The following is a 115,343-nucleotide window of genomic DNA, read 5'->3' as shown; positions in this document are numbered from 1 at the left end:
GCCAACCAGCGGTGATAGCGGGTGATCACATCGAACTGATCACCGTGAATTACCAACAAGCGACGGCCGTCGGCGGTGATGTGTTCAGCTTCATCTACCAATTGGATATTGCCCAGCATCAGGCTGGTATAACCGCGCAGAAACTCGTCGTGGTTACCGGTGACATAAATCACCTCGGTACCGCGCTTGCTCATGGTCAACAGGCGACGAATCACGTTGGTGTGCGCCTGCGGCCAATAGATGCCCCCGCGCAGCCTCCAGCCATCAATGATGTCGCCGACCAGATAAATCTTGTCGGCTTCATAGCGTTTCAGGAAGGCGGCCAGATGTTCGGCCTGACAATCTCGTGTGCCAAGGTGCACATCAGAAATCCACAGAGTGCGGACACGTTGTTTGCGGCTGGGTTTTATCATCTGAGCACTGCTCATGGACAACCTCCGGGCGGGTTTTCCTGAGCTTGCGTGGTCGCTATGACCTGAATATGAAGCTCATATGGCAAATTGGTTACATGCAGCTCAAGGCTGGCGCAAAACCGCCCAACGGCACTGCAGCCCTGATAAACTGGCGCTTCTGCCGAGAGAGTTGTTCATGCCCCTACTCACATTGCGTCATTACGATCAGGAGTTGCTCAGCCACAGCCACGAGCACTCGCAAGTGGTGTTTGCCCTGCGCGGCGACCTGCAACTCGAAGTCGCCGGACAAGAGAGCCTGATGGCGCCGCAAATGATGGCCGTGATTCCGCCCAGTGCTGTACATGCGTGTGGCAGCCCGCAAGGCAGTGATTGCCTGGTCCTTGATGTGCCCTCAGAGTCCTGGCTGACAGAACGCCTTGGCAGGCATGCCGATGCCAGTCGCAGCTTGCTCGAACAGAACCGCACCTGCGCCCTCAGCGCACGTCAGGGTCAGTTGATCAACTGGCTGGCCAACAGCCCGATCAACGATCCGCTGATTGCCGAGCAAGGCACCATCTTGCTGCTGGCCAGCCTGACTGCCGAAGTGCGCAGCGAGCCGCACGGCTTGCCCATGGCGGCAATCACCGCCTACATCGACCAGCATCTTGCGCACCCGCTGCAAGTTCATGATCTGGCGCGTATCAGCGGCTTATCTACGGCGCGCTTTCATGCTCGTTTTCTCGCCGAAAACAGCATCACGCCGATGGATTTTGTGCGCCAACGGCGTCTGCAACAGGGTCGCCAATTACTCATCAGCACCCAGTTGCCAGTGCATGAAGTGGCCGAACAAACCGGTTACAGCTCGCAAAGCGCCTTCACCGCCGCCCTCTCACGCCACTGCGGCATGACGCCCCGACAATTACGCCGCCTGCGCGAGTAACGCGACAAACCGCGCGAGTTTCGCGACAGACAATCCCACTTCCCGCCACCTACACTAGAGCCACTTGAGGCTGGAGGCGTTATGCAGGAAATACAGTGGGAAGATTTTCAACGGATCGAATTGCGGGTCGGCACCATCATCTCGGCGCAGCCAAACAGCAAAGCCCTCAAGCCCGCCTTCGTGCTGCAGGTTGATCTGGGCGAGTTGGGCATCAAGACTTCCAGCGCGCAAATTACCGCGCACTATCAAGCCGATCAGCTTATCGGCCGTCAGGTTTTGTGCGTGTGTAACTTCGCCGCCAAACGGGTCGCCGGAGTTCGCTCCGAAGTTTTAGTGACTGGTGTGTATGACGATCAACAACGCGTCGTGCTTGCCGGATTCGACAGGCCGCTGGCAAATGGCGCACGACTGGCATGAACGAGCGCAAGGCATTGTGGGCGATTCATCTGGGCGCCCTGCTCTTCGGTTTATCGGGCATTTTCGGTAAGTTAGCCAGCACCACGCCAATGGCAATCAGCTCCGGGCGGGCAATTTTTGCCGTGCTGGCGCTGGCTCTGTTTGCACAACTGTTCAAGCAGTCTCGCGGGCAACATCCCTCACTCAGGCAACTCGGTCTGCTCGCGCTTGGCGGGCTTCTGCTGGGCGGGCATTGGGTGAGCTTTTTTCAGGCAGTCAACATCTCCGGCGTGGCGATTGCAACGCTGGGCTTTGCCAGCTTCCCGGCATTTACCGTATTGCTCGAAGGTATTCTGTTCAGGGAGCGCACGCGGCCCAGCGAATTTCTCATGGTGGCGCTGGTGTGTGTCGGTCTGGCACTGGTAACACCCAGCTTCGACCTTGCCAATCAGGCAACGGAGGGGCTGCTTTGGGCAGTACTTTCAGGCCTGCTGTTTGCGCTGTTGTCACTGCTTAACCGGGCAAGCACAAAAGGCCTGGACCCGGTCAAGGCCGCGCTGTATCAGAACTTCACGGTTCTCATCTGCCTGCTGCCCTTTACCTGGCAGCAACTACCTAATCTCAGCGCGATCAGTTGGTTCTGGCTGGCCATGCTCGGCATATTCTGTACCGGCCTTGCGCACAGCCTGTTTGTTGCCAGCCTGCGCGTATTGAAGGCGCGCACCACAGCGGTGATCTTCGCCATGGAGCCGGTTTACGGCATCGCATTTGCCTGGCTGTTGTTCGCTGAGCAACCGACACTGCGCATGTGTATTGGCGGTGCACTGATCATTCTGGCAATTTTTGCCTCGGCGCGAATGGCCCGCTAAAGGAACCCGCTAAGCACTTGCCCCGCGCAACGCTTAGCGGTCGTTATGGCCCAGATCCCGGGTTGGGTCGATGACATCGCGCACGCGTTGCTTGAGCACCTTGGCTTCTGGAAATCCGCCATCGACCTTACGCTCCCAGATCAGCACGCCATTACAGGCGATCCGAAACGTACCGCCCGTAGCCGGCTCAAGACTGACCTTTGCCAATTCATCACTGAATGTCGACAGCAACTCCTGCGCCAGCCACGCGGCGCGCAGCAGCCACTGACACTGCGTGCAGTAGGTAATGACAACTTCAGGTTTGGCTGGAGACATGATTCAGGCACCGGCAAAAACGTCAGGATAACGCATCTGCGGTCTGTCGAAATAGCCGTACAAAGCGGCTAACCCTCAAGGCTGCGCAGCGGGGAGCTGCACAGCCTTGAGGCGGGGTCAGGCAATTTTATCAAGCAAAGCGCGAGCTTCTTTCTTCACCAGCTCATCGCCACCGTGGATCAACTCACGAAGAATATCGCAGGCACTGTCGAAACTGCCTTGCTCAATATAGGCCAGCGCCTGGTTGAGTTTGGCAACATTGGTTGGCTGGGTATCGGCATCGAGCAGGTCGTCAAAGTTGATCTCTTCATCCAACTCAAAACCCTGCTCACCTGTCGGCGTCTCTAACCAGTCATCCTCTTCGACCAGCATTGGCTCGGCGAATGGGCTGCGTGCATCCAAACCCATGGAGAAATCGCTGTCCGCCGCTGGTTTCTTCCCGGCAGTCGGCTTGTCTGCCGGCTTGTCATCGAACGGGCTGATCTGATCCCAGTCATCGTCGAGCGACAATTCATCCAGGTTGAGCTTGAAGTTATCGACCTGCTCAACAGGCGCGGCTTTATCCTCTACCGGCAAAGGCGCAACCAAGTCCACGTCCAGCACATCTTCAAACTCAGGCTCAGGGGTCATGCCGGCTTTCAGCGCATCGATGCGTTCGGCATCAAAGCCCTTGCCGCGCAAGATGGCTTCTTCTGCTGCAAAGGCCTTTGCGCTGCCCATCTGGGCTAAAACTTCCAGCAGGCAGAAGCGTAAATCGGTGCGCTGCGGCTCCTCATCCAAAGCTTGACGCAAGGCGGATTCAGCCTCGGGCAGACGCCCGTAAGCGATATACAGATTGGCACCTTCCAGCGGATCGAGTTTCGCCTCCGGAGCATTGCTCACTGCCGCGACTGGACGCAGTTGCGGCGCTGAGCTTTCCAGAGGATCGACTGCCTGCGTACTGGCGTTGACCACCGTTACCGGCTCGGTTGGTTTGCGCCGCGACCAGCCGAATGCGGCCAGCAACAGCAATAAAAGCCCACCCAGCCCGGTGTACAGCAGATTATTCTGCGAGAACCAACTGGTCTGGGTAGCACTTGCGGCATTTTTGGCGCTCAGCTGTGCTTGCAAGGCAGCCAACTGCTCATCCTTGTCGAGCACTTGCGCTTGCAACTGTTCCAGCTGAACTTGCAGATCAGCCAGACCTTGCTGCATTTGCAGGTTTTCTTCAGAACGATTGGCCAGCTCCTGCTCGACCCGATTCTGCTGCGCAGCCAATTGCTCGATACTCACATCCGCATCAGTTGCAACCACTGGTTGCTCACCTTGCGCACCTGCCGTATCAGCCGAAGCCAGCGACGCTTGATCGGCAGCGCTGTTAGTGGCGGCGGTCGAGGTTTGTGCAGGGGCAGTATCAGCGGCGGCTGTGTCTGCAGTGGCATTCGTTAACGCCGGCTCTGCAATAGAAGATTCGTCTGCCGCAGGGGTGCCTGCCACAGGTACGCCTGCCGCAGGTGCGCCTGCCGAAGATTGGCCATTCGCATCGCTTTCAGCGAGATTCTGTTCAGGCGCCGGGCTGTTATTGCTGCCCGGCACGCTAACGCGGTCAGGCAGAGTCAGATTGGCACCGGCAATCAAACGATCCGGATTGCCGTTACTAAACGCTTGCGGGTTGAGGGCAAAAATATCGCGCATCAAGGTATGTTGATTGATATCGCCGTCGGCTCCGCGCATTTTGCCGGCAATTTTCCACAAGCTGTCGCCACTGGCCACCGTGTACTGTTTGCCCAGCTCGGTGCTCGGCATTACCGGCGGTGCTTTGAATACCGGTGTCGTGTTTACTTTGGCAACAGGACGAGGGGCATAATTGGGTGCGGCGGGAACAGAGGCTGTGCTGCGATATGCCGACGTACCTGGCGGATCGAGCAGCACGGTGTACTCACGCAGCAATTGACCGTTGGGCCTTGAGACCTCAACGATAAAATTCAGATAGGGTTCGCGAACAGGCTGACTGGATGTCACCCGGATGATGCTGTTATTGCCTTTGAGTACTGGCGTAAATCGCAAGTCATTGAGGAAGATGAAGCGCTCAACACCTGCGCGATCAAAGACATCGGTCGATGCCAGTTTGATTTTGAACTCGGCCGACGTCAGGTCCCTGACGTCATGCAACTGAATGTCTGCATTCAGTGGCTGATTCAATGCAGAGTGCAGGCTTATCTCACCCAGCCCCAACGCCGGTGTGAATCCTGAATAAAACGCTGAACTGGACGCAAGGCCAATTAATAAATGGCGAACTTGAATCATCCGTGCCTCCCTCTGCCCCGCTCAAAACTCCATCGCTATTACCCACTGGGCTTGCTCATCCTGAGAACTACGACTTAGAGCGGTGAATACATTTTTTTGTTGGGATGCGCTTCCGTGCACCCCTTGTTTTATCGAGTTCACAGCCGCGTGAACTGGGTCTCAGTATAGACAAACTCGCAGAGAAGGCATATCGCCAGCAATCACTAATTAGCGTTAATTCATAGGTAATTACAGGACTTTTGTTGAGTTATCGACTCGACACTTGAACTTTCATCGCGGCCAGTACGGTAAGTGCGAATACCGCTGCCAACACTACGAAGCTTTGTTGAAAAGCCGCCGCCTCAGCCAGCGCATCGCCGCCACCGGCTGCATGTCGCCATTCAACAAAGAAGGTCAGTAGATTCACCCCGAATGCGCCACCCAACTGCCGCATAAAGGTGATGGTTCCCGCGCCCTGCGCCAGTTCTTGCGGGTTGAGAATATCCAGCGCACCGGTATTCAAGGCCGGAAGAATGAGGCCGAAGCCGATACGCCCGACACACGCCCAAAAGCACAACACGGCAAAGGAAGTACCGCTGGCAAGCACACCGAAGGCGGCGCTCGACACGGCAAACAACAGTAACCCTGTCACCAACAACACCGCTGCGCTGATCCGGTCGCTCAACCAGCCACCGGCAAACGAGGCCAGCCCGAGCACTGCCCCTGTCGGCAGCAGCAACAAGCCGGCACGCCCGGCGCTATAGCCTTCGACGGTTTGCAGGTACAAGGGAATCAGATAGGTGGAACCGTAAAGCCCGACGCCCAGCGTAACGGCCACCCAGCAAGCGTTGCGGTAACCCCTGTAACGCCACAGTTGCACCGGCAGTAATGGCCGCGCCTGTTTCCGACAACGCTGAACAAAACCCAGCAACGCCAAGCCGCCAATCAGCCCCGGCACATAAACACGCGGCGCACTCCAGACGAAGCGTTGCGCTTCCGCCAGCGCGCCCAGCAATGCAAAAAGCGCCACGCATAACAGCATGAAGGCCCATACATCGCACGTGGGCGGCTGCGCTTCACGCGTGTTAGGCATCAGCCAGCCCGCACCCAACAGCCCGATGAAGCACAGCGGCAGCGGCAACCAGAAGACCGCCACCCAGCCAAAAACATCAGTGAGATAGCCGCCAACTGTTGGGCCCACGGTGGGCGCCAGCATGATGCCCAGCCCATAAATGCCCAGCGCCATGCCCCTGCCGGCACCGGCATACACCCGAAAAATCAGAACCATGGCCAGTGGCTGGATGATCCCGGCGCAGAGCCCCTGAACAATGCGCAAGGCAATCAGCTGCCAGGCCGAGTCACTGATCAGCGCCAATAAAGATGAAAGAATGAAGACCAACAGGCCAAATTGCGAAGTCCGCCGCGCACCAAACCGGCCCAATGACCAGGCACTGAGTAATAGACCGGCAGTCATGGCGGCTAGAAAACCGGTAGACAACCACTGCGCCAGTGGCCGGCCGATATTCAGGTCGTGCATGAGTGCCGGCAAGGCAACGTTTATGCTGGTCGATGCCAGCACCATCGCCATGGTGCTGATCATTAACAGGCTTAAAAGCCAACGGGGATAGTGCTTGCCGTAACGCTCATGCAACGCATCGAGACTTTGCAGACTCACCGCTTTTCCAGATTACTCAGAATCTGTGCGTGCACGCGCTGACAGCAGCTGAGGTCTTCTTCAGTGATGCCCGAGAACAGTTCAAGACGCAGTTGAGTGGAAATGGCTTCAATTTCAGTAATCAGCGGCTGGGCTTGAGGGCTCAGGGCGATTTTCTTGGCGCGGCGATCTTCCGGAACCGCCTGACGACTGACAAGTCCCTGCGCCTCAAGGCCGTCCAGCAGACGAGCCAGGGTTGGGCCTTCAACGCCAACGCTTTGCGCAAGCTGGCGCTGGGTCGGCAGCTCATCAAAGCGGGCCAGGTGCAATAAAACCAGCCAGCGCGCCTGCGACAAGCCAAGCCCGGCCAATCGGCGATCGAGCTCAGCCCGCCAGGAGCGGGATAACTGGGCAACCTGCATGGCAAAACGGTGTTGATCAGACAACGACATCGGTAGCAACTCTTATAAGTATGAAATAGCAATTATTAGCAAGCTAATCATAACCTTCTAAAGTGCGCAAGCCTCTGAATCAAACAGTATTTTACAAGCGGTGCTGGCGTCTCAACGTCTTCAGCATGGGCAACTGCAAACAACCCGGTTTCGCCCCTGCTCCTTGGCCTTGTACAAGGCATCATCGGCGCGCTTGTAGAGGTCGCTGAAGTGTTCATTCAAATGTGGCTGGATCATCGCCACCCCGATCGAAACACTCACCCGCGAGGTTGCGGCGGACGTGCCGTGTTCTATGTTGACGCGGCGCAGGGTGTGGCAAAGCAATTCAGCCCGCTGCACCGCCTCTGCTTCCGTAAGATTGTAGTAAATCAGCACAAACTCCTCGCCACCAAAACGCACCGCAACATCGAGTGGCCGGCGTGCCAACTCATTGAGAATCGACGCCACCCGCACCAGCACCTCATCGCCAGCCTGGTGCCCATAGGAGTCGTTGTATTGCTTGAAGAAATCCAGATCACACAAGAGCATGCTGATTGGATAGGACTCGCGTTTGGCCTGTCGCCACAACCGCGTGAAGATACGCCCAAGACTGCGCCGGTTGTCCAGCCCGGTAAGGCTGTCCTGCTCGGCCTGCAAACTCAGCACTCGCTTGGTCAGGAAGTGTTCGCGTGATTTGAATTCCAGCAGGTAGCAACCCACCGCGCCAATCAGATTGGCGTTGGCCATAAATACGAAATTGTTGATCAACTGGTGCGTTGGCAGCTGCACCCAGAGTTCAACAGACAGGTAGACGAGCATGATAATGGTCGAGCACACCAAGGCCTCGATGAGCCTGAAACCGACCAGAAAATAGGCCGCCATGCACACCAGAAACAAGCCTTCATAGGGGAAATTGGGCTGTGATTGATGGGCATTGCCAATAATCATGATCCCGCCAATGCCCAGCGAGAGGATGCACACATGCGACATCACCTGCAGTAACGGCAGATGGGTTCGCGTATGCACCAACCAGACAGTCAACAGCAGCGGGCTCAGCACTGCCATGCGCAGTAACAGAGTCGCCCACAGATTGCCCGGCGCAGCGAGGGCAATATCGAGAACGGTGAAGCTGGTCCACAAGATGATGCCCAGAAAGAGTGCAACGCGCTTGAGATCGACGCTTTCCTCTAACAGGTACTGACGGTATTCGCCCTCGAGCACGGGCGAAAAACGCAGCATGCGAAAGCCTGCAACCAATTGCTGGGTGTACGGACTGTGCAGGACATCGTCCAGACCAATCTCTTCAGAAGCCACAATTCCCTCGGCATATGTATCTCCAGCCAGCAGTCTAGTGGCCCGGAGCCACTAGCCACAAGACGCGATACTGGCGTCAATTATTAGTTTGTATGTAAGAGGCCAATGGCCTAGAGCTGAAACTCCGCTTGCAAGGCCGCACGCACGCAATACAAAACGCCCTCATCAACCCGCTTGGCAAATTGCTCCGACACCTCTGAGACCGCCGGTAACTCGCCCTCGCCATCCAGGAACGCGTCCTGAATCTCGAGCAGCAGGTCTTCCGGCAAGTCGAGCGCCTGATCCAGCGAAATCTGCTGAGCGGCCAATGCATCGGCCAACATGCTGTAAACGTTTTTCTGTGAACACTGCAACTGATTGGCAATCTGGGCCGGCGTCATCCCGGCGCATGCCAGACTGATCAACTCGTGCCGCAAATCGACAACTGCTCTTGGCGCCTCTTCACCGCCGCTCAGCACTTGCAGGAAGGCCTCACCATAACGCTCAAGCTTACGCGCGCCAACGCCGCTGACCTGCGCCATTTCCGGCAGAGTGCTCGGTTTGCTGCGCAGCATTTCCAGTAGCGTCGCATCCGGGAAAATGACATAAGGCGGCACGCCGTGCTCTTCCGCCAGTTTGCGGCGCAAGGCGCGCAACGCTTCCCACTGCTCACGCTCATCACCACGCACCAACTGGCTGGCGGCACTGCTTGAAGCCTTGGCACTCTGCTGCGGCTTCAGATCGCGGCGCAGCTGCAAATTGACCTCTCCGCGCAACAATGGCCGGCAACTCTCGGACAACCGCAGCCCGCCGTAGCCCTCGAGGTCTACGTCAGCCAGCCCGCGTGCGACCAATTGGCGGAACAGCGAGCGCCACTCGCCTTCACTGAGCGCCTTGCCCACACCAAACACCGACAAGTGCTGATGGCCTTCCTTGCGCATCCGCTCGTTATCGCGCCCCAGCAGCATGTCGACCAAATGGCCGACGCCGTAACGCTGGCCACTGCGATAAATGGCCGACAACGCCTGGCGCGCGGGTTCTGTCGCATCCCAGGTTTGCACGCCATCGGTGCAGTTATCGCAGTGCCCGCAGGGCTTATCGAGAATTTCGTCAAAATAGGCCAGCAGCGCCTGACGCCGGCAACGGGTTTCCTCGCACAGGGCAAGCATCGCATCGAGCTTGTGTTGCTCGACGCGCTTGTGCCGCTCATCGCCCTCGGAGTTGTTGAGCATTTGCTTGAGCAGCAACACGTCCTGCAGGCCGTAAGCCATCCACGCATCGGCGGGTAAACCATCACGTCCGGCGCGGCCGGTTTCCTGATAATAGGCTTCCAGCGACTTGGGCAAATCGAGGTGGGCGACAAAGCGCACGTTGGGTTTGTCGATACCCATGCCGAACGCGATGGTTGCGACCATGATCAAGCCTTCCTCATTAAGGAAGCGTTTTTGATGGTAGGCGCGCAACTCACTGGGCAAGCCGGCGTGATAAGGCAACGCCGGAAAACCCTGTTCAGACAGAAACGCGGCCACTTCATCGACTTTTTTACGCGACAGGCAATAGACGATACCGGCGTCACCTTTACGCGCGCTCAAAAATCCCAACAGCTGCTTGCGCGGCTGCTCTTTGGGCACGATCCGGTAAAAAATATTGGGCCGGTCAAAACTTGAAAGAAAGCGTTCGGCGCGTTGTAAATGCAAGCGCTCGATGATCTCTTCGCGGGTGCGCATGTCGGCAGTTGCCGTAAGGGCAATACGCGGCACCTCGGGAAACAACTCGGCCAACTGACCCAGTTGCAGGTATTCCGGTCGAAAATCGTGGCCCCATTGCGACACGCAATGCGCCTCGTCGATGGCAAACAGGGCAATATCCAGGCGCTGCAGGAAGCTCAACATGCGCGGCTGCACCAGACGCTCAGGCGCCAGATAAAGCATCTTGATTTCACGCCGGCGAATGCGCTCGGCAATGTCGCGCTGCTGATCGGCACTCAGTGTCGAGTTCAATGCAACGGCGGCAACACCCAGCTCATCGAGCGTTGCGACCTGATCGTCCATCAACGCAATCAGCGGCGAAACCACCACGGCGAGGCCTTCGCGCAGCAGCGCAGGCACCTGAAAGCACAGCGACTTGCCGCCGCCGGTCGGCATCAGCACCAGCGCGTCGCCGCCATTGGCTACTCGCTCGATAATCGCAGCCTGGCGGCCCCGAAAGCTGTCATAGCCAAATACGTCTTTTAATATGCGCTGCGCGTTTTCAAGCATCAAAGGCCTCCAAATCTAACCGCGCATTATACTCATGTGAGTCGCCAGCTGGTTTTTGATCTGTAATCACCTGCACATTGATCCGCGCCTATGGCCGCAGCGCCCGCTGTAGACTAGAATTCAGCCTCGTTTACTTCTTCAAGGTAGCCCCCCGATGTCCTTCGCCGAGCAACTGTCCCGCCTGCAAGCCTTCCTCGATGCCGATGATCTGCATGAAGAAGCTCTGGACTACGTCGCAGCTCATGGTTACCTCACGGCAATCTCCATTTGCCCGGAGCTTGTTCCGGAGCGCGAATGGATCGACGCCCTGTTCTCAGAGACGCCGCAATATCGCGATGATGCCGAGCGTGAAGAAATCGAATCCACGCTGATCCAGTTGCGCGCGCACATCGCCCGTCAGTTGGCGAGTGACGATGAGCCTGAAATGCCGTGCGATCTTGACCTTGGCGACGACCCGGACGAATCCGAGCTGCGCGGCTGGTGCATCGGTTTCATGGAAGGCGTATTCCTGCGTGAGTCGGTCTGGTTTGAAGACTCGGAAGATGAAGTCAGCGAGTTGCTGCTGCCCATCATGGTCGCTTCCGGCCTGTTCGACGAGCAGCCTGAATTTGACGAAATGGCTCAGGACCGTGACCTGGTCGATAGCATGGCCGAGCAAATCCCGGAACTGCTGACCGCCCTGTTCCTGCTGTGCAACGCCCCCGATGAGAAGCCAGCCCTGCTCAAACCCCGCCATCACTGATCGCCACGATGGCGCAGGCGCCCAAGCTCAATCGTAATCCGCTGATTCGTTACGCTCTGCTGGCCATTGGCTGGCTTAGCGTAGCGCTTGGGGTCATCGGCATATTCCTGCCGGTGCTGCCGACCACGCCCTTCCTGCTGCTCGCCGCTGCCTGTTTCATGCGCAGCTCTGAGCGCTTCTATTTATGGCTGACCAGCCACCCGCACCTCGGCCCGTGGATTCGCGACTATCTCGACGGCGAGGGCATTCCGCTCAAGGGTAAAATCTACGCCATCAGCCTGATGTGGCTGAGCATTGGTTTTTCCTGCTATCTGGTGCCGCTGTTCTGGGCGCGCACCTTCATGCTCACCAGCGCGGTGCTGGTAACCCTCTACATTCTGCGGCAAAAAACCCGCGCCAGCCTGTAAGCCCTAAATTCCTGTAAATAATCGCCCCGCGCGCCTGCGAATCGGCACAACAGTGCCTAGACTTGCCAGGACTAAACGTAGGGAAACTCTTCATGCACAAAGTGCCAGGCCGCCAGGTGCGAGGCCAGCTATGGATAGGCGCAAGCCTGCTCCTGGCCTATGCCGCTGCGGTGGCAAACTGGGACTTTGCCCTGATCCTCAAGAACGCCGAAAGCCGCTACGGCAATCTCGGCGTTGCAGAGCAGCGGATCAAGAGTTGGGACAGCCTGATCAACGCCAGCACCGACCTGCCCGACACGGAAAAACTCAAGGTCGTAAATGGCTTTTTCAACAAGCAGTTGCGCTTCAGCGATGATCAGCGCAACTGGCGTCAGGCCGATTATTGGGCCACGCCGGTCGAGTCTCTGGTCAAAGGTGCGGGCGATTGCGAAGACTACTCGATCGCCAAATACTTCACCTTGCGCCGCCTCGGCATGCCCGCCGAAAAGCTGCGCATCACCTACGTGAAAGCCCTGCGCCAGAATCAGGCGCACATGGTTCTCACCTACTACGCAACGCCCACCAGCGAGCCGTTGGTGCTGGACAACCTGATTGGCCAAATACGCCCCGCCTCACAACGCAAAGACCTGCTTCCGGTATATGCCTTCAACGCAGAAGGCCTGTATGTGGCGGGTTCCAACACGCGTAAGAGCGACACCAAGAAACTATCGCGCTGGCAGGACTTGCTTAAAAAAATGCGCGCGGAAGGATTCGCCATAGGCGAAGGCTAGGAGAATTTAATGTCCTTACTCAAACAGCTATTCATCGCCATCTGCCTGTTTTTGATTGTTGCGTTTACCGGCAGTTTCATCAGCAGCATGGAGAGCTCGCGCGAGCAGTTGCTCAGCCAGTTACGCTCGCATGCGCAAGACGCCGCCACGGCCCTCGGCCTGTCGATGACCCCGCATGTCGATGATCCGGCGATGATTGAGTTGATGGTCAGCTCGATTTTCGACAGCGGCTATTTCGCGCAGATCCGTGTGGTCAACATCGCCGACAACAAGACCATCGTAGAGCGGCGCACCACCACCACGCCCGAAAATGTGCCGGGCTGGTTTGTCGACATGGTTGATCTGCAACCTCAGCCGGGCGATGCATTGATCATGCGCGGTTGGGAACAGGCGGCGCGGGTCGAGGTACTCAGCCATCCGCAGTTTGCCATCAATAAACTCTGGGACAGCGCCATCGGCAGCCTGCTCTGGCTGCTCGGCTGCGGAATTGTAAGCGCCTTGCTTGGCGGCTGGCTGCTGCGCTCACAATTGCGCCCGCTCGACAATATGGTGCAGCAGGCCGAAGCCATTACCCGACGTGAATTCATGAGCCTGCAAAAAGTGCCCCGCACGCCGGAACTCAAGCGTGTAGTGCTGGCCATGAACCAGATGGTCGAAAAACTCAAAACCTTGTTTGCCGAAGAAGCAGCGCGCAGTGAAAAGTTACGCGAAGAGGCTTATCAGGACAGCCTCACGGGCCTGGCCAATCGCCGCCTGTTTGATATTCGCCTGGCCAATCAATTATCAGCCAACGAGCAGAACACTGACGGTTATCTGATGTTCTTGCGGGTCAATGATCTCGGCGGGCTCAATCAGCGCTTGGGCGGCCAGAAGACCGACGCCTTGATTAAAAGTATCGGCATTCAATTGTCCCGTGACATCGAGAACAGAAACTCCACAGGCTGGCTGGCCTCGCGCAGCCGTGGTGGGGAATTCACGCTGCTTGCGCCCGGCCTGAGTGCAGAAGATTGCGACCGGCTGGCTCAGGAGCTCAGCGAGCAACTCGAAAGCTTGCGCCAGACCGGCGCCAGTGACTGTAAACCGGTTGCCCATATCGGTATTGCCGCATTCCGTCCCGGCGAGGAGGTGCGTGACGTGATTGGCCGTGCCGATCAGGCTTTGGCGCAAGCGCAGAGCAATCCGGAACAGTGCTGGGCGCGGCTGGACGACTTTAATGTTGCCCCCGAGCAAGGCCTGCATGAGTGGCGCAACTGGATTGATGCAGCGCTCAATGAGGGCAAACTCCAGCTCTACTTCCAACCCGTGGCGCCTTGCGACGACACGACTCAAGTCATGCACCACAAGGTTCTGGCACGCTTGCTCGACCCACAAGGCGAGGCGATTGCAGCGGGCCGTTTCCTGCCCTGGATTGACCGTTTGGGCTGGGCTGCCCGCTTCGATCTGGCAATGCTCGAGCATAGCCTTGAGCATCTGGCCAAACACCCGCTGCCGCTGGCGCTGAGTTTGGCCGCTGCGACGTTGCGCGACGAGGAAAGCTTTGCGCAGCTCATTAAAGTACTCAAAGAGCATCCGCAGCACGGCGCACTGATGACGCTGGAATTGGATGAGCGTTATCTGCCCCCCGCTGCTGAGTTGGAAACGCTAAGCCTGCGCATCCGCGAAACCGGTTACAAGCTGGGCCTGCAACACTTCGGAGGGCGTTTCAGCCTTATCGGCAACCTCACTCACCTGGGCCTCGATTATCTGAAGATTGATGGCAGCTACATCCGTTCAATCGACCAGGAAGCGGATAAGCGCCTGTTCATCGAAGCATTGTTCCGCGCCTCGAATAGCATCGACTTGCCATTGATCGCCGAGATGGTTGAAACCGAGGGTGAACTGGCCGCGCTGAAAGAGTTGGGCATTGATGGCGCGATGGGTCGCCTGATTGGTGCGCCCGCACCTTGGCCGGAGGATTAAAAGATCAGGTGCGTTTGCCCAGCCGTGAGCCCATTCGGCTGCGCAAACGCACTGTTACTGCAAGCTGCGACTAGGGGAAATGCTCTTCGTCGCTGCCCAGCAGGCCTGTGAGGTCATTCAGCTTGGCCCGGGTTTCTTCGCGCATGCTGAGTTTTCTCTGGGCAGCTTCGGGCAAGTCGGTGTAGCGGATCACACCCTTGCTGACCAATACGGTCACCAAGTCTTCAACCACCCGCACCATTTCGAGGTCGGAGCGCTGCAGATCCAGCAAGCGATCACTCAGTGAGTTGCTCGCTCGGAATGCTATTACCTCCGGGTCATCCTCTTGCATGGGTTGTGTCATGGCGCTGAAAGGCTCGCCATCAACCCGGATAATTCTGTTGTGCCCATCGCGCTGAACGAAAACCATTGGAGCTCCTCTGCAGCAGTCATAAAAAACCCGTCTCCAACATCAGAGACGGGTGATTTTATTTTAGTCGCAGTCCAGCGATTCGACTGAAATATTACGCAGCCAACCGCTCTAGCTCACCAGCGTGTTGTTATCCAGCATGCCCTGGATAATCGACGCACTGTCGCCGCCGGACAACACCGTGTTGGCCAGCGTGATGGTTTGATCCACCGCAGCCGTATCCTGCACATGACCACTGCTGGACACATTGACCAGCGTGTCTACGCCATTGCTGGTATCTACGCTCAGGTACTGACTCAGCACATCGACACCGGCATTCGGATCGACGCCATCGAGCAAGGCCGACAAATTCAGCTTGTCGCCATCGGCCACATTAAAGTCATGCACCACATCGTGATAATTTCCGCCGCGATCGGCGGCATTCCAGACAAAGGTATCGGCGCCCGTGCCACCGTATAAGTGGTCGTTGCCTACTCCACCGATCAATACATCATCGCCGCCCTGGCCGAACAGCCAGTCATTGCCCGCGCCCCCATCAAGCAAGTCACCGGCGCCACGGGTATCACCCGCCACGTTCAGGGACGTTGCATTGGCTTCGATGTAGGCTTTGACCTGATCCAGCGTCGCGGTGCCGGTGGTTGCCGTCAGGTAATCGAGCAAGCCCTGATAACCGGCGCCGTCATGCGTGCCCGCTGCATTCCCGGCCCACGCCAGGCTGTCGGTATTGATGACATCGCCAAAGATGATGTCGTCGCCCTGTCCGCCAATCAGATGATCGGCTCCCACCGCCGCAAGCGTTGTGGTGGTGCTGCCTTCGACCAGCGCCGCATGCAGCTCATCGGCGGTATTAACGATTGTCGGGTCGCCGGTCTGGCCGGTGACAGGCGGCTTATTGTCATTCGGGAAGTCGTAAGCGCCCTGTCCGAGCGTGTTCCCGGTCAGCGGGGTATTGTCGAAAAACTTGAGGAAGTCGGCGCTCACGCCATTACCAATCCCAATGGCGTGCATTTGCACCGCATCGCTCCCCGTGCCGGCAACCAGCGCCTGCACCGCATCAACCGACTGGCTCAATTCGTTGTATCCCGTGTTGCTGCCGCTGCCGGCAGTGTTGCCGCTGCCATTGAGGTACAACGTCGGGTTGCCGTCAGTGAGAAAGAACGTCAACTGCTCGAAGCCATGCGCCGCGTCCTTGCCACCATTGACCTGGTCATTGAACCAGTTGACCGTGGCCTTGAATGCCGACTCATAGTTAGTGCCGCCGCTGGCTGTCAGGCCGTTGATTGCAGCAATCAAGGTCACAACATTGGTCGAGTTGAGGCCATTTATGGTGTAACTATTAGAGGCCGTTTCACCGAACGGAATCAGCCGCACGTTGACCACACCGCTATGCCCGGCTAACTGATTGGCCAGCGAGGTCAGTGCATCCTTGGCCAGCGCCAGGCGGCTCAACCCAGGCGTACCGGAAGCATCCGCCATGCTCCCCGAGCGGTCGAGGATCAGTGCGATGTTGTAGTTCTTGCCCGGTGTGAAGTTGCTGTTAACGCCGCCGACATCCCCAAGCAGAACATCCTTGCCGTAGGTGCCCATGATCTCACCGGCGCGATCGGCATCCTGCGGATTCGGCACGGTGTGCTCAACCGCGGAGTTACCCTGATCGCTGGCATTGCTGCCCACCACCAGCGCTGAAATCTCCGCCCCGTCGATGCAGATGGTCAGATTGGCCGAGTCCGTATCGCCGTCGTTGTCGATCAGCGTGTAGGTAAAGACTTCATTGAGCTGGCCACTGGCGCCGAAATCCAAACCGCTGTGCGCCTGGAACTGATAATCACCCGCCGCATGGCCACCGGAATCCGCCATATAGAACTTGAGAACGCCAGTGTCCGTATTGAGGGTCAACAGTTTGGTGCTTGCATCCCAGCTGTATTGCGAAGCGCTGGCAGCGGTCTGGATAGTCGTGCCATTGAGCGTGTAGGTTTGGCCATCCGCCGAAATAGACAGAATGCGGCCGCCATCGGCGCCAAATACATCGTCATCGCCGCCGCCCACAGCATTGTCATCGCCCTTGAGCACATTGCCCTGAACGCTGCCACCGGTGACGACTTGCAGCAGTGACTCGACCAGATCTTCAAAATTGCCGACCTGGATCGGCGCACCCTGACCGTCTACATCGATGTCCTGCAAGCGGGCATTGTCGATACCGCCGCCCACGCCGACCGCGGTCACGTTAATGTTGTTGCCATTAACGAAATTGCTCCATTGCGCCGCCGTGGTGTTGGTCAACGAAGAATTGTTACCGGTCTGCTCATTGGGGTTGCCATCGCTGATGAAGAACACCTGATTGCTGGCGCCCACCACAGGCTCGAACACAGCCATGGTCTCTTTGATTGCAGCCGTAAAGTCGGTATTGCCACTGTATGGCCGAGTACCGCCATCAGCCGGATTGAGCGTGTCGATAAGGTGCGAGAGGTCGGCAAAATTGCTCACTGCCGCATACGACTTTGCGGTTGCCGAGAACGCCACCAGCTGAATGCTGACATCGCCATTGGTGCCATCAAACAGCTTCTGCCCTGCCGCTCGCACAGCTTGCATCATCACGTTGAGCTCGCTGTTGCTGATGCTGCCGCTGAAATCGAGCACAAACACCGCGTTGTAATCGAGGCCACGTTCGGCGCCCACGCAGGCGGTGTCATCGTGCGCAGTGGGCACATCGTCGACAATATCTATCACCAGCGTACCCGTGCCTGTGTTGCCGTTGGCATCAGTCACGGTGTAGCTGAAGGTTTCCTGGGTCTGGATATTGTTGCCGTTATTACCGGCCGGCAATTTGGGCGCACTGGTCAGCGTGTAGGTGTAATTACCGCTGGCATCCACCGTGAGGGTGCCAAAGTTACCGTTACCATTGGCAATGCTGAACTGATAACCGCCCGCACCGCCGCTGCCGGTAAGTTGGCCGCTGGCCACTTCATCACTGCTGGTCGGATCACTGCCAATTACATCCAGCGCGGCTTCACGCACACTGGTATCCGAACCACTTGCTACCTCGCCAACCACGGTGAAATTGCACACATCGATGGTCAAAGTGGTGGTGCTCAAATCGCCATCACCATCAACCACGGTATACACAAAGTGATCCTGCGCATTGGCGTCCAGCGCATTGGCGCCCACACCATTGGCGGTCGAGTGGTAGGTGTACGAGCCGTCCGCTGCCAAAGTTAATGTGCCGTATGCGCCGGTGATGGAACCGCCGACATTGCCCGAAGCATCTGTAGCTGTATCCGAACCGGCACGCACGCCCACTACGCTGGACGAGCCAAAACCATCGGCTCCGGCAACGTCGTTATGCAGCACACCATTGGCGGCATTAACCGTGAGTGTTGCGCCTTCCTGCACCGAGCCAGTGTCGGCATAGGCCTTTGGAATGTCGTCGACAATATCAATCAACAACGTGCCGGTGCCGGTGTTGCCGTTGGCATCGGTAACCGTGAAGGTGAAGGTTTCCTGCGCCTGGATATTGTTGCCGTTATCGCCAGCTGGTGTATCAACCGGGCTGGTCAGCGTGTAAGTATATTGGCCGTTGGCGTTAACGCTGAGCGTGCCGTATTGGCCAACGCCATCGGCAATGCTGAACTGATAACCACCCGCGCCGCCGCTGCCGGTCAGTTGGCCGCTTGCTACTTCATCGTTGCTGGTCGGGTTGCTGCCGATCATGTCGAGCGCTGCTTCGCGCACGCTGGTATCCGCTTCGCCACCGACACCGCCAACCACGGTGAAATTGCACACGTCGATAGTCAAAGTGGTGGTGCTCAAGTCGCCATCACCATCAACCACGGTATAAACAAAGTGATCCTGCGCATTGGCGCCCAGCGAATTGGCGTCCAGCGCATTGGCGGTTGAGTGGTAGGTGTATGAGCCGTCCGCTGCCAGGGTTAATGTGCCGTAAGCACCGGTGATGGAACTGCCGACATTGCCAGAGGCATCAGTGACGGTATCCGAGCCGGCGCGCACGCCCACAACGCTGGATGAGCCAAAACCATCGGCACCGGCAACATCGTTATGCAGCACACCATTGGCGGCATTAACCGTGAGTGTTGCGCCTTCCTGCACCGAGCCAGTGTCGGCATAGGCCTTTGGAATGTCGTCGACAATATCAATCAACAACGTGCCGGTGCCGGTGTTGCCGTTGGCATCGGTAACCGTGAAGGTGAAGGTTTCCTGCGCCTGGATATTGTTGCCGTTGTCACCGGCTGGTGTATCAACCGGGCTGGTTAGCGTGTAGGTATATTGGCCGTTGGCGTTAACGCTGAGCGTGCCGTATTGGCCAACGCCATCGGCAATGCTGAACTGATAACCACCCGCGCCGCCGCTGCCGGTCAGTTGGCCGCTGGCCACTTCATCATTACTGGTCGGGTTGCTGCCGATCATGTCGAGCGCTGCTTCGCGCACGCTGGTATCAGCTTCGCCACCGACACCGCCAACCACGGTGAAATTGCACACATCGATAGTCAACGTAGTGGTGCTCAAATCGCCGTCACCATCAACCACGGTATACACAAAGTGATCCTGCGCACTGGCGTCCAGCGCATTGGCGGTCGAGTGGTAGGTGTACGAGCCGTCCGCTGCCAAAGTTAATGTGCCGAATGCGCCGGTGATGGAAGTGGCAACATTGCCCAAAGCCTCTGTGGCGGTGTCCGAACCGGCGCGCACGCCCACAACGCTGGACGAGCCAAAACCATCGGCACCGGCAACATCGTTAGCCAGCACACCATTGGCAGCATTAACCGTGAGAGTTGCGCCTTCTTTGACCGAGCCGGTGTCGGCGTTGGCGGTCGGCACGTCATCGATGATTTCGATAACGATATTGGCCGGCGCCGACGACGAAGTGCCGTCGAATACGCTGATGACAAAGGTATCGGTCTCAATACCTGCGCCATCGATTGTCGGTGCAGTCAGTTGATATTGATAAGTACCCTGCCCCGTCGCCGCGTCGTAGCCGGTGATGGTCAGGGTGCCGAATTCACCGACAAACACATTCAAGCCGCTGTTCAGGCTGCCGATTGCCACGGTATCGCCGTTAATGGTCACGCTTTGCAAATCATCCAGGCCGTCAACATCGCTCAAGGTGAAGGTGCCGGTGGTGAACTCGCTGTTGGCAGCGGCGTCACTGCCATTGGCCAGTCCGGACTCATAAACTTGCGCATTAGTGCCTTCACCAAGCGGCGGCACGCTGACCACTGGAATGTCGTTGGTGCCGGTGATGGTAATCGTCAGCATGGCCGTCGAGGTGTCACCGTCCGCATCCTGCATGGTGTAGCTGAAGGTTTCTGTCAGCGTCTCGCCCGTGTCGAGCGCCTGAATCAGCGGATTATCCGAATTGAGCAGGTAGCTGTAACCACCGTTGGCGGTCGGCGTGAAAGTGCCAAAGGTTGCCGCGGTGCTTTGCCAGGCGACAAAACTTGCAGGTGAGTCGGCACCGACTTGGTCGTTACTCAGCACATTTCCGACAACTGGCGCGACGCTGTCCTCAGCCACGCTGTTAACGTCGTTGATAGCCTGCGGTCCGTCGTCATAAATGCTTACGTCGAGCACCGCCACCGGCGATACATCGCCATCGTTGTCGGTAACCCGCACATTGAAGCTTTCGCCAATCTGATCATCAGCACCGGTTGCCCCCGGTGTGCCATGTTGCACGCCGGCGGTAAGGGTGTAGGTCCAATTGCCCTGTGCATCCACCTGCAAAGTGCCGTACTGGCCCTGCACCTGATTGCCAGCGGTCACATTTATCCAGTTGCCGTTGGCATCTTGCACCTCAAGCGCACTTACGCCATCGGGTGAAACCACCTGAAAGCGCCCGCTAGCCTGTTCGGCATTACTCTGCGGGTTACTGCCACCCGCTAATGCACGCTCTTCAACCACAGCCGGGCTGGTGCTGATACTGCCGACAGCGTCCTGATAAACAACGCTGACAACCGGCTGGAAATCAACCACTTCAGGCTCTGCTGGAGGCGCTGGCGGAGTTTGCACTTCCTGAACCAGCGGCGGCACTGGAATCACGATAGGCTCAGGATTAGGGAACTCTGGCCCCGTGTTGAAGTTTGAGGTATCGAAGCCCAGAACCGGCTCGACCGCACCCCCGACGGTATCGAGCAGCACAAAACTGTGTCCGCCCCCTACACCGCCAGCGCCACCCGATCCGGCGCCGCCAGGCCCTGCGGCTGTGGCTTCGGCTTCCTGAGTGGGGTCGGCGCCCGCTTCAATCGCCGCCAAGAGTTGTTCGACGTCTGTTAAGTCATCAGCGCTTGGCGCCGTGACAGGCGCATCCTGAGGCGCCTGACTGTCGCCCCCCTGGCCAAGCATTTGCTCATTCAGGCTGAGCTGACTCTCACGCCCCAAGGTTAATTGCTGACCGTCGGTCATCGCTACAGCCACAGCACCCGATGCGCCCGTGACTAATTGCTCACCTGCAAAAACTTGATCACCCACACCCAGTGGGCGACGCGAGCCATCAGTTGCAACGGCGAAAACCTCACCAATAACCTGGGTGACTTTACCAATCAGAGTGGCCATAACGTGTTCCTCACTGCCACCGGCGTTCGCCGGTATCTCCTAAAGAAGGCATCAACAGTGCAAAACACAGATACATCATCTAAGTGGTTGAGAAGACAGCAATTCGGCCCTTCGTAAAAACGACAAATTATTGTCGCCTCCTTGCTGCCTACCGTCCCAACTGCAACCCCACCCTGTGTAAACAACTGCCTGTTTCAGGCCTATTTTCATCTAGCTTAGACGCCATGCGGCTTCCACGCCTACTTTCAGGGGTAACAATGTCCTCTGTCGGCTTTTTTGTATAAGAATATTTTTTCATAAATCTTGTGCTAAATTTTTCTGTGCCAACATAAATAATGATCTTCAATGCCTAGAGTGAGAACCCAAAAACGACGCCCGCCTTAAAAAGACATTTTTTTGGCGGAGAGGAAAGATCAGAGCACACAGCAAAGGAGTATTACCAATGCGTGCAGTCAACCCGCTATGGACAGGCATGCTTCTGGCCATGACTTTTTCACCCGTCCAAGCAATGACTTTGTCAGAAGCAATCCAGAGCACCATCGATAACCACCCGGAAATAAGCGCGGGCGTAAACCGTCGTCTGTCATCAGACGAGGACGTGAAAATTGCCAAGGGCGGTTACTTGCCAACCGTAGATGCACTCGTCGGCTATGGCCGTGAAAACACCGACAGCCCAAGCACCCGCATCATCGGCGATCACAACAAGGAAACCCTGACCTACAGCAACACCGAGTTGCGCCTGCGACAGATGCTCTTCGACGGGTTCAATACCCCGAATGAAGTGGCGCGCACCCAGGCGGTGGTCAACTCACGTGCCTACTACGTACGCGGCACATCCGAGAGCCTGGCCCTGCGCACCGCCGAGGTTTACCTCGATGTACTGAAACGCCGGGAAATGGTGGCGCTGGCCAAGAACAACCTGTTGGCGCATCAGCGCATCAACGACCAGATCTCGCTGCGCAGCCAGCAAGGCGTTGGCAGCACGGCTGACCTCGATCAATCCAGTGCACGTCTGGCCCTGGCGGAAAACAACCTCTACACCGAGCAGGTCAACCTGGCCGATGCCGAGGCTAACTTTTTCAGCGCCGTGGGCCGTTATCCTGATGAGCTGTCTGCACCGGCGTCGGTCAAGGGCGAAGTGCCGGCTGACTTGCCAACTGCACGTCAGGTGATGATGGCGGACAACCCGTTCCTGAAATCTGCGCAAGCCGATGTCAACGCGGCCGAGAAACAATACGAGTCCGCCAAGGCGCCGTTCTACCCGCGCGTAGATGCCGAACTGGCAACCACTGCTGACGATAATATTCAGGGCGACGCCGGTCACTACAACACGTGGCGCGCAGGTGTTGTGATGAACTACAACCTGTTCAACGGCATGCGTGACAAGGCACGTCTGGAGTCTTCTTCACACCAGATCAACGAGTCTATGGACATCCGCAACAACGCCCTGCGTCTGATCAACGAGAACACGGCGCTGGCCTGGAACGCGATGGAAAATGCGCGGCTGCAAACCCCGAAAGCGCGTGACTATGCCGAATACACCGCCAGTGTTCGTGAGGCGTATCAGCAGCAATTCACCTTGGGGCAGCGCACCCTGCTCGACTTGCTCGACAGTGAGAACGAGTTGTTCACCGCCAACCGTCGCTACACCGATGTGCGTTACACCGAGGAGTACTCGATGTACCGCGTATTGGCTGCCACCGGCCAGCTGCTGCGCCAACAGCAAGTGGTGCTGCCAGCCGAATCGGTTGCGCTGAGCGAAGTCAAAAGCGAGGCGCATCTGCCTGCCTTGCAATAAGTAACCACAGGCCCTGCTTCGGCAGGGCCTTGTGGCCTCTGGCAACACAGGTTTCACGGATTTTTCAGTTGCGTGACTGGCCAGCACATGGCGCTGAAACCTCAGGGACAGATGTTTAGGAGTAGTCGCTAGTGACGAATATGGAGCACAGCAGTCCGGTTAATGACCCACGCCTGAGCCATGACGATCCGCTGCTTGATGGTTTACTGATTCTCTGTCGCCTGCATGATTGCAAAGTCAGCCGCGGCAGCCTGACTGCCGGCCTGCCGCTGCCGCAACAAACCTTGTCCGCCAATTTACTCAGTCGCGCCGCAGCGCGTGCCGGTTTGCAGGCACGCTTGCTACGCCGCGAGCTGAGCGCCATTTCGGCGCTCAATCTGCCGGTGCTGTTACTGCTCAAGGATGGCCGCAGTGCCGTGCTCAAGGCCTGGGACGAAAATGAGCAGGCACTGATCCTCCCCTGCGAAACCGACGGCGGCGAACAATGGGTGAACGGCGCTGAGCTTGCCCACGAATACGCCGGCCAAGCGCTGTTTGCCCGGCCGCGTCACGAACTGGAGCAAGCGCGCAATCCACTGATGCCCAGAGTGACAGCGTGGTTTCGCGACACCTTGAAGCTGTCACGCTGGCTGTATGCCGACGCCGTGCTGGCCAGTCTGCTGATTAACGTGTTGGGGCTGCTGGTTCCGTTATTTGTGATGCAAACCTACGACCGCGTGGTGCCCAACCAGGCGACGGCGACGCTGTGGGTATTGGCCATTGGCTTGCTGATTGGGGCGGGGTTTGAGTTGTTGCTGCGCGTGCTGCGCGCGCACCTGCTGGACACCGCCGGCAAAAAGACCGACATCGTGTTATCCGCCACGCTGTTCGAGCGCATCACCGGCATGTCTTTGAAGTCGCGACCGGCCACCGTCGGCGGCTTTGCCCAGAGTATTCATGACTTTCAGGGCCTGCGCGAGTTTCTCACCGCCGTTACCCTGACCAGTCTGATCGACTTGCCGTTCGCGCTGTTGATGATTGCGGTTATCGGCCTGCTCGGCGGCTGGCTGGTGGTGATCCCGCTGCTGGCATTTCCACTCACCGCCCTCTTCGCCTGGATAATTCAGGTGCGCCTGCGCGATACCGTGGAGCGCAGTCTGGTACTGGCCGCACAGCGTCAGGCGTTACTGATCGAAACCCTCGGCGGGCTGGAAACCCTCAAGGCCTGTGGCGCCGAGAGTGAGCGCCAGCATCAGTGGGAGAAAACTCACGGTTCACTGACCCGTCTCGACATGCATGCACGTTTTCTGGCCTCGCTGGCCACCAATGGCACGCTATTCCTTCAGCAGTTCGCCGGCATGAGCACGATTATCGCCGGTGTTTATAGCATTATCGCCGGCAATCTCAGCGTCGGCGCCCTGGTTGCCTGTTACATGCTCGGCAGCCGTGTGCTGGCACCACTGGGCCAGGTTGCCAGTTTGATCACGCGCTACCAGCAAGCCCGCCTGACCATGACCTCAACCGATGCATTGATGGCCCTGCCGCAAGAGCGCGAGGCCAAACAGCGGCCGCTGGAACGCACCCAGCTTAAAGGCGCGCTGGAAGTGCGCGGCGTTACGTTCAGTTACCCGGATCAAAGCACGCCAGCGCTGGCCGGGGTCAGCTTGCGCATGGCTGCGGGCGAGCGGATTGGCATCATCGGTCGCAGCGGTTCCGGCAAGAGCACATTGGCCAGATTACTCATGGCGTTCTACAGCCCGGATGAAGGCCAAATACTCCTCGACGACCTCGACCTGCGCCAGCTCGATGTCGCCGACCTGCGTCACCAGATCGGTTACGTCTCGCATGACCTGCCCCTGCTGGCAGGCAGTTTGCGCGACAACCTGACCCTCGGCGCGCGTTATGTCAGTGATGCGCGGATGCTTGAAGTTGCCGAGCTTACCGGCGTCAACGAACTGGCCAGACAGCACCCGCAAGGCTTTGACCGCCCCGTGGGCGAACGCGGTCAACTGCTTTCAGGTGGCCAGCGCCAGGCCGTTTTGATCGCCCGCGCCATGCTCCTCGACCCGCCAATTCTGGTGTTGGATGAGCCTACCAGCGCAATGGATAACAGCAGCGAAGATGCCCTGCGCGGCAAGCTGATGAGCTGGGCGAAAGACAAAACAGTGCTGCTGATTACCCATCGCATGTCGATGCTCAGCCTCGTTGAGCGACTGATTGTCATGGATAACGGGCACATCGTTGCCGATGGTCCGAAAGAAACCGTGATTGATGCATTGCGTAAGGGCCGTGTTGGCCCGGCTGCGGGGTGAGGTGATGACGACTGACAGCAGCTATTTCGCCAACCAGCGGCCGAACAGGAAAGACGCCGAGTTCATGCCCGAAGTCGAGGGCGTGATGCTTGAGGATTCGCCCTGGCTCTCACGCGTAACCCTTTGGGTGGTGTGCGCATGCCTGGTGGCAGCCGTGGTGTGGGCCAAGTTCGCGATACTCGAAGAGGTGACCACCGGTCAGGGCAAAGCCATTCCATCAAGCAAGATTCAGGTAATCCAGAACCTCGAAGGCGGTATTGTCAGCGAGATATTCGTCCGTGAGGGTCAGGTAGTCGAGAAAGGCGACGTGCTGCTGCGCCTCGACGACACCCGCTTTCTCTCGAACAAAGGCGAAAGCGATGCCGACCGGCTCGCTCTGATCGCCCGGATCGAACGCCTGACTGCGGAGGCCGAAGGCCGCCCGTTGAAGATGCCAGAAGAAATTGCCAGCAAAGCCCCACAACTGGCACTGGATGAGGAAGGCCTGTACCGCTCCCGTCAGGATCGCCTGCAAAGCGAGCAACGCACGCTGGGTGAACAACTGCGCCAGAAGCAACAGGAATTGGCCGAGTACCGCTCGAAAGCCCAGCAATACAGCTCGGGGCTTGGTTTGGTTCAGCAAGAACTGAACATGTCACAGCCCCTGGTCAAGAGCGGCGCCATCTCGCAGGTCGAGATTCTGCGGTTGCGCCGCACAGCGGTGGAAATGCGTGGCTCGCTGGATGCAACCAAACTGGCCATTCCGCGCGCCGAGTCGGCGATTAACGAAATCAAAAGCAAGGTGGACGAGTCCGAGTTGGCGTTTCGCTCCGATGCGTTCAAGGAGCTCAATGATGCGCGCACAGAGCTTAAGAAACTCAGCGCCAGCACCGAAGCGATAGATGACCGCGTCAGCCGCACAACGGTCGTTTCACCGGTGCGCGGCATCGTTAAGCAACTCAAGGTCAACACCATCGGCGGCGTGGTTCAGCCGGGCAATGACATGATCGAGATTGTGCCGCTGGACGACAATCTGCTGATCGAAGCCAAGGTGCGCCCACAGGATGTGGCCTTTCTCCATCCCGGGCAAAAGGCCATGGTCAAGTTCAGCGCCTACGACTACACCATTTACGGTGGCCTCAAGGCCAATCTGGAACTGATCAGCGCCGACACCATCACCGATGATGAAGGCAACAGTTTCTACCTGATTCAAGTGCGCACTGAAAAAAGCCATTTAGGCGGAGATGACCACCCTTTAACCATTATTCCCGGCATGATCGCCACTGTAGATATCGTAACCGGTGAGAAAAGCGTGCTCGACTACTTGCTCAAGCCGGTACTCAAAGCCAGAACCGAAGCCCTGCGCGAACGCTGATTCAGTCAGCCTGCTCGGGCGCATCCGGGCCGGTTTCAGGTGCCGCCGTTGCGGCACCGCCCGCGTGATTACGTTGATAAGTCTCAGCGCCCATCGCCGCGATCTGGCCTTCGATCAAGGCCTCGAATGGCCTGAGCAATTCGCCAAACTGCGCGGGTTTCTCGATAGCCTCAAGTGCCACCACAATCGCTTCAATTGTCGATAACGCGCCAGGCTCTGGCGCCTTGCGCAAGCGATAGCGCGAACTCAATCCGGACGGCAACGTGATGCGCGGCAACGCTTGCAGCAGCGGATTGCAGTAGAGCAACTTGCGCGCCTTGCGCCACGTACCATCCGGCACCACCAGCAATAACGGCGTGGCAACTGCAGCTTGGGCAAAGTCTGCGACTGGCACGGCCTCATCCCCCGGAAACAGCAAGCAAGGGCGATAGCCCGGCAACGCCAACCAGTCCTCCAGTTGGCTGAATGTTTCGCCGACCTCAAGCTGTGCGTTATCCAGCCCCAGAGCCGCTAACCGGGCGGTGTTGAGCGCATGCCCCGCCTCGCTGCTGTGCTGCAGGATCAGCACCCGCGTGCGGCTGTCCAAATGTGGAATCAAGGCGCACAAGCAGCGCGTCTGCGGGCGTTTACAACGCTCACATTCAGGCCGCGCCATAACCGCCCCGCCCGCCTGACGACACCAGAATCTGCTGACTGTTATTGCGCATTAAGCTGTGCCTTGAGCAAGTCGCGGAAGGTTTGAATCAGTGGCTCGCGCGTTCGTCCGCGGCGCAAAATCAGCGAAAACGGCGCCTGATAACCAAAGGTTGCCGGGAGCAAAACCCGTAACTCTTTGCGGTCGACCCAATACTGCGCGTAATGCTCGGGCAGATAACCGATGTAGGCGCCCGAAAGCACCAGAATCAATTGGGCCTCCATTGAATCCACCGTGGCCGCGCTGTGCTTGAAACCGTGCCGCGCCAGTTCGGCCTGACTCCAGTAGCCACGCCCCACCATGCGCTGCTGAGTAATCACCTCAGCCGGAATGCGCCGCTGGGTATAAAGCGAGTGACGCTCACTGCAATACAGCCAGTGTTGTTCACGGTAAAGCGGCTGATAAATCAAGCCAGTCATGCGGGTCGAGAACGCGCCAATGGCGATATCCAGGCGGTTATCGAGCACCGCCAACTGCAACTCATACGGGCTCATCACCGACAAATGCAGGTGCACGCCGGGGTGTTCAAGGCTGTAGGCGCCAATCACCTCAGCCAGGGGCAACGAGCTATCACCCACGGTCGAGTCCAACACGCCCAGATTCAGCGTGCCGCGCAACTCGCCCTTGAGCGCTGCCGAATAGCGCTCGAATCCTTCCAGTTCGCTCAACAGACGCAGCGTCTCTTGATAGAACAACTCCCCTTTGCTGGTCAGGCTGAAACCACCGCGCCCACGGTGGCACAGCACGAGACCGAGCTGGGATTCCAGCTGGCTCATATAAGTACTGATGGCCGAGGTCGATAAATTCAGCTCGGGCTGCGCCGCTGCAAAACCCTGATTGCGGACCACACTGACAAAAATCCGCAGTAACTTCAGGTCGGGCAAGGATTGGCTCATGAATACTCCACACGAATCAGCGGCCTCTGGCGACGCGAGGGAACGCCGATGGACCGGGACTGCAATTCATTCAACTGCAACGGCGCTAAGTGTACATGCCAATAGTTTAGAAAATCATGAACTAAGTTTTTTCTCCCAGCGATTTTTCCGCAAGCCGTCCTGACCAAGAATTCCCTCACTGAAATTTAAAACCATAAAAACTGTGAGGCCTCCATGGAAAAGAATCTGCACCAGCCACTTGGCGGCAACGAGATGCCACGCTTCGGCGGGATCGCCACCATGATGCGCTTGCCGCATATTCAGTCGCCTGCAGAGCGTGCTGAACTCGACGTTGGTTTCGTCGGCGTTCCCCTCGACATCGGCACTTCACTGCGCTCCGGCACCCGCTTTGGCCCACGCGAGATTCGCGCTCAGTCGGTCATGATCCGCCCCTACAACATGGCCACTGGCGCTGCGCCGTTTGATTCGCTGAATATCGCCGACATCGGTGATGTGCCAATCAACACCTTCAACATGGCTGAAGCCGTTCGCATCATTGAACAATCCTACGACCAGATCGTTGCCGACGGCATCCTGCCGCTGACACTGGGCGGCGACCACACCATCACCCTGCCGATTCTGCGTGCGCTGAAGAAGAAGCACGGCAAGATCGGTCTGGTGCATATCGATGCGCACGCCGACGTCAACGATCACATGTTTGGCGAGAAAATCGCCCATGGCACCACCTTCCGCCGCGCCGTTGAAGAAGGTTTGCTCGACTGCGACCGCGTCGTGCAGATTGGCTTGCGGGCTCAGGGTTACACCGCAGAAGACTTCAACTGGAGCCGCAAGCAGGGTTTCCGCGTGGTCCAGGCCGAAGAATGCTGGCACAAATCGCTGGAGCCGCTGATGGCTGAAGTCCGCGAGAAAGTCGGCGGCGGCCCGGTTTACCTGTCGTTCGATATCGACGGCATCGATCCGGCCTGGGCGCCGGGCACCGGCACCCCTGAAATTGGCGGTTTGACCACCATTCAGGCCATCGAAGTCATTCGTGGTTGTCAGGGCTTGGACATTATCGGCGGCGATCTGGTCGAGGTCTCCCCGCCTTACGACACCACCGGCAACACTTCGCTGTTGGGCGCCAACCTGCTGTACGAAATGCTCTGCATTTTGCCAGGTGTTGAACGCCGGTAATCGCAAGCAAACCAGCGCCCGCCCCATCCCGCAGCGGTAAGTGATGGGGCGCCGCGACCAACCCGATACACGCTCAAGCGGATTCAAGCCTATGACTACAACAAATGAGGCTACCCTGCGCCGAGATCTCGCTGCCGCTTACCGGTTAGCGGCGATGTTCGGCTGGGATGACACGCTCTACACCCACTTCTCTGCGCGTTTGCCCGGCGAAGAGCCGCGCTTTCTGATCAATCCATTCGGTTTGTTCTTCGAAGAAGTCAAAGCCAGTGACCTGATTATTGTCGACATGCACGGCCGCGTTATTGAGGGCAAAGCCGATTACAATGTTGCCGGCTTTACCATTCACAGCGCTGTGCACATGGCCCGCGAAGACGCCCATTGCGTCATCCACACGCACACGCTGGCCGGCATGGCCGTCGCGGCTGCCGATAAAGGTTTGTTGCAACTCAACCAGATCAACGCCGAATTTCATCAGCGTGTGGGTTACCACACCTATGAAGGTATTGCGCTGGATCTGGGAGAACGCGAGCGACTGGTCGCTTCGCTCGACAACAATATCGCGCTGATTCTCAGGCACCACGGCTTACTCAGCGTTGGCGCCAGTGTCGCCGATGCGTTTTACGTCATGTATTACCTGAACAAAGCCTGTGAAATCCAACTCAGTGCTGCGGCGCTGCAGGGTGTCAGCGAAATGCCTGAAGCCCTCAGCCGGCATGCCTGCGAACAATTTCAGGGAGCTGAAGGGCAACGCCAGCTGTTATGGGAGGCCTGGCTGCGCAAGCTTGATCGTGAGTGTCCCGACTACAAAAACTAAAACCTGCTGCACAGCGCTGGCCGCGAATGCGTTTGGCGAAGCATTAACACCAGCACTGCCTATAAAAAAAATCAGAGTGAGTGACCTGAAATGACCTTAGATATCGTTGTAATCCTACTGTACGTCGCGGCCATGCTCGGGCTCGGCTTTTACGGCATGCGCCGTGCGAAAACCCGCGAAGACTACCTGGTAGCAGGTCGCAATCTGGGCCCTGGTTTTTACATGGGCACCATGGCGGCAACTGTTCTGGGCGGCGCTTCCACCATCGGCACCGTGCGCCTTGGCTATGTTTACGGCCTTTCCGGCTTCTGGCTTTGCGCAACACTGGGGCTGGGGATTGTCGGCATCAGCCTGTTCCTCGCCAAACCCCTGTTGAAACTGAAAATCTTTACCGTCACCCAAGTGCTTGAGCGTCGTTACAGCCCCACGGCGCGCACCGCCAGCGCAGCAATCATGCTGATCTACGCGCTGATGATCGGTGCCATTTCGACCATTGCCATTGGTACCGTGATGGGCGTTCTGTTCGATCTGCCGTTCTGGGTGTCGATTCTGATCGGCGGCGGCATCGTAGTGGCCTACTCGACCGTTGGCGGCATGTGGTCGCTGAGCCTCACCGATATCGTTCAGTTCCTGATCATGACCATCGGCCTGGTGTTCATTCTCATGCCCATGTCGATCAGCGATGCCGGCGGCTGGGACGCACTGGTCGCGAAATTGCCCGCCAGCTACTTCTCGATGACCGCGATTGGCTGGGACACCATCATCACCTACTTCCTGATCTACTTCTTCGGCATCTTCATTGGCCAGGACATCTGGCAGCGTGTGTTTACCGCACGCAGTGAAAAAGTTGCCAAGGTTGCCGGCTCCGCTGCGGGTATCTACTGCGTCCTTTACGGTTTGGCCGCTGCAATCATCGGCATGGCCGCGAAAGTGCTGATCCCGGACCTTGATAACGTCAACAATGCATTCGCCAGCATCGTGCAATTGAGCCTGCCGGACGGCGTACGCGGCCTGGTCATTGCAGCAGCTCTGGCTGCGCTGATGTCCACCGCAAGTGCTGGCCTGCTGGCCGCATCGACCACTGCTGCGCAAGACCTCTGGCCGCTGCTGCGCAAGGGTAAGGGCAATGAGTCGAGCGCTCATGAAAACCGCATCTTCACCTTCTTGCTGGGCCTCGTCGTATTGGCCATCGCCCTGGTTGTCAGCGATGTAATCAGCGCGCTGACCATGGCTTACAACCTGTTGGTTGGCGGCATGTTGATCCCGCTGCTGGGCGCTATTTACTGGAAACACGCCTCCACTGCCGGCGCTATCGCCAGCATGGCCTTGGGCAGCCTGACCGCCTGCGTGTTCATGTACATCGACGGCCTCGAAGCCAACACACCGATCTACTACAGCCTGGCTGCCGGTGGCGTGAGCTTTGTTGCCATCAGCCTCATGACCCGCGCCAGCACCAGCCGCATCAGCCTCGCGTAAGGGCTGCTGCACTGATAAGACCATCGACTCAGCCGCTTGCCGGCTGGGTCGATGTTTTGGTTTTACCCCTAATAAAAAGGTCTCGCCGCGCCAGCGTGAACCTGAACCTTGCAACGATTGCTGTTTTTGAAATCTGCCACGAACGCTTAACCCAACAACCATAATCATAAAGACTCTGGGAGTAACCCTCGTGCTCAAGAACCTCACTAAACACTTTGGTCAGGATGGGCTTGCCCCGACCTCGGCCGACCACCGCAGCCTCGGCTTCAGCGGCACAACCGCGCTGTGGCTGGGCGCTAACGTGGTGGTCACAACCATTCTCACCGGCATGCTGTTGGTGCCGGACCTTCCGTTTCTGCAAGCCATGATGATCGTGCTGATCGGCTCTGCGATTGGCATCCTGCCATTGGTGCTGGTCGGCTTGATGGGCCAGCGCACGGGCCTCACCACCATGGTGCTGGCTCGCGGCAGCTACGGAAACCTGGGCGCTAAACTGCCCTCTCTGATCAACCTGCTGACGCTGCTGGCCTGGAGCTGGATTCAGGCGTTGCTGGCGGGCATGAGCCTGAACTTTGCCGTCGAACACATCACCGGTTATTCGAACCTGGCGCTGTTCACCATCCTCTGTGAAACGCTGGTACTGTTGATTGCCCTGCGCGGGCATCTGGGCATTGAACGTGTAGAGCGCTGGGCCGCTGTCGGCATGCTGATTCTTGCCGCTGCCGTGTTCTATTCGATGAACCAGCACTTCGAGTTCAGCCAACTGCTGAGCATGAACGAGGAGCCGCGCAATGGCATTACCGCCGGCGTTGCATTCGACATCGTGATTGCTACGGCGTTTTCATGGATTCCGCTGGCCGCCGACTACAACCGTAACTGCCGCAGCCAGGGCATTGCCGCAACGGGCACCTGGGTCGGTTATGTGGCGGCAACGCTTCTGGCCATGGGCCTTGGCGCGACGGTTTCGGGTTTCAGCATCCTTACCGGCAGCGAGCAAACCTACGACCCGGCGGTGCTGTTGTCTGGCTTCGGCTTTGGTCTGCCAGCGGCTATCGTGGTATTCCTCTCGGTGATGACCACCAACGTAATGTGCGTGTACAGCGCCACTCTGTCTTACCTGAACATCAGCCCGAAAAGCACGTTCTGGAAACCCGCACTGATCATCGGTGTGCTGTCGATTCTCGGCTCGCAGATTCCGGGCATCCTCGATAATTTCCAGAATTTCCTGTTGGTTATCGGCAGCGTGTTCATTCCGGCATTTGCGGTGTTGATCGCCGATTACTTCGTGATCAATCGTGGCCAGTACTCGGTGAGCGACCTGACCCGCGAAGACGGTGGCTGCTATCACTACAGCAACGGCATCAACCCGGCGGCATTCGTCGCCTATGCCCTCGGCGCCGTGTTGGCGTATTACTGGGGCTGGGTCTCGCCGTTGGCGTTTGGCGCATCGTTGCCGGTATTCGTGATCACGGCCTGCAGCTACGTGGTGGTGCGTAAGTGGTTGCTTGTTCCGCGCCAGCAAACCGCCTAAGCACGCCCAACATCGGGCTTGAGCACTGCGCCTCAGGCCCGATCCCGACTGCACCGCCAGCAAGGAATTGCCGCATGAAAATCGTCAGCCGCGACAAATGGTTCGAAGTCGAGCATCGCTACGATGGCATCAGCCTGATTCACGAGCCGTACGTGCGGCCTTTCTATCGCTGCAATCTGTGGCATGTGCAGGGGCGTGATCGCGATGTGTTGATTGACTCGGGCTCGGGGCTGGTCAGCTTGCGCGAACAATTGCCCTGGCTTACCGAGCGACCGCTGTTGGCCGTGGCCAGCCATTGCCATTTCGACCATATTGCCGGGCATCATGAATTTGCCGAACGCCTGGTGCATCCGGCGGAAGCAGACATTCTCGCTGCGCCAACCGGTGCCAATACGCTGGCCAGCGACTTTGTTGGAGACGAGATGTTCGAAGCGCACCCGGATTGTCCGTTGTGCTACGCCGAGTACAACGTGCGAGCAGCACCCGCTACACGCTTGATTGAAGAAGGTGATGTGCTTGATCTGGGTGATCGCGTGTTGCAAGTGCTGCACACGCCAGGCCATTCACCGGGCGGTATCAGCCTCTGGGAAGCGGCAACGCAGACGCTGTTCAGCGGCGACATTATTTATGACGGCCCGCTGATCGAAGATGCCTACCATTCCAATCTCGAAGATTACGCCAAGAGCCTGCAACGGCTGCGGGAGCTGCCGATACGCACGGTTCATGGCGGGCATTTTCAGAGTTTTTCCGGGCAGCGGATGCGCGATATGATAGATCAGTGGCTTCTGGACCACTGATCAGCGATTGACGCTTTGCAGCAGGTGGAGCGGATTTCAGCGCTGACGGCGCGGCTCACGCGGGCGACGCGGATCATCAGTGCGCACTGGAATGGGTTGAAGTTTTGGGCGGTCCAGCAAGCCCAACGCCACCAACAGGTCATGAAAAGCATTCTGCAACTTGGCGATCATAAGACACCCTCCTGCCAAGACTAACGAAAAGCACTGTTTACATGCTTGCTATGAGCATAGATTACCTTGAATGAATCTGCGCAAGCTTGATGTTCGTCAGTTGCGCGCCACTAACTCCACTCAAAATGTTACACGCAGCCCCGCATACACCGTACGGCCAGGGCCCGGTTCGAAATACCGGCCGTTTGCATCATTGATGCGCACGTTGTCGTAATACTCCCGATCAAACAGATTATCGACCCCAACATAAGGCTCCCACAGCTGCCCGCCGGCCTTGAAACGTTTGCCTGCGCGCAAGTTGGTGAGCGCGTAGCCGGCCACCTCGACCGTGTTGGCGTCATTGGCATACATGGAGTCAAACGCCCGCAGATTCAAGCGTGCGTAGTAATCATTCTGCTCAAAGGCAATCTCGGTAAACAGGGATTGCTGCGGAATCCCTGCCAGCGAGTTGTCACTGTAATCGGCGCCATCGAGCTGATACTCATCAAACCGAAAGCGGCTGTAGGTATAAGCGCCCGACAAGCGCCAGGCATCGGCCAGCTGCCAGCTCAGGCTCATTTCCACACCTTCGCGGTGCGACTCACCAGCATTGCGGTAAAAGTTGCGCCCCGACTGGCCCGGCAAACTGTAAGCCACCAGTTCGTCATCCAGCTTCATGCTGTATACGGCCAGATCGTAACGTAAGGTTTGCCACTCACCTTTCAGGCCCAGCTCCCGATTGAGCGCATGCGAGGGCTGCAACGAGGGATTGAAACCACCGCCGGCGGGATTGGCCAGCTCGCTGATGGTCGGTGTTTCAAATGAGGTGCCGATCTTGGCGTAAATCGACTGATGGGCATCGAGTTGATAGCTCAAGCCGGCGCTGTAGTTCCAGTCCTCGAGATTGCGTGAGCCGGAGTCGTCACCGTCACTCAGAAAGCGGTCGTCGACCGACAAGCGCACGCGGTCGTAGCGCACGCCCAATGTGGCCTGCCAATTCTGTGCAAGGTCGATTTGATCTTCGACAAATATCCCGCTGCTGTCGGCATTCTCGTCCTCTTTGAGCGTCTCAGCGCCTCGCTCGCCGAGCAGGTTATCGTAACGACGACGATCATCACGCTGGGTTTCAACGTCGAAACCAGCGGTAATCTTATGGGCCATGCCCAGCCACTCGTTGTTGTGACTGTATTGACCGCCAATCCCGGCGAACAAACGGTCGAAGGTTGTTTGGCCGCCGCCGGTAAACGGCAGTCGGTTACCAAACTCACGCTGGCCGACGTAGCTGCGTAGCTGATACTCATCGCTGCCGGTCGCGAAACCATCCCAGACAGCACTTAAGCGCTGCTGGCGGATGGTCTCGTCAGCGTCGTAGCGCAAGTTATTCGGTGCCGCCTGACCACGATCAGCGTCAACTTCACTGGCCCGCAAGCCGCCCGGATCTTCGGCGCGGTTGTCGATGGCGTTGAAGCCAATGCGCAGCCGCCCATAATCGCTGTACCAGCGCAGCTTGCCGGTCAGGCTATTAGTTTCGGCCCGCGCATGGTCACGGTAGCCGTCGGACTGAGTGCTGTTAAAGGCCAGCAACCCGCCAATATCGCCAACACTGCCACCGGTTTCAACGCGCGCCCGCTGATAACCCAACTCGCCGGCACTGAGATCAAAAAAACTGTAGGGCGTGGCGGGCGGCTGCCGGGTCTCGATATTCAAGACCCCGCCAGCTGCGTTGCCGTAAAGCACGGAAGACGGCCCACGCAGTACCTCCAGCCGTTCGACCAAGCCCAAATCCAGCCCGTCGAGTTCAGTCTGGCCATCCGGCATGGTCAGCGGCACGCCATCGACCAGCACGCGCACACCGCGCACACCGAAGTTGCCGCGCGCGCCAAAGCCGCGAATAGACGGCCTTAAACCTTGCGCCAGGTTGTATTGATTCTGGCTGAATACGCCCGGCACTGAAGCCAACAGGCCTTGCAGGGTAAAGCTCTTCTCGGCGCTGGCATCATTGCTCTCGACCACGCTGACTGCCGCGGGCGTGGTCAACCAGCTGCTGCGAATGCGGGGCGAGACAATCAGCAGAGGCGCCATCTCGACCGTTTGCTTTGACTCGGGCTCGCTTGCAGGTGCCAGCTGCGCATTTGTACCCAGCAGCACACCGGCCGCTGTTGCCAGGGATAATCTCAAAAAAACCTCTGTATCCGGAGGATGAGCCAGGTTTGCTGACACGCGTTGGTTTATTCGGTCTTACGCCTGTAAGGGAACACATCAATCACTTTGCCGGTGTTTATCGCCTGCTGCAGGCTCTGCCAGTACTCGGCATCGTAAAGTTCGCCGTGCAACTTGCTGAACAAGCGCCGCTGCTGGATATCGGCAAACAGAAATGGCGGAAACTCCTCCGGAAACACATCCATCGGCGCCACCGAATACCAAGGCTCGCTGGCCATTTCATCTTCAGGGTAACGCGGCGGTGGAATGCGCCGGAAATTAACTTCGGTCAGAAAACAGATTTCATCGTAGTCATAGAACACGACACGGCCATGACGGGTAACGCCGAAGTTTTTCAGCAACATGTCGCCCGGAAATATATTCGCCGCCGCCAGCTGTTTTATCGCCAATCCGTAGTCCTCGAGCGCCGCCTTGACCTGCAACTCGCTGGCATTCTCGACATACAGATTGAGCGGCGTCATGCGCCGCTCGGTCCAACAGTGGCGCACCAGCACAGTATCGCCTTCAACTTCAACGGTTGAAGGTGCAACTTCCAATAGTTCGGCCAAGCACTGTTCATCAAACTTGGCTTTGGGGAAGCGGAAATCAGCAAATTCCTGGGTATCGGCCATGCGCCCTACCCGATCGACACTTTTAACCAACCGGTACTTTTCGATCACGGTCTGGCGCGACACGCTCTTGGTGTGCGAGAAACGGTCCTTGATGATCTTGAACACGGTGTTGAAGCCCGGCAGCGTGAATACGCTCATGACCATGCCGCGCACACCCGGCGCCATGATGAACTTGTCATCGGTCGAGGCCAGGTGATTGATCAGCGCGCGATAGAACTCTGATTTACCGTGCTTGTAAAAGCCGATAGAGGTGTAAAGCTCGGCAATGTGCTTGCCCGGCAAAATCCGTTTGAGAAAGCCGATGAACTCGGCCGGGATGGCGACATCCACCATGAAGTACGAGCGGGTGAACGAGAAGATGATCGACACATCGGCTTCGTCGGTAATCAGCGCGTCAATCTGGATGCCCTGGCCTTCACGGTGCAGCAACGGAATCGCCAACGGCCATTGCTCATCATGGGTGTAAATGCGCCCGATCAGGTACGCACCTTTATTGCGATACAGCACCGAGTAGAACAACTCGACGGTTAAGGCCGGGTCTTTGCACACCCAGTCCGGCAGGCTCTCGCGCAACTGGCCTTCAAGACGCGCCAAATCCCGTGGTAAATCTTCGAATGCCACCGAAAAACAGTAATCGTCGAAAATTGCCTGGAGCATCTCGCCGAGGCTGCCATCGAGCTGGTACACCCGCGTTTGCGCCACACGTTCCTGGCTGCGCAAGGCTGGCCGTGTGCTGTGAATGAACATGCAGCCATCGCTGATCTGGTCATGGCTGAACAGGCTGCAAAAGATCGAGTTGAACCATGTCTCGGACAACTCATCATCAAAGCGCAGATCAATCAGCTTGATGTAGGCACGCTTGACCAGCGGCCACTGCTCCACGTCGGTCAGTCCCTGCTGGAAATGCCGTTTAAGACGCTGGCTGCACTCGCTGACTTTATCTTCATACAGGTTGATCCGCGCCGCCGAGGCCTTTTGCGCGTCTTGCCAGAGCGCTTGCTCGAAGCGCGCGCGGGCACCGTCGGTGATCTGCCGGAAATGCTCACGATAATCATCAAAGCCGGTCAAAATCTGCGCGGCGATCTCGGTGGCTAGCGGTTGCTGCGACATGAAAAACCTCAGTGCGTGCAAGGCTGGGTGGCGGTGAACGTATCCAGTCAAACTAGCACGGGAAAGCCTCTGCATCGATTGCCAGTTGCCCGCACGCGGATTTAAAAGTCAGTTGTGTATTGCATTGGCTGCGGTGCGCAGCAACACTTCCCGCCTGCCACTGCCCGGAGCCTATTGTGCGCATTACCGACTTGCTCAGACTGCTATTGCTCGCCGCCATCTGGGGCGCCAGTTTCCTGTTAATGCGTATTGTTGCGCCGGTGCTGGGCAGTATGCCCACGGCCTTCTTCCGCGCCAGCCTGGGCGCACTTGGCTTGTTGGCGATTTTGCTGATCTTGCGCGTGCGCTGGGATTTTCGCGGCAAACTCAAGCAATGCCTGGTACTCGGCGTTATCAACGCCGGTCTGCCTTCGGCCATGTATTGCCTGGCCGCGTTGGTCTTGCCCGCCGGTTACTCATCCATCTTCAATGCGTTGACGCCATTGATGGGCGTGCTGATCGGTGCGATGTTTTTCTCCGAGGCACTCACGCCCAGCAAAACCACTGGCGTTGCGCTCGGGCTATTTGGTGTTTGGCTGCTTACGCAAACCGGCCCGGTCGCGGTAGACATGTACCTGTTGCTGGGCGCTGGTGCATGCCTGATTGCGACTATCTGCTACGGCTTTGCCGGGTTTCTCACGCGTAAATGGATCGGCCAGCAAGGCGGCCTGGACAATCGCCTGACTGCATTCAGCAGCTTGTGCGGTGCCAGCCTGTTTTTGCTGCCGCTGTTCTTCGGCTCGCTGGCCGTACAGCCGCCGGCCTCGTGGGGCGGCTTGCAGGAATGGCTGTCTCTGGCCGGGCTGGGCTTTGTCTGCACGGCATTCGCCTACGTGCTGTACTTTCGTCTGATAACCGACATCGGCCCGATCAAAGCCTCGACCACGACATTTCTGATTCCGGTTTTCGGGGTTTTCTGGGGCTGGCTGCTGCTCGACGAGCCGCTGTCGTGGGCTTACCTCTACGGCGGCGCAGTGATCGCGCTGGCCTTGTGGCTGGTGGTGCGCCCGACCGAAACAGTCCAGCTCAATAATGCCGCGCGCTGAAACGTAAAAAGCCGCAAACCCTCGCGGATTTGCGGCTTTATTGGCAGCGATTAAACGGTGATTACTGCACCAGTTCCTGCTCGCTGAACATGTCGCTGAACAGCATGCTCGACAAGTAGCGCTCGCCGGAGTCCGGCAGGATCACCACGATGGTCTTGCCCATCATGTTCGGCTCGTTGGCCAGCTTGATGGCTGCCGACATGGCCGCGCCGCAGGAGATGCCGCAGAGAATGCCCTCTTCGCGCATCAGTCGCAGGGCGATGTCCTTGGCGTCTTCATCGGTTACTTGCTCGACCCGGTCAACCACGCTCAAATCAAGGTTCTTCGGCACGAAACCTGCGCCAATGCCCTGAATCTTGTGCGGGCTGGGCTTCACCTCTTCACCGGCAAGGGTCTGGCTGATAACCGGCGAACTGACGGGTTCTACGGCCACTGAGATTATCGCCTTGCCTGCGGTATTTTTGATGTAGCGCGAGACACCGGTAATCGTGCCGCCAGTGCCAACGCCCGACACCAGTACGTCGATGGCGCCCTGGGTGTCGTTCCAGATTTCCGGCCCGGTGGTTTTCTCGTGAATCGCCGGGTTGGCCGGGTTCTCGAACTGCTGCGGCAAAAAGTATTGCGCTGGATCGGAGCCTGCAATCTCGCTGGCTTTTTCAATCGCGCCCTTCATGCCCTTGGCAGGCTCGGTGAGCACCAACTCCGCGCCCAGCGCCTTGAGCACTTTGCGCCGCTCAAGGCTCATCGACGCCGGCATGGTCAGCAGCAATTTATAACCACGCGCTGCGGCCACGAAGGCCAGGCCAATCCCGGTGTTTCCGGAAGTTGGTTCTACAATAGTCATACCCGGCTTGAGCACGCCACGCGCTTCAGCATCCCAGATCATGTTGGCACCAATGCGGCACTTTACTGAGTACGCCGGGTTGCGGCCCTCGATCTTGGCCAGAATGGTGACGCCTTTAGGGCCCAGACGATTGATCATCACCAGCGGCGTATTGCCGATGGCCTGGGCGTTGTCTGCATAGATACGGCTCATAACGAATTCCTTGTGCGTGCGTTGCCGGTTAGCCTGCAAGCGTATGACGCGTTGGGTTGGCAGTCCAGTGCGTCACAGACCATGATTAAAACTTATTGCCATAACCTTAGTCACATAACTATGAGAAAACGTTTCGCTATTCCGTCCGGGATTATCCTAACGCTGGTCATAGCACTGGTGGTGCTGCATATTGCCCTGCCGTCTCTGGTGCGTGACTACCTCAATAAACAGATGGCTGACATGGGCGACTACCGTGGCCATGTCACCGACGTAGACCTCGCGCTATGGCGTGGCGCCTACCGGATTAATGAGCTGAAGATCAACAAGGTCAACGGCAAGGTACCGGTGCCGTTACTCGACGCGCCGGCGATTGATTTATCGGTGAGCTGGAGCGCGCTCTGGCATGAGCATGCAATTGTCGCCAGCGTGGTGTTTGAACAACCCCGGCTGAACTTTGTTGACGGCGGCAATGCTGAAGCCTCGCAAACCGGTGAAGGCGTCGACTGGCGTGAGCAACTCAAAGCGTTACTGCCCATCACCCTTAACGAGGTGCGTGTGGAGCAAGGCACGCTGGCCTTCCGCAATTTCACCTCGAAACCCAATGTTGACCTCGAAGCCACTCAGGTCAACGCAACCTTGCTAAACCTGAGCAACACCCGCAACAGCAAGGAGTTGCTGCCCGCCAGTTTCCAGGCCACGGCAAACGTGCTCGGCGACGCACCGCTCGAGACCAGCGCCAAGCTCAACCCGCTGGGCAAACTCGATGACTTCGACTTGAAGCTGCGCATCACCGACATTCAACTCAAGCGGCTCAACGACTTCACCCGCACCTATGCCGAGTTTGACTTTGTAAAAGGTCACGGGGATTTCGTCATGGAAATTAAGGCGCGCAAAGGCAAGCTCGATGGCTACGCCAAACCATTGCTTCGGGATATGGAAATTTTCGACTGGAAGCAGGATGTTGAAGCCAAGGACAAAAATATTCTCACCGGCATTTGGGAAGCGTTGGTCGGCAGCGGTGGATGGCTGCTGAAAAACCACCAAAAAGATCAATTCGCCACACGCATCGAGCTGGCCGGCGACCTCAACGCCTACGACGTCAGCCAATGGCAGGCATTCAAGGCCATTCTGCGCAATGCCTTCGTTAAAGCCTTCAGCAATCGGTTTGACTCCACAAGCGAGTAAACCCGTGCCCGCCGAGGCGGGTACATTGCTGGCGTGACTCGCCATTCAGTGACTGAATGCCCCGTCTACGTTCACAGTCGACCGGCCTGCGCGGTATAGTAGTTTTTTACCTATTTGACCCGAGGTGCTTAGCCCGGGCGTTCGGTTCGAGGATTTATTGATGAAATTCGAAGGCACTCAGTCCTATGTCGCCACAGACGACCTTAAGCTGGCAGTAAACGCAGCGATCACTTTGCAGCGCCCGCTGCTGGTCAAAGGCGAACCCGGCACCGGCAAGACCATGCTCGCCGAGCAGTTGGCGGAGTCCTTTGGTGCCAAGCTGATTACCTGGCACATCAAATCGACCACTAAAGCCCATCAGGGCCTCTACGAATACGATGCGGTCAGCCGCCTGCGTGACTCACAGCTCGACTCGGACAAAGTTCACGATGTGCGCAACTACATCAAGAAAGGCAAGCTCTGGGAAGCGTTTGAGTCTGAAGAGCGAGTGATTCTGCTGATCGACGAGATCGACAAGGCCGACATCGAGTTCCCTAACGACCTGCTGCAAGAACTCGACAAGATGGAGTTCTACGTTTACGAGACCAACGAGACGATCAAGGCAGTTCAGCGACCGATCATCATCATTACCTCGAACAACGAGAAAGAGCTGCCGGACGCGTTCCTGCGCCGCTGCTTCTTCCACTACATCGCCTTCCCGGATCGCACGACCCTGCAAAAGATCGTTGATGTGCACTACCCCGACATCAAGAAAGATCTGGTTGCTGAAGCGCTGGATGTGTTCTTCGACGTGCGTAAAGTGCCAGGTCTGAAGAAGAAGCCCTCGACCTCAGAACTGGTCGACTGGTTGAAGCTGCTAATGGCCGACAACATTGGTGAAGCGGTTCTGCGCGAGCGCGATCCGACCAAGGCCATTCCGCCGTTGGCTGGGGCGCTGGTCAAGAACGAGCAAGACGTGCAACTGCTCGAACGCCTGGCCTTCATGAGCCGTCGCGGCTCTCGATAATTAGCGATTGTCGGGCATGCGGCGCTGGCGTTTGACGCAGTGTGCGCCTTCTCTGCTGTGAATGGCGCGCCACCAGCGCATTCCGACATGCCTGATTGACGCTCGCAAGCCCTGCCTTGCGCGATGAAAGAGCACGGCTGGCCTCATTGGCCGCGCTCTGCAACCAACGAATAACGAGGGTGCAGCCATGCTGCTCAACCTGTTCAATGAAATGCGTGCAGCTAAAGTGCCGGTCTCGGTGCGGGAGTTGCTCGACCTGATCAACGCGCTGAAGCACAACGTGGTGTTCGCCGACATGGACGAGTTTTATTACCTGTCGCGAACCATTCTGGTGAAAGACGAGCGCCATTTCGACAAGTTCGACCGCGCATTTGGCGCCTACTTCAACGGCCTGCAAAACCTTAATCAGCACATCGAGGCGCTAATCCCCGATGAGTGGCTGCGCAAGGAGTTTGAACGCTCGCTGTCTGAAGAAGAGCGCGCCAAGATCGAATCACTCGGCGGCCTCGACAAACTGATCGAAGAATTCAAAAAACGTCTCGAAGAGCAGAAAGAACGCCACGCCGGCGGCAACAAGTGGATCGGCACCGGCGGCACCAGCCCGTTCGGCTCGGGCGGTTTCAACCCGGAAGGCATTCGTGTCGGCGACGCGGGCAAGCGCCAGGGTAAAGCGGCCAAGGTCTGGGATCAGCGCGAGTACAAGAACCTCGATGATCAGGTCGAACTGGGCACACGCAACATCAAGGTCGCCCTGCGCCGCTTGCGTAAATTCGCCCGCCAAGGCGCCGAAGACGAACTCGATCTCGACGGCACCATCGACCACACCGCAAAAGACGGTGGCTTGCTCAACATCCAGATGCGCCCGGAGCGCCGCAACACGGTCAAACTGCTGATCCTGTTTGATATTGGCGGTTCGATGGATGCGCACGTAAAGGTCTGTGAAGAACTGTTCTCCGCCTGCAAGACCGAGTTCAAGCACATGGAGTATTATTACTTCCATAACTGCGTGTACGAATCGGTGTGGAAGAACAACCTGCGCCGCACCTCGGAACGCTTCTCCACCCAGGATTTACTGCATAAGTACGGCGCCGACTACAAGGTCGTGTTCGTCGGCGATGCAGCAATGGCGCCCTACGAAATCACTCAGGCGGGTGGCAGCGTGGAGCACTGGAACGAGGAAGCCGGACACGTGTGGATTCGCCGCTTCATGGACAAATACAAGAAGCTCATCTGGATCAACCCGTATCCGAAAGACACCTGGGGCTATACGGCTTCGACCAATATCGTCCGCGAACTGATCGAAGACCAGATGTACCCGCTGACATTGCAGGGTCTGGAAGACGGCATGAAGTTCTTGTCTAAATAAACCTTGATGGATTGCGCCGCAATGCGGCGCAATTCGCTCACGCCCGCCTTTGCTAACGCACAAATTCATTGTCCGGACATAAATCACCAAAACCGTCGTGGTGATACCGCATCAACTGATTCTCGCCCCCACTAGCCGCTCGTCTCCCGCCAGACTAAGCGACCTCCAGCACTCCTTCCCCGCCCCGCGCAGGCCGTTTCCTACAAACTTATTTCCTTTACCGGACGTCAATCGCTGTGCGACTTTGCGTGGACAAAACACTGTCCGCAAGCCGTAACGAACACGCCAGGCATCTGCAAATTTCATAGATATTTGCGCGAAAGGACTTCGCCAGGCAAAACGCCCCAAGGCTCGTTCAACGACATTGTTTGCGACGGCCAGCGCTACTTTTCACGGATGAAATGAGGTGGATAGATGATCCCTTCGGCGCGTAAGGGCGACAGCCACGTTTGCCCGCTTCCCGGGCATGGCACCACGGCCATAAATTCAGCCAGCGGCAACGTGGTAATCAACGGCATGGGGTCGGCGCGAGTCGGCGATGCCTGTGGGTGCGGAGCCGTGATCATCGCGGGCTTCCCGACGATCATGGTCAACGGTCGGCCAATGGCCTATTTGGGCAGCCCGACCAGCCACGGCGGCATGATCATCAGCGGTTCGGAAAATGTCGGCGGCGGTGTGATCATGGGGCCAATCGTCGACTTCCAGAAAATGGGGGCCATCGGCCCGGACGGCAGCGTGTCTGAGTCGATAATGGCCGACCTGATCAGCGACCCGAACCTGCTCGCCAAGGCGGTCGCTGCCGGAGCGCTGGTCGACCCGAACGCACCGACACCCAAAGCCTGCACCGACCCTGATCAGATGAACGAGCTGGCGACTTACATTGCCGGCGAAATGAACAAGAATATCCACGACCCGGCAGTGCTCGAAATGCAGGAGTTGAACAGCTACGACCCGCTGGCAAAACAGCGCGAGTACAGAGAACTGCCGCTGTATCTACAGCTCGGCCCAACGCCGAACTTCTTCGGCATCGCACTGGGCAAAAAGACCCGAGCGGCGGCGATCTGGATGGGCAAGGTCGGGCAGGATCAGGTGTGGGATCACAAGGCTGTGTTGCGCAGAATATTTGACGATGTGTGGCATAAACAGGGTGATTACGATTACTACTACGACATATGGTCCAACGTGCATTACGGTTACGTCGGCGTGATCGCCGGAGTGCCGGAAGCGGTGCTACTGGATGCGGCAGGTGTAGAGCAGGTTGGTTCGGACACTGTTCGGTGGCTGGGCGATACCACAGGCAAGATGGAGGGGCCGACAATTTCAGGGGACTTGAGCGAGGGCATGCGAGCATTCGATGATGTACCGGACAGAATCTCGGTTGGCATCGGCATGAAGTTGGCGCGGCTGTACCCCAAAGGCGGCGTGACCGGAGAAATGATCAAGGCCGAAGTGCTTGCGGTGCCTATCGAAGATTGGGGAGGCGGTGTACAAAAGCATGAGTGCAAGTAAACGCAAGTGGCGCATACGCTGGTGGATGTGGCTAGTGGTTGCATTTGTTTGTATGCGCTACGGATCGCTGGTGATGCCACGCGTCAGCGTCCACTACGCAGAAGATGCACCAAAAGAACTTCGATTCGTTTGGGAAGACAACAGACGAACATACGACAGTGCGATCTACCCTGGCGGCTATACCATCGAACTATTGGATATCGTCAGGGACGAGGATTACTACGTCGAGTTTATATGGTGGCAGCCTAATGGAGGGCGCACTCACTGTGTCAGCGTCACCCCAAAGTGGCCAAATACGGTTATCTACCTCGACAAGAATGCCGATATTGACTACAGCAAAGACACCGACGCTGACCGACTCCACAGATGCGCCTACATGTCAGCAGATATGTAGTCCACAGGGTTAAGTACTTACCCTTGCTTACACGGCCACACCAGGCTGAATTTGGCGCCGCCTAGTGCGTTGCTGTGATCGAGCAGCACCTCACCTTCATGCCAAATGGCAATGCGCCGCACGATCGACAGGCCCAGACCGTGGCCACCGGAGGCTCGGGTGCGGCTGTCATCGAGGCGCAGGAATGGGGTGAATATATGCTCCCAGGCCTCTTGCGGCACACCGGGCCCGTCATCGTCCACGTCGATCCGACAGTGTTTAAGACCAATGTGCAAACTTATGCGCACCTGCGTTTCGGCATGACGCATGGCGTTGCTCAACAGATTCTGCAGGGCACGGTGCAGATAGCGAAAATCTGCATCAACCTGCGTGCTCATTCCCGCCTCGGCCAACGACACCGGGCCTTGAGTAACCTGCACATCGGCGCGCAACGGCGCCAGCTCGCCGATTACCTGATCGATTAACGTGTCGAGCTCTACATCGACAAAATTCAGCGCCGGCGCGCCCTGCTCCAGCCGGGCGAAGGTGAGCATCTCGTCGACCAGTTTGTCGAGGTCCTGGATGTCATTGTCCATACCTTCCATGTACTTTTGCCGCGCCTGCTCACTGGGCGCGTCCTCGATCATTTCCAGACCAAAACGCAGGCGTGCGACCGGCGTACGCAATTCATGCGACACCGCCCGCACCATTTCGCGCTGAATGCCCAATGAGCGCTGCAAGTGCTCAGCCATGTCGTTAAATGCAACGGCGAGGCGGCCAATAGAGTCCGGGCCACGTGTCGGCACCCGCGCCTCCAGCCGGCCACTGGCGATCAACGTGGCGGCGCCTTCCAGTTCCCGCAGGCGTTGCTCCAGCGGACGGACCAGCAGGTAAACCATCAGGCCAATCATGCTCAGGCCCAGCGCACCGATCAGTACCAGCAACTCCGGCGGATAGGGATTCATCTGATACAGCGGGCCGATCTCCAATACCCACGGCGTGTCGACGATGCCGGAGAACACATGAATGGTGTCACCGCCCTGCCCCAATGCCATCACCGTGTCGCCTTCATCGACGCGGCGACGCTGGTCATCATCGAGATTGGCTTTGTCGAGCTTGACCAGACGCAATTCGAAGCCGAACTGCTTCGATTGCTTTAACTCGGCCAGACGCCGTGGCTGCTCATCCACCGGATAACGCACCAGTTCATCGATCAACAGGAACGCGGTGGCGCGCGCCAGCTGTTCGCTAACTTGCTGCACTTCGCCGGTGAGCAGCAACACGTTCTGCTCGCCAATCAGGCTATATATATGTGCCGCGTGCGGGCCGGTCATGCGCACCACAACCTGGCTGCGCAGTAAGCGCCCGCGCTCACCGCTGTTCAAACCAGCAGCGTCCACGGGCTCTACTTTAAGCGGCACGCCCAGAAGTCGTCCCCAGACAGCCACGGCGCGGCGGCGCTCAACATCGTCGAGGCCGGCCAGATTATCCGCCATCAGGCGGAACGTACCGCGCGCCAGGTCTTCGCGGTACTGGTCAGTGCGCACCTCGTTAACCATGTGCAGGGTCACCACGCCCAGCAGTGCCGCCAACACCAGAACGGCAAGCATGCCGCCGTAGATACGCAGGAAGATCGAGTTCATAGCAGCTCGACAGCCGCTTCGGCGACAAACAGGTAACCCTTGCCGCGCACGGTTTTAATGACTTGCGGTTGAACCGGGTCATCGCCGATGCGGGGGCGGATACGAGAGATGCGCACATCAATCGAACGGTCGAGGCCGTCATACTCGATGCCACGCAAGGCGGTGAAGATTTCTTCGCGGGACAGAATACGCCCGGCATTGGCAGCGAGCAGCCAGAGCAGATCGAACTCGGCACTGGTCAGATCGATCCGCTCCCCCGCGCGCGACGCTTCACGCCGCGAGGCATCTATCAATAGCGAGCCGAACTGCAAACGCCGCGCCGGGTTATCAGCCAGGGCCACTTGCGGCGCATCAAGCCGACGCAGCAGCGCATTGATCCGCGCCAGTAACACGCGCGGGCGCACCGGCTTGTACATGTAATCGTCTGCGCCCATGTCCAGACCCAGCACCTGGTCCTGGTCATCGGTACGCGCCGTCAACATCAGAATCGGCCCCGAATAGCCATCACGCACCGCTTGGCAAATTGTCAGACCATCGGCGCCCGGCAGCATCAAATCGAGTATGACCAGATCGGGCTGCTCGGTTAAAATACGCTGAGCGGCAAGCGCGCCATCCGACTCCACCGCAACGGCAAAGCCGTTACCCTGCAAATACTCGCGGGTCAGTTCGGCCAGCCGCTGATCGTCTTCAACGATCAGAATTTGCCAAGACGCTTGCTCCACCACGACCTCCAGGGCTTACGAAAACCATATCTTCGGCGTGCATTGTAACCACGCCGCACGGCTAATCCGTAGCACTGAAAAAGGCCTGGCGCCAAGAGCGCTGCCAGCACTGCAAAACACACACCATATGCAGGGCTTCTATGACTATATGTAGTGTTTTTGTGACTGACTGATAACGCCTAAAAAGTCACTAAAAAAAACCTCCGACGACTTCGACGAACGGCGAACTGACAACAATCCCAGCAACAACGCGGCTTGGCGATTGTTACCCCACGATAACCCACAGCTTTATCCACAGGCTGAGCGTTTTTATCAACTTGCCAACCCTCACCCATCGCACTATCTTGTATCCCCATCGCGTTAAACACCTACATATTGGGGTTTAACCTAAAAACAACCCAAACACATTTGCACAGTTTTAGTCCATATCCCGAACCGAAATTGTGCATAAAAAAGCATTACTGGCTGTTTGAGCACCACCTGTAGCAAGCGTAACCGGTAAGACGCCACTCGCGCGCACGGGCCATCCACAGGCTGTTGAGCACGAACAGGCAGAACACTACATGTAGTGGTGCCTGCGAAAAGCCGGCACTAGACTTAAGCAAGCTGTTAGAGGCGCTTTCGTCGCACCTCCAGATACCACCAGCAATATGCAATTGGCTCGGACTGTGTTCCGGGCGAGTGACGTTGTTAGAAATGGAATGAACGTTGGTACGTCGTAGCAATCAACCGCACAAGCGTCTAACTGAAATAATTATGAACACGGAGACATTCATGCACACCGACACTTCTCGCGAGAAATCGCAGGGCGCTGCACTGCAAAGCCCTGACGCCACTCAAGACCTGGCGGCAACCGCACCGGGCCAACTGCGTGTGATCAAGCGTAACGGTACCGTCGTGCCGTATACCGATGACAAGATCACCGTCGCCATCACCAAGGCGTTTCTCGCAGTAGAAGGCGGCACCGCTGCCGCTTCGTCGCGCATCCATGAAACCGTTGCCCGCCTGACTGAACAAGTCACGGCAACCTTCAAGCGTCGCATGCCTTCGGGCGGCACCATCCATATCGAAGAAATTCAGGATCAAGTCGAGCTGTCGCTGATGCGCGCAGGCGAGCAGAAAGTGGCCCGCGACTACGTGATCTACCGCGAATCGCGTTCGCAAGAGCGTAAGCGCGAAGGCACCGATATTGCCGAGCCTCACCCAAGCATCCGCGTCACCCACGCCGACGGCTCGGTTGCGCCGCTGGACATGGGTCGTCTGAACACCATCATCACCGAAGCCTGCGAAGGCCTGGCTGAAGTGGACGGCGCGCTGATCCAGAAAGAAACCCTGAAAAACCTTTACGACGGCGTTGCTCAGAGCGACGTCAATACCGCGCTGGTAATGACCGCGCGTACTCTGGTTGAGCGCGAGCCAAACTACACCTACGTAACGGCTCGCCTGCTGATGGACAACATTCGTGCTGAAGGCCTGACCTTCCTCGAAGTTGCAACCAGCGCGACTCACCACGAAATGGCTGACCTGTACGCCAAGGCCCTGCCGGCTTACATCGCCAAAGGTATTCAGTTCGACCTGCTGGATCCGAAGCTGCAAGACTTCGACCTGGAGAAACTCGGCAAAGCGATCAACCACGAGCGCGACGGCCAGTTCACCTACCTCGGCTTGCAGACACTGTACGACCGTTACTTCATTCACAAAGATGGCATTCGCTTCGAGCTGCCACAGGTGTTCTTCATGCGTGTGGCCATGGGCCTGGCGATTGAAGAGAAGCAGAAAGAAGACCGCGCGATCGAGTTCTACAACTTGCTGTCGTCGTTCGACTACATGAGTTCGACCCCTACGCTGTTCAACGCCGGCACCCTGCGTCCACAGCTGTCTTCGTGCTACCTGACCACCGTTCCGGATGACCTGTCGGGCATTTACCACGCGATCCACGACAACGCCATGCTGTCGAAATTCGCAGGCGGTCTGGGCAACGACTGGACCCCTGTTCGCTCGCTGGGCGCATACATCAAAGGCACCAACGGCAAATCTCAGGGCGTTGTACCTTTCCTGAAAGTGGTCAACGACACCGCCGTTGCCGTGAACCAGGGTGGCAAGCGTAAGGGTGCTGTGTGCGCCTACCTTGAAACCTGGCACATGGACATCGAAGAGTTCATCGAACTGCGCAAGAACACCGGTGATGACCGTCGCCGTACGCACGACATGAACACCGCCAACTGGATCCCTGACCTGTTCATGAAGCGTGTCTTCGATGACGGCAAGTGGACCCTGTTCTCGCCAAGCGAAGTGCCGGACCTGCACGATCTGACCGGTAAGGCCTTCGAAGAGCGCTACGAGTATTACGAAGCGCTGATCGAATACGGCAAGATCAAACTGCACAAAACCATTCAGGCCAAAGACCTGTGGCGCAAAATGCTCTCCATGCTGTTTGAAACCGGCCACCCATGGCTGACCTTCAAAGACCCATGCAACCTGCGCAGCCCGCAGCAGCATGTTGGCGTGGTCCACAGCTCGAACCTGTGCACCGAGATCACCTTGAACACCAACAAGGACGAGATCGCAGTTTGCAACCTGGGCTCGATCAACCTGCCGAACCACATCGTGGACGGCAAGCTGGACACTGCCAAGCTGGAAAAAACCGTCAACACCGCGGTACGCATGCTCGATAACGTTATCGACATCAACTACTACTCGGTGCCACAGGCGCGTAACTCCAACTTCAAGCACCGTCCGGTCGGTCTGGGCATCATGGGCTTCCAGGATGCGCTGTACATGCAGCACATTCCTTACGGCTCGGACGCTGCCATTGAGTTCGCCGACAAGTCGATGGAAGCGGTCAGCTACTACGCCATTCAAGCCTCGTGCGACCTGGCTGATGAGCGTGGCGCTTACGAGACTTTCGACGGTTCGTTGTGGTCCAAAGGCATTCTGCCGCTCGACTCGCAGCAAATCCTGATCGAGCAGCGCGGCCAGAAGTACATTGATGTTGACCTCAACGAAAGCCTCGACTGGGCACCGGTTCGCGCCCGTGTACAGAAAGGTATTCGTAACTCCAACATCATGGCCATCGCACCGACCGCCACCATCGCCAACATCACAGGCGTGTCGCAGTCGATCGAGCCGACTTATCAGAACCTGTACGTGAAATCGAACCTCTCCGGCGAGTTCACCGTGATCAACCCGTACCTGGTTCGCGACCTCAAAGCTCGCGGCCTGTGGGATTCGGTCATGATCAACGACCTGAAGTACTACGATGGTTCCGTGCAGCAGATCGAGCGCATCCCGCAAGAGCTGAAAGACCTTTACGCCACTGCGTTCGAAGTTGAAACCAAGTGGATTGTTGACGCTGCCAGCCGTCGCCAGAAGTGGATCGACCAGGCTCAGTCGCTGAACCTGTACATCGCCGGCGCATCAGGCAAGAAGCTCGACGTGACCTACCGCATGGCTTGGTACCGTGGCCTGAAAACCACTTACTACCTCCGTGCCCTGGCCGCGACCAGCACCGAGAAGTCGACTGTCAGCACCGGCAAGCTGAACGCCGTATCCAGCGGTGGTGGTGATGGTCTGAGCGCCGCTCCAGCCAAGGCGCCAGCAGTTGAGATGTCCGCCGGTCCGGCGCCAGTGCCTAAGGCCTGCGCGATCGACGAGCCAGACTGCGAAGCTTGTCAGTAAGCAGTAACAGATGACGCGCGATGCTGAGAGGCATCCGCGTTGTTGCCGACTGGCCCTGCCCCCTCACGTACAGATGTACGCTCAGGGTTCAGTGCCAGCCGGCGCCTAACGGCTACTCTCTCAGCAGCACGCTGCATTTGTAGTGATGCGGGTGAGATCAAGAACATGAAAGCATTTTGGTTTGAGTGCACTTGCAGATGCAGTTGAGTGATTCAAATCAAGGTGCTTTGTCAGACACAAGAGCACTCTGCTGGCGCTGCATTTCGCGGCAGCAGCGATACACGACGTGGAGCGCCTAGCGCTTTAAGCTTCGAGTCAGGGACTTGCGAGCGGAGTTCAGGCAAGGCAGACGCGGTTGAGCGGGTGGCGTACAAGAACCCGCGATTATCGCGTTCAACGCAGTCTGGGCTATGCGCAGCAGGCCCACGAAATTTATATCTTAAGGAGCCGACTATGTTGAGCTGGGACGAATTCGATAAGGAAGACGGCGCAGAAACTGCAGCCGCCAGCAGCAACGCTGCTGCCTCGATGGCAGACATGAACATCGACAAGCTGGATCAGGTTGGCGACGCTGCCGCCCAAGAAGCCCGCGCAGTCTCGGCTGACGACAGCGCTGCAATCGCGCGCGCCAAAGCTGCACTGGACGAGCTGGACGTGGCTGAAGGCCTGGCCGAACTGGAAGGTGCCTCGGCCCGCGTCGCGGTTGACGAGAAGCGCATGATCAACTGCCGCGCAGACTTGAACCAGCTCGTACCGTTCAAGTACGACTGGGCCTGGCAGAAGTATCTGGACGGTTGTGCAAACCACTGGATGCCACAAGAAGTCAACATGAACGCCGACATCGCGTTGTGGAAAAGCACCGACGGCCTGACCGACGACGAGCGCCGCATTGTCATGCGTAACCTCGGCTTCTTCTCCACCGCCGACTCGCTGGTTGCCAACAACCTGGTGCTGGCTGTGTACCGCCTGATCACCAATCCGGAATGCCGCCAGTACATCCTGCGTCAGGCGTTCGAAGAGGCGATCCACACCCACGCTTACCAGTACTGCATCGAATCGCTGGCTATGGATGAAGGCGAGATCTTCAACATGTACCACGAGATTCCTTCGGTCGCGAAGAAAGCGTCCTGGGGCTTGAAGTACACCCGTTCGATCTCCGACCCGACGTTTGATACCGGCACCGTCGAGACCGACAAAGAACTGCTGCGTAACTTGGTGGCTTACTACTGCGTACTGGAAGGCATCTTCTTCTACTGCGGCTTCACCCAGATCCTGTCGATGGGCCGCCGCAACAAGATGACCGGCGTTGCCGAGCAGTTCCAGTACATCCTGCGTGACGAGTCGATGCACCTGAACTTCGGTATCGACGTGATCAACCAGATCAAAATCGAAAACCCACACCTGTGGGATGCGCAGATGAAAGAAGAAGCCACGCAGATGATTCTGCAGGGCACTCAGCTTGAGATCGAATACGCACGTGACACCATGCCACGCGGCGTACTGGGCATGAACGCGGCAATGATGGAGGACTACCTCAAGTTCATCGCCAACCGTCGCCTGACCCAAATCGGCTTGAAAGAAGAGTACCCGGGCACCACCAACCCGTTCCCGTGGATGAGCGAGATCATGGACTTGAAGAAAGAGAAGAACTTCTTCGAAACCCGCGTGATCGAGTATCAAACAGGCGGCGCGCTGAGCTGGGATTAATCAGCTCACTCGCTGAAAGTTGAGAGCCCCGCCTGAGTGCGGGGCTTTTTGTTTCTGCTCGGCAGCTAACGCGTAAACCCAAGACAGGCAAACGTTGCAGCCTGGAGTTGGTGGATGAACACAGCTTCATCCACCCTGCTCTCTTGCGTCGTTAGCGTTTAACGCCCAGATCGGTTTGGGTCATGCGGCTGCGGACAGTAAATACGCCATCGCCGGAAAGGATGGCGCTGCGCGCGAACAGGCGGCCGTTTTCCCAGTTGGAAAGGCCCAGCTCCGGCTTGTTCAGCGCATACTGGCCGTCTACCCAGCGGGTGATGCCGTTGCCCACGAAAGGCGCATTCACCTGCTCGTAGAAATGCGCATGTGCCTGCGCACTTTCACTGATCAGCGACACGGTGAACTGCGGGCTGTAGCTATTGAACAAGCCAAAGCCATGGTCCAGATCATCGACGATTTTGAGGCTGACTTCCGGCGTTTCTTCCCATTCCCACTCGCGGCCCAACTGATTCTCAGGCAGCGGTTCAACTTGCTTCTCGGTGCGATAGCCTTCGGCGCGATAAACCTCGACGCTGGCGCTCAGCCAATCGGCCGGCAGATACGATTCGCTGCCTTCAACTACGTGCAGCTTGCAGGCCTGGCCTCGGGCCGCGCCGGCCTCTTGCAAGGCGGCAAGGAACAGCGGCACCAGCTGCGCCGCGCGGTCACGGTGAATCAGGCAAACATTCAGGGTGTTGCAGACTTTGCGGTCGAGCGAGTTGCGCACCACGCTGGAGAAGCGCTCAGCATCGGCGTCATGGTTGGCAATCAGCCAGGCGCCGCCTGTACCGTGCAGGCTGACATCCGTACCGGCCTGCTGGGCAATGCTGCCCAACTGACTGACCGCACGGCCCGAGCCACGGGCAACAGCCAGCGATAAACGCCGGTCAGCAAACATTGCCCAGCCCGCGGCGTGGTTGACGCTTTCGACCAGTGATACGGCGCCGACAGGTAACCCAGCTTCACTGAGCGCAGGATTAAGCGCATGGCTGACAATCGCTTGCGCCGTGCCCAAAGCGTCGCTGCCAATGCGTAGCACCGCGGTATTACCCGTGCGCAGAACACCGGCGGCATCGGCAAATACATTGGGGCGGCCTTCAAAAACGAAGGCGACAATGCCCAATGGCGCCATCACTTGTTCGACCTTCCAGCCGTCATGCTCAACACAACTCAAGACCTTGCCGCGTGTTGGCGCAGCGTCTCGCCATGCACGCAAGCCGGCGATCATGTCGCGGCGCATGGCCTCGTTTGCGAACAACCGGGTAGTTGAGCGGCCGCGCGCCTTGGCCTTTTCAATGTCAGCCAAATTGGCGGCTTCGATCAGTGCCCATGTCTCAGCGGATTCCAGACGCAGGGCAAACAGATCAAAGAATCGGCTGATGTCTGCATCTGAAACGGCCGACATGGCCTTGAAGGCCAACTGCGCCCGCTCAATCGCGACAGCTGCCGCTTGCTGGTCAGCCACGGGGATCAGCAGCAACTCGCCACTGGTTTGCTCCACCAACAGGTGGTCACCCGGCTGGAAACGAGCGGCCAATTCGGCACTGACCAAAGAAACACGATTACCGGCGTAAGGTATCGGTGTACCGGCGATGAGACGTTCGAGCGCGAGAGCCATGAAGCAATTTCACCATTCAATGAGCGGGCTCGTAATGTATAGGAATCACTTTATAGCGTCATCTGACCCGGCATTTCGTTCGGCTGCGTATGCCGCTCCCTCGTATGCCGGTAATAACTTGGCACTCTGTTAATTTGCGCGTTAAATTGTTGCACACACCTGCGTCACTCGAGGCCCTCATGAAAACCCCAGACTCCGACGTCGAACTGCACCTGGACAACCAGTTGTGCTTCGCCCTCTACTCCACCTCGCTGATGATGACCAAGGTCTACAAACCCTTGCTGCAGGAACTCGGCCTGACCTACCCGCAGTACCTGGCCATGATGGTGCTCTGGGAAGGCGATGGCATTACCGTCGGCGAACTCAGCACCCGGCTTATCACCGATCCGGGCTCGGTAACGCCATTGCTCAAGCGCCTGGAAGCAGAAGGATTGCTCGCCCGCACCCGCAGCAGAACTGACGAGCGTGTGGTCGAACTGCACCTCACGGAAAAGGGCCGTGCACTGCGCGAGAAGGCTAAAGCAGTTCCCGCGTGTATCGTGCGCGCCAGCCAGCAGACGGTGGAACAGTTGCAGTCGCTCAAACAAGATTTGATCGTGCTGCGCAAAAGCCTGCAAGACGCTCTCTGAGCCCAGCAGCTGCGCCCTGCGGCTGCATTCCCCTGCCTGACATTGCCCACGCAAACGCCCACATCGCCTGTGTGCCGGGCGGAACCACTGCGTATCGCGCAGCAGCGACTATCATTCAAATGCTTGGCCAGTGCACGCTCGAAGAGCAGGGTTCTGCTCACCCGTGACAACCTGAAATAGCCAAAGCACATGGCTTTATAGCCGAATACTCTAAAATATATATTGCGCGCTAAATAATTGAGCGCTAATGTTTGTCCATCGAATTTGATTAGCGCGCAAGAATCTGGCTCGCAACAAATCGAATGCTGCCGATGAATCCAACCCTGGCGGTTAATCATTGGATAGCACAGAACCATTTCAGTTCGGCACCCCCGAACACACGTGAAGAGGAATACTGCTATGTCGATCGAAACCATTGCTTATCGCGCTTACGCCGAAGCCACAGGTGGCCGTGACGGCCGTGCCATCTCTTCCGATGGTGTGCTTGATGTTGCCCTGACCACGCCAAAAGAACTCGGTGGCGCGGGCGGCCAAGGCACCAACCCGGAGCAACTGTTCGCTGCCGGTTACTCCGCTTGCTTCATTGGCGCCATGAAGTTCGTCGCCGCCCGCGATAAGCTGGCGATTCCAGCGGATGCCTCAATCGAAGGCGTGGTGGGTATCGGCGCCATTCCTGACGGTTTCGGCATTGAAGTTGAATTGCGCATCAGCCTCCCGGGCGTGGACCGTGAGCAAGCGCAACTGCTCATCGACAGGGCGCACATCGTTTGCCCTTACTCAAACGCCACGCGCGGCAATATCGACGTCACCCTGACGTTGGTCGATTAATCAAAGCGTAAGTGGCCGGTGTGCTTACTCAAAGCACTCCGGCCACATTTACATTCAGCGCTGAGCGCTGCTTTACAACGCCACTTCGACGATAGCGGAGCCCTTCATAAACACCTGATGGCCCCGTTATATTCTCTCGACTCTATATCGCGTCGGATCGACCTGCCGGGGTCAGACAGGCGCTGAGCATTTCCAGCGTCGCACTGACTTTTGGCAGTTTCTCGCGGCTTTTCAGCCACACCAGATTGAGCGGCAGGCCATCAGTAGCCAACTGCGGCAGCACTTCAACCAGAGACCCTTGTTCAAGGTGATGCCTGACCAGCCAGGTTGGCAGTTGCGCGACACCGTGCCCGGCCAATACCGCCATCACCTGGCCTTCTCCATCGCCGACAGCAATCCGTGCCGGGAGCACCCGTTGTTCCATTTCACCAGGCTGGGCTCCGGCAAAATACCAAGGCCTCAGCAAACCATCGGTCGCACCGTAGCTGATGCATTGATGCTGCTCCAAGTCGCGGTCACTCTGCGGTTCGCCGTACTTGCGCAGATACGCAGGAGCGGCGCAGAAAATCAGCCTTTGCATGCCGAGAAATCGTCGACCCAGCGCGGCCGGCCACGTATCTGCGCCGCCAATGCGCACAACAATATCAATGCCCTCCTCGACCAGATCGACGAATCGATCGGAGAACGATATATGCGGATTCAACAGCGGGTGATCTTCAACAAACTGCAGAATCGCCGGTAGCGCATGCAGGCGACCATATGAGGCAGGCAAATCGATGCGCACTTTGCCGCGAGGCTCTTCGGCCTCGGCATGCAAAGCCAGCTCGGCCTCTTCCAGATTGGCCAGCACGCCTGCGCAGGTGCGATAAAACTCGACACCGGCGTCGGTTAGCGACAAGCGCCGCGTGGTTCTGTTGAACAGCCGAACCCGCAGGCGGCTCTCCAGCCGGGCAATGCCTTTACTGACCGCAGAACTGGTCAGGTTCAAGCGCTCGGCAGCAGCCGTGAAGCTGCCGACATCGGCCACACAAACAAACACATCAATGCCTTTGAGCCGTTCAGACGAATACATCGCCGCCTCATTTGAGAATTAAATTCATAACAATTAATAAATTTAAGCCTGAATCAGCATTAAATTCTCTAATAAGCTGGCTCAAATTCTTCTTTGAGTAAAGGTTTATGCAAACCTCGACGCTGACGCCGAGCGCAATCACGCCAGACACCTCACGCACAGGCTTACAGATTCTGATCATGGCGGTGGCCGCGTTTGTCATCGTCACCACAGAGTTCCTGATTGTCGGCCTGCTGCCTGCGCTCGCGCGTGACCTGAACATTTCCGTCGCGCTGGCAGGCCAGGTGGTCACGCTGTTTGCCTTCACCGTCATGCTGTTCGGACCCGTGCTAACCGCCAAGCTGGCGCAGGTTAATCGCAAGCACCTGTTCACCGGTATTCTGCTGATTTTTGCGGGTTCCAACGTGCTGGCCGCGCTCGCCAGCAATTTCTGGGTATTGGCGCTGGCACGGTTTATCCCGGCGCTGTTTCTACCGGTTTTCTGGGGCACGGCCAGCGAAACAGCCGGGCAATTGGCCGGGCCGAGCAAGGCTGGTAAAGCAGTCGCCAGGGTTTATCTGGGCATCTCCGCAGCGCTGGTGTTCGGCGTGCCGCTGGGCACCCTTGCGGCAGATTCAGTGGGCTGGCGCGGCAGTTTCTGGATTCTGGCGGCGCTGTGCTTGCTGATTGGCTTGCTCATGCACCTGTGCATGCCAACGCTGCCCTCATCGCCCAAACGCGCAGCAGGCGACAAGCAAACGGCGATTCTCAGGGAGCCGCGCTTTCTCGCCCACGTACTGCTCTCGGTCGTGGCCTTTACTGCGATGTTCACGGCCTACACCTATCTGGCCGATACATTGGAAAGCCTCGCGGGCATCCCGACCAGTCAAGTTGGCTGGTGGTTAATGGGCTTCGGCGCTATCGGCATGATTGGCAACCAGATTGGCGGCAACATGGTCGATAAAAGCCCGCTCGGTGCAATGCTGCTGTTCCTGCTGATTCTTGGCGCGGGCATGCTCGCTGCTGTGCCATTGGCCGCAAATCCCATTGGCCTGGTGATCGCGCTTATCGCCTGGGGCATTGCCTACACCGCCCTGTTTCCAGTATGTCAGGTGCGCGTCATGCAAGCAGGCGCCAAGGCTCAGGCGCTGGCGGCGACGATGAATATCTCGGCCGCGAACGCCGGGATTGGCTTGGGCGCAATTTTTGGCGGCTTGGGTATCCGCCATTTTGGCTTGGCGTCGCTGGGCATTATTGCCACCGGCATTGCCGCCCTCGGCGTGATCATTGCATTGCTGATGCTGCGCCGCCAGTAACCGCTCTAACACGCAACGGTGAGCGAATCGCCCACCGTTGCGCTGACTCTTCATCCGCGAGGTCGGCGCACTACCCGCACCTTGCCGCTGTTTCCTCCGCCGCAGAAGAACAGCTCGCCGCCATCCGACTCAAGCCCGGAAACACCAACGCCCTCAGGCATGACAACTCGCTGCAAAACTTCGCCCGACCGCGGATCGACCTGGCGTAGCTCGCTTTCATCACCCTCCCAGGTCCCGTGCCACAGCTGGCCATCGACCCAACTCACGCCGGTGACGAAGCGATTGGAGTCGATGCTGCGAATCAATTTACCGGTTTCGGGATCAATCTGATGGATCTTGCGTTCGCGGTACTGGCCCACCCAAAGCGAACCCTCTGCCCACGCCAATCCCGAATCCTCACCGCCTCCCGGCGCGGCAATACTGGCCAGCACCGCGCCGGTTTGCGGGTCGAGTTTGTAGATCTGTGTTTCCGCTATTTGATACAAATAGCGCCCGTCGAACGCCGTACCCGCATGAGCCGCAATATCCAGCGAGCGGAGGATGACACCGCTTTGCGGGTCGAGCGCATTGAGTTTGGCACCGGTCGCGACCCACACATGCGTGCCGTCGTAACTCACACCGTTGACGTGATCGACGCCGGGAAAATCGGAAAACTCACGAACAATTTCAGCACTGGAACGTTTCATCGCTTAAACCTCATCAGTGATTGAGAAGTCCAGATTAATCAGTTGCCAATGAGACCGGGAGTAACAAGGTCGTCGCGAAACGCGGCACCGGTGAGGTGATCCAGCGACGCGCTCTGCCGTTGCCGATTGGCTTGATCAGCCCGGACGTCTCCAATGCATCCAGTGCCCGCTGCACACTGCGCTGGCTGATGCCCAATGCCATGGCCAAGGCCGAGCTGGACCAAGCTTGCGCATCACTGAGCAATGCCAGTATGGCGCCGTTTTTGTCAGTGACAGGTCGCGCCAGCACCGCGATTTCGTCAGCACGCGGCTGCAGAACAAAACCGTTAGCAGTCGACTTGATCGCGGCCGTATCGCCTAACAAACCGCGGAGCCGGCCAATCTCTACGCGCAGTCTGGCGCGGTGGGTTTCATCACTGAAGGCGCCGCGAAACGCGCGCTCATAAAGCGCTGCCCGGGCAATATCCGCAGGCCAGGCCTCAGCCAGAGCATACGCCAGCGCGAACAATACGGGCCGGGTAGCCAGCGACACCCGTGTTCGCGAGTCGCTGATCGCATAGCAACAGGCATCAACCACCAGCGCCGAAGAGGCGTGCAGCGCTTCTACCTCATCAAGCAACAGCGGCTGCGCCTGTCCGCCTTTTATCAGCCGGGCAACTGGTTGATTGATCACCCGCAAGGTGTTTTCCACCTCGCTCACCAGTGCCGCAATAGCCGATTGCCGCGCAGAATGCAGCGCCCGATCGAGTGCGTCGCGCGCGGGCTGCGCCTGTAAGCGACGCATGGCAATGCCCGCAACAACCAACTCACAGGCTGCTTTCAGGGCCGCTGACAAACGCCTGCCATCAAGGTTGGCCAGCGCCTGCTGCGCCTCATCCAACCGGCCGAGCAATAGCCAGCGTCTGGCTTGCAGATAATACGTGTGCGCCGCATTTTCAAAATCAGCATGAGCCTCCAGAGTGGCCCGCGCGCTCAGCAATGCCTGAGTCGGCCAATTCAGATCTCTGTCGGCAAGGGCGACTTCGGCCTCAGCCACTGCGCAGCGTGCACGAGCCATTGTCTCCCGGGTCGAAAACGTCTGGCGGGCTTTGCGCAGCAGTATTTTCGCCCGCGCCAAATCACCCAGCTGCGCCATGGCAATGCCGCGCAACGCCAGTGCCGGCGCATCATCACGCAAGGCAACCCGATTCAGCGCACCTAACGCATCGCCCGCCGCCAGTGCCTGCGCCGCCGCTGTAATCAGTGAATCCATTGCTTCGCACCACGCCCGCAATCGTTTCGCCAGAGCCTTAGCAGAAAAACTCGTCGTGCATCATTCAAGCAGCGATTGCCGCCACGCTCCAGTTGTTGGCAGGCACGTGAGGCAACAGGCTCACAGCAAAACGGGGACTGGCCCGGTCGTTTGCTGACCAGAACCGTCCCCGCCTCTTTGCTTCCATCATCAACTGCAGCCGGCTCAGCAGCTTTCAGATTGGGCCGATTCAGATCGATATGAGCGTCACGTTACCCAGCTGCCACAGCATCATTAGCCATTGCGGTGTTTGCAGCCAAACTGTTGATCAACTTGTTTGCTGGCATAGGCCGGCCGAGGAAATATCCCTGTAAGGTGTCGCAACCCAAACGCGTTAACAGTTCCTGTTGGCCAGTGGTTTCCACACCCTCAGCCACTATTCGCATGTCGAGGGTTTGCCCCAGCGCGATGATTGCTGAAACGATTGCGGCATCATCATTGCCTTGCGCCAATTCAGTGACGAAACCACGGTCGATTTTCAGCTCATTGGCGGGCAACCGCTTGAGGTACAGCAGGCTGGAATAGCCGGTGCCAAAATCATCGATGGAAATACTCACGCCCAGTGCCGACAAACGATTGAGCACCTCAAGGCTGGCCTCGGCATCGCGCATGGCGGTGGACTCGGTCACCTCCAGAACCAGATGACGTGCATCGAGCGAATGACGCGCCAAAGCGTCGCGTACAACATCGATCAAGCTGGCATGGGCCAACTGAACTGTCGAAAGGTTTACAGCTACGCTCCAGCTGGTATGGCCTTCGTCATGCCATTGGCGAATTTGCCGGCAAGCTTCATCAATCACCCAGTTGCCGATCGGAATAATCAACCCGCTTCTCTCTGCGAGTGGCAAGAAAATATCGGGTTGAATCAGGCCATGCTCAGGGCTTTGCCAGCGCAACAGCGCTTCGACGCCGATCATAGGGCCTTTCGGTGCGAGCATTTTTGGTTGGTAGTGCAAAAGGAATTCATTGCGCTCAACAGCATTGCGCAACTCTTGTTGCAGCTGCATTTGCTCGTGCGCGTTGGCGTTCATCTTGCTTTCAAAGAAGCAGTATCCATTACGACCGGTTTCCTTGGCGTGATACATCGCCGCATCGGCGTTAATCATCAGATCGTGCGCGGTCTTGCCATCATGCGGGAATAGTGCAATGCCAATGCTTGCACTCACATTGAGGGCGTTACCGGCGATGCTGTAAGGCTTGTTGATGGTGTCGATCAAACGCTGCGCCAATGTCGCTGCGTCTTCAGGAGCGCTCGGATCAATCAACAGCACGAACTCGTCACCGCCCAAACGCGCCACTGTATCTTCAATCCGCTTGGTGTTCAGAATGCGCTGTGAAACTTCCATAAGCAGGCGGTCACCGGTGTGATGCCCATAAACATCGTTGACCGCTTTAAAGCCATCCAAGTCCATGAACAGCACCGCAAAGGGGTAACGCTCGCGTGCTGACTTATTGATCGCCTGTTCCAGGCGGTCGTTAAGCAGCAGTCTGTTCGGCAGCTTGGTCAGGGTGTCATGCAGCGCCAACTGCAAGAGTTCGCTGTTGGCCCGGTCCAGGGAGGTGGCGAGGATATTGGTGCGCACATCCAGCATCGAAATAATCAGGGCAATGGCAAACACAGCCAGGCTCACAACAATCACCAGCACCGCCAGCCACTTGGTATCAATGCCACTGTTCGCCGCGCCGCAGAAACTCCCCACCGGGAACTGCGCTGCCGCCATACCGGTGTAATGCATACCGACAATGGCGCAGCCCATCACCAGCGATGCACCAATACGCGCGTAGGTATTCCTTTTGCTGTCGCTACGCAGGCGAAAAGCTATCCACAACGATGCCCACGAAGCGAGGATGGCGATAACAATCGACAACACAAACAGCCACGGAATATACACCACGCCTGGCGTCATCATCATGGCGGCCATGCCGGTGTAATGCATGGCGGCGATGCCTGAGCCCATCAACAAGCCGCCAAAGCCGAGCCGTACGCCGGGAAGATTGTGTTGGCAAACCAGCCACAGCGCAAAGGCCGAGGAGACGATAGCGATCAACAGCGACAGCATTGTCAGCGTGACGTCATAGCCCAGCGGGATGGGCAAACTGAATGCGAGCATGCCGATAAAATGCATCGACCAAATCCCAAAGCCCATCGCAAACGAGCCGCCCGCCAACCAGAGCGCAGATGATTTGCTATGGGAGGACATGCCTGTATAGGACATGCCCGTGTGGGACGTGCCCGTTCGGGACATGCCTGTAGAGGACGTGCCTGTAGAAGACATGCTCGTATGAGTGATAGCCCGGTGGGACGCCCCTCTGGAACTGGAAACACGCCCAGCCATGTTCAGGGCAGTGTAAGACGCGAGAATGGCAACAATCAGAGAAAAGATGACAAAAACACTGTTGTAACTGCTGGCAAGCATGAAACACCTATTGGGTGCAGACGACGAAACGGCACCATTGACATCAAATAGCCACTATATACGCAACACTATTGCTAATCCCACAAAATTTACAGTGTTTTTTTTAACGCCGAAAACTGTGCAATAGAGGCCTCGTCGGGCATATCGGCCTGCTTCTTGATTTGCTTTATTGAAGATTATGCAAAAGCGATCAACGGTAGAAAATCAGCCATTTCTCGGGACAACTCAACGCCATTGGCCTAACAGCGAGTTGCTGTTGCTGGCGCAGATCACAGTTTTGCAAGCCTCTGGCAGTGGCACGCCTTGTGTCGGCAATTGTGTGATTGCGGTTAGCCCTCGCCAGCGCTGCAATCTCTAGAATTGGCGCATCGAGTCAACGACTATCGCGCTGATTTTCAGCATGGATTTACCCCACAAGGATTGTGCAATGTTCCACCTCCACGCGCTCTGTCTCACCTTTACCGGATTAATCACCGCCTGCCTGGCTGAACGAATTGGTGCTACCGGCATGGACAAATCGCTGATCCAACCGCCAATGGCCTCGGCCACCATGGGGCTTACAGAAATCAAGGCGGTGAGTATTGAGCGCCGGTTGAGCCAGGTTGGCCGAAACACTCAACTGTTGACGCGCCTGGTCGCCAAGCCCGGACGTAGCCACCAACCCAGTCATTTTATTGCCGCAGCCAAGACGCGCCACGAGCGGGTGAGTTTTAATGTCACATCGATTAAAACCATGCCGGCCCCTCATCCGGGTTATGTGCCAGGCGCGTTGCTGACGCTGCGCATCGGAATTTGATCACCGGACAGCGCCCTGCATAGCTAATTAGCGGGCAAGGCGTATACTCGCGCCCCCTATTCCCCCAGCGCCTGCCGGATCATCATGACCACAAAACAAACGCCCGCCCAATCACTCGAGCCCCAAGCGATTTCGCCGGAGGCAGCTATCAACGAGTCGACGCCTGAAGCGACTGGCGAACCCAGCAGCAAACCGGTTATTCCTGCCTTCAAATTCCCGTTCTCACCCGCCACATTTGCGCCGGGCAAGAGCGACAATCAAGCGTGGCACGGCAAAGGTCATAAATCCGCCCACGAAAAGAAGATCGGCCCCGCTCCAAACGGCACCCGTCGCTCGATGGGCAAACGCTAAGGTCTGCATTCTCGGCCACACCGCGCGCGGTTTGGCTTCATCCAAGCGATGTTTGAGGTTTATCTCGGAGGATGGAATCCGCAACGCGATTTGCATCATGGCGGCGGGGCTGTGTTGCGCGGATTAGCTTTGGATTTTTTGGCGGTGCGAGGTTTTGCGTTGGTCTGTTGATCGGGCGATTGCATCGCCTTGACGGATTGCGGTGCTGCGCACGCTATCCATCCTCCGGTTGTCCGGTTTTTCGGTTGTCCGGATTTGGGTTCCGATTTGAATGTGGAGGATGGAATCCGCAACGCGGCTTCCGTCATGACGGCGGGACTGTATTGCGCGGATTGGCTTTGGGCTTTGGGCGGTGCGAAATTGTGCGTGGGTCTGTTGATTGGGCGATTGCTTCGCCTTGACGGATTGCGGTGCTGCGCACGCTATCCATCCTCCGGTTGTCCGGTTGTCCGGATTTGGGTTCCGGTTCGAATGTGGAGGATGGAATCCGCATCGCGGCTTCCGTCATGGCGGCGGGACTGTGTTGCGCGGATTAGCTTTGGATTTTTTGGCGGTGCGGGGTTTTGCGTGGGTCTGTTGATCGGGCGATTGCATCGCCTTGACGGATTGCGGTGCTGCGCACGCTATCCATCCTCCGGATTTTCGGTTTTTCCGTTGTCCGGATTTGGGTTCCGGTTTGAATGTGGAGGATGGAATCCGCATCGCGGCTTCCGTCATGGCGGCGGGGCTGTGTTGCGCGGATTGGCTCCGGGGTTTTGGCTGTTCGGGATTTTGCGTTGGTCTGTTGATCGGGCGATTGTATCGCCTTGACGGATTGCGGTGCTGCGCACGCTATCCATCCTCCGGGTTTTCGGTTTTTTCGGTTTTTCGGTTGTCCGGATTTGGGTTCCGGTTTGAATGTGGAGGATGGAATCCGCATCGCGGCTTCCGTCATGGCGGCGGGGCTGTGTTGCACGGATTGGCTTTGGGTTTTTGGCGGTGCGGGATTTTGCGTTGATCTGTTGATCGGGCGATTGCATCGCCTTGACGGATTGCGGTGCTGCGCACGCTATCCATCCTCCGGATTTTCGGTTTTTTGGTTGTCCGGATTTGGGCTCCGGTTCGAATGGGTGGATGGAATCCGCGTCGCGGATTCCATCATGGCTCGCCACCGGTTATACGGGGTCTGCATATTATCGGCCGGCGATAAATGTCGCTGCGCAACGCATCGGCGTTTGGTGGCTGACCGGCTTTGGGCTACGGTTTGCAGATGGACTTTAGTACTCTGAACGTCCGATCCTTGAACATCGAACAGGCGGCGATTTGCACACTCTTCGTATCCGCACTTTTTTGCACAAACTGGTTCGCCCGGTTACTGATCCGTACCGGCGTTATCGCAATGCGCGTTATATCCATGCGGGACGTATTTCGGTTGGGTTGCTGGTATCCATTTTGCTCACCACCGGCATCAGTGTGCCCCACGGTGAATGGGCTTCGGTGACCATGCTGGTGGTCATTGGTGGCTTGCAGCATCACGGCAATATTCGCCGCAAGGCCGCAGAACGTGCGGCAGGTACGCTGATCGGCGCCGGTTTGGGTTTGCTGTTGGCTATCCAGCACGACTACCTGCAAATGCCAGTGCTGACGTACACCTTGATGTCGCTGTGCTGCGGCGTGTTTGCCTATCACGCCATCGACAAGGGCGGCTACATCGCCCTGCTCTCGGCCATCACCCTGTTTATCGTCGCCGGGCATGGCGATAATCCGCTGAGCATTGGCATTTGGCGCAGCCTGAATATTCTGATTGGTATCGTCCTGGCGCTGCTGTTCTCGTTTGCTTTGCCGCTCTACGCGTTTTATTCCTGGCGCTACAACCTGTCAGGTGCGCTGCGTGATTGCGCGGCCATTCATAGCCGGATTATTTCCGGCAAGCCGGTAACGGGCGATGAGCATCAGGCGATTCTCAATCGCCTGAACAAGACCATGGTGCAACTGCGTTCATTAATGCCATCGGCGGCCAAGGAAATGCACATATCAATGACCCGCATGGACGCGATTCAGCGCAGTTTGCGCATGTGCATCAGCACGCTGGAAATTCTTGCGCATACCCGACCGAATGACGAACAAGGTTTGGCGTTATTGCAGTCCGCGCTGAGCGCAGAGAATCGCAGCATCAGACGCTTATTGGTGGGCATGGCGCGTGCACTGCGCATCGGCTCGGCGAATGCGATCAGCAAGCAACGCCATCCGCTGGAAAAACCGCTGCACTTTGAGGCCGATACTATTTCCAGCCTGGGTGGCTACATACTGCTGACGCATGAGTTGTCGGCAACACTTGAAGGCATGCGTGAACAACTCGCCGATACCGCAAAAAAGTGGAAGGCCCACTAAGCGCAATCACTGCGCGGGAAAACCTCCCGCGCAATAAAAGCGATCAAACCTGCAATAAGCGGTCGCGCAATTTCTGTATCTCGTCGCGCATTTGCGCCGCAGCTTCGAACTCCAGATCACGCGCCAACTGGTACATCTTCTCTTCCTGCTGGCGAATCCGCTTGGCGATCTCGCTCGGCGAGCGCAGTTCGTTTTCGTAGCGCGCCTGCTCTTCTGCCGCTTTGGCCATGCCTTTGCGTTTGTTACTGCGCGAACCCGGCACCACGGCGCCTTCCATGATGTCTTTGACGTCCTTGAACACGCCCTTGGGCACGATGCCGTTGGCCTTATTGAAGGCGATCTGTTTATCGCGGCGCCGTTCGGTTTCGCCGATTGCGCGCTCCATGGAGCCAGTCATGCGGTCCGCGTAGAGAATCGCCCGGCCGTTGAGGTTCCGGGCGGCGCGGCCAATGGTCTGGATCAATGAACGCTCGGAACGCAGGAAGCCTTCCTTGTCGGCATCGAGAATCGCCACCAGCGAGACTTCCGGCATATCCAAGCCTTCACGCAGCAAGTTGATCCCGACCAGCACATCAAACGCACCGATGCGCAGATCACGAATAATCTCGACCCGCTCTACCGTGTCGATGTCGGAGTGCAGATAGCGAACCTTGATGCCGTGATCGCCGAGATAATCGGTCAGATCTTCAGCCATGCGCTTGGTCAGTGTGGTCACCAGCACGCGCTCACCGATCTCCACGCGCTTGTGGATTTCTGACATCAAGTCATCAACCTGCGTCAGCGCCGGGCGCACTTCAATTTCCGGGTCGACCAGACCGGTCGGCCGCACCACTTGCTCAATCACCCGTCCGGCATGTTCAGCTTCATACGGTCCGGGCGTTGCCGAGACAAATATTGTTTGCGGGCTGGCGGCTTCCCACTCCTCAAAACGCATCGGGCGGTTATCCAGCGCCGACGGTAAACGGAAGCCGTAATTGACCAGATTCTCTTTGCGCGAGCGGTCGCCTTTGTACATGGCGCCCACTTGCGGCACGCTGACGTGGGACTCGTCGATCACCAGCAGGGCTTCGTCCGGCAGGTAATCGTAGAGTGTTGGCGGCGGCATGCCCGGCCCGCGACCGGACAGATAACGCGAGTAGTTTTCGATGCCGTTGCAGTAGCCGAGTTCGAGAATCATCTCCAGATCAAACCGTGTGCGCTGCTCAAGGCGCTGCGCTTCGACCAGCTTGTCAGCGCCGCGCAGGTATTCGAGGCGCTCGGCCAACTCGACCTTGATCTTGTCGATCGCCTCCATCAACGTTTCGCGAGGCGTTACGTAGTGGCTCTTGGGGTAAAAGGTGAAGCGCGGCATTTTGCGGATCACTTCGCCGGTCAGCGGATCAAATGCCGAAATGCTCTCCACCTCATCATCGAACAGCTCAATGCGCACCGCTTCGAGGTCCGATTCCGCCGGGAAGATGTCGATTACATCGCCACGCACCCGGAAGGTCGCACGGGCAAAGTCCATGTCGTTGCGGGTGTATTGCAAGTCGGCCAGACGGCGCAGCAGTTCGCGCTGGTCCATACGATCGCCACGATCAACGTGCAGGACCATTTTCAAGTACGACTCGGGGCTGCCCAGACCGTAAATGCACGATACGGTGGTGACGATGATCGCGTCTTTGCGCTCCAGCAGCGCCTTGGTCGCCGACAGCCGCATCTGCTCGATATGGTCGTTGATCGAAGCATCTTTCTCGATGAACGTGTCGGACGCCGGTACATACGCCTCGGGCTGGTAATAGTCGTAGTAGGAAACGAAATATTCGACTGCGTTGTGCGGGAAGAAACTCTTGAACTCCCCGTACAGCTGCGCGGCCAGGGTTTTATTCGGCGCCAGCACCAGCGTCGGACGCTTTACCTGAGCAATTACGTTGGCAATGCTGAAGGTCTTGCCCGAGCCGGTCACGCCGAGCAGGGTCTGGTGAGAAAGCCCTGCTTGGAGGCCCTCGACCATCTGCCGGATTGCTTCCGGTTGATCACCTGCAGGCTGAAAACGGGTGACTAATTCAAACTCAGACATAGCAAACCTCGACAAACGGTTGTGACGCGACCCAATAGAGTACGTCATAACGAGGGTCTATTGCCGTTTATGCGTCAACTGGCGTTAACGCGGCAAAAGAGCCTAACGAAAAGCGTGCTTGCGCAGTCGCAGCACGTGCACAGGCCCGTTATACTACCGGGCCAACTACGTAACCTGCAGCCCTTGCCGACTGCGGGTTGCTGCCCTCCACTCTTTGCCACAGAGTTGCCGCATCCATGAGTCTGTTCTCTGCCGTCGAAATGGCTCCGCGCGATCCTATCCTGGGTCTTAACGAAGCATTCAACGCGGATACCCGCGCCACCAAGGTCAACCTCGGAGTTGGTGTGTACACCAACGAAGAAGGCCGTATTCCGCTGCTTCGCGCAGTGGCCGAGGCGGAAAAGGCGCGCATTGAAGCGCACGCCCCGCGCGGCTATTTGCCAATTGAGGGCATTGCGGCTTACGACCAAGCGGTACAAACCCTGCTGTTCGGCGCCAACTCGCGACTGATCAGCGAAGGCCGGGTAGTCACCACTCAGGCGCTCGGCGGTACGGGCGCACTGAAGATCGGTGCAGATTTTCTCAAGCGCCTGCTGCCGGATGCAACTGTCGCCATCAGCGATCCAAGCTGGGAAAACCACCGCGCCCTGTTCGAGTCGGCCGGATTCCCTGTGCGTAATTATCGCTACTACGATGCATTCAGCAACGGTGTAAACCGCGGCGGCCTGCTCGAAGACCTGAAGAACCTGCCAACCCGCTCAATCGTTGTACTGCACGCGTGCTGCCACAACCCGACCGGCGTGGACCTGAACCTCGAAGACTGGCAAGCGATCCTGGAAATCCTCCGTGAGCGCGAGCACGTGCCATTCCTCGACATCGCTTATCAGGGCTTTGGCGACGGCATTGAAGAAGATGCCGTGGCTGTGCGCCTGTTCGCTCAGTCGGGCCTGACCTTCTTCGTGTCCAGCTCGTTCTCCAAGTCGTTCTCGCTCTATGGCGAGCGCGTCGGCGCACTGTCGATCGTGACCGGCTCCAACGACGAAACCGGCCGCGTTCTGTCGCAGGTCAAGCGTGTCATCCGCACCAACTACTCCAACCCGCCAACGCATGGCGCCAGCGTTGTCGCCACCGTGCTCAACACGCCAGAGCTGCGGGCGATGTGGGAAGCCGAGCTGGGCGAAATGCGCGACCGCATCCGCAACATGCGCATGGCCATGGTTGAACAACTGGCCGCCCTTGGCGCCAAGCGCGATTTCAGCTTCGTTGCCCAACAGCGCGGCATGTTCTCCTATTCCGGCCTCACCACCGAGCAAGTAGAACGCCTGCGCAACGAGTTCGGCATCTACGCCGTCGGCACAGGCCGCATCTGCGTAGCGGCGCTGAACCAGCGCAACTTGCCAGCAGTGACCGAAGCAATCGCCAGCGTCCTGTAAGCTATTAAGAGGCGCAACCAAAATGCGCCTCCAGCAGAAACGGTGTCGAGACAATCGACACCCTGAAAACGGCTAAAGGCCCAGATTGATTCTAAATAATCTGGGTTTTTATGCCGTTTTTTTCTTTTCAGCAGCGCTCAACCGGCCAAAATTCTGCAGCGCCAGCTAAATTTATAAAAGAACGAAAAATTTTGCATTTCAATGATCGGCAGAGTGTTGACTTTCCGTTCTGAATCAGTAGGATACGCACCGTTGTTCCGCGATAGCTCAGTTGGTAGAGCAAATGACTGTTAATCATTGGGTCCCTGGTTCGAGTCCAGGTCGTGGAGCCAAATTCAAAGCCTCGGTTTAATAACCGGGGCTTTTTTATGCGCGATAGAAAAACCAATTACAACGCTCGCCTCGATCCTGATGGCCAAACCGGAGGATGGATAACACGGCGGCGCCGGGTAATCCGTCATGGCGATGGCAATCGCCCAATGCGGTCGCAGCCATTTCACGCCGATTTCTCAATGACGGATCAACCTTCGGTTCATCCATCCTCCGACACTCGCCTCGGTATTGATGGCCAAACCGGGGGATGGATAACACGGCTACGCCGGGTAATCCGTCATGGCGATGGCAATCGCCCAAACCGGTCGCATCCATTTCACGCCGATCCCTCAATGACGGATCAACCTGCGGTTCATCCATCCTCCGCCGCTCGCCTCGCTCCTTATGGCCAAACCGGAGGATGGATAACACGGCTCTGCCGGGTAATCCGTCATGGCGATGACAATCGCCCAATGCGGGCGGCCCCATTTCACGCCGATCCCCCAACGACGGATCAACCTGCGGTTCATCCATCCTCCGCCACTTGCCTCGGTCCTGATGGCCAAACCGGAGGATGGATAACACGGCCGCGCCGGGTAATCCGTCATGGCGATGACAATCGCCCAATGCGGGCGCCCCCATTTCACGCCGATCCCTCAATGACGGATCAACCTGCGGTTCATCCATCCTCCGGCACTCGCCTCGATTTTGATGTCCAAACCGGAGGATGGATAACACGGCCGCGCCGGGTAATCCGTCATGGCGATGGTAATCGCCCAATGCGGGCGCACCCATTTCACGCCGATCCCTCAATGACGGATCAACCTGCGGTTCATCCATCCTCCGCCGCTCGCCTCGGTCCTGATGGCCAAACCGGAGGATGGATAACGCGGCTACGCCGGGTAATCCGTCATGGCGATGACAATCGCCTAAACCGGTCGCATCCATTTCACGCCGATCCCTCAATGACGGATCAACCTACGGTTCATCCATCCTCCGCCACCCGCCTCGGTCTTGATGGCCAAACCGGAGGATGGATAACATGGCTACGCCGGGTAATCCGTCATGGCGATGACAATCGCCCAATGCGGACCCGCGGCAATGCCGCACCTTTTCTCAATGATCACTTAACCTGCGGTTATCCATCTTTCGGTGGGCTAGCTCTACTATTTTGCCGGGCAGCTTCGGTCGCAAAAAACGTCTACGCCATACCACGTTGTCCTTTCCCCCAGCCCCGTATCGCTAATGCCCCGATCCATGCCTGTTAGACACCCCGTGCGCACATTTCTGGACGGCGTATGACTCAAGCAAAAATTGCAGATTGGCATAGACTGAAGTGGCAGGTTCTTAATTGACGGAGTAAATCGCATATGGATATTCAGATGGATAAAAACCAATTGTCCGGCATTCTTTCCGATACATGGTGGATGCTGCTGGTGCGCGGCGTGATAGCAATTTTGTTTGGCGTACTGACGTGGATCCAACCGGGCATTTCTCTGGCGGCATTAGTCATTCTGTTCGGTATCTACAGCCTGACAGATGGGGTACTGGGGATTTGGACTGCAATATCCGGGCGTAAAGAAGACGATCACTGGTGGGCCTTTCTTCTTTGGGGGCTGGTCGGCGTTGGCATTGGGGTACTAACGCTCACCGCCCCGGGCATTACGACCGTGGCGCTGATGTTCTACATTGCGATCTGGGCGATTGCATCGGGGGTTATGCAGGTGGTTACGGCTATTCGTCTGCGCCGTGAGATCAAGGGTGAGTGGTTGTTGATTCTGGCAGGTGCCGCCTCGATTCTGTTTGGCGTGATCATGGTGGCGCAACCGCTTGCCGGTGCTCTGACCCTGCTCTGGCTCATCGCCACATATGCGGTTGTTTTTGGCGTGATCATGGTGGTGCTGGCGTTCAAGGCCAAGAAGTTCAAGAAACAACTGGTTAATAGCTAACGCCTCAGGCCCAACGCTCAACCGTTAAAAAAGGGATCAGCCCGATGCAAATAGTCGGCTGATCCCTTTTTTGTGCAGCCACCTTCATCCAGGACTGATTGCTGCTAAACGACCTGATCATCGACTCGTAAATTTCGACAATAAGTAAGCCCACAACCGTCACTGGAGCCGCCTGATGCAACGCAACGCCTGGTATTCCCGCTTCGCCAAATCGGCGGCACACTTTTGCGGCCGCCCACGCGTATTCACCTTCGCTGCCGGGTTAATCGTCGTGTGGCTGATCAGCGGCCCGCTGTTTGGCTTCAGCGACACCTGGCAGTTGGTGATAAATACCGGCACGACCATCATCACCTTCCTGATGGTGTTCCTCATCCAAAACACCCAGAACCGCGACACCGAGGCGATTCAGGTCAAGTTGGATGAATTGATTCGTGCCACCCAAGGTGCGCACAACGCGTTGCTGGACCTTGAAGAGCTGGAAGAAGACGCGCTGGATGCCTTCAAACTCAAATATCAGGCCCTGGCCGCAGCCGCACGGGCTGGTTTGTCTTCAGGCGACCAGGACACGGGCACACCCGAAGCCTAAGCACGTGACTGGCTCAATCTGTAACTTTTCAACAAACTTGAACCTGTGCTCGGGTAAAGTGCTCAGACCTTGTGCCACGGCCACGCAAACACTCGGCAGCAGCAGATGACTACCAGCACACATTGGCGGTGTAAATGAATAGCAGATTTGTACTCACGGGCGGCCCGGGTGCGGGCAAAACCAGCGTACTGCATGCCTTGCAGCAACGTGAACTGGCGGTTGCGCCGGAGTCTGCCAGGCAAATCATCCAAGCCCGCCTGAGTCAGAACCTGCCGCCGCGCCCAGACCCGAAAACCTTTGCCCAGGACGTTCTGCGCGCAGACATCGAGCAATATCACAAACTCTGGATCGAGGACGAACCCACGTTTTACGACCGTGGCGTTCTCGATGCGTTGTACATGCTCAATGTCATCGGCGCCCTTTCACACCTCGACAAGGCCCGTAAAGTGGTTGCCCATCCGTACAACGAGGTAGTGTTTTTGTTCGAGCCGTGGCCGGAAATCTACTCGACCGACGCCGAGCGCGACCAGACCTTCGAGGAATCGGTGCAGGTTTTCGAGGGACTGAAACAGTGGTACACGCTCTGGGGATACACGCCTGTCGAGGTGCCCAAGGTGAGTATTGAAGAGCGCGCCGACTTCATTCTCGACGTAGTCGAAGATGTATTTTGACTCCCCCACACCAGCGGCTGTTGCAGGTAATCACCCATGCCTGAGCTAAAAACCATCGGCCTGTTTGTACTGACCGCGCTGGCCGAAATAATCGGCTGCTACTTGCCCTATCTGTGGTTGAAGCAAGGCAAGAGCATTTGGTTGCTGCTCCCGGCATTGCTCAGCCTGAGCCTGTTTGCTTGGCTCCTGACCCTGCACCCAACGGCCGCAGGTCGCGTGTATGCAGCCTATGGCGGCGTTTATATAGCAACCGCGCTGATTTGGCTGTGGCTGGTGGACGGGATCAAACCCAGCCACTGGGACCTGATTGGCGGCGGCGTGGCGCTGCTGGGCATGGCAATCATCATGTTTGCCCCGCGCCAGCTTTGAAGCGCCAGGCTGAACTACACAAAGCTTACACAACAACTCGCACAGGGAACGCGTGACCATGAAGCTGCTGCAAACCACCCCGATTCTGCGGATTTTCGACAGTGCCAAGGCCCTCGAATTTTATGTCGACTTCCTCGGTTTCACGCTCGACTGGCAACATCGCTTTGCCGAAGACTTACCGCTATATATGCAGGTCTCCCGCGATGCCTGCATCATTCACCTGTCCGAACATCACGGCGATTGCTGCCCCGGTGCAGCACTGCGTATCGAGACCGCAGACATCGATGCACTGCAGCAACAATTACTCGCCAAAGCCTACGGCTACAGCCGCCCGCACATTGCAGACATGCCTTGGGGCAGCCGCGATATGTCGGTGATGGACCCGTTCGGCAACCGCCTGACCTTCACCATGGCCACCGACACCTGAGAAATCGGGCTCCAATAGGGACTGCAAACGAGCGATGCGCTGCGTCTGGCGCAACTGGCGCAACGCAGACGCCAACAACCGCAGCGCGGTGCTTTTGCTAGCGAAGAAGACTTTCCCACACTCGGACAGTTGTTTGCAGCACCAAGCGCAACGCAAGACTTCACAGTAAAATTGATAACACGCGACTAACCCCGGAGCGATCATGGACATCCAACGATTGGCGGCATTTGCTGATGGAGAAACGGGCGGCAATCCTGCTGGCATAGTTATCTGTAACGAACTGCCTGCCGCCGAAGACATGCAGCGTATCGCCCATGAAGTCGGTTACTCCGAAACAGCGTTCGCCGCGACTCAAGGCTCCGCATGGCGCGTGCGCTATTTCTCGCCAGAATCGGAAGTGCCTTTCTGCGGCCATGCAACCATTGCACTGGGCGCAGCGCTGGCCATGCGTCACGGCAATGGCGCCTATCCGCTGGAACTGAATCTGGCATCGATCAGCGTCGAAGGCCAACACGTCGATGGTCAGCTCTCGGCGGCGCTGCAATCCCCTCCCACACGCAGCGCGCCAGCGCCCGATGACCTGCTGGATCAAGCACTGGCGTTATTCGGCTATAACCGTGCAGCACTGGACACGCGCATTGCGCCCGCGCTGGCAAACGGCGGCGCCGATCATTTACTGATCATGCTCAACAGCCGCGAACAACTCGCCGCCATGCGCTACGACCAGGAGGCTGGACGCAAGCTGATGAACGATGCCGGGCTGGTGACCATTCTGCTCGGCTATGCGCAAACACCGCAGCTAATCCATAGCCGTAATCCGTTTGCCTCGGGCGGTGTTTACGAAGACCCGGCAACCGGCGCAGCAACCGCTGCACTGGCCGGCTACCTGCGTGACATAAGCTGGCCACATAACGGCCAAATAGAGATCATTCAGGGTGAGGACATGGGGATGCGCTCGCGAATCACCGCGCAAATCCCCCCAACACCAGGCGCCTCCATCCGTGTTTCAGGCGCGGTACGAACCCTCTGAAAGCAATAACCAATCACTAACCAGCGTCTCTGGAGGCAACATGAAAGGCAGTTGTTTGTGTGGCGCAATCGAATACCAGATAGACAGCCTCGACAAGCCGATCGGGCATTGTCATTGCCGCACCTGCCGCAAGGCGCACTCTGCGGCCTTTGCCACCACGGCCGGGGTACTGCGCGAGCATTTTCGCTGGCTCAAAGGTGAAGACAAACTAGCATCTTTCGAGTCATCACCCGGCAAACTGCGGCGCTTCTGCTCAGTCTGCGGCTCGCACTTGGTTGCCGAGCGCGACCAGCAGCCTCATGTGATTGTGCGCGTTGCCACACTCGATGAAGACCCTGGCGTGCAACCTCAGCACCATATCTGGACTGAATACGACGTGCCGTGGCTCGAATACAACGGCCTGCCGGCCTATGATCAGTGGCAGCCGGGGCGCTGAAACCCGTATGCTTGGGGCCTTAAGCCTGAGCGCAGAAACAGGAGCCGGACATGGAAGCAAAAGTGATAATTGCCATCGTGGTGATCGTGGCGCTTATCGGCCATTACTGGCTCTATAAATGGATCAAGTTCAAAATCGATGAAGGCGTGGTGCTGAAGTTTCTGCGAGACGCTGCCGCCACAAACTCTGAAACCCGCCACACCGCGCAAGACATGGCCGAAGCGTTACTCCTGCCCCCCGACCGGGTTCGCGCAGTTTGCACGCGCAGCCCGGAAATTATCGCCGTTCAGGGCGCACCAGACACCTGGAGCCTGAAACGCTGATGGGTAACCCAGGTTGAGCTTAGACACGGCAGCACTGTTGTGGGGCTTGCTGTTCGGCTCTATTGGCCTCGGCTACGCCATTTACGGCAAGAAACAGCGCTCGGCCGTGCCCTTTGTCTGCGGCCTGCTGCTGATGGGCCTGCCCTACTTCATCGAATCTGTTGTGCTGATGGTCGCGGTGTGCGCCGTGGTGGCGGCAATGCCTTACTTTTTCACGCGCTAGACTCACCAAACGCGTGTTATCGCCGCGATAAATGGATGCTGCAACCACTGCCAAGGAGCACAGCGATGCCGAACACCAACGCCGTACACCACGAGAACACCGACCTTACAGGCTCGACTTTTGACGATGTCAATTTGAGCCACGCCCGCTTCAATGACGTTCGCATGGATCAGGCGCAGTTCAACAACGTCTCGTTGCGTAACGCTACCCTGCGCAACGTCTGCCTGAGCGGGGTTCGTATCGAAGATGCCGACCTCAGCGAAATGACCATTGATGGCATTGCCGTCAGCGAGTTATTTCGCGCCTACCAGCTGCTTCACGCGCGCTGAATTCGACCCTATCATTGGCGCTCGCGGCCTGACTCTGGCCTGACCTCGCAGAAACCACAGCAATGAATCCAATCCTCGTCTCAATCGGGCTTCTCGCCTGCAGCAATGTGTTCATGACCTTCGCCTGGTATGCCCACCTCAAGGAACTGAATAACAAACCCTGGATAATCGCCGCGCTCATCAGTTGGGGCATCGCGCTGTTCGAGTACCTGCTGCAGGTTCCGGCCAACCGCATTGGCTTTACTGTGTTGAGTGTCGGCCAGCTGAAGATCATTCAGGAAGTCATCACCCTGAGTGTTTTCGTGCCGTTCTCGGTGATGTACCTCAAAGAACCACTGAAGCTGGATTACTTGTGGGCAGGTCTTTGCCTGGTGGGCGCGGTTTACTTTATGTTTAGAAGCAAGCTCGGCTGTTCCGGCTGGTAAAAGCTGAAAATTGTGGCTTTTCGGGTGATGCGCTTTACTCATGCGCTAACCCGCTGGCATCGCGGACCAACATCACGCGCCACCTGACAGGAGCCGAAGATGAACACAGCCCAGTCAAACAAGGAAACCGCAGTCGCCTTTCTCCAGCTGGCCATCTCGGGGCATAGCGCCAAAGCCTACAGCGCCTGCGTGCGCCACGACTTCATCCACCATAACCCGCACTTCAAGGGCGATGCTCAGTCGCTGATGCAGGCCATGCAGGAAAATGCCGAGAACAATCCTTGCGCCGCACTCGAGGTGCAGACCTGCTTGCAGGACGGTGACCGCGTGGCTATTCACTCGCGGGTGATTCACAAACCGGGCGATCCCGGCATTGCGGTGGTGCACCTGTTTCGATTTGTCGATGGCCTTATCGTCGAACTGTGGGATATTGCTCAGGCGGTGCCTGCCCAGTCACCGAATCAACACGGAATGTTCTAGCTATCCCGACACGGAGGTTTCATGAGCGGTCTTTATCCCGACAAATTTCGCACCCTACCCCTCTTCAGCGGGCGATTTGATGCCTACAAGCTGGCGGCAGACGGCGCCGATGTCCTGCTGGCCTCCTACGCCAGCGGCGACCATATCGAAGCCCACAGCCACGACACCGATAACTATGGGGTGATTATTCGCGGCGAATTAATCTTGCATATGCACGGCGCTGTTCAGCGCTTCGGCATCGGTGACTGGTATCACGTACCGGCGCATGTTGAACATGCCGCCTCTTTCGAGCAGGACACCGACGAAATCGAGTTCTGGTTCAAGCCAACCGACATCGCAGCAGAATAGCCTTAGCGTTCGTCGGCGTAACACACTGGCGAGCTTGAATCGCCGCGCCTATCCAGCTCATCCTCAAGGAATTCGGCCAAGACCACGGCGTTATTCTGCTCCGTGTCCTTGGCCGCATACAGCAGCGTCAGGGTTTCACGTGCGGCGATCACCAGCAGTTGCTGCCAGTATTCCGGATGCGCCGCCAGTTCCTGACGATAACCCTGCCGGAACTCAGTGAAGGTGTCGGGGTGTTGGTGAAACTGTTTGCGCAACGCATCACTCGGCGCCACCTCTTTACACCAGTTAACGTCAGACAAATCAGCCTTGCTGATGCCGCGCGGCCACAGCCGATCCACCAGCACCCGCTGTCCGTCGTTATCGGTTACGGCTTCATAGACTCGCTTAGATTGAATCATCGCCATGCTGCCTCTTGTGAACACCGGGCGGGCTCGGTAACGTGGCCGCACTTGTCAGGAGACCTTGTGATGCAACTCAGCCGCGCCTTTGTATTTGCCCTGTTAACCATTTTTGCCGGTTGCGTGTACACCGGCAAGCCGGATGCGCCGATTCCTTCCAGTCGCATGCAAGGCGAAGTGAAAATGAGTGCCGGCAAGCTGCTGTTCCAGCCGTGCGATGAGAAGCGTCAGTTTGTCATCAGCGACGATGACCCAACCGGTGTTGCTCAGGACGCCCGCCGCCTCATGGCCGATGGTGCCACCTCGCCCCACGCCGACTTTGGCGGCCAGCTGACCGCCGGTGACAACAACGATGCCGATGGCCGATTTGTGCTCGACACGGTTTATCGCCTGCAGGCCGAAGGCCAAACCTGCCACGATTTGAATTTCTTGCCAACCGTGATCAACGCCAGTGGCACTGAGCCAGACTGGAATGTGTTGGTCAGCAATAAGGGCATGCTCCTCAAGCGTTTGGGTAAAGACCCGCTGGTTCTGCCTTATGTGGTCGAGCAGTTGCCGGAAGGCCGCACCAGCATCGCCAGCGAAGCCAATGGTGAGCGCGTTGAATTGTGGGTGACTCCGCAGCGCTGCATTAACAGCATGAGCGGCGGCGTGCAGCACCTGAGCGCAGAACTGCGCCTCAATGGCACGGTAATGCGCGGTTGTGCCTACTACGGCGGCGCATACGACCGCTGAATCGCAAGTGGCTGCTGGCGACCCCCGATGCTGGCAGCCGCTGCTTCGCAACACTTTCAGCCAAACGGCTGACCGGGCTCAGCGCCGGGCAGTCTCGCGGCGCGCAAATCCGCGTATAATCAGCGCCTTCTCAAGTTGCCGGGTTGCCTCCGGCCCTGAATGTGGACGCCCTCATGCTGCGCATTACCGAACTCAAATTACCCCTCGATCATCCGGAAGAAGCCCTGCGCCCTGCCATTGCGCAGCGTCTTGGCATCAGCGATGACGCCTTGCTCGACTTCACGCTGTTCAAGCGCAGCTACGATGCGCGCAAGAAATCCAGCGAATTGCAGTTCATCTACACCATCGACTGCGCCGTGCGTGATGAAGCCGCACTGCTCGAAAAATTCGCTGAAGACCGCCACATCAGCGTCAGCCCCGACATCAGCTACAAGCCTGCGGGCGTAGCCAAGACCGCGCCTGAACAACGCCCAATCGTTGTCGGCTTTGGCCCCTGCGGGATTTTTGCGGCCTTGATTCTGGCGCAGGCCGGTCTTAAACCGATCGTGCTGGAACGCGGCAAGGAAGTCCGCCAACGCACCAAAGACACCTGGGGTTTGTGGCGCAAGAATGTACTTAACCCAGAATCCAACGTGCAATTTGGTGAGGGCGGCGCCGGGACATTCTCGGACGGCAAACTCTACAGCCAGATCAAGGACCCGAAATTTCTCGGCCGCAAAGTGCTCACCGAGTTCGTCAAAGCCGGCGCGCCGGAGGAGATCATGTACGTCAGCAAGCCGCATATCGGCACCTTCCGCCTCACCGGCGTGGTGGCCACCATGCGCGAAGAAATCAAGGCGCTGGGCGGCGAAGTCCGTTTTGAGCAACGCGTCAGCGATGTGTTGATAGAAGACGGTCAACTGCAAGGCGTGGTGCTCGAAAACGGTGAGCAATTGCTCAGCCGTCACGTGATTCTGGCGCTCGGTCACAGCTCACGAGACACCTTCCGCATGCTCCACAGCCGCGACGTGTTCATGGAAGCCAAGCCGTTCTCGGTGGGGTTCCGCATTGAACACCCGCAGTCGATCATCGACCGCGCCCGTCTGGGCAAATACGCCGGCCACCCGAAACTGGGCGCGGCCGACTACAAACTGGTGCATCACGCAAAAAATGGCCGTTCGGTTTACAGCTTCTGTATGTGTCCGGGCGGCACTGTGGTGGCGGCAACATCCGAGCCCAATCGCGTGGTCACCAACGGCATGAGCCAGTACTCGCGTAATGAGCGCAACGCCAATGCCGGTATTGTCGTGGGCATCACTCCGGAACAGGATTATCCGGGCGGTCCGTTGGCGGGTGTCGAACTGCAAGAGCAGCTTGAATCTCACGCCTACATTCTCGGTGGCAGCACCTATGAAGCGCCAGGCCAATTGGTCGGTGATTTCATTGCCGGCAAGCCATCCACGGGGCTGGGCAGCGTCGAGCCGTCCTACAAGCCAGGCGTGAAACTGGGCGATCTGGCGCCGTCTTTGCCGGACTTCGCCATTGAAGCCATTCGCGAGGCACTGCCCGCGTTCGAAAAGCAGATTCGCGGCTTCTCGATGCACGATGCAGTACTCACCGGAATCGAAACCCGCACATCATCGCCCCTGCGTATTACCCGCAACGCAGAACTGCAAAGCCTTAACGTCAAAGGTTTGTTCCCGGCTGGTGAAGGTGCAGGTTACGCCGGCGGGATTCTCTCGGCGGGCGTCGACGGCATTCGGGTTGCTGAAGCGGTAATCCATGACATGCTCGGCACCTCTCCTGCCTAAGCCCTTTTACCGCGCAAAATACGGCGGGTGGCGTGTTCAACCCCACCCGCCTCGACACAGATGCCCCAAGCGTTTTGCGTGCCGCGCCACCGCCCAAGCTCGCTGAGGCATTGCGCAGCTAATCACATCCCTGCCGCCTGTCTCGGCTCCGGCGGCTGGTATACATCTCAGTCCACGATCAGTTTGTCGCGATTTTTATCGATGATCGAGGTGCCAATTCCTTTCACCTCCAGCAATTCATCGACGCTGACAAAATCGCCATGCGCGTCGCGATGATTGACTATCTCCGAGGCTTTTACCTCGCCTACACCAGCCAGTGACTGCTGCAAGGTTTGTGCATCGGCGGTATTGAGGTTTATCGCACTGTTGTTTTGCTCCTGAACGGCCGGTTCAGTACCGGCCACTGCCTGCTCCGGCTCGGCCATTACATGAAAAGGGCCTGCTAACAGGAGGGTTGCAAAAATGAGCTGCAAAAAATGACTGCGCATGGTCGAACTCCATCTCGGTAAATATTGGCCGGCCTGGCCACAGTTGCGTTGGCGAACTGCAAGGGCAAACCTAGCTGGCAGCAAGCGGCTGTCAATCCAGGGCTTGTGTTTGCGCGCTCATATCGTTTAAGTAGATCGTTCACGGTCGGTTAATCCGTCCATATCCGCGCCGCTGCGCTTGGGCTAATATGCGCCGCTTGTCCCTTGACTACCGCAACTATGCCAGCCAAAAAACCCTCTGTTCGCCTCGTCTACCTTGTTGCTTGCGCAGTCAGCCTCGCTCTCCTGACCTACCTTTGGTACGGACTTGGCCGCGCGGTGAACCTGCCCGATGTTGCCAGCGCCAGCCACAAAATGCAGTGCGCCTCATACAGCCCGTTCGGCAAGGACCAGTCGCCATTCCAGCAGCCGCTGCAAATACACCGCGAGCAAATGGAGACCGATCTTGCGCTGCTGGCCAAGCAATTCACCTGCGTGCGCAGCTATTCGGTCACAGGCCTTGAGGCGTTGCCAGAAATTGCCCGCGAACATGGCCTGACATTGATGATCGGCGCCTGGGTCAGCCGTAGCCATGACGACACCCAAGTCGAAATCAATAACGCGATACGCATGGCCAACGCCAATCCGGATGTTGTCAAAGCGGTCATTGTCGGCAACGAAGCGCTGCTGCGCAAAGAAGTGACGCCGCGCCAATTGGTCAAGCTGATCGAGCAGGTCAAAGCCAAGGTCAAGCAGCCTGTCACTTACGCCGATGTCTGGGAGTTCTGGCTCAAGCATCCGGAGGTCGCACCGGCGGTAGACTTCATCACCATCCACCTGCTGCCCTATTGGGAAGATAATCCGGCGGGCATCGACACTGCGCTGAGCAAAGTCGCCAAGGTGCATGATCGCTTTGCCAAGCAATTCGCCCCGAAAGAGATTTTCATCGGTGAAACCGGCTGGCCAAGCGAAGGCCGCCAGCGTGAAACCGCAGTGCCCAGCCGGATCAATCAGGCGCTCTTCATGCGCGGCTTCGTGGCGATGGCTGAGGAAAATGGCTGGCATTACAACTTGATCGAAGCGTTCGATCAGCCCTGGAAGCGCGCCAGCGAAGGCGCAGTGGGCGGTTACTGGGGGCTTTATGATGCCGACCGCAACGACAAGGCGATTCTGCAGGGCGATGTCTCCAATGTGCCTGACTGGCCCGTCTGGCTGGCGGTAAGCGGCGCTTTGGCGCTGATCGCCTTATGGCTGGGCGGTGCAGTCACCTTGCAACGCAATGCCTTGCTGCTGCCTGCACTGGCCAGTATTGCCGGGGGTTCTATCGCACTGTGGGCCCAGTTGAGCTGGCTTATCAGCCGCTATTGGGGCGAATGGCTATGGGCATTTGCCTTGCTGCTGCTCAATTTGCTGGTCATGGCGCACGCGGCCCTCGCCCTTTCAAATCAACAAGGCTGGCGCCAGCGTTGGTTTCAGTGGTTGCAGCGTCGCGCCCATTACTGGCTGCTGGGCGCTGGTTTTGCGGGGGCAGTAATGATGCTCGCGTTGGTGGTCGATGCGCGTTATCGCAGCTTCCCGAGCAGTGCTTTGCTGCTCCCGGCGCTGTTCTATGCGTTACGCCCAGTGCGTATGCCGGTTCGTGAGTGCAGGCTGCTGGCGCTGATCATTGCGCTGGGCATTGCGCCGCAGCTGTATATCGAAACCCTGGGCAATCAGCAGGCCATTGGCTGGGCGCTGGTCAGTGCACTGCTCGCCTGCGCACTCTGGCGCAGCTCGCGGCCGTTGCCCGGTTAAGGCCTAGCAAACCCCGTGATGGTTTTGTGCACACAGCCATAAGGCGGCACATCAAGCGGCAGCGAAAGGCCGCTTGTTGTCACGCACCAAACGCAACAGCGCCAACACCGTAGCCAGCACACCGAGGCTGGCGCTGTACAAAATAAGCGCCGGTATCGCCAATAAAAAACTCAGCCCTGCGATAACACGCCCTGCTTTGCCCGGCCAGAAAAAAGCCACTACGGCGCTGATCAACGCTGCAGCCGACAAGACCCCGAAGTGTATCCACAGGCCCAGATAGGCTCGCAACTGGCACTGCCAGCTCACCTCGGGTTGCAGACAAATATCAACCCACTGCGCGTCTTCCATCAAGCTATAGCGCAGCCACAAACTGGCTGCCAGAACCAGCAAGACACTCACCGCAAAGACCAGCCAACCGAGGTAACGAGGCATCAACATGCATTCCTATCAATCAAGCCCGCTAGAGTAATCTGACGGCCAAAGGATGCAAGTGCTGTTGCTCATTTGCCGGTAGCACGGCATTCTCTTCAGGCTAAGCCGTTAAGGAATGACCATGCACCAGATAAACACCCGCCCTGCTCAACCTCAAGACGTCAGATTCATCATCGAGTTGATTGGCGAGCTGGCCGAGTACGAGAAAGTCAGTGATCAGGTGGTTGCCGATCCCGCGCAGTTGTCCGAACACCTGTTTGGCGCCAAACCCTATGCTGAAGTGCTGATCGGGGAAATCGACGGCGTACCAATGGGCTTTGCGCTGTTCTTCCACAATTATTCGACGTTTCTGACCAAGCCCGGCATCTACCTTGAAGACCTCTATGTGCGGCAGTCCGCGCGCGGCGTCGGTCTCGGCAAAGCATTGCTCGGGGCACTGGCCAAGCTGGCCGTCGAGCGTAATTGCGGTCGCCTGGAATGGTCTGTTCTCGACTGGAATGAACCCGCGATCGGCTTTTACAAGAAGCTGGGCGCAGTACCGCAAGATGAATGGACGGTCTACCGGTTAACCGGCTCGGCCTTGGGTGAGTTGGCTGCCTATAACAATAAATAGCAGGCTAAGCGATCATTTTGCTTAATCGATTGTCATACATCCATAACTAAATTGCCCTGCTTGCTAAACAGGATTTTGCCATGCTGCGTGTTTTCTACTTTGCCGCTGTACTCTGCGGTCTGTTTTCCAGTGCGCCGGTTTTAGCACTGGATGTAGACCCACAGACTTACGGCTACCCGATCACCAATCCGTTCGCCGCCACGCTGGCCACCACCCCGGAAGCTCTGCGCCCGAAGCTTCCGGAGGACAGCGACATTGATCAGGATGACTACAAGATCCAGTTGCACCCCGAGCGCGCCTTTGAGTTGACTGACAACTTTTGGCCGGTCACCAAGATGGGCTACCGATTGGCCCGGCAAAAAGGCGCTGCGCCCCTTGTATTCATCATTGCCGGCACAGGTGCGGCTTACTCCAGCAGCACGCCGGAATACCTGAAAAAACTGTTTTATGGCGCGGGCTACCATGTGGTGCAGCTCTCATCGCCCACCAGCTATGACTTCATGGTGTCGGCTTCGCGCTTCGCCACGCCCGGCGTGTCCACCGAAGATGCCGACGATCTTTACCGCGCCATGCAGGCGGTACGTGCTCAGCACCCGGAACTCAAAGTCACCGACTATTACCTCACCGGTTACAGCCTGGGCGGCCTGCACGCCGCGTTCGTCAGCAAGCTGGATGAAACACGCCGCAGCTTCAACTTCAAGCGCGTGCTCCTGCTCAACCCGCCGGTGAACCTGTACGCCTCGATCAGCAACCTCAACAAGCTGGTGCAAACCGAGGTCAAGGGGGTCAGCAACAACACCAACTTCTATGACTTGATCTTCAAGAAGCTCACCCGCTACTTCAAGCAAAAGGGCTACATCGACATCAATGAAGCGATGCTGGCCGACTTCCAAAGCTCCAAGGAAGCCTTGAACGATGAGCAGATGGCGATGCTGATCGGCACGGCATTTCGCTTCTCATCCGCCGATATCGCCTTCACCTCAGACCTGCTCAACCATCGCGGGCTGATCACCCCGCCAGACGTCAAGATCAAGAAAAGCACCGACATGACGCCGTATTTCCGCCGTGCGCTGACGTGTGACTTCGACTGCTACATGACCGAACAGCTGATCCCCATGTGGCGAGCGCGCTATGACGGCGGCAGCCTCAATCAATTGATTCAGGACGTCAGTCTCTACAGCCTCAAGGACTATCTGCACAACAGCCCGAAAATTGCGGTCATGCACAACGCCGACGACATCATCCTCAGCCGTGGCGATCTGGGCTTTTTGCGCAGCACCTTTGGTGATCGCCTGACTGTTTATCCGCTCGGGGGCCATTGCGGCAACCTTAATTACCGCGTCAACAGCGACGCCATGCTGGAGTTCTTCCGTGGTTAAGAATCTTCTCCTGCCGTCCTTGTTACTCGCCACCAGCCTGGCCCATGCGCAGCCTGATAGCGAAAAACCCGCTGTCGATGACGATGGCTTCAAGAATCCGCTGCAAGAACTCAAGTTCCGACCGGGTCTGGATCAACGCGTGTTTGAGCGTTCAACCCTCGAAGCACTTGAAGTCTACGATCCGTTTGAACCGATCAACCGGGAAATCTACCACTTCAACTACCGCTTTGATGAGTGGGTGTTGTTGCCAACGGTGCGCGGCTATCGCTGGATAACCCCGGATTTTGTCGAAGACCGGGTGACCAACTTCTTCAACAACATCCGCGACTTCAGCGGCCTGATGAACAGCCTGTTGCAGCTCAAGGTCAAGCGTTCGATGGACACCACCGCGCGTATCCTCCTCAACACCACCATTGGTGTATTGGGCGCCTGGGACCCGGCGACCAAGATGGGCATTCCCCAGCAGCGCGAAGACTTTGGCCAAACACTGGGTTACTGGGGTGTGCCAGCCGGCCCTTACTTGATGCTGCCGTTCTTCGGCCCATCCAGCCTGCGCGATGGCACCGGCCTGCTGGTCGACTTCGAGACTGAAGGTTCGGTGGATTTCCTTGAGTTTGCCTCGATCAGCATGGACACCCTGCCCATGACCGCTCTGTGGGCAATCGACCTGCGCAAGACCACTGACTTCCGTTACGGCCAACTTAACTCGCCATTCGAGTACGAGAAAATTCGCTACGTGGTGACCGAGGCACGTAAGCTGCAAATCGCCGAGTAACGCCGAAGGTTATGCTGTATCTGCCTTTAACCGGGGCAACTGAGGTCACCCGGTTAAAGGCAAACCATCAAACTATTCGATTACTAAGCCGTAAATTACTCACCCATCAATCGAATATATCCGAATATGCTAGGCACATCGCTCACTACGGAGGTGCCACATGGATAACCCTCGCTCCATTCTCAGTATTCAGCCCGGCCAGCCAGCATCGGATGGCGCTGGCGTGCGTCTAAACCGGGTAATTGGTGGCGCCGGTATCGAACGCTTCGACCCGTTTCTGATGCTCGATGAGTTCTCGACCGACAATCCCGATGACTACATCGCCGGTTTTCCACCGCACCCGCACCGCGGCTTCGAAACCATTACCTACATGCTTGAAGGGCGCATGCGCCACGAAGACCATCTGGGCAATGTCGGCTTGCTGCAAGCCGGTGACGTGCAATGGATGACCGCAGCACGCGGGATCATTCACAGTGAAATGCCCGAACAGGAACACGGCATGATGCGCGGCTTTCAGTTGTGGCTGAACCTGCCAGGCAAAGACAAGATGAACCCCGCCGACTATCGCGACATACCGGCCAAGAACATTCCACGCATTACCACCGAAGCGGGTGTTGAGGCCGTGGTGATTGCGGGTACATTGCGCACCGCAAACATTGAACAGGCAGGCGCGGTGCAGCGTGCGCATACCGAACCGCAGCTGTTCGATCTCGCCTTGCCGGCTGGCTCGCACATCGCGCCGCTGCTGGCAGACGGCATCCGCCCGATGCTCTATGTGTATTCAGGTGAAATCCAGCTGCAGGGCACGCCGAACCGTAGCGTCAAGGCTAGCAACTTGGTGCGTCTGTCGGATAGCGGCAGCCTGACTATCCACAGCGAATCTGGCGCACGCGTGCTGCTGATTGCCGGCAAGCCGCTGGGTGAGCCCATCGTGCAATATGGGCCGTTCGTGATGAACAGCCGCGAAGAGATCGAGCAGGCCATGCGTGATTTTCGCGATGGCGTATTCGGCCAATAACTGCGCGTAGTTGCCAGCAATATAAAAACCGCACAGCCGGGAGGTTGTGCGGTTTTTTATCGAACCCTGAACACGTTACTGGCTGTATTGGCGATACAGGCCAGGCGGAATCCCGCTGCTGTCGGTGTCAGTCCACGGGCCGTTCGGGCTTACCGCCCAGCTCCAGCCATTGTTCCAGCGGTAGTAGGTGCGTTCGCGGTAGTACATATCCCGCTGGCCACCCACGGCATACACGCCCAGGCTTGGCACCCATTCGCTACTCACGCCAGGCGGCGGTGCATAGCGCGGATGCGACGGCTTGGTCGGCAACTGACTAGCCGGCGTAGTGCCTGGCGACGTGCTCTGCACGGCGCACCCCGAAACGAACAACAAACCGGCGACTAGCGCCCCACGTATCAGTTTCATTGGACTTGAGTGTCTGCTGTGTTGATGGTCAGTTGCTGCAACTCGGCGGTGTCATTGTTCAAGGGTTCGCTCTGCCCCACCCATTCGCCTTCGCGGGCATTGCCACTACGCGAAATGCGCGCCACCAGTTGCACCTGTTTGAAACCGGAAATTTTCAGCATCGGCATCATTGCATCAGCGTCGGACAAACTCACCTCGGCTGGCAAATCTGCCACCGTCATGCGCTTGACCGCCAACGGCATTGGTGGCCCCGAAACGGCGCGGGCGAAGACGAACACACTGTCGCCCGGCTGCACCTTGTCTTTGAGATCGGCGGCCAGTGAAACCTTGACGTTAAGCTTGGCAGCGCTGTCAGTGGCAGCCGTTTGCGGCCCAGCAGTTTCTGGCTCAGCCGACTGCGGTGCAACCGATTGCGGCCCAGCCTGCTGATCAGCGCCGGCAACAGCCGGAGCCTGAGCGGCCGGATTGATCTGCGCACGCGCACGCTCGATACCGCCCTGAATCGCGGCACGCGAAGGGTCTTCAGGCGGCAGCACGGCCACCAGCTTTTCCCAATAGCCAATCGCATCGTTGAAGCGGCCTTCCTCGAACGCCGCGATACCCAGCAGTCCAAGGCTTGTTGCCTCTTCCGGATCGGCCTTCAGCGCCTCGTCAGTTATGCTTTGCAGTTGCTCGGTCCATTGCTTGTCACTGGCAAAATATAACGCCTGCGCCCATTGGCCGAGTAACGCAGGGTCGCGGCTGCTCAACTCAATGGAGCGCTCGAAAGCCTTGGCGGCCTCGCTGGCGCGCTCTTGCGCCATGTAAGTACGGCCGAGGAAGTACCAGCCTTCAGCCGAGTTGGGGTCTTCTTTCAGGGAGTTCTCAAGCCGCGCAGTCATCTCCTCGATGCTCTTGGGCTGATTCTCAACCATGTCGACCGTGCGCTCGACATCGCCAATCGCGCCCCAGTGCAGATACATGCCATAGCCCATCAACGGCACCAGCAAGGCGATGATAATCGGCACCTGACGGCCCAGCACAGTTGTGCCCTTGCCTTGCAAGCCATCGGTATCAGCCAGCAGTTCGCGGGCGGCTTCATCTTTGCCTGCCTGCAACTGCTCGGCAGTCAACACGTTGGCCGCTGCCTGCTTTTCGAGTTCAGCCATGCGCTCCTGATAGAGCGTGACGTTGAGTGCAGTGCGGTCTTCTTCGGTTTGAGCCTTACGCCCACGCACCAGTGGAACCAACAAGAAACCCAGAGCGGCCACTAATAGCAGGCCGGCTAACAGCCAAAATTCAATCATCAGTCTTTCTTATCCAAAGGCGCTTGAGTTAACAGGGCGTCAAGACGTTGCTGCTCATCGGCAAGCAGGCCAGTAGGCGCGGCGGCTTTATTACGTCGACGGATGAGGATGACCGCCAGCACGATAAAGCCGCAGATCAGCAAACCACCTGGCCCATACCAGAGCAGCATGGTGCGCGCAGTGACTGGCGGGTTGTAGAGCACGAAATTGCCGTAGCGGGCGACCAGATAATCAATGATCTGCTGGTTGTCCTTGCCCTCTTCCATCATGCGGTAGATTTCCGCACGCAGATCCATGGCAATCGGCGCATCCGAGTCGGCAATGTTCTGGTTCTGGCATTTCGGGCAACGCAGCTCTTCGGTGAGCGTGCGATAGCGCATGCGTTCGGCGTCGGTCTTGAACACATAAGTGTCAATGGCCGCATTGGCCACGCCGATCAGGCTGAGGCCAATCACACAGGCCGCTAGCAAACGTTTCATGGCGTGCCCTCATCAACCAGCGCCTGATACAGCGGTGCCAGCTGATCGCGCCAAACCGACTCGTCGATCACACCGACAAACTTGTGACGGATAATGCCGTTCTTGTCGATCAGGAAGGTTTCCGGCGCACCATAAACCCCCAAATCCAGACCCAGCGTGCCTTTCGGATCGCTGATATTCAGTTGGTAGGGGTCCTGGAATTCCTTGAGCCATTTTTGCGCAGCGGCGTTGTCATCCTTGTAATTGACGCCGTAGATATTGACGCCAGTCTTGGCAATCTCGTTGAGCACCGGATGCTCGACTTTGCACGAGATGCACCAGGTCGCCCAAATGTTCACCAGCGCCGGTTTGCCTTTGATGTCCGCCAGCGAAATAGTCTTGTCGCCTTCAACTGCAGGCAGCTCAAAGCCCGGGAACGGCTTGTCGATCAGCGCCGAAGGCAGCTCAGACGGGTTGAGAAACAACCCGCGATAGAGAAACACGGCGACAGCCAGGAAGATCGCCAGAGGCACCAGTAAAATCAGTCGTTTCATGCTTGTGCTCCTGCCATCCCCAACGCCTCGCGCACGCGCGTTTTGACCTTGACCCGATAACGCCGGTCAGCAGCAGCCAGCAAGCCGCCCAGGCCCATCAGCAAAGCGCCGAGCCAGATCCAGCGCACAAATGGCTTAACCTGAACCCGCACGGCCCACGCGCCGTTTTCCAGCGGCTCGCCCAAGGCAACGAACAAGTCGCGGGTGAAGCCGGCATCAATCGCCGCTTCGGTCATCATCGACTGCTGAACCTGATAAAAACGTTTTTCCGGGTGCAGAACGGCAATCTGCTTACCGTCTTCAAGTACCCGCACGGTGCCACGGTCAGCCTGGAAATTCGGGCCTTCGCGATGGGCAGCGCCCTCAAACACGAACTGGTAGTGGCCCATGTCAACCGAGTCACCCGGCGCCATGCGCAGGTCACGCTCGAAGTTGCCAACGCTGGTCAGCACCACGCCCATGGCGCAGACCGCCAGGCCGAAGTGGGCCATCTGCATGCCCCAATAGCTGCGGCCCAGCCCCGGCAATCCTTTGAGCAAACCCTTGTGCCGGGTTTTGTCGAGAATGTCGCGCACGCCCGCCAACACCACCCACGCCGACAGCATGAACACAGCCAGTACCGACCAGTTGAAGTCGCCCAGCAGCAGCGTGGCAATAACCGCCAACACCGCACTGGCCAGCGCAACCGGCAGCAGCATGCTGACCAGCCACTTCACCGGCGTGTCTTTCCAGCGCACCAGCACGCCTACCGCCAGCACGGCCATCAGCAAGCCAATCAACGGCACGAACAAGGCATTGAAGTAAGGCGGGCCGACCGACAATTTGGCGCCGGTCATGGCATCCAGCACCAACGGATACAGGGTGCCGAGCAGAATCATTGCCGCCGTGACGACCAAGATCAGGTTGTTGATCAGCAGGAAGGTTTCCCGTGACCACAGCGCAAAACCGACCTGACTTTTAACCACCGGCGCACGCACTGCAAACAAGGCCAGCGAGCCGCCTACGACGACCAGCAGGAACGCCAGGATAAACACCCCGCGCTCCGGGTCTGTGGCGAACGCGTGCACCGAAGTAAGCACGCCCGAGCGCACGAGGAACGTACCGAGCAGGCTCAGCGAGAACGCGGCGATGGCCAACAGCACGGTCCAGCTTTTGAACACGCCACGCTTTTCGGTAACCGCCAACGAGTGAATCAGCGCGGTGCCGACCAACCACGGCATAAACGAGGCATTCTCTACCGGGTCCCAGAACCACCAGCCGCCCCAGCCAAGCTCGTAATACGCCCACCAGGAACCGAGCGCGATGCCTATGCCGAGAAATGCCCAGGCAATGATCGTCCACGGCCGCGACCAGCGCGCCCATGCAGCGTCCAGCTTGCCGCCGAGCAACGCCGCAATGGCGAAGGCGAAGGCGACCGAGAAACCGACATAGCCCATGTAGAGCATCGGCGGGTGAATGATCAGGCCAAAGTCCTGCAGCAGCGGATTGAGGTCACGACCATCTGCCGGGATATTCGGCAGCAAGCGTGCAAACGGGTTGGAGGTGATGATCAGAAACAGCAGGAAGCCAACGCTGATCATGCCCATCACACCGAGTACACGGGCGAGCATTTCTTCCGGCAACTGGCGCGAGAAGACCGACACCGCAAAGGTCCAGCCACCAAGGATCAGCGCCCAGAGCAGCAATGAACCTTCGTGAGCGCCCCACACGGCGCTGAACTTGTAGTACCACGGCAGTGCGCTGTTGGAGTTGCTGGCAACGTAGCGCACCGAGAAGTCATCGACCATGAAGGCATAGGTCAGGCACGCAAATGAGAACAGCAGAAAGGCAAACTGGCCCCAGGCGGCTGGCTGGGCCAGACTCATCCACTGCCGATCACCCCGCCAGGCACCAATCATCGGCAGGGTGGCCTGCACCAGCGCCATGCACAGCGCCAGAATCATGGCCAGATGGCCAAGTTCCGGGATCATCAGACTGCTGCTCATGCTCCGCCCTCTTTGGTCTGTGGTTTCAACTTGCCGCTTTCGTTGAGGGCTTTGGTCACCTCGGGCGGCATGTACTGTTCATCGTGCTTGGCCAATACCTGATCGGCCTCAAGCACGCCGTCCGCATTGAGTTTGCCCAGCGCAACAATGCCCTGCCCTTCACGGAACAGGTCCGGGAGAATGCCGTGATAACGAATAGTCACGCTCTTGGCAAAATCGGTTACGACGAATTCATTGCTCAATGAATCACCCGAGCGTTTCAGCGATCCTTCCTCAACCATGCCACCGGCGCGAATTCTCGAACCGGTTGGTGCTTCACCGTTGGCGATTTGCGTCGGGGTGTAGAACAGGTTGATATTTTCCTGCAGCGCCGACAACGCCAGTGCAACAGCAATACCGACGCCGGCAACCAGAGCCAGAACAATATACAGACGCTTTTTACGGACCGCGTTCACGATTTTTTCTCCCGGCGCAAACGGCGCGCCTCGTCTTGCAGATAACGCCGTTTAGCTAGAATCGGCATGGCTATATTCAACGCGACAACCGCCAGACTGATGCCATACGCCGACCAGACGTAGGCTCCATGTTTGCCCATTGCCAGAAAATCCTGGAAGGAGTCGAAACTCATGAGCGCGCCTCCACCTGACGAATAACTTCTGCCTTGGCCCAACTGCTCCGCGACTCGCGCTTGAGTACTTCAAGGCGCATGCGCAGCAACAGCACAACCACAAAGAAACAATAAAAACCCAGCACCGAGATCAATAGCGGCAACCACATTTCGGCGCTCATGCTGGCCTTGCCGGTAATCTTGAAGGTCGCCGGCTGATGCAGGGTATTCCACCACTCGACCGACTTCTGGATGATCGGGATATTCACAGCGCCCACCAGCGCCAGAACCGCACAGGCCTTGGCCGAGCTGTCACGATTACTGATTGCCTGGCCGAGTGCAATGACGCCGAAGTACAGGAACAGCAGGATCAGCATCGAGGTCAGTCGCGCATCCCAGACCCAATATGTGCCCCATGTGGGTTTACCCCAGATGGCGCCGGTGACCAACGCGATAAAACACAGCCAGGCGCCAATCGGCGCGGCTTGTTGCAGGGCCACATCGGCCAGCTTCATTTTCCAGATAAGGCTTACGGCGCCGGCCAGCGCCATGGTGATGTAACAGGCCTGCGCAAGGAATGCAGCCGGCACGTGGATGTAGATGATCCGGTAGCTGTCACCCTGATACCGTTCGGGCGGCGCAAACGCCAGCCCCCAGACAAGTCCGACGACCATCAGGACGCCAGCCGCGACAGCCAACCAGGGCAGCCAACGGCCACTGATCTCGTAGAACCATTTAGGTGAGCCGAGTTTATGAAACCACGTCCAGTTCATCTATTTACTCATCAGTTCTTCAGTTATTCGGTGGAGCTTCCCACCGGCACACAAGGCCGCAGGACGTTAGCTGTGTTGTCTATTCTGCAACACTTATCTTAAGTCCGGCGGCAATGGCAAAAGGTGTAAATGTTACGGCCAGTGCGGTCAGGCAAGCCAACCAGAGCAGCTGCCCGACCGCCGGCAAACCCTGCAAACTCGCCTGCAGCGCACCCGTGCCCAGAATCAATACGGGGATGTACAGCGGCAAGATCAGCAGCGCCAGCAACAATCCGCCACGCTTGAGCCCAACCGTGAGCGCCGCACCGACCGCACCCAGCAGGCTCAGTATCGGCGTGCCCAACAGCAGCGATATCAACAGCACCGGCAGGCAACGCACGGGCAAGCCCAGCATCATGGCCAGCAACGGCGCCAAAACGACCAGCGCCAACCCGGAAAAAGCCCAGTGTGCCAGCACTTTAGCCAGAACCAATAGTGGCAGGGGGTGCGGCGAAAGGACCCACTGTTCCAGTGAGCCATCCTCGAAATCACTGCGGAAAAGCCCGTCCAGCGAGAGCAGCACGGCCAGCAGGGCCGCTACCCAGATCAGCCCCGGGGAAATATTTTGCAGCAGTTCGGTCTCGGGGCCGACAGCAAGCGGAAACAGTGCAATAACGATTGCGAAGAATACCAGCGGGTTTGCCAGCTCCGCCGGACGACGAAACAGCAAGCGCGATTCGCGGGCGAGTAAAAGGCTGAAAACGTTACTCATGCGGCGCGCAATCCCAGATCAAGCTCACGATAACCCTGCGCCTTGATGGCCAAGGTGTGGTGAGTGGTCAGCACCACGGCACCGCCCTTTTCACAGTGGTCGGCAAGATGCTGCTCCAACTGGGTCACAGCGCGTTTATCCAGCGCGGTGAACGGCTCATCGAGAATCCACAATTCAGGGCCTGGCAGGTATAAACGCGCCAGGCCAACCCGGCGCTGTTGGCCGGCAGACAACGTATGGCACGGCACATCTTCAAAACCGCGCAGGCCGATCGCCTCCAGCGCTTGCCAGATCTGGCTGCGCTCCACCGGGCTGTGCAATGCGCAAAGCCAGGCCAGATTCTCTTCGGCGGTGAGCAAACCTTTGATTCCGGCGGCATGACCAATCCACAACAGATTGCTCGTCAGTTCGTTGCGCTGGCCGTCCAGCGCCTGCCCGTTGAGCCGAATGTGTCCGGCTGTCGGCTGCATCAAACCCGCCAGCAGACGCAGCAGGCTGGTTTTACCACTGCCGTTTGGGCCGGAAACCTGCAGCATCTCGCCCGGTAACAGGCGCAGGTGCAGATCTTCGAACAACATGCGCCAGTCACGCTCACAGGCGATGGCTTCAGCTTCTATCAGGGCGCGGGTCAAGGCATTGATACCCAAATTTGATTCAAGTTGGCAGACTGGTAGCCGTTAACATGCTAAGGCTCCAAGCTCAATTGGCGCAGCATTATACATAGCATGCCTGCACCACCGCAGGGCCATTTCCAAAAGGTTGTAACCCACCATGACCGAAATCAGCGGCCCTCGCCCAGCCACCCCGTCACCAGCCACTGCTCGCAGCGCCGCGCAGAATGTTGCGCAGACGCTGAAACTGCTGCAACCGCTGGGCGGCTTGCTGGCCAGCGGCGAGACCGCCAAGGCCGAAGTGATGGGAGTCAAGTCGATCGAACAGAGCTTTCAGGTATTGCTCAAGCTGACCCTCGAGAGTGGACGGCAAACAACCCTTGAAGCGACTTCTTCTCGCCCGCTGGCACTCGGCCTGAATACCGCGGTCACAGCCCTGTCCGATACCCGCCTGAGCGTGCTCTTGCAGGGCAGCGCGGAGAAACCCCTTGGCCAGCTGGACCTCAATCAATTACCGGTTGGCACCCTGCTTCAGGGCAAGGTGCTCAGCCGTGAAGCCCTGCCGGGGCAAACGGGCCCGCAGGCAGTGTTCAAGACTGTGGTTATGCTGCTTAACTCGGCGCTGGCGGGACGCACACTCAACCTTGAAACCAACCTGGCGCTGCAACCGGGCAGCCTGCTCAGCGCCGAAGTAAAAGGTGCACAGGCCCTGAATTTCATTCCGCTGGGCTCGCGGCTCGACCAGCTGGCGTTGAACCAGCACCTTGGCGGCCAACAGACGCGCCAGGGCTCGCTGGATGGCCTGCTGAAAACCATGCAAAGCCTGAACAGCCAACCCGGTTTGAGTGAAGGCCTGCGCAGCAGTATCGACAAATTATTCGCCGCCCTGCCCGACAGCAGCCAGTTGAGCACCGCCAAGGGCCTGAGCGGCGCACTGGAAAACAGCGGGCTGTTTCTGGAGAGCAAGCTGCTCGGCGGGCAAACCCAGCAGTTGCCCACCGACCTCAAAGCCAATTTGCTGCGCCTGCTCGGCCAACTGCAGCCCAACCTGACCAATCCGGCGCCACTGCTCCCCGCCAATGCAGCGGCAAGCACGGCGCTGTCGCAAGCCTTACCGGCGTTCGCACGCAATATTCTGGGTAATCTGGCGCAGTCCAACAGCCGCCAACAGGCCTTGAGTTTCCCGCTGCATGCGGGTGCAGCGCTCAATGGTGAGGAAGAAGCCGACCTCGAAGCCCTGCTCAAACTGGCGGCAGCCGCGATTTCCCGCCTGCAGACGCACCAGCTTTCAAGCCTTGCACAAAGCCAGATCGGCCCGGATGGCAATTTACTGACCACCTGGCAACTGGAAGTACCGATGCGTCACGCGCAGGAGTTCTATCCGGTGCAGATCAAGGTTCAGCAGGACCAGCAACAGCAGCAAAGCCAAACCGATGAGCCGCGGGAAACCCTGTGGAAGGTCGAGTTGGCGTTCGATATTCCGCCACTCGGGCCGATCCATGTTCAGGCGCAGTTGGCGTTTGGCAGTTTGTCGGGTTGTTTGTGGGCGCAGCAGAGTGACACCGCACTATTGATCGACAGCGAACTCGACAACCTGCGCGAGCGCCTGTTGGCAGCGGGGCTGCAAGTCAGGGAATTGGCGTGCAAGCAAGGCACGGCGCCGCAGGGTGCGCGCACGACACTGGAACAACGCTGGGTGGATGAAACCGCATGAGCAACCCTCGCCAAGCCATTGCTCTCACCTACGACGGCCTCAACGCCCCGACTCTCTCAGCCAAAGGCGATGACCAACTGGCGGAGACCATTCTGGCCATTGCCCGCGAGCATGAGATTCCGATTTACGAGAACGCTGAACTGGTCAGACTATTGGCGCGCCTGGAGCTGGGAGATGCGATACCCGCCGAGTTGTACCGCTGCATTGCCGAGATCATTGCCTTTGCCTGGTATCTGCAAGGCAAAAGCCCGGCCGGCTTTAACGCTGAGCAACCCGAAGCCAATTCACAACTGCTGCTCAATGCGCCACCCGAGTCGCCTGAGCAATAAGCCCGTTGGGCTCTTCAAAGCCCTTGGCCAGCGGAAAATCCAGTAACTGCCAGGCAAAATAGCCTTCGCGGAAGTAGTAAACCTGGCTGTAGCCCCAGCTTACGGCGAGCTTGGCGGCCTGCGCACCAGCACTGCAAATCTCACTCTCGCAGTAAATGACCAAGGCGATTTCGCGCGGCAAATTGGGCTGTTTAAGGCTCTTGAACTCGTCCGCCAACCCCAGTTGTACGGCGCCATTAACATGCCCCCAGAGCCACTCACGCTGTGGGCGAACATCAACGAACAAAGCGCCCTGCTCATACAGATAACGCGCCTGCAAAACGTTGACGGTAACCGCACCAGGTACTTGCGCCGGGGCTTCCTGCGCATTCACAGTAGACCAGCCGAGCAGGAGGACTGCGACAATAACCATTGCGCGCATGAGCTTGCTCCCGTGTTGGTTTCACACAGGTTCAGCTTAGGGGGTAGGACCGCTACGTAAAGGAATAAAAAGCGCACCTGCCGAGCAGGCTAAGAGCCTGGTGGACTAAAGGCACTGGAAAAAGCTGTGTGCGTCAGCGATTGGCTTGGCGCGACTGATGCAACTTGGCGACCAGCTCAGCCTCAGCCTTGCTCAAACCACAGGACAAGGTCAGGTCGTCCACACTGGCACCCATTCCGGCGAGCCTTGCGGCCTGCGTGAAGGACAGGCTGCTGGGATTACGCTGTTCGATCTGGCTGAGCTTGTCGGGAATTGGCGCGACGATCTGACGTAACTCATGCAGCTCTTCACCCATGGTGATGCTGCCGGTCAGATACGCGTCGAGGCGCTTCGACAACTCCTTGATGCGCTGATCACGCACGCCATCACGCTCGGCCTGCTGTTGCAGGGCGCGCTTGAGGCGTACATGCAGGCTGGTGCAAACGCCGACAAGAATCAGGCATAGGCAGGCCAGCGCTACCAGCGCACTCGTTACCATCACTCAGATGTACTCCAGTTCAGACCACTCTTCTTCGCTCATCATCTTGTCCAGTTCAACCAGAATCAGCAATTCGCCGTTCTTGTTGCACACGCCCTGGATGAACTTTGCCGACTCATCATTGCCCACATTCGGCGCGGTTTCAATTTCAGATTGGCGCAGATACACCACCTCGGCAACCGAATCGACCAGGATACCGACCACTTGCTTGTCGGCCTCGATGATCACCACACGGGTGTTGTCGGTCACTTCGCTTGGCTGCAAGCCAAAACGCTGACGCGTGTCGATCACCGTCACCACGTTGCCGCGCAGGTTGATGATGCCCAGCACATAGCTCGGTGCGCCCGGTACCGGGGCAATTTCAGAGTAACGCAGCACCTCTTGAACCTGCATCACGTTGATGCCGTAGCTCTCGTTATCGAGGCGGAATGTTACCCACTGCAGGATGGGATCATCAGCACTTTGCGCTGCACTTTTGTTCATAATTCAGACCTCATCACAAGCCGCCTGAGCGGCATTCGCGGTTAAACCCCGCAGTCAATTATCAGGTTGCGCCGACCTTTGTCAGGTCGCGCGCAATACTCCGTCAACCGTTTCCGGCCAGTGCTCGCTGGGCATTGCCGCTTTCGATCAGCTTGGCCAGCGCGGCGACATCCAGCAACGCGCACATATGTTCAATAACCGTTCCCGCCAACCATGGCCGCTGGACCCTTTGCGAGCGCCACTTGACCTGATCGGGATCGAGACGGATCGAGCGACTGACCTGATGCACGGCCAGCCCCCATTCAAAACCTTGAATTGAAATCACGTACTGCAGCGTTTCGCGTAACTCATCGCGATAGCGCTCGGGCATCACCCAACGCGCCGTATCCAGTACCCGCAAGTTACCGGCCTGACACGGCAGCAAGCCGAGGAACCAGTCCGGCTGAGCAAACAGCGGCGTCAGTTCCTGCCCCGCCAGCGGATAAATCGAACCGAGACACACCAGCGGCACGGCCAGAGTCAGGCCGCCGACTTCGAACAGCAGACATTCAAAGGGCTCTTCAGCCCACTGCGGACGCTCATCCCAATCGACCGTAAGGCTGGCCGGCACTTCATTGTTGAGGTTGAAGTCAATCAGCGGCGCCTCAAGCGCCGGCGCTTGTTCGGCGACTGCCAGATACTCACTGGCGGCCGGAGCCGGCATCGGGATCGGTGCTGCAACCGGCGGCTCTTCGGCCACCGTCACCAGGCTCAACTCGACCGGACGTATCAGCGGCGCACTGACCGGCGCTACGCTTTCGAGCAGGCGCTCGGCGTCGCGCAATTGCTCTTCCAGCACTGCGGCTTCGAAATCCGCCAACTCACTGCCGCTGTCCAGCTCGATAACGGCCTCTTGCAGCAAGCTGTCGAGATAAGACTGCAAGGCCACTTGAGGCCTGGTTGCAGTGGGCAAGGTACGATTCATGGTTCGAATTCACAGAGTTGACTTGCAACAGCTATCGGCAGGTTGCAGTAAATTCTTGAGGGCCGACACACACTATTGTTTGCCACTCAGGCTACCTTTTCACGCACGTGCTGTTCGAGCAGGTGTTTAAGCAGCGCCTTGTAAGCCAGCGCACCGCGGCTCTTGTGATCAAACTGCGAAGGCGTGACGCCGGCACGGCTGGCGTCGCGCAAACGAGTATCCACCGGAATGTATGCCTGCCACAGGTTCTCGGGGTAGCTGTTGCGCAATTGGCGCAGCGTGGTCATGGACGCCTGAGTGCGACGATCAAACAATGTTGGCACGATGGTGAACGGCAATGCCTGACGGCGTGAGCGGTTAATCATGGCCAGCGTGCTGACCATCCGCTCCAGCCCCTTGACCGCGAGGAATTCGGTCTGCACCGGAATCACCAACTGCTGGCTGGCCGCCAACGCGTTGACCATCAACACGCCAAGCAATGGCGGGCTGTCAATGATGGCATGGTCAAAATCGCCCCACAGCTGCGCCAGACTTTTCGAGACCACCAGGCCCAGACCGTTCTGCCCCGGCGACTGCCGTTCCAGTGTGGCCAGCGCAGTACTCGACGGCAGCAACGAAATCCGCTCGTGACTGGTTGGCAGCAGTAATTGCTGGGGCAAACCTTCAGGCACATTGCCCTGATTGAGGAACAGATCGAACGTGCTGTGCTCAAGGCTATCGGGATCATGCCCGAAATAGCTGGTCATCGAGCCATGCGGATCGAGATCGACCACCACCACGCGCTTGCCAGCATCCGCCAGCAAACCCGCCAGAGCGATGGACGTGGTGGTCTTGCCGACTCCACCTTTTTGATTGGCTACAGCCCAAACTCTCATTGTATTTATCCTCTCGACTCTGGCACCGGCCGGTCGAGAACTGGCGACGGAGGGTTGACGTCTACATGCTGTGAAGCCGCATTTGCCGGCTCCTTCGACGAGACTGTTGCAGGTTGCATGCCAGCGCGTTTGAGCGTGGAATCAGGCTTGGCATTGGCACTGCCGACTCCACTTACGCTGCGGCGAACATCCAAATTGCGTGAAATAACCAACACCACCCGCCGGTTGCGCGCACGCCCCTCGGCGGTAGTGTTGTCGGCGATGGGCTGGAACTCTGCATAGCCCACAGCGGCCATGCGTCCCGGACTCACTCCATTCATGGCCAGTATCTGCACGATGCTCGCGGCACGCGCCGACGACAATTCCCAGTTGCTCGGAAACTGCATGGTGTTGATGGGCCGGTCATCGGTGAAACCTTCGACATGAATCGGGTTGGCATAGGGTGCCAATATTTTGGCAATTTTATCCACAATCGAAAAGGCCGCATCGTTTGGCAGCGCATCACCGCTGCCAAACAACAGGCTTGAGCGCAGTTCGATTTCGATCCACAACTCATTGCCCCGCACTTGCAACTGGTCGGCATCAATCAGATCGGCAAATGCCTCGCGCACGCTTTGCGCAATCACCGTGAGCTGATTACTGCTGCTCTCGGTGTTGTCGTCCGCACCATTCTGATTACTGATGGCCTGATCCATCGAAGTGGTTTTCGGCCGCGACTCGCCGACAGCAATCGGCACAATTGAGCGTTCGGGATGATTGAACACGCCCGTCAGGGTTTCCGAGAGAATCTTGTATTTACCCTCGTTAACCGACGAGATCGAATACATCACCACAAAAAAGGCGAACAGCAAGGTGATGAAATCCGCATAGGAAACCAGCCATCGCTCGTGATTTTCGTGTTCTTCGTGATGCCGACGCCGCGCCATAGCCAACTCCCTGAGCCGATCAGTCCATGAAGCCCTGGAGCTTGAGTTCGATGGCGCGCGGGTTTTCGCCTTCGGAAATAGACAACAACCCTTCGAGCAACATTTCGCGGTAACGCGACTGGCGCATGGCGATCGCTTTAAGCTTGTTGGCGATTGGCAGCAGCAATAAATTGGCGAAGCCAACACCGTAAATGGTCGCCACGAACGCCACGGCAATACCGCTGCCGAGCATGCTCGGGTCCGCCAGATTGCCCATCACGTGGATCAGCCCCATCACAGCGCCAATGATACCGATAGTCGGCGCATAGCCGCCCATGCACTCGAAAAACTTGGCCGCCTGAATATCGCGCCCTTCCTGGGTGTACAAATCGACTTCAAGAATGCTTCGAATCAATTCGGGCTCAACGCCGTCCACCAGCAGTTGCAAGCCTTTGCGCGCATAAGGATCTGGCTCGCCATCGGCCAACACCTCAAGCCCGAGCAAGCCTTCCTTGCGCGCCACCATGCTCCAGCCGACCACGCGATCAATCCCGCCTGCTAGATCGATGGCCGGCGCGATGAATATCCAGCGCACAATCACCAGCGCCCGCTTGAAAACCGGCATCGGCGTCTGCAGTAACGCAGCGCCCAGCGTGCCGCCGATTACAATCAACGCCGCCGGGCCGTTGAGCAGCGCGCTGGCATGGCCGCCCTCGAGAAAGTTGCCGCCGAGTATTGCCACGGCAGCAAGCACAATCCCGATGAGGCTGAGGACGTCCATTACAGGCAGGCCTCGACAATATGCCGGCCAATGTCATCCAGCGGCAAAATTGCATCGGTGAGGTTGGCTTTGACCACGGCCATCGGCATGCCGTAAATCACGCAACTGGCTTCATCCTGCGCCCACACCTGGCTGCCGCCCTGCTTAAGCAGACGTGCGCCTTCGCGGCCATCAGCGCCCATGCCGGTCAACACAACCGCCAGCACCTTATCGTGATAGGTGCGCGCGGCAGAGCCGAAGGTGATGTCCACACAGGGTTTGTAATTGACGCGCTCATCGCCTGGCAGAATGCGCACCGTGCCGCGATTATCAATCATCATCTGCTTGCCACCTGGCGCCAGCAGGGCGAGACCCGGACGCAATATATCGCCCTCCTCGGCCTCTTTGATGCTGATCTTGCAGAGCTTGTCGAGGCGCTCGGCAAAGGCCTTGGTGAAGGCCGCCGGCATATGCTGGATCAGCACGATCGGCACCGGAAAATTTGCCGGCAGCTGCGTCAGTACGCGCTGCAAAGCAACCGGCCCACCAGTGGACGTACCGATAGCAACCAGACGGTAGGCCTTGCGCTTAACGGCCACAGAATGCCGCGCAGCAGGTGCCGATGTGGCGCTTGTAGGCGTGATTGCAGGACGAGCAACCGCTGCACTCGGCGGCGTGCGCACGGCAGGGGCTGGTGTGTGTGCAGCGGCAGGCGCTGCGCTCTGCGTGGTCAGCCGGGCCATGGAGCGATGATTGCTGCGGGCAATGCTATGCACTTTCTCGCAAAGCAATTGCTTGACCTTCTCGGGATTGCGCGAGATGTCTTCAAAGTTCTTAGGCAAGAAGTCGACGGCACCTGCGTCCAGCGCATCGAGGGTGACGCGAGCGCCTTCATGGGTCAGCGACGAGAACATCAACACCGGCGTCGGGCACCGCTGCATGATGTTACGCACGGCGGTAATGCCGTCCATCATCGGCATTTCGTAATCCATGGTGACCACGTCCGGCTTCAACGCCAGCACCTGATCGATTGCCTCGCGGCCGTTGGTAGCGGTGCCGATAACCATGATGTTCGGGTCAGCCGAAAGAATCTCGGACACCCGCCGGCGGAAAAAACCGGAGTCATCAACAACCAATACCTTAACCGCCATACCCACTCCTAATAATCTGCCTGAATCCACTGCAGATCAGTCCTGCCAAATTTAACCGCGCCGCATCCACTGCCCTACAGGCGCGATCAGGAACGACGGGCGTAGCGCTTGAGCATGCTCGGCACATCGAGGATCAGCGCGATTCGACCGTCGCCAGTAATGGTCGCCCCGGAAATGCCCGGCGTGCCCTGAAGCATTTTGCCCAACGGCTTGATAACCACTTCTTCCTGCCCGACCAACTGATCGACAACAAAGCCGACGCGCTGATTACCCACAGTCAGAATCACCACATGGCCTTCAACCTGCTCTTCGTGAGCCGCCTGGCCAACGAGCCAGCGCTTGAGATAGAACAGTGGCAATGCCTTGTCACGGACGATGACCATTTCCTGACCGTCCACCACATTGGTGCGCGACAGGTCGAGGTGGAAAATTTCGTTGACGTTGACCAGCGGGAACGCAAACGCCTGATTGGCCAGCATGACCATCAGCGTTGGCATGATCGCCAGCGTCAACGGCACCTTGATGACGATCCGCGAGCCCTGACCCTTGACCGAGAACACGTTGACCGTGCCGTTGAGCTGGCTGATCTTGGTTTTCACCACATCCATGCCAACACCGCGACCGGACACATCGGAAATCTCGGTTTTAGTCGAGAAGCCCGGGGCGAAGATCAGGTTGTAGCATTCAAATTCATTGAGCCGGTCGGCCGCTTCCTTCTCCAGCAAGCCTTTCTCGACAGCCTTGCGGCGCAGCACATCAGCATCCATTCCCTTGCCATCATCGCTGATGACCAGAAGGATATGATCGCCTTCCTGTTCGGCCGAGAGCACCACTTTACCGCCGCGCGATTTGCCCGCAGCCACACGCTCTTCCGGGGTTTCAATACCGTGGTCAACCGCATTGCGCACCAAGTGAACCAGCGGATCAGCCAGGGCTTCAACGAGGTTCTTGTCGAGGTCGGTTTCTTCACCGATCAACTCAAGCGAGATTTCCTTTTTCAGGCTACGCGCCAGGTCACGAACCAGTCGCGGGAAACGTCCAAAGACTTTCTTGATCGGTTGCATGCGGGTTTTCATCACCGCGGATTGCAGGTCTGCGGTGACAACATCGAGATTCGATACGGCTTTGGCCATCGCCTCGTCGCTGCTGGTCGAACCCAGACGCACCAGCCGGTTACGCACCAACACCAGCTCGCCAACCATGTTCATGATTTCATCAAGCCGGGCCGTGTCCACCCGCACAGTGGTTTCGGCCTCATTGACCGGTGCAGCTTTTTCAGGCGCTGGAGCTTTAGCTGGCACAGCAGCAACTGGTTTTGCTGCAGGCTTGGCCGCTGGCTTTTCTACCGCCTTGGCAGCAACGGGGGCGGCGCTGACGGCTGGCGTTTCCGAGAACTTGCCTTTGCCGTGCAGTTCATCCAGCAGCGCTTCAAATTCATCGTCATTGATTTCATCAGCGCTCGCCGCGCTGCTGGCAGCAACCGGGGCCACTGGTTCACTCGGCGTACTGGCAGCCGAAGCTGTGGCAGGCAACCCTGTGGCAGCCAGTGCTGGGGCAGCTCCGCTGGCGAATTGACCTTTGCCGTGCAACTGATCGAGCAGGGCTTCGAATTCGTCGTCGGTGATTTCGTCGGGCGCATCGGCCACGGCTACATCGTCATCCTGCTGAGCCTTAACAGGCTGACCGCCTGCGTTGGCCACAAATTGGCCTTTACCGTGCAGCTGGTCGAGTAACGACTCGAACTCGTCATCGGTGATTTCATCACTGGCTGACGGTTGCGCCGCACTGGCTACCGGGCTGGCTGGCGCTTTTTGCGCCTGCGCTGCGTTGTCTGCCAATGCGCTGAGCAGCTGCTCGAATTCATCGTCGGCAATAACAGCATCGGCTGCCGCAGGGGTGCCTGCCACATCATCGGCTGCCACAGCTTCGGCTGCCGCAGGGTTGCCTGCCACAACGTGTTCTGTAACTGGGGCTGGGGCTTCTTCGTTCAACAGTTCTTGTGGCTGGGCAAGATTGGCCAAAGCCGCGAGCAGTTCGGGCGTTGCCGGGGTCAGCTCGGCGCCTTCACGCACTTGGTCAAACATGGCATTGACGGTGTCCAATGCCTCCAGCACGACGTCCATCAATTCAGAGTCGACGCGACGCTCACCCTTGCGCAGGATGTCGAAGACGTTCTCGGCAATGTGACAGCACTCAACCAACGCATTCAGCTGGAGAAAGCCCGCACCACCTTTTACGGTATGAAACCCGCGAAAAATCGCGTTCAACAGGTTCATATCGTCAGGGCGGCTTTCAAGCTCTACCAGCTGTTCAGACAGCTGCTCGAGAATCTCGCCGGCCTCTACCAGGAAATCCTGGAGGATTTCTTCATCGGCGCCGAAGCTCATAATGGACCTGCTCCTAAAACCCTAAGCTTGATAACAAATCGTCGACGTCGTCCTGACAGGATGCAACGTCATCAAGCTTATCGGCATGAATCTGCGGACCTTCACCGTGACTTGCACTTTTTTCTTTGTGAGCCTTCTCAGACCCTGAAATTTCGCCGTGTTCGATACCGGCAAAACGGTCTACGCGGCTGGCCATGAGCATCAGATTCAACAGGTTGCTTTCAACTTCGGTAACCAGCTGAGTCACACGTTTGATGACCTGACCGGTGAGATCCTGATAATCCTGCGCCAACAAAATGTCATTCAAGTGCCCTGAAACCGCTGCGCCATCCTGCGCAGTGCGGGCAAGGAACTGCTCGATTCGGCGGGTGAGCTCACGAAAACCATCAGCGTCCATTTCGCGGCGCATGAAGCGCCCCCAATCTTCGCTGAGGGTTTGCGCCTCGGTGCTGACCTGCGTGACTAAAGGGCTGCTCAGTTCGACCAGATCCATGGTCCGATTGGCAGCTTTCTCCGTCATCGTCACCACGTAATTGAGACGCTCAGTGGCGTCGGCAATTTGTGAGACTTCGCTGGCATGAGGCAAGCGCGGGTCGAGCTTGAAGTTGACGATGGCATTGTGCAGCTCACGCGTCAGCTTGCCGACTTCGTGAAACAGGCCACGGTCGCGCGTCTTGTTAAGCTCATTGATGAGTTGCACGGCCTCGCCAATGTCGCCTTTTTCTAGGCTGTCGACTAATTGGCCGGCGTTAAGCTTTAAAGCTGATTCAAAACCAGCCTTACTGGAGTCCTGGTATTCCATTGCAACCTCGCGGCGTGGATCAGCCGTTGACTCGCTCAAAGATTTTCTCGATTTTTTCTTTCAGCACTTGAGCGGTGAAAGGTTTGACCACGTAGCCGTTAACGCCGGCCTGCGCTGCCTCGATAATCTGGTCACGCTTGGCTTCAGCCGTCACCATCAATACCGGCATACCCTTGAGGCGCTCATCCGCGCGCACGGCACGCAGCAAATCAATGCCGCTCATGCCAGGCATGTTCCAGTCTGTTACCAAAAAGTCGAAACTACCGCTCTGCAGCATCGGCAAGGCGGTTACGCCATCATCCGCTTCAGCAGTGTTGGTGAACCCCAAATCGCGCAGCAGGTTCTTAATAATCCGACGCATCGTTGAAAAGTCATCAACGATGAGGATTTTCATATTTTTGTCCAAGTCGACCTCCGAACAGTCCCAAACGCACCCAACTGATGGGCACGCCCCTTAATCAAGAAACCGGCTGATTGGCCCGCTTTCCAGCAATATGCAACTTTGCTCTGGCGCGCCAGAAATCTGTTTACTTCGCCCGCCACTCACTCAGCCGCGCCCGCAAACGAGCGGCACACTGGCTGTGTAACTGGCTTACCCGAGACTCACTCACCCCAAGCACCTCACCAATTTCCTTGAGGTTCAGCTCTTCGTCGTAGTACAGCGACAAGACCAGGCGTTCACGCTCCGGCAGATTGCCGATGGCGTCTGCCAGTGCGCTTTGAAAGCGCTCGTCTTCCAGCTCACGCGAAGGGCCGGGATGATGACTATTGACGTCTTCCTGCAATCCGCCCTGCTCACCGTCCTGTAAAAGGTCGTCAAAACTGAACAGGCGACTGCCCAAAGTGTCGCCAAGAATGCCGTAGTAATCTTCGAGACTCAATTGGAGTTCGGCAGCAACCTCCTGATCTTTAGCGTCTCGACCCGTTCTGGCTTCAATTTTTCGAATTGCATCACTGACCATGCGGCTATTTCGATGGACCGAACGGGGGGCCCAGTCGCCTTTGCGCACCTCATCGAGCATGGAGCCACGAATGCGGATACCGGCAAAGGTTTCGAAACTGGCGCCTTTGCTGGCGTCATATTTCTTCGATGCTTCCAGCAGGCCGAGCATGCCGGCCTGAATCAGGTCGTCGACCTGAACGTTTGCCGGCAGTCTGGCCAGCAAGTGGTAGGCGATACGTTTGACAAGCGGCGCGTAACGTTCAATCAACTGATGCTGAGCGTCCATGGCTTGCGCCTTGCTATACATACGTAGGCCTGCGTTGCTCATGGCTCGATTTCCTGTATGGCGGGCTGGACCAGACGCTCGACAAAAAACTCGAGGTGACCACGCGGGTTGGCAGGGAGCGGCCAGGCATCAACCTTCTCGGCGATTGCCTTGAACGCCAGGGAGCATTTCGAGCGCGGAAACGCCTCGTACACTGCACGCTGTTTTTGCACGGCTTTACGCACGCTTTCGTCGTAAGGCACCGCGCCAACATACTGCAACGCCACATCGAGGAAACGATCGGTCACTTTGCTCAGTTTGGTGAACAGGTTGCGACCTTCCTGCGGCGTGTGCGCCATGTTGGCCAGCACGCGGAAACGGTTCATGCCGAAATCGCGGTTGAGCAACTTGATCAGCGCGTAGGCGTCGGTAATTGAGGTTGGCTCATCGCACACCACCACCAGCACTTCCTGGGCGGCGCGCACGAAACTCACCACCGAGTCGCCAATACCGGCGGCGGTGTCGACGATCAGTACATCGAGGTTATCGCTGATATCACTGAATGCCTGGATCAGGCCGGCATGCTGCATGGGCGACAACTGCACCATGCTCTGAGTACCGGACGCGGCCGGAACGACGCGCACGCCACCGGGGCCCTGCAGAATCACATCACGCAGATCACATTCACCGCTGATCACATCAGCCAGTGTGCGCTTTGGCGTCAGCCCAAGCAGTACGTCGATATTGGCCAGACCAAGGTCGGCATCCATAAGCATGACCCGACGCCCGAGTTCCGCCAGCGCCAGCGCGAGGTTCACCGACACGTTGGTCTTGCCGACGCCACCTTTGCCACCAGTTACCGCGATCACCTGTACGGGATGCTTAACCATTTTTTTCCGTTACCTTGTCAATCCGTCGTGAGCCCATGGCTTATTCTGCCCTGCAAACCACCCACTAGGCCAGATAGTGGGCCTATAACCGTGTAATTCATTCTACTAACTGGCGCGCAAAGCCGGTTGGCTGCCGATTGCACTGTACATTTGCGCCATTGTGTCTTCGCTGGGCTCATCTTGAGCCTGCATGCCAACGGCCCGGCTTACCAGCTGATGGCTACGCGGAATCTGCAAGTCATCCGGAATCCGCGGACCATCGGTGGTGTACGCCACCGGCAGACGCTGGCTGATGGCCAGGCTTAATACGCCGCCCAGACTGCCTGCTTCATCCAGTTTAGTCAGCACGCAGCCTGCCAGCCCACAACGCTTGTAGGTGTGAAAGGCGGCAGTGAGCACTTGATCCTGACTGGTGGCGGCCATAACCAGATAGTTGCGTGCATGCACGCCACGGCTGGCCAATGCCTCCAGCTGCATGCGCAGCGCCGGATCATTGGCGGGCAAACCAGCGGTATCGATCAACACCACGCGACGACGCGCCAACGGTGCAAGCGCCTGAGTCAGTGACTGGCCAGGATCGACCTGAGTGACCGACACATTGAGAATGCGCCCCAGCGTGTTCAATTGTTCCTGCGCGCCGATGCGGTAGCTGTCCATGCTTACCAGCGCCACATTCTGCGCGCCGTACTTGAGCACATAACGTGCAGCCAGCTTGGCCAGCGTGGTGGTTTTACCCATGCCAGCCGGCCCCACCAGCGCGATAACTCCGCCCTCTTCCAGCGGCTCGACCTTCGGCGTGTTGATAGCCTGAGCCAGATGCGCCAGCAACATGCGCCAGGCCTGACGTGGCTCATCAATGTTTGAGACTTTTTCCAGCAGGCTGCGCGACAGGTCGGCAGACAAGCCCATGCGCTGCAGACGACGCCACAGATTGGCTTGCTGCGGGCGCCGCGTTTGCAGTTGGCCCCACGCCAGCGAACCCAGCTGGACCTCGATCAACTCACGCAGGCCATTAAGCTCAAAGCGCATGGCATCCAGCGCGCTCTGCTCGAAGTGACCGCCGGCAGCTGGCTGGGCGATTGGCGCGGCGGCTGCAACCGGGGCCGGGCCCAGGTCTTCTGCCTGCAGTTGCAAATCCTTGCTGCCAACTTCGCTGCGGGTGACCAATTCGGCATGCGCCGTCGCGATCAGCGACTGGGTTTTGCGCAACTCGGCTTCAAGCTCAGGATTGGCCTGGCGCGATGGTGCGACCGGCATCTGGTAATCCAGCGCCGCTGTCAGCTCGACACCACCCGCCACGCGGCGATTAGCAATAATCGAGGCGTCGGCACCCAACTCATCACGCACAAGCTTCATGGCCTGACGCATATCAGCTGCGAAAAAGCGTTTAACTTGCATGCCTTAACCTCGTTTAGTTCTGCCCTACCGTCGCAACGATAGTGACCTGTTTATTGTCTGGAATTTCCTGGTAGGCCAGTACATGCATACTCGGCACTGCCATCCGCGCAAACCGTGAAAGCATTGCCCGTACCGGGCCTGCTACTAACAGCACAACCGGCTTGCCGAGCATTTCCTGGCGTTGCGCAGCGTCAATCAATGAGCGCTGCAGCTTTTCAGCCATGCCCGGCTCAAGCAGGATGCCTTCATCAGCGCCTTGCCCGGCCTTCTGTAAGCTATTTAGCAATATCTGTTCCAACCTTGGTTCCAGAGTGATCACAGGCAGCTCCGGCTCTAGTCCCACAATGCTTTGCACGATTGCACGGGCCAACGAAACCCGGACAGCTGCGACCATAGCGGCGGGATCTTGACTCTTGCCGGCGACGTTGGCCAACGCCTCAGCGATGGTGCGAATGTCACGCACCGGCACCTGCTCTTGCAGCAGCGCTTGCAGCACCTTGAGCAAGGTCGACAGCGATACCAGCCCCGGGACTAATTCCTCAGCCAGCTTTGGCGAACTCTTGGCCAGCAGTTGCAGCAACTGCTGAACTTCTTCATGGCCGAGCAACTCATGCGCATGCTTGTGCAGTACTTGATTGAGATGGGTGGCCACCACGGTGCTGGCGTCGACCACGGTGTAGCCGAGCGATTGCGCCTGATCACGTTGGCTCTGATCGATCCACACCGCCTCAAGGCCAAATGCCGGGTCTTTACCGGCAATGCCGTTCAGCGGGCCAAACACCTGCCCCGGATTGATCGCCAGCTCGCGTTCCGGGTACACCTCAGCCTCGGCAACGCTGACGCCCATCAAGGTGAGGCGGTAAGCGTTGGGCTGCAAATCCAGGTTGTCGCGAATGTGCACCGAGGGCATCAAAAAGCCCATTTCCTGCGAGAGTTTCTTGCGCACGCCCTTGATCCGCGCCAGCAGCTGGCCTCCCTGATTGCGGTCGACCAATGGAATCAGCCGGTAGCCCACTTCAAGCCCGACCATGTCCACCGGGGTCACGTCATCCCAGCCAAGCTCCTTGGTTTCCTGGGCACGCTGAGCCGGCAGTAATTCCTGCTGACGCTGGACTTCCTTGATCTCGGTTTCCTTGACCTTGCGCTGCTTGTTGGCGATCCAGTAAGCCGCACCGGCAGCCACGAGGCCCAGGCTGATGAACGAGAAATGAGGCATGCCCGGCACCAGGCCCATGGCAATCATGATCGACGCGGCGACAGCCAGCGCGCGCGGCGAGGCGAACATCTGCCGGTTGACCTGCGCGCCCATGTCTTCGGAGCTGGAAACCCGGGTCACCATAATCGCGGCAGCGGTCGACAGCAGCAGGGACGGAATCTGCGCCACCAAACCGTCACCAATGGTCAGCAAGGTGTAGACCTTGCCGGCGTCGGCAAAACTCAGCTGATGCTGGAAAATACCAATGGCGATACCGCCAATCAGGTTGATGAACAAGATCAGCAGGCCCGCAATCGCGTCACCGCGAACAAACTTGCTGGCACCGTCCATCGAACCATAGAAGTCGGCTTCCTGCGCCACTTCAGTCCGGCGCTTCTTGGCTTCCGGCTGGTCGATCAGGCCGGCATTGAGGTCGGCGTCGATGGCCATCTGCTTGCCTGGCATTGCATCCAGAGTGAAGCGTGCGCTCACCTCGGAGATACGCCCGGCACCTTTGGTCACCACCACGAAGTTGATGATCATGAGGATCGCAAACACCACGATACCGACCACGTAGTTACCGCCGATCACCACTTCACCGAAGGCCTGAATCACCTGCCCCGCCGCTGCGTGGCCGTCGTGACCATTGAGCAATACCACGCGTGTAGAGGCGACGTTTAGCGCCAGCCGGAGCAAGGTGGCGGCCAGGAGAATGGTGGGGAATACAGCAAAATCGAGCGGGCGCAGCGCGTAGATGCTCACCAGCAGCACGACGATCGACAGGGCGATACTGAAGGTAAACAGCACATCGAGCAGGAACGGCGGGATCGGCAGCATGACCATGCCAAGCATGACCAGCAACATCAACGGAATACCGAGATTGCCTTCGCGCAAACCAGACAGGTTACTGCGCACGTTCCCCAGCATTTGTGAGCGATCTAATGCCACTTGCCTACCCCAGACGATTCAAACTTTTGACGCATGAAGCGTCCTTGGGGTTGGTTTTGCAAAAAGCTGTCCAACTTTGCCGGATAAGCTGTATCCAGCAAAAACAATGGCTATTTTTGCGTTACTCGTCGCGGCGCAGATCCGGGGGAATCGGCAGATCCTTGAGCGGCGCCGGGCGCTTGGCCCGCCCCGCCTGGAATTGGCGAATTTGATAGACGTAGGCCAGCACCTGCGCCACCGCCATATACAGACCCGCGGGAATTTCCTGGTCGATGTCAGTGGAGTAGAACACCGCCCGCGCCAGCGCCGGAGACTCCAACAGCATGACGTTATGCTCCTGCGCGATCTCGCGAATTTTCAGCGCGGTAAAGTCGGCGCCCTTGGCCAGCATCACGGGCGCATTGCCCTTTTCGGGATCGTACTTGAGCGCCACGGCGAAGTGCGTCGGGTTGGTGATGATCACGTCGGCCTGGGGCACCGCCTGCATCATCCGCCGCTCGGTCATCTCGCGTTGCAGTTGGCGAATACGTTGTTTGACCTCGGGCTTGCCCTCGCTGTCCTTGTATTCGTCGCGTACTTCCTGCTTGGTCATCATCAGCTTCTGCTTGTTATCCCAGAGCTGAAACGGCACATCGACCAAGGTAATCAGAACCAGCCCGCAGGACATCCACAGCGCACTCCAGCCGACAATATTGATTGCGTGCTTAATGGCGCCTTCAAGGGGTTCGTGAACGATTTTAAGCAGTTCCTGCTCATTCGATTTGAGCACGGCCAACGCCACGACCAAAACGATACTGAACTTGGCCAGCGCCTTGAGAAGTTCGATTAGCGCTTTGGCGGAAAACATCCGCTTGAGGCCGGGACCCGGATTCATCCGGCTGACTTTGGGCGCCATGGCCTTGGCTGAAAACAGCCAGCCACCCAGAGCAATCGGCCCCAGAATGGAGGCGACCAGTAATACCAGCAAAAGCGGCATCATCGCCTCCAGGGCTACACGCCCGGAGAACATAAACAACATACCCATCATTCGATCATCCATGATCATGTCTCGCTTCAACGCGAAACTCGTGCTCATTACCTCGAGCATTGCATTGGCTAAATTGCCGCCGACGAGTAACAATCCACCTGTACCCGCGAGCATTACAGCTAACGTATTAAGCTCTTTCGAGCGTGCGACCTGTCCCTTTTCCCTGGACTCACGAAGGCGTTTCTCCGTGGGGTCTTCACTTTTATCGGCACCGCTTTCAGATTCTGCCATTTTATTTTTTAACTCGCCCGAACCAGTTCACGCATGAACTGCAAAGCCTCAGTGGCGAACACCTGATACTGCGAGAGGATATCCGCGGTACCAATCCAGACAATCCCCAAACCCAGCAGCAACGTCAGCGGAAAACCGATGGAGAAGATGTTCAACTGCGGCGCGGCCCGGGTCATGACCCCAAATGCCAGGTTAATCACCAGCAACGCGGTAATCGCCGGCAACACCAGCAGCAGCGAGGCGCCCATGACCCATCCCAGACGCGTGGCAATTGCCCAGTAGTGCTGACTGACCAGACTCTCGCCAACCGGCAACGAAGTGAAGCTTTCGGCCAACACTTCAAAGACCACCAGATGGCCATTCATGGCCAAAAACAGCAGCGTTACCAGCACCGTGAAAAACTGACCGATTACCGGCACCGAAACGCCGTTGGTAGGGTCAACCATCGACGCAAAACCCAGACCCATCTGAGTCGAGAGTATTTGCCCGCCGATCACGAACGCATGGAAAAACAACTGCAGGGTGAAACCCATCATCACGCCGATCAGCACCTCCTGTGCAATCAGCAACCAGGTTTGCAAACTGAGTGCATCCACGGCCGGCATTGGCGGCAAACTCGGCACCAACACCACACTCACCGCCAGTGCAAGGTACAGGCGCACACGCAGTGGAACCAACTGCGTACCGATGACCGGCATGGTCATCAACAGCGAGGCGATGCGAAAAAGCGGCAATAAAAACGTACTGACCCAGCCGCCAATTTGCGCATCGCTAAGCTCTAGCAAAGGCATTGCAGCCACTCCGTTTCAGGCGCGTACATTCAGCCAATCATCGTCGGAATGCTCATGATTAAATTTTGCGTGTATTCCATTAATTTCTGCACAAGCCAGGGCCCGGCAACGATTAATGTCAGCAAAATCACGATCAGACGCGGCAAAAAGCTCAGGGTTTGCTCGTTGATCTGGGTCGCCGCCTGGAACATGGCCACGACCAGACCCACCAGCAAACTGGGCACAACAATGGTTGAAACAATCAGGGCCGTCAGCCACAGGGCATCACGAAACAGATCGACCGCGACTTCGGGTGTCATGCCTAAACCCCTCCGAAACTGGCAGCGAGCGTGCCCATGATCAGCGCCCAGCCGTCGATCAGCACAAACAGCATGATCTTGAATGGCAGCGAGATGATCAGCGGCGACAGCATCATCATCCCCATGGCCATCAGGATGCTCGACACAACAAGGTCGATGATCAGAAACGGAATGAAGATCATGAAGCCGATCTGGAATGCGGTTTTCAGCTCGGACGTCACGAACGCCGGAATCAGGATGGTCAGTGGCGCATCATCCGGGCTGGCAATGTCGGTACGTTTGGACAAACGCACGAACAATTCAAGGTCACTTGAGCGGGTCTGCGCCAGCATGAAATCCTTGATCGGGCCTTCGGCCTTGGCAATCGCCTCTTGCGCCGGCAATTGCTCATTGAGATAGGGCTGCAAGGCGTCCTGATTAATCCGGTCGAATACCGGCGCCATGATGAACATCGTCAGAAACAGCGCCAGACCGGTAAGGATCTGGTTTGACGGCGTCTGCTGCAAACCCAGCGCCTG

Annotated in this window: 107 protein-coding genes, 1 tRNA gene and 2 pseudogenes (2 of these 110 cut by a window edge); 53 read left to right on the top strand and 57 right to left on the bottom strand. The window is 57.8% G+C overall.

Going from position 1 to position 115,343, the window contains the following annotated elements:
* On the bottom strand, positions 1–428 hold the 5' portion of the coding sequence (locus PMYSY11_RS08845) for a UDP-2,3-diacylglucosamine diphosphatase (RefSeq protein WP_239655560.1). The gene continues 436 nt to the left of window position 1, outside the view; the window shows 428 of its 864 coding nt (coding positions 1–428); the start codon lies at positions 426–428; the stop codon falls past the left edge of the window.
* A 160-nt stretch (positions 429–588) separates the two neighbouring features.
* Here PMYSY11_RS08845 and PMYSY11_RS08840 point away from each other — a divergent pair, with 160 nt between their 5' ends.
* The 3 genes from PMYSY11_RS08840 to PMYSY11_RS08830 all read left to right on the top strand — a co-directional run bounded on the left by PMYSY11_RS08840 (position 589) and on the right by PMYSY11_RS08830 (position 2,597).
* Positions 589–1,332 carry an AraC family transcriptional regulator gene (locus PMYSY11_RS08840; protein ID WP_150548929.1) on the top strand — a complete coding sequence of 248 codons (744 nt, stop codon included), beginning with the start codon at positions 589–591 and terminating at the stop codon, positions 1,330–1,332.
* A gap of 81 nt (positions 1,333–1,413) precedes the next feature.
* Complete coding sequence (locus tag PMYSY11_RS08835; RefSeq protein ID WP_069901853.1) at positions 1,414–1,749, top strand: tRNA-binding protein; 336 nt, start codon at positions 1,414–1,416, stop codon at positions 1,747–1,749.
* On the top strand, positions 1,746–2,597 hold the full coding sequence (locus tag PMYSY11_RS08830) for a DMT family transporter (RefSeq protein ID WP_150548928.1): 852 nt from the start codon (positions 1,746–1,748) through the stop codon (positions 2,595–2,597). The genes PMYSY11_RS08835 and PMYSY11_RS08830 overlap by 4 nt, the downstream gene beginning before the upstream one ends.
* A gap of 33 nt (positions 2,598–2,630) precedes the next feature.
* On the opposite strand, the gene PMYSY11_RS08825 is transcribed toward PMYSY11_RS08830, so the two are convergent.
* The 6 genes from PMYSY11_RS08825 to recQ all read right to left on the bottom strand — a co-directional run bounded on the left by PMYSY11_RS08825 (position 2,631) and on the right by recQ (position 10,813).
* The gene (locus PMYSY11_RS08825) at positions 2,631–2,912 is read right to left on the bottom strand and encodes an Rdx family protein (protein WP_150548927.1); all 282 of its coding nucleotides are present in this window, start codon (positions 2,910–2,912) and stop codon (positions 2,631–2,633) included.
* Positions 2,913–3,029: 117 nt separating this feature from the next.
* Positions 3,030–5,198, bottom strand: coding sequence for a FimV/HubP family polar landmark protein (locus tag PMYSY11_RS08820; protein ID WP_150548926.1), 2,169 nt, complete (start codon positions 5,196–5,198; stop codon positions 3,030–3,032).
* A 247-nt stretch (positions 5,199–5,445) separates the two neighbouring features.
* Positions 5,446–6,852 carry a DHA2 family efflux MFS transporter permease subunit gene (locus PMYSY11_RS08815; RefSeq protein WP_239655559.1) on the bottom strand — a complete coding sequence of 469 codons (1,407 nt, stop codon included), beginning with the start codon at positions 6,850–6,852 and terminating at the stop codon, positions 5,446–5,448.
* Positions 6,849–7,283 (bottom strand): MarR family transcriptional regulator, encoded by a 435-nt coding sequence (locus PMYSY11_RS08810; protein WP_150548925.1) that lies wholly within the window; start codon positions 7,281–7,283, stop codon positions 6,849–6,851. The genes PMYSY11_RS08815 and PMYSY11_RS08810 overlap by 4 nt, the downstream gene beginning before the upstream one ends.
* A gap of 120 nt (positions 7,284–7,403) precedes the next feature.
* Positions 7,404–8,576 (bottom strand): GGDEF domain-containing protein, encoded by a 1,173-nt coding sequence (locus tag PMYSY11_RS08805; RefSeq protein WP_239655558.1) that lies wholly within the window; start codon positions 8,574–8,576, stop codon positions 7,404–7,406.
* A gap of 110 nt (positions 8,577–8,686) precedes the next feature.
* Entirely contained in the window at positions 8,687–10,813 is a 2,127-nt protein-coding gene (recQ, locus tag PMYSY11_RS08800) for a DNA helicase RecQ (protein ID WP_150548924.1), read from the bottom strand.
* Positions 10,814–10,967: 154 nt separating this feature from the next.
* Here recQ and PMYSY11_RS08795 point away from each other — a divergent pair, with 154 nt between their 5' ends.
* The 4 genes from PMYSY11_RS08795 (at position 10,968) to lapD (ending at position 14,691) form a co-directional block, all read left to right on the top strand.
* Positions 10,968–11,555, top strand: a complete 588-nt coding sequence (locus PMYSY11_RS08795) for a UPF0149 family protein (protein ID WP_069901847.1) — start codon at positions 10,968–10,970, stop codon at positions 11,553–11,555.
* An 8-nt stretch (positions 11,556–11,563) separates the two neighbouring features.
* Complete coding sequence (locus PMYSY11_RS08790) at positions 11,564–11,962, top strand: YbaN family protein (RefSeq protein WP_150548923.1); 399 nt, start codon at positions 11,564–11,566, stop codon at positions 11,960–11,962.
* Positions 11,963–12,054: 92 nt separating this feature from the next.
* A complete protein-coding gene (lapG, locus tag PMYSY11_RS08785; protein WP_069901845.1) occupies positions 12,055–12,732 on the top strand; it encodes a cysteine protease LapG in 678 nt (225 codons plus the stop codon).
* A gap of 9 nt (positions 12,733–12,741) precedes the next feature.
* Positions 12,742–14,691, top strand: a complete 1,950-nt coding sequence (lapD, locus tag PMYSY11_RS08780; protein ID WP_150548922.1) for a cyclic di-GMP receptor LapD — start codon at positions 12,742–12,744, stop codon at positions 14,689–14,691.
* Between the two features lie 70 nt (positions 14,692–14,761).
* On the opposite strand, the gene PMYSY11_RS08775 is transcribed toward lapD, so the two are convergent.
* Positions 14,762–15,100 (bottom strand): tryptophan synthase subunit beta, encoded by a 339-nt coding sequence (locus PMYSY11_RS08775; protein WP_150548921.1) that lies wholly within the window; start codon positions 15,098–15,100, stop codon positions 14,762–14,764.
* A 111-nt stretch (positions 15,101–15,211) separates the two neighbouring features.
* Positions 15,212–21,664 carry a retention module-containing protein gene (locus PMYSY11_RS08770; protein ID WP_150548920.1) on the bottom strand — a complete coding sequence of 2,151 codons (6,453 nt, stop codon included), beginning with the start codon at positions 21,662–21,664 and terminating at the stop codon, positions 15,212–15,214.
* Positions 21,665–22,106: 442 nt separating this feature from the next.
* Here PMYSY11_RS08770 and PMYSY11_RS08765 point away from each other — a divergent pair, with 442 nt between their 5' ends.
* From PMYSY11_RS08765 to PMYSY11_RS08755, 3 genes are all read left to right on the top strand, one after another.
* Positions 22,107–23,462 (top strand): TolC family outer membrane protein, encoded by a 1,356-nt coding sequence (locus PMYSY11_RS08765; RefSeq protein ID WP_090510490.1) that lies wholly within the window; start codon positions 22,107–22,109, stop codon positions 23,460–23,462.
* 140 nt (positions 23,463–23,602) lie between these two features.
* Positions 23,603–25,753 carry a type I secretion system permease/ATPase gene (locus tag PMYSY11_RS08760; RefSeq protein ID WP_150549686.1) on the top strand — a complete coding sequence of 717 codons (2,151 nt, stop codon included), beginning with the start codon at positions 23,603–23,605 and terminating at the stop codon, positions 25,751–25,753.
* Between the two features lie 4 nt (positions 25,754–25,757).
* Positions 25,758–27,107: an HlyD family type I secretion periplasmic adaptor subunit gene (locus PMYSY11_RS08755; protein ID WP_150548919.1), complete on the top strand. Its 1,350-nt coding sequence runs from the start codon at positions 25,758–25,760 to the stop codon at positions 27,105–27,107.
* A gap of 1 nt (position 27,108) precedes the next feature.
* Here PMYSY11_RS08755 and PMYSY11_RS08750 read toward each other — a convergent pair whose 3' ends face one another.
* Both PMYSY11_RS08750 and PMYSY11_RS08745 read right to left on the bottom strand, forming a co-directional pair.
* Positions 27,109–27,762, bottom strand: coding sequence for a tRNA-uridine aminocarboxypropyltransferase (locus PMYSY11_RS08750; RefSeq protein ID WP_150548918.1), 654 nt, complete (start codon positions 27,760–27,762; stop codon positions 27,109–27,111).
* 41 nt (positions 27,763–27,803) lie between these two features.
* Positions 27,804–28,697 (bottom strand): LysR family transcriptional regulator, encoded by an 894-nt coding sequence (locus PMYSY11_RS08745; RefSeq protein WP_069901838.1) that lies wholly within the window; start codon positions 28,695–28,697, stop codon positions 27,804–27,806.
* Between the two features lie 213 nt (positions 28,698–28,910).
* Here PMYSY11_RS08745 and speB point away from each other — a divergent pair, with 213 nt between their 5' ends.
* The 5 genes from speB (at position 28,911) to PMYSY11_RS08720 (ending at position 34,488) form a co-directional block, all read left to right on the top strand.
* Positions 28,911–29,870, top strand: coding sequence for an agmatinase (gene speB / locus PMYSY11_RS08740; protein WP_069901837.1), 960 nt, complete (start codon positions 28,911–28,913; stop codon positions 29,868–29,870).
* Between the two features lie 91 nt (positions 29,871–29,961).
* Positions 29,962–30,684 (top strand): class II aldolase/adducin family protein, encoded by a 723-nt coding sequence (locus PMYSY11_RS08735; protein ID WP_150548917.1) that lies wholly within the window; start codon positions 29,962–29,964, stop codon positions 30,682–30,684.
* Positions 30,685–30,774: 90 nt separating this feature from the next.
* Positions 30,775–32,160 (top strand): sodium:solute symporter family protein, encoded by a 1,386-nt coding sequence (locus PMYSY11_RS08730; protein ID WP_069901835.1) that lies wholly within the window; start codon positions 30,775–30,777, stop codon positions 32,158–32,160.
* Between the two features lie 190 nt (positions 32,161–32,350).
* Positions 32,351–33,691, top strand: coding sequence for a purine-cytosine permease family protein (locus PMYSY11_RS08725; protein WP_150548916.1), 1,341 nt, complete (start codon positions 32,351–32,353; stop codon positions 33,689–33,691).
* Between the two features lie 74 nt (positions 33,692–33,765).
* Positions 33,766–34,488 (top strand): MBL fold metallo-hydrolase, encoded by a 723-nt coding sequence (locus PMYSY11_RS08720; protein WP_150548915.1) that lies wholly within the window; start codon positions 33,766–33,768, stop codon positions 34,486–34,488.
* A 36-nt stretch (positions 34,489–34,524) separates the two neighbouring features.
* Here the strand turns inward: PMYSY11_RS08720 and PMYSY11_RS21985 are convergent, their stop codons facing one another.
* The 3 genes from PMYSY11_RS21985 to aceK form a co-directional block, all read right to left on the bottom strand.
* Positions 34,525–34,659: a PA1414 family protein gene (locus tag PMYSY11_RS21985; RefSeq protein ID WP_256547039.1), complete on the bottom strand. Its 135-nt coding sequence runs from the start codon at positions 34,657–34,659 to the stop codon at positions 34,525–34,527.
* Positions 34,660–34,779: 120 nt separating this feature from the next.
* The gene (locus PMYSY11_RS08715) at positions 34,780–36,816 is read right to left on the bottom strand and encodes a TonB-dependent receptor family protein (RefSeq protein ID WP_239655557.1); all 2,037 of its coding nucleotides are present in this window, start codon (positions 36,814–36,816) and stop codon (positions 34,780–34,782) included.
* Positions 36,817–36,866: 50 nt separating this feature from the next.
* Positions 36,867–38,579, bottom strand: coding sequence for a bifunctional isocitrate dehydrogenase kinase/phosphatase (gene aceK, locus PMYSY11_RS08710; RefSeq protein WP_150548914.1), 1,713 nt, complete (start codon positions 38,577–38,579; stop codon positions 36,867–36,869).
* 176 nt (positions 38,580–38,755) lie between these two features.
* Between aceK and PMYSY11_RS08705 the strand changes: the two genes are divergently transcribed.
* Positions 38,756–39,664, top strand: a complete 909-nt coding sequence (locus tag PMYSY11_RS08705) for a DMT family transporter (RefSeq protein WP_150548913.1) — start codon at positions 38,756–38,758, stop codon at positions 39,662–39,664.
* Positions 39,665–39,725: 61 nt separating this feature from the next.
* Here PMYSY11_RS08705 and cysK read toward each other — a convergent pair whose 3' ends face one another.
* Positions 39,726–40,700 (bottom strand): cysteine synthase A, encoded by a 975-nt coding sequence (cysK, locus tag PMYSY11_RS08700; protein WP_090510518.1) that lies wholly within the window; start codon positions 40,698–40,700, stop codon positions 39,726–39,728.
* 120 nt (positions 40,701–40,820) lie between these two features.
* On the opposite strand from cysK, the gene PMYSY11_RS08695 reads away from it, so the two are divergent.
* The 5 genes from PMYSY11_RS08695 to PMYSY11_RS08675 all read left to right on the top strand — a co-directional run bounded on the left by PMYSY11_RS08695 (position 40,821) and on the right by PMYSY11_RS08675 (position 46,160).
* On the top strand, positions 40,821–41,885 hold the full coding sequence (locus PMYSY11_RS08695) for a DUF748 domain-containing protein (protein ID WP_069901829.1): 1,065 nt from the start codon (positions 40,821–40,823) through the stop codon (positions 41,883–41,885).
* Positions 41,886–42,045: 160 nt separating this feature from the next.
* Entirely contained in the window at positions 42,046–42,891 is an 846-nt protein-coding gene (locus tag PMYSY11_RS08690; RefSeq protein WP_069901828.1) for an AAA family ATPase, read from the top strand.
* A gap of 187 nt (positions 42,892–43,078) precedes the next feature.
* Positions 43,079–44,257: a vWA domain-containing protein gene (locus PMYSY11_RS08685; RefSeq protein WP_150548912.1), complete on the top strand. Its 1,179-nt coding sequence runs from the start codon at positions 43,079–43,081 to the stop codon at positions 44,255–44,257.
* Positions 44,258–44,671: 414 nt separating this feature from the next.
* Positions 44,672–45,766, top strand: coding sequence for a polymorphic toxin type 44 domain-containing protein (locus PMYSY11_RS08680; protein WP_150548911.1), 1,095 nt, complete (start codon positions 44,672–44,674; stop codon positions 45,764–45,766).
* Positions 45,753–46,160, top strand: coding sequence for a hypothetical protein (locus tag PMYSY11_RS08675; RefSeq protein ID WP_239655556.1), 408 nt, complete (start codon positions 45,753–45,755; stop codon positions 46,158–46,160). The genes PMYSY11_RS08680 and PMYSY11_RS08675 overlap by 14 nt, the downstream gene beginning before the upstream one ends.
* Positions 46,161–46,177: 17 nt before the next feature.
* On the opposite strand, the gene PMYSY11_RS08670 is transcribed toward PMYSY11_RS08675, so the two are convergent.
* Positions 46,178–47,782: an ATP-binding protein gene (locus tag PMYSY11_RS08670; RefSeq protein WP_150548910.1), complete on the bottom strand. Its 1,605-nt coding sequence runs from the start codon at positions 47,780–47,782 to the stop codon at positions 46,178–46,180.
* Complete coding sequence (locus tag PMYSY11_RS08665) at positions 47,779–48,504, bottom strand: response regulator (protein WP_069901824.1); 726 nt, start codon at positions 48,502–48,504, stop codon at positions 47,779–47,781. The genes PMYSY11_RS08670 and PMYSY11_RS08665 overlap by 4 nt, the downstream gene beginning before the upstream one ends.
* Positions 48,505–49,278: 774 nt before the next feature.
* On the opposite strand from PMYSY11_RS08665, the gene PMYSY11_RS08660 reads away from it, so the two are divergent.
* Positions 49,279–52,182, top strand: coding sequence for a ribonucleoside-diphosphate reductase subunit alpha (locus tag PMYSY11_RS08660; RefSeq protein ID WP_069901823.1), 2,904 nt, complete (start codon positions 49,279–49,281; stop codon positions 52,180–52,182).
* A gap of 453 nt (positions 52,183–52,635) precedes the next feature.
* Positions 52,636–53,889 carry a ribonucleotide-diphosphate reductase subunit beta gene (locus tag PMYSY11_RS08655; RefSeq protein ID WP_069901822.1) on the top strand — a complete coding sequence of 418 codons (1,254 nt, stop codon included), beginning with the start codon at positions 52,636–52,638 and terminating at the stop codon, positions 53,887–53,889.
* Positions 53,890–54,040: 151 nt separating this feature from the next.
* Here PMYSY11_RS08655 and PMYSY11_RS08650 read toward each other — a convergent pair whose 3' ends face one another.
* Positions 54,041–55,543 carry an aldehyde dehydrogenase family protein gene (locus PMYSY11_RS08650; protein ID WP_150548909.1) on the bottom strand — a complete coding sequence of 501 codons (1,503 nt, stop codon included), beginning with the start codon at positions 55,541–55,543 and terminating at the stop codon, positions 54,041–54,043.
* Between the two features lie 179 nt (positions 55,544–55,722).
* On the opposite strand from PMYSY11_RS08650, the gene PMYSY11_RS08645 reads away from it, so the two are divergent.
* Together PMYSY11_RS08645 and PMYSY11_RS08640 are read left to right on the top strand one after the other, a co-directional pair.
* Positions 55,723–56,172, top strand: a complete 450-nt coding sequence (locus PMYSY11_RS08645) for a MarR family winged helix-turn-helix transcriptional regulator (protein ID WP_069901819.1) — start codon at positions 55,723–55,725, stop codon at positions 56,170–56,172.
* 399 nt (positions 56,173–56,571) lie between these two features.
* On the top strand, positions 56,572–57,000 hold the full coding sequence (locus tag PMYSY11_RS08640; protein ID WP_069901818.1) for an organic hydroperoxide resistance protein: 429 nt from the start codon (positions 56,572–56,574) through the stop codon (positions 56,998–57,000).
* A 142-nt stretch (positions 57,001–57,142) separates the two neighbouring features.
* Here PMYSY11_RS08640 and PMYSY11_RS08635 read toward each other — a convergent pair whose 3' ends face one another.
* Positions 57,143–58,072, bottom strand: a complete 930-nt coding sequence (locus PMYSY11_RS08635; protein WP_150548908.1) for a LysR family transcriptional regulator — start codon at positions 58,070–58,072, stop codon at positions 57,143–57,145.
* Positions 58,073–58,179: 107 nt separating this feature from the next.
* Between PMYSY11_RS08635 and PMYSY11_RS08630 the strand changes: the two genes are divergently transcribed.
* Positions 58,180–59,367: an MFS transporter gene (locus PMYSY11_RS08630; RefSeq protein ID WP_150548907.1), complete on the top strand. Its 1,188-nt coding sequence runs from the start codon at positions 58,180–58,182 to the stop codon at positions 59,365–59,367.
* Positions 59,368–59,417: 50 nt separating this feature from the next.
* Here PMYSY11_RS08630 and PMYSY11_RS08625 read toward each other — a convergent pair whose 3' ends face one another.
* The 4 genes and pseudogenes from PMYSY11_RS08625 to PMYSY11_RS22115 form a co-directional block, all read right to left on the bottom strand.
* Positions 59,418–60,053, bottom strand: a complete 636-nt coding sequence (locus PMYSY11_RS08625; protein WP_150548906.1) for an NHL repeat-containing protein — start codon at positions 60,051–60,053, stop codon at positions 59,418–59,420.
* Positions 60,054–60,087: 34 nt separating this feature from the next.
* On the bottom strand, positions 60,088–61,305 hold the full coding sequence (locus PMYSY11_RS08620) for a Fic family protein (protein ID WP_150548905.1): 1,218 nt from the start codon (positions 61,303–61,305) through the stop codon (positions 60,088–60,090).
* Between the two features lie 251 nt (positions 61,306–61,556).
* A pseudogene (locus PMYSY11_RS08615) lies at positions 61,557–63,530 on the bottom strand (putative bifunctional diguanylate cyclase/phosphodiesterase); the annotation flags it as partial.
* A 120-nt stretch (positions 63,531–63,650) separates the two neighbouring features.
* Positions 63,651–63,761: pseudogene (locus PMYSY11_RS22115) on the bottom strand (MHYT domain-containing protein); the annotation flags it as partial.
* Positions 63,762–64,188: 427 nt separating this feature from the next.
* On the opposite strand from PMYSY11_RS22115, the gene PMYSY11_RS08610 reads away from it, so the two are divergent.
* The 3 genes from PMYSY11_RS08610 to PMYSY11_RS08600 all read left to right on the top strand — a co-directional run bounded on the left by PMYSY11_RS08610 (position 64,189) and on the right by PMYSY11_RS08600 (position 67,278).
* On the top strand, positions 64,189–64,557 hold the full coding sequence (locus PMYSY11_RS08610) for a hypothetical protein (RefSeq protein ID WP_150548903.1): 369 nt from the start codon (positions 64,189–64,191) through the stop codon (positions 64,555–64,557).
* A gap of 84 nt (positions 64,558–64,641) precedes the next feature.
* Positions 64,642–64,908: a hypothetical protein gene (locus tag PMYSY11_RS08605; RefSeq protein WP_239655554.1), complete on the top strand. Its 267-nt coding sequence runs from the start codon at positions 64,642–64,644 to the stop codon at positions 64,906–64,908.
* Between the two features lie 1,302 nt (positions 64,909–66,210).
* Positions 66,211–67,278, top strand: a complete 1,068-nt coding sequence (locus tag PMYSY11_RS08600; protein WP_239655553.1) for an FUSC family protein — start codon at positions 66,211–66,213, stop codon at positions 67,276–67,278.
* Between the two features lie 43 nt (positions 67,279–67,321).
* Here PMYSY11_RS08600 and uvrB read toward each other — a convergent pair whose 3' ends face one another.
* Positions 67,322–69,337, bottom strand: coding sequence for an excinuclease ABC subunit UvrB (gene uvrB, locus PMYSY11_RS08595; protein ID WP_069901810.1), 2,016 nt, complete (start codon positions 69,335–69,337; stop codon positions 67,322–67,324).
* A 236-nt stretch (positions 69,338–69,573) separates the two neighbouring features.
* Between uvrB and PMYSY11_RS08590 the strand changes: the two genes are divergently transcribed.
* Both PMYSY11_RS08590 and PMYSY11_RS08585 read left to right on the top strand, forming a co-directional pair.
* Complete coding sequence (locus PMYSY11_RS08590; protein WP_069901809.1) at positions 69,574–70,770, top strand: amino acid aminotransferase; 1,197 nt, start codon at positions 69,574–69,576, stop codon at positions 70,768–70,770.
* Between the two features lie 256 nt (positions 70,771–71,026).
* Positions 71,027–71,102 (top strand) — tRNA-Asn (locus tag PMYSY11_RS08585).
* A gap of 34 nt (positions 71,103–71,136) precedes the next feature.
* On the opposite strand, the gene PMYSY11_RS08580 is transcribed toward PMYSY11_RS08585, so the two are convergent.
* Entirely contained in the window at positions 71,137–72,030 is an 894-nt protein-coding gene (locus tag PMYSY11_RS08580; RefSeq protein ID WP_150548902.1) for a hypothetical protein, read from the bottom strand.
* A 434-nt stretch (positions 72,031–72,464) separates the two neighbouring features.
* Here PMYSY11_RS08580 and PMYSY11_RS08575 point away from each other — a divergent pair, with 434 nt between their 5' ends.
* The 13 genes from PMYSY11_RS08575 (at position 72,465) to PMYSY11_RS08515 (ending at position 78,678) form a co-directional block, all read left to right on the top strand.
* A complete protein-coding gene (locus tag PMYSY11_RS08575) occupies positions 72,465–73,031 on the top strand; it encodes an HdeD family acid-resistance protein (RefSeq protein ID WP_069901929.1) in 567 nt (188 codons plus the stop codon).
* A gap of 175 nt (positions 73,032–73,206) precedes the next feature.
* On the top strand, positions 73,207–73,617 hold the full coding sequence (locus tag PMYSY11_RS08570; RefSeq protein WP_069901808.1) for a low affinity iron permease family protein: 411 nt from the start codon (positions 73,207–73,209) through the stop codon (positions 73,615–73,617).
* 134 nt (positions 73,618–73,751) lie between these two features.
* Positions 73,752–74,288 (top strand): AAA family ATPase, encoded by a 537-nt coding sequence (locus PMYSY11_RS08565; protein ID WP_150548901.1) that lies wholly within the window; start codon positions 73,752–73,754, stop codon positions 74,286–74,288.
* A 36-nt stretch (positions 74,289–74,324) separates the two neighbouring features.
* Positions 74,325–74,657 carry a YnfA family protein gene (locus PMYSY11_RS08560; RefSeq protein ID WP_069901806.1) on the top strand — a complete coding sequence of 111 codons (333 nt, stop codon included), beginning with the start codon at positions 74,325–74,327 and terminating at the stop codon, positions 74,655–74,657.
* A 58-nt stretch (positions 74,658–74,715) separates the two neighbouring features.
* Entirely contained in the window at positions 74,716–75,084 is a 369-nt protein-coding gene (locus PMYSY11_RS08555) for a glyoxalase superfamily protein (protein ID WP_150548900.1), read from the top strand.
* 202 nt (positions 75,085–75,286) lie between these two features.
* Positions 75,287–76,114: a PhzF family phenazine biosynthesis protein gene (locus PMYSY11_RS08550; protein ID WP_150548899.1), complete on the top strand. Its 828-nt coding sequence runs from the start codon at positions 75,287–75,289 to the stop codon at positions 76,112–76,114.
* Between the two features lie 40 nt (positions 76,115–76,154).
* Positions 76,155–76,550, top strand: a complete 396-nt coding sequence (locus PMYSY11_RS08545; protein ID WP_090510580.1) for a GFA family protein — start codon at positions 76,155–76,157, stop codon at positions 76,548–76,550.
* Between the two features lie 50 nt (positions 76,551–76,600).
* Complete coding sequence (locus tag PMYSY11_RS08540) at positions 76,601–76,873, top strand: hypothetical protein (protein WP_150548898.1); 273 nt, start codon at positions 76,601–76,603, stop codon at positions 76,871–76,873.
* Positions 76,874–76,886: 13 nt separating this feature from the next.
* Positions 76,887–77,096, top strand: a complete 210-nt coding sequence (locus PMYSY11_RS08535) for a hypothetical protein (protein WP_150548897.1) — start codon at positions 76,887–76,889, stop codon at positions 77,094–77,096.
* Positions 77,097–77,161: 65 nt separating this feature from the next.
* Positions 77,162–77,425, top strand: coding sequence for a pentapeptide repeat-containing protein (locus PMYSY11_RS08530; protein WP_197737973.1), 264 nt, complete (start codon positions 77,162–77,164; stop codon positions 77,423–77,425).
* Positions 77,426–77,487: 62 nt separating this feature from the next.
* Complete coding sequence (locus PMYSY11_RS08525; protein WP_150548895.1) at positions 77,488–77,850, top strand: DMT family protein; 363 nt, start codon at positions 77,488–77,490, stop codon at positions 77,848–77,850.
* Positions 77,851–77,949: 99 nt separating this feature from the next.
* On the top strand, positions 77,950–78,330 hold the full coding sequence (locus PMYSY11_RS08520) for a nuclear transport factor 2 family protein (RefSeq protein WP_150548894.1): 381 nt from the start codon (positions 77,950–77,952) through the stop codon (positions 78,328–78,330).
* 21 nt (positions 78,331–78,351) lie between these two features.
* The gene (locus PMYSY11_RS08515; protein ID WP_150548893.1) at positions 78,352–78,678 is read left to right on the top strand and encodes a cupin domain-containing protein; all 327 of its coding nucleotides are present in this window, start codon (positions 78,352–78,354) and stop codon (positions 78,676–78,678) included.
* 2 nt (positions 78,679–78,680) lie between these two features.
* Here the strand turns inward: PMYSY11_RS08515 and PMYSY11_RS08510 are convergent, their stop codons facing one another.
* Positions 78,681–79,076 carry a DUF488 domain-containing protein gene (locus PMYSY11_RS08510; protein WP_069901928.1) on the bottom strand — a complete coding sequence of 132 codons (396 nt, stop codon included), beginning with the start codon at positions 79,074–79,076 and terminating at the stop codon, positions 78,681–78,683.
* Positions 79,077–79,145: 69 nt separating this feature from the next.
* Between PMYSY11_RS08510 and PMYSY11_RS08505 the strand changes: the two genes are divergently transcribed.
* Together PMYSY11_RS08505 and PMYSY11_RS08500 are read left to right on the top strand one after the other, a co-directional pair.
* Positions 79,146–79,811, top strand: a complete 666-nt coding sequence (locus PMYSY11_RS08505) for a COG3650 family protein (protein WP_150548892.1) — start codon at positions 79,146–79,148, stop codon at positions 79,809–79,811.
* 173 nt (positions 79,812–79,984) lie between these two features.
* On the top strand, positions 79,985–81,601 hold the full coding sequence (locus PMYSY11_RS08500; protein WP_150548891.1) for an NAD(P)/FAD-dependent oxidoreductase: 1,617 nt from the start codon (positions 79,985–79,987) through the stop codon (positions 81,599–81,601).
* Positions 81,602–81,768: 167 nt separating this feature from the next.
* On the opposite strand, the gene PMYSY11_RS08495 is transcribed toward PMYSY11_RS08500, so the two are convergent.
* Positions 81,769–82,089 carry a ComEA family DNA-binding protein gene (locus tag PMYSY11_RS08495; RefSeq protein WP_150548890.1) on the bottom strand — a complete coding sequence of 107 codons (321 nt, stop codon included), beginning with the start codon at positions 82,087–82,089 and terminating at the stop codon, positions 81,769–81,771.
* Positions 82,090–82,308: 219 nt separating this feature from the next.
* Here PMYSY11_RS08495 and PMYSY11_RS08490 point away from each other — a divergent pair, with 219 nt between their 5' ends.
* A complete protein-coding gene (locus PMYSY11_RS08490) occupies positions 82,309–83,862 on the top strand; it encodes a glycoside hydrolase family 17 protein (RefSeq protein WP_239655552.1) in 1,554 nt (517 codons plus the stop codon).
* A 51-nt stretch (positions 83,863–83,913) separates the two neighbouring features.
* Here PMYSY11_RS08490 and PMYSY11_RS08485 read toward each other — a convergent pair whose 3' ends face one another.
* Positions 83,914–84,294, bottom strand: a complete 381-nt coding sequence (locus tag PMYSY11_RS08485; RefSeq protein ID WP_069901927.1) for a hypothetical protein — start codon at positions 84,292–84,294, stop codon at positions 83,914–83,916.
* A 121-nt stretch (positions 84,295–84,415) separates the two neighbouring features.
* Here PMYSY11_RS08485 and PMYSY11_RS08480 point away from each other — a divergent pair, with 121 nt between their 5' ends.
* The 4 genes from PMYSY11_RS08480 (at position 84,416) to PMYSY11_RS08465 (ending at position 88,079) form a co-directional block, all read left to right on the top strand.
* A complete protein-coding gene (locus PMYSY11_RS08480) occupies positions 84,416–84,907 on the top strand; it encodes a GNAT family N-acetyltransferase (protein ID WP_150548888.1) in 492 nt (163 codons plus the stop codon).
* Between the two features lie 80 nt (positions 84,908–84,987).
* The gene (locus PMYSY11_RS08475; RefSeq protein ID WP_069901791.1) at positions 84,988–86,286 is read left to right on the top strand and encodes an alpha/beta fold hydrolase family protein; all 1,299 of its coding nucleotides are present in this window, start codon (positions 84,988–84,990) and stop codon (positions 86,284–86,286) included.
* Positions 86,279–87,061, top strand: a complete 783-nt coding sequence (locus tag PMYSY11_RS08470) for an MlaA family lipoprotein (protein ID WP_090510606.1) — start codon at positions 86,279–86,281, stop codon at positions 87,059–87,061. Before PMYSY11_RS08475 ends, PMYSY11_RS08470 begins: the two co-directional genes overlap by 8 nt.
* A 160-nt stretch (positions 87,062–87,221) precedes the next feature.
* On the top strand, positions 87,222–88,079 hold the full coding sequence (locus PMYSY11_RS08465; RefSeq protein WP_150548887.1) for a pirin family protein: 858 nt from the start codon (positions 87,222–87,224) through the stop codon (positions 88,077–88,079).
* Between the two features lie 75 nt (positions 88,080–88,154).
* Here PMYSY11_RS08465 and PMYSY11_RS08460 read toward each other — a convergent pair whose 3' ends face one another.
* The 10 genes from PMYSY11_RS08460 to ccmA all read right to left on the bottom strand — a co-directional run bounded on the left by PMYSY11_RS08460 (position 88,155) and on the right by ccmA (position 95,476).
* Positions 88,155–88,484 (bottom strand): hypothetical protein, encoded by a 330-nt coding sequence (locus tag PMYSY11_RS08460; RefSeq protein ID WP_150548886.1) that lies wholly within the window; start codon positions 88,482–88,484, stop codon positions 88,155–88,157.
* Positions 88,481–89,770, bottom strand: coding sequence for a c-type cytochrome biogenesis protein CcmI (gene ccmI / locus PMYSY11_RS08455; RefSeq protein WP_150548885.1), 1,290 nt, complete (start codon positions 89,768–89,770; stop codon positions 88,481–88,483). Before ccmI ends, PMYSY11_RS08460 begins: the two co-directional genes overlap by 4 nt.
* Entirely contained in the window at positions 89,770–90,249 is a 480-nt protein-coding gene (locus PMYSY11_RS08450) for a cytochrome c-type biogenesis protein (RefSeq protein WP_150548884.1), read from the bottom strand. The genes ccmI and PMYSY11_RS08450 overlap by 1 nt, the downstream gene beginning before the upstream one ends.
* Positions 90,246–90,782 (bottom strand): DsbE family thiol:disulfide interchange protein, encoded by a 537-nt coding sequence (locus tag PMYSY11_RS08445; RefSeq protein WP_150548883.1) that lies wholly within the window; start codon positions 90,780–90,782, stop codon positions 90,246–90,248. Before PMYSY11_RS08445 ends, PMYSY11_RS08450 begins: the two co-directional genes overlap by 4 nt.
* Positions 90,779–92,752, bottom strand: coding sequence for a heme lyase CcmF/NrfE family subunit (locus PMYSY11_RS08440; protein ID WP_150549682.1), 1,974 nt, complete (start codon positions 92,750–92,752; stop codon positions 90,779–90,781). Before PMYSY11_RS08440 ends, PMYSY11_RS08445 begins: the two co-directional genes overlap by 4 nt.
* An 11-nt stretch (positions 92,753–92,763) precedes the next feature.
* A complete protein-coding gene (ccmE, locus tag PMYSY11_RS08435) occupies positions 92,764–93,222 on the bottom strand; it encodes a cytochrome c maturation protein CcmE (RefSeq protein WP_150548882.1) in 459 nt (152 codons plus the stop codon).
* A complete protein-coding gene (gene ccmD, locus PMYSY11_RS08430; RefSeq protein WP_069901783.1) occupies positions 93,219–93,395 on the bottom strand; it encodes a heme exporter protein CcmD in 177 nt (58 codons plus the stop codon). The genes ccmE and ccmD overlap by 4 nt, the downstream gene beginning before the upstream one ends.
* Positions 93,392–94,147, bottom strand: a complete 756-nt coding sequence (locus PMYSY11_RS08425) for a heme ABC transporter permease (RefSeq protein WP_090510625.1) — start codon at positions 94,145–94,147, stop codon at positions 93,392–93,394. Before PMYSY11_RS08425 ends, ccmD begins: the two co-directional genes overlap by 4 nt.
* A gap of 79 nt (positions 94,148–94,226) precedes the next feature.
* Entirely contained in the window at positions 94,227–94,898 is a 672-nt protein-coding gene (gene ccmB, locus PMYSY11_RS08420) for a heme exporter protein CcmB (RefSeq protein WP_069901781.1), read from the bottom strand.
* Entirely contained in the window at positions 94,895–95,476 is a 582-nt protein-coding gene (ccmA, locus tag PMYSY11_RS08415; RefSeq protein ID WP_239655590.1) for a cytochrome c biogenesis heme-transporting ATPase CcmA, read from the bottom strand. Before ccmA ends, ccmB begins: the two co-directional genes overlap by 4 nt.
* 193 nt (positions 95,477–95,669) lie before the next feature.
* Between ccmA and fliK the strand changes: the two genes are divergently transcribed.
* Together fliK and PMYSY11_RS08405 are read left to right on the top strand one after the other, a co-directional pair.
* The gene (gene fliK, locus PMYSY11_RS08410; RefSeq protein ID WP_150548881.1) at positions 95,670–97,223 is read left to right on the top strand and encodes a flagellar hook-length control protein FliK; all 1,554 of its coding nucleotides are present in this window, start codon (positions 95,670–95,672) and stop codon (positions 97,221–97,223) included.
* Entirely contained in the window at positions 97,220–97,552 is a 333-nt protein-coding gene (locus PMYSY11_RS08405) for an EscU/YscU/HrcU family type III secretion system export apparatus switch protein (RefSeq protein WP_069901779.1), read from the top strand. Before fliK ends, PMYSY11_RS08405 begins: the two co-directional genes overlap by 4 nt.
* Here the strand turns inward: PMYSY11_RS08405 and PMYSY11_RS08400 are convergent.
* The 19 genes from PMYSY11_RS08400 to fliP all read right to left on the bottom strand — a co-directional run.
* Positions 97,521–97,973 (bottom strand): rhodanese-like domain-containing protein, encoded by a 453-nt coding sequence (locus PMYSY11_RS08400; RefSeq protein ID WP_150548880.1) that lies wholly within the window; start codon positions 97,971–97,973, stop codon positions 97,521–97,523. The two genes, PMYSY11_RS08405 and PMYSY11_RS08400, sit on opposite strands and share 32 nt — an antisense overlap.
* Before the next feature lie 133 nt (positions 97,974–98,106).
* Positions 98,107–98,511 carry a DUF2802 domain-containing protein gene (locus PMYSY11_RS08395; protein ID WP_069901924.1) on the bottom strand — a complete coding sequence of 135 codons (405 nt, stop codon included), beginning with the start codon at positions 98,509–98,511 and terminating at the stop codon, positions 98,107–98,109.
* A gap of 3 nt (positions 98,512–98,514) precedes the next feature.
* Positions 98,515–98,994 carry a chemotaxis protein CheW gene (locus PMYSY11_RS08390; RefSeq protein WP_069901777.1) on the bottom strand — a complete coding sequence of 160 codons (480 nt, stop codon included), beginning with the start codon at positions 98,992–98,994 and terminating at the stop codon, positions 98,515–98,517.
* Positions 98,995–99,097: 103 nt separating this feature from the next.
* Positions 99,098–99,958, bottom strand: a complete 861-nt coding sequence (locus tag PMYSY11_RS08385) for a CheW domain-containing protein (protein WP_150548879.1) — start codon at positions 99,956–99,958, stop codon at positions 99,098–99,100.
* Positions 99,959–100,044: 86 nt separating this feature from the next.
* Positions 100,045–100,833, bottom strand: a complete 789-nt coding sequence (locus PMYSY11_RS08380; RefSeq protein ID WP_069901775.1) for a ParA family protein — start codon at positions 100,831–100,833, stop codon at positions 100,045–100,047.
* Positions 100,834–100,838: 5 nt separating this feature from the next.
* A complete protein-coding gene (gene motD / locus PMYSY11_RS08375; RefSeq protein WP_150548878.1) occupies positions 100,839–101,759 on the bottom strand; it encodes a flagellar motor protein MotD in 921 nt (306 codons plus the stop codon).
* A gap of 19 nt (positions 101,760–101,778) precedes the next feature.
* Positions 101,779–102,519, bottom strand: a complete 741-nt coding sequence (locus PMYSY11_RS08370) for a flagellar motor protein (RefSeq protein ID WP_069901773.1) — start codon at positions 102,517–102,519, stop codon at positions 101,779–101,781.
* Positions 102,519–103,649, bottom strand: coding sequence for a protein-glutamate methylesterase/protein-glutamine glutaminase (locus tag PMYSY11_RS08365; protein WP_150548877.1), 1,131 nt, complete (start codon positions 103,647–103,649; stop codon positions 102,519–102,521). The genes PMYSY11_RS08370 and PMYSY11_RS08365 overlap by 1 nt, the downstream gene beginning before the upstream one ends.
* 86 nt (positions 103,650–103,735) lie before the next feature.
* Complete coding sequence (locus PMYSY11_RS08360; RefSeq protein ID WP_150548876.1) at positions 103,736–106,036, bottom strand: chemotaxis protein CheA; 2,301 nt, start codon at positions 106,034–106,036, stop codon at positions 103,736–103,738.
* A 13-nt stretch (positions 106,037–106,049) separates the two neighbouring features.
* Positions 106,050–106,838, bottom strand: coding sequence for a protein phosphatase CheZ (locus tag PMYSY11_RS08355; protein ID WP_150549681.1), 789 nt, complete (start codon positions 106,836–106,838; stop codon positions 106,050–106,052).
* A gap of 19 nt (positions 106,839–106,857) precedes the next feature.
* Positions 106,858–107,232 (bottom strand): chemotaxis response regulator CheY, encoded by a 375-nt coding sequence (locus PMYSY11_RS08350; protein WP_170827797.1) that lies wholly within the window; start codon positions 107,230–107,232, stop codon positions 106,858–106,860.
* A 133-nt stretch (positions 107,233–107,365) separates the two neighbouring features.
* Positions 107,366–108,109 (bottom strand): RNA polymerase sigma factor FliA, encoded by a 744-nt coding sequence (fliA, locus tag PMYSY11_RS08345; RefSeq protein ID WP_170827796.1) that lies wholly within the window; start codon positions 108,107–108,109, stop codon positions 107,366–107,368.
* Complete coding sequence (gene fleN, locus PMYSY11_RS08340; protein ID WP_069901768.1) at positions 108,106–108,936, bottom strand: flagellar synthesis regulator FleN; 831 nt, start codon at positions 108,934–108,936, stop codon at positions 108,106–108,108. Before fleN ends, fliA begins: the two co-directional genes overlap by 4 nt.
* A gap of 105 nt (positions 108,937–109,041) precedes the next feature.
* On the bottom strand, positions 109,042–110,334 hold the full coding sequence (flhF, locus tag PMYSY11_RS08335) for a flagellar biosynthesis GTPase FlhF (RefSeq protein WP_150548875.1): 1,293 nt from the start codon (positions 110,332–110,334) through the stop codon (positions 109,042–109,044).
* Positions 110,335–110,347: 13 nt separating this feature from the next.
* Complete coding sequence (gene flhA / locus PMYSY11_RS08330) at positions 110,348–112,456, bottom strand: flagellar biosynthesis protein FlhA (RefSeq protein ID WP_090510651.1); 2,109 nt, start codon at positions 112,454–112,456, stop codon at positions 110,348–110,350.
* A 142-nt stretch (positions 112,457–112,598) separates the two neighbouring features.
* A complete protein-coding gene (flhB, locus tag PMYSY11_RS08325) occupies positions 112,599–113,735 on the bottom strand; it encodes a flagellar biosynthesis protein FlhB (protein ID WP_069901765.1) in 1,137 nt (378 codons plus the stop codon).
* Positions 113,736–113,743: 8 nt separating this feature from the next.
* Positions 113,744–114,520: a flagellar biosynthetic protein FliR gene (gene fliR / locus PMYSY11_RS08320; protein WP_069901922.1), complete on the bottom strand. Its 777-nt coding sequence runs from the start codon at positions 114,518–114,520 to the stop codon at positions 113,744–113,746.
* 35 nt (positions 114,521–114,555) lie between these two features.
* Positions 114,556–114,825 carry a flagellar biosynthesis protein FliQ gene (fliQ, locus tag PMYSY11_RS08315; RefSeq protein ID WP_069901764.1) on the bottom strand — a complete coding sequence of 90 codons (270 nt, stop codon included), beginning with the start codon at positions 114,823–114,825 and terminating at the stop codon, positions 114,556–114,558.
* Between the two features lie 2 nt (positions 114,826–114,827).
* On the bottom strand, positions 114,828–115,343 hold the 3' portion of the coding sequence (gene fliP, locus PMYSY11_RS08310) for a flagellar type III secretion system pore protein FliP (protein WP_239655589.1). It continues 204 nt past the right edge of the window; 516 of the gene's 720 nt are visible here — the last part of the coding sequence; the start codon falls outside the window, past its right edge; it ends in the stop codon at positions 114,828–114,830.

Origin of the sequence: Pseudomonas marincola (assembly GCF_900682675.2) — a bacterium.
GTDB lineage: Bacteria > Pseudomonadota > Gammaproteobacteria > Pseudomonadales > Pseudomonadaceae > Aquipseudomonas > Aquipseudomonas marincola.
This window is presented reverse-complemented; position numbering and strand designations above follow the sequence as displayed.

Bases quoted from the DNA above. Each gene is read 5' to 3' on its own strand.
- PMYSY11_RS08840 (WP_150548929.1), top strand. From the start codon at position 589: ATGCCCCTACTCACATTGCGTCATTACGATCAGGAGTTGCTCAGCCAC.
- PMYSY11_RS08835 (WP_069901853.1), top strand. From the start codon at position 1,414: ATGCAGGAAATACAGTGGGAAGATTTTCAACGGATCGAATTGCGGGTC.
- PMYSY11_RS08830 (WP_150548928.1), top strand. From the start codon at position 1,746: ATGAACGAGCGCAAGGCATTGTGGGCGATTCATCTGGGCGCCCTGCTC.
- PMYSY11_RS08825 (WP_150548927.1), bottom strand. From the start codon at position 2,912: ATGTCTCCAGCCAAACCTGAAGTTGTCATTACCTACTGCACGCAGTGT.
- PMYSY11_RS08820 (WP_150548926.1), bottom strand. From the start codon at position 5,198: ATGATTCAAGTTCGCCATTTATTAATTGGCCTTGCGTCCAGTTCAGCG.
- PMYSY11_RS08810 (WP_150548925.1), bottom strand. From the start codon at position 7,283: ATGTCGTTGTCTGATCAACACCGTTTTGCCATGCAGGTTGCCCAGTTA.
- recQ (WP_150548924.1), bottom strand. From the start codon at position 10,813: ATGCTTGAAAACGCGCAGCGCATATTAAAAGACGTATTTGGCTATGAC.
- PMYSY11_RS08795 (WP_069901847.1), top strand. From the start codon at position 10,968: ATGTCCTTCGCCGAGCAACTGTCCCGCCTGCAAGCCTTCCTCGATGCC.
- PMYSY11_RS08790 (WP_150548923.1), top strand. From the start codon at position 11,564: ATGGCGCAGGCGCCCAAGCTCAATCGTAATCCGCTGATTCGTTACGCT.
- lapG (WP_069901845.1), top strand. From the start codon at position 12,055: ATGCACAAAGTGCCAGGCCGCCAGGTGCGAGGCCAGCTATGGATAGGC.
- lapD (WP_150548922.1), top strand. From the start codon at position 12,742: ATGTCCTTACTCAAACAGCTATTCATCGCCATCTGCCTGTTTTTGATT.
- PMYSY11_RS08775 (WP_150548921.1), bottom strand. From the start codon at position 15,100: ATGGTTTTCGTTCAGCGCGATGGGCACAACAGAATTATCCGGGTTGAT.
- PMYSY11_RS08770 (WP_150548920.1), bottom strand. From the start codon at position 21,664: ATGGCCACTCTGATTGGTAAAGTCACCCAGGTTATTGGTGAGGTTTTC.
- PMYSY11_RS08765 (WP_090510490.1), top strand. From the start codon at position 22,107: ATGCGTGCAGTCAACCCGCTATGGACAGGCATGCTTCTGGCCATGACT.
- PMYSY11_RS08760 (WP_150549686.1), top strand. From the start codon at position 23,603: ATGGAGCACAGCAGTCCGGTTAATGACCCACGCCTGAGCCATGACGAT.
- PMYSY11_RS08755 (WP_150548919.1), top strand. From the start codon at position 25,758: ATGACGACTGACAGCAGCTATTTCGCCAACCAGCGGCCGAACAGGAAA.
- PMYSY11_RS08750 (WP_150548918.1), bottom strand. From the start codon at position 27,762: ATGGCGCGGCCTGAATGTGAGCGTTGTAAACGCCCGCAGACGCGCTGC.
- PMYSY11_RS08745 (WP_069901838.1), bottom strand. From the start codon at position 28,697: ATGAGCCAATCCTTGCCCGACCTGAAGTTACTGCGGATTTTTGTCAGT.
- speB (WP_069901837.1), top strand. From the start codon at position 28,911: ATGGAAAAGAATCTGCACCAGCCACTTGGCGGCAACGAGATGCCACGC.
- PMYSY11_RS08735 (WP_150548917.1), top strand. From the start codon at position 29,962: ATGACTACAACAAATGAGGCTACCCTGCGCCGAGATCTCGCTGCCGCT.
- PMYSY11_RS08730 (WP_069901835.1), top strand. From the start codon at position 30,775: ATGACCTTAGATATCGTTGTAATCCTACTGTACGTCGCGGCCATGCTC.
- PMYSY11_RS08720 (WP_150548915.1), top strand. From the start codon at position 33,766: ATGAAAATCGTCAGCCGCGACAAATGGTTCGAAGTCGAGCATCGCTAC.
- PMYSY11_RS21985 (WP_256547039.1), bottom strand. From the start codon at position 34,659: ATGATCGCCAAGTTGCAGAATGCTTTTCATGACCTGTTGGTGGCGTTG.
- aceK (WP_150548914.1), bottom strand. From the start codon at position 38,579: ATGTCGCAGCAACCGCTAGCCACCGAGATCGCCGCGCAGATTTTGACC.
- cysK (WP_090510518.1), bottom strand. From the start codon at position 40,700: ATGAGCCGTATCTATGCAGACAACGCCCAGGCCATCGGCAATACGCCG.
- PMYSY11_RS08695 (WP_069901829.1), top strand. From the start codon at position 40,821: ATGAGAAAACGTTTCGCTATTCCGTCCGGGATTATCCTAACGCTGGTC.
- PMYSY11_RS08690 (WP_069901828.1), top strand. From the start codon at position 42,046: ATGAAATTCGAAGGCACTCAGTCCTATGTCGCCACAGACGACCTTAAG.
- PMYSY11_RS08685 (WP_150548912.1), top strand. From the start codon at position 43,079: ATGCTGCTCAACCTGTTCAATGAAATGCGTGCAGCTAAAGTGCCGGTC.
- PMYSY11_RS08680 (WP_150548911.1), top strand. From the start codon at position 44,672: ATGATCCCTTCGGCGCGTAAGGGCGACAGCCACGTTTGCCCGCTTCCC.
- PMYSY11_RS08675 (WP_239655556.1), top strand. From the start codon at position 45,753: ATGAGTGCAAGTAAACGCAAGTGGCGCATACGCTGGTGGATGTGGCTA.
- PMYSY11_RS08670 (WP_150548910.1), bottom strand. From the start codon at position 47,782: ATGAACTCGATCTTCCTGCGTATCTACGGCGGCATGCTTGCCGTTCTG.
- PMYSY11_RS08660 (WP_069901823.1), top strand. From the start codon at position 49,279: ATGCACACCGACACTTCTCGCGAGAAATCGCAGGGCGCTGCACTGCAA.
- PMYSY11_RS08655 (WP_069901822.1), top strand. From the start codon at position 52,636: ATGTTGAGCTGGGACGAATTCGATAAGGAAGACGGCGCAGAAACTGCA.
- PMYSY11_RS08650 (WP_150548909.1), bottom strand. From the start codon at position 55,543: ATGGCTCTCGCGCTCGAACGTCTCATCGCCGGTACACCGATACCTTAC.
- PMYSY11_RS08645 (WP_069901819.1), top strand. From the start codon at position 55,723: ATGAAAACCCCAGACTCCGACGTCGAACTGCACCTGGACAACCAGTTG.
- PMYSY11_RS08640 (WP_069901818.1), top strand. From the start codon at position 56,572: ATGTCGATCGAAACCATTGCTTATCGCGCTTACGCCGAAGCCACAGGT.
- PMYSY11_RS08635 (WP_150548908.1), bottom strand. From the start codon at position 58,072: ATGTATTCGTCTGAACGGCTCAAAGGCATTGATGTGTTTGTTTGTGTG.
- PMYSY11_RS08630 (WP_150548907.1), top strand. From the start codon at position 58,180: ATGCAAACCTCGACGCTGACGCCGAGCGCAATCACGCCAGACACCTCA.
- PMYSY11_RS08625 (WP_150548906.1), bottom strand. From the start codon at position 60,053: ATGAAACGTTCCAGTGCTGAAATTGTTCGTGAGTTTTCCGATTTTCCC.
- PMYSY11_RS08620 (WP_150548905.1), bottom strand. From the start codon at position 61,305: ATGGATTCACTGATTACAGCGGCGGCGCAGGCACTGGCGGCGGGCGAT.
- PMYSY11_RS08610 (WP_150548903.1), top strand. From the start codon at position 64,189: ATGTTCCACCTCCACGCGCTCTGTCTCACCTTTACCGGATTAATCACC.
- PMYSY11_RS08605 (WP_239655554.1), top strand. From the start codon at position 64,642: ATGACCACAAAACAAACGCCCGCCCAATCACTCGAGCCCCAAGCGATT.
- uvrB (WP_069901810.1), bottom strand. From the start codon at position 69,337: ATGTCTGAGTTTGAATTAGTCACCCGTTTTCAGCCTGCAGGTGATCAA.
- PMYSY11_RS08590 (WP_069901809.1), top strand. From the start codon at position 69,574: ATGAGTCTGTTCTCTGCCGTCGAAATGGCTCCGCGCGATCCTATCCTG.
- PMYSY11_RS08580 (WP_150548902.1), bottom strand. From the start codon at position 72,030: ATGGATGCGACCGGTTTAGGCGATTGTCATCGCCATGACGGATTACCC.
- PMYSY11_RS08575 (WP_069901929.1), top strand. From the start codon at position 72,465: ATGGATAAAAACCAATTGTCCGGCATTCTTTCCGATACATGGTGGATG.
- PMYSY11_RS08570 (WP_069901808.1), top strand. From the start codon at position 73,207: ATGCAACGCAACGCCTGGTATTCCCGCTTCGCCAAATCGGCGGCACAC.
- PMYSY11_RS08565 (WP_150548901.1), top strand. From the start codon at position 73,752: ATGAATAGCAGATTTGTACTCACGGGCGGCCCGGGTGCGGGCAAAACC.
- PMYSY11_RS08560 (WP_069901806.1), top strand. From the start codon at position 74,325: ATGCCTGAGCTAAAAACCATCGGCCTGTTTGTACTGACCGCGCTGGCC.
- PMYSY11_RS08555 (WP_150548900.1), top strand. From the start codon at position 74,716: ATGAAGCTGCTGCAAACCACCCCGATTCTGCGGATTTTCGACAGTGCC.
- PMYSY11_RS08550 (WP_150548899.1), top strand. From the start codon at position 75,287: ATGGACATCCAACGATTGGCGGCATTTGCTGATGGAGAAACGGGCGGC.
- PMYSY11_RS08545 (WP_090510580.1), top strand. From the start codon at position 76,155: ATGAAAGGCAGTTGTTTGTGTGGCGCAATCGAATACCAGATAGACAGC.
- PMYSY11_RS08540 (WP_150548898.1), top strand. From the start codon at position 76,601: ATGGAAGCAAAAGTGATAATTGCCATCGTGGTGATCGTGGCGCTTATC.
- PMYSY11_RS08530 (WP_197737973.1), top strand. From the start codon at position 77,162: ATGCCGAACACCAACGCCGTACACCACGAGAACACCGACCTTACAGGC.
- PMYSY11_RS08525 (WP_150548895.1), top strand. From the start codon at position 77,488: ATGAATCCAATCCTCGTCTCAATCGGGCTTCTCGCCTGCAGCAATGTG.
- PMYSY11_RS08520 (WP_150548894.1), top strand. From the start codon at position 77,950: ATGAACACAGCCCAGTCAAACAAGGAAACCGCAGTCGCCTTTCTCCAG.
- PMYSY11_RS08515 (WP_150548893.1), top strand. From the start codon at position 78,352: ATGAGCGGTCTTTATCCCGACAAATTTCGCACCCTACCCCTCTTCAGC.
- PMYSY11_RS08510 (WP_069901928.1), bottom strand. From the start codon at position 79,076: ATGATTCAATCTAAGCGAGTCTATGAAGCCGTAACCGATAACGACGGA.
- PMYSY11_RS08505 (WP_150548892.1), top strand. From the start codon at position 79,146: ATGCAACTCAGCCGCGCCTTTGTATTTGCCCTGTTAACCATTTTTGCC.
- PMYSY11_RS08500 (WP_150548891.1), top strand. From the start codon at position 79,985: ATGCTGCGCATTACCGAACTCAAATTACCCCTCGATCATCCGGAAGAA.
- PMYSY11_RS08495 (WP_150548890.1), bottom strand. From the start codon at position 82,089: ATGCGCAGTCATTTTTTGCAGCTCATTTTTGCAACCCTCCTGTTAGCA.
- PMYSY11_RS08490 (WP_239655552.1), top strand. From the start codon at position 82,309: ATGCCAGCCAAAAAACCCTCTGTTCGCCTCGTCTACCTTGTTGCTTGC.
- PMYSY11_RS08485 (WP_069901927.1), bottom strand. From the start codon at position 84,294: ATGCCTCGTTACCTCGGTTGGCTGGTCTTTGCGGTGAGTGTCTTGCTG.
- PMYSY11_RS08480 (WP_150548888.1), top strand. From the start codon at position 84,416: ATGCACCAGATAAACACCCGCCCTGCTCAACCTCAAGACGTCAGATTC.
- PMYSY11_RS08475 (WP_069901791.1), top strand. From the start codon at position 84,988: ATGCTGCGTGTTTTCTACTTTGCCGCTGTACTCTGCGGTCTGTTTTCC.
- PMYSY11_RS08465 (WP_150548887.1), top strand. From the start codon at position 87,222: ATGGATAACCCTCGCTCCATTCTCAGTATTCAGCCCGGCCAGCCAGCA.
- PMYSY11_RS08460 (WP_150548886.1), bottom strand. From the start codon at position 88,484: ATGAAACTGATACGTGGGGCGCTAGTCGCCGGTTTGTTGTTCGTTTCG.
- ccmI (WP_150548885.1), bottom strand. From the start codon at position 89,770: ATGATTGAATTTTGGCTGTTAGCCGGCCTGCTATTAGTGGCCGCTCTG.
- PMYSY11_RS08450 (WP_150548884.1), bottom strand. From the start codon at position 90,249: ATGAAACGTTTGCTAGCGGCCTGTGTGATTGGCCTCAGCCTGATCGGC.
- PMYSY11_RS08445 (WP_150548883.1), bottom strand. From the start codon at position 90,782: ATGAAACGACTGATTTTACTGGTGCCTCTGGCGATCTTCCTGGCTGTC.
- PMYSY11_RS08440 (WP_150549682.1), bottom strand. From the start codon at position 92,752: ATGATCCCGGAACTTGGCCATCTGGCCATGATTCTGGCGCTGTGCATG.
- ccmD (WP_069901783.1), bottom strand. From the start codon at position 93,395: ATGAGTTTCGACTCCTTCCAGGATTTTCTGGCAATGGGCAAACATGGA.
- PMYSY11_RS08425 (WP_090510625.1), bottom strand. From the start codon at position 94,147: ATGAACTGGACGTGGTTTCATAAACTCGGCTCACCTAAATGGTTCTAC.
- ccmB (WP_069901781.1), bottom strand. From the start codon at position 94,898: ATGAGTAACGTTTTCAGCCTTTTACTCGCCCGCGAATCGCGCTTGCTG.
- ccmA (WP_239655590.1), bottom strand. From the start codon at position 95,476: ATGTTGTTCGAAGATCTGCACCTGCGCCTGTTACCGGGCGAGATGCTG.
- fliK (WP_150548881.1), top strand. From the start codon at position 95,670: ATGACCGAAATCAGCGGCCCTCGCCCAGCCACCCCGTCACCAGCCACT.
- PMYSY11_RS08405 (WP_069901779.1), top strand. From the start codon at position 97,220: ATGAGCAACCCTCGCCAAGCCATTGCTCTCACCTACGACGGCCTCAAC.
- PMYSY11_RS08400 (WP_150548880.1), bottom strand. From the start codon at position 97,973: ATGCGCGCAATGGTTATTGTCGCAGTCCTCCTGCTCGGCTGGTCTACT.
- PMYSY11_RS08395 (WP_069901924.1), bottom strand. From the start codon at position 98,511: ATGGTAACGAGTGCGCTGGTAGCGCTGGCCTGCCTATGCCTGATTCTT.
- PMYSY11_RS08390 (WP_069901777.1), bottom strand. From the start codon at position 98,994: ATGAACAAAAGTGCAGCGCAAAGTGCTGATGATCCCATCCTGCAGTGG.
- PMYSY11_RS08385 (WP_150548879.1), bottom strand. From the start codon at position 99,958: ATGAATCGTACCTTGCCCACTGCAACCAGGCCTCAAGTGGCCTTGCAG.
- PMYSY11_RS08380 (WP_069901775.1), bottom strand. From the start codon at position 100,833: ATGAGAGTTTGGGCTGTAGCCAATCAAAAAGGTGGAGTCGGCAAGACC.
- motD (WP_150548878.1), bottom strand. From the start codon at position 101,759: ATGGCGCGGCGTCGGCATCACGAAGAACACGAAAATCACGAGCGATGG.
- PMYSY11_RS08370 (WP_069901773.1), bottom strand. From the start codon at position 102,519: ATGGACGTCCTCAGCCTCATCGGGATTGTGCTTGCTGCCGTGGCAATA.
- PMYSY11_RS08365 (WP_150548877.1), bottom strand. From the start codon at position 103,649: ATGGCGGTTAAGGTATTGGTTGTTGATGACTCCGGTTTTTTCCGCCGG.
- PMYSY11_RS08360 (WP_150548876.1), bottom strand. From the start codon at position 106,036: ATGAGCTTCGGCGCCGATGAAGAAATCCTCCAGGATTTCCTGGTAGAG.
- PMYSY11_RS08355 (WP_150549681.1), bottom strand. From the start codon at position 106,838: ATGGAATACCAGGACTCCAGTAAGGCTGGTTTTGAATCAGCTTTAAAG.
- PMYSY11_RS08350 (WP_170827797.1), bottom strand. From the start codon at position 107,232: ATGAAAATCCTCATCGTTGATGACTTTTCAACGATGCGTCGGATTATT.
- fliA (WP_170827796.1), bottom strand. From the start codon at position 108,109: ATGAGCAACGCAGGCCTACGTATGTATAGCAAGGCGCAAGCCATGGAC.
- fleN (WP_069901768.1), bottom strand. From the start codon at position 108,936: ATGGTTAAGCATCCCGTACAGGTGATCGCGGTAACTGGTGGCAAAGGT.
- flhF (WP_150548875.1), bottom strand. From the start codon at position 110,334: ATGCAAGTTAAACGCTTTTTCGCAGCTGATATGCGTCAGGCCATGAAG.
- flhA (WP_090510651.1), bottom strand. From the start codon at position 112,456: ATGCTGGGGAACGTGCGCAGTAACCTGTCTGGTTTGCGCGAAGGCAAT.
- flhB (WP_069901765.1), bottom strand. From the start codon at position 113,735: ATGGCAGAATCTGAAAGCGGTGCCGATAAAAGTGAAGACCCCACGGAG.
- fliQ (WP_069901764.1), bottom strand. From the start codon at position 114,825: ATGACACCCGAAGTCGCGGTCGATCTGTTTCGTGATGCCCTGTGGCTG.